General features: G+C 71.4%; 92 protein-coding genes, 3 rRNA genes, 2 pseudogenes and 1 riboswitch (1 of these 98 running past the window's edge). Of the genes and pseudogenes, 60 read left to right on the top strand and 37 right to left on the bottom strand.

The features are described 5' to 3' along the window. The first annotated feature begins 31 nt into the window (after window positions 1-31). Entirely contained in the window at window positions 32-832 is an 801-nt protein-coding gene (locus NUT86_RS06580) for a VOC family protein (protein WP_274734074.1), read from the top strand. A 39-nt stretch (window positions 833-871) separates the two neighbouring features. On the opposite strand, the gene paaK is transcribed toward NUT86_RS06580, so the two are convergent. Next, window positions 872-2,188 (bottom strand): phenylacetate--CoA ligase PaaK, encoded by a 1,317-nt coding sequence (gene paaK / locus NUT86_RS06575; RefSeq protein ID WP_274734072.1) that lies wholly within the window; start codon window positions 2,186-2,188, stop codon window positions 872-874. 122 nt (window positions 2,189-2,310) lie between these two features. Between paaK and NUT86_RS06570 the strand changes: the two genes are divergently transcribed. Next, complete coding sequence (locus tag NUT86_RS06570) at window positions 2,311-3,009, top strand: alpha/beta fold hydrolase (RefSeq protein ID WP_274734070.1); 699 nt, start codon at window positions 2,311-2,313, stop codon at window positions 3,007-3,009. A gap of 107 nt (window positions 3,010-3,116) precedes the next feature. Next, complete coding sequence (gene aroQ / locus NUT86_RS06565; protein WP_274734069.1) at window positions 3,117-3,743, top strand: gamma subclass chorismate mutase AroQ; 627 nt, start codon at window positions 3,117-3,119, stop codon at window positions 3,741-3,743. Between the two features lie 27 nt (window positions 3,744-3,770). On the opposite strand, the gene NUT86_RS06560 is transcribed toward aroQ, so the two are convergent. Further along, window positions 3,771-5,399, bottom strand: a complete 1,629-nt coding sequence (locus tag NUT86_RS06560) for an acyl-CoA synthetase (protein ID WP_274734067.1) — start codon at window positions 5,397-5,399, stop codon at window positions 3,771-3,773. A 328-nt stretch (window positions 5,400-5,727) separates the two neighbouring features. Between NUT86_RS06560 and NUT86_RS06555 the strand changes: the two genes are divergently transcribed. The 5 genes from NUT86_RS06555 (at window position 5,728) to NUT86_RS06535 (ending at window position 10,083) form a co-directional block, all read left to right on the top strand. After that, entirely contained in the window at window positions 5,728-6,528 is an 801-nt protein-coding gene (locus tag NUT86_RS06555; protein WP_274734065.1) for a crotonase/enoyl-CoA hydratase family protein, read from the top strand. Between the two features lie 14 nt (window positions 6,529-6,542). After that, window positions 6,543-7,490: a Zn-ribbon domain-containing OB-fold protein gene (locus NUT86_RS06550; protein WP_274734064.1), complete on the top strand. Its 948-nt coding sequence runs from the start codon at window positions 6,543-6,545 to the stop codon at window positions 7,488-7,490. Beyond that, window positions 7,490-8,539, top strand: a complete 1,050-nt coding sequence (locus tag NUT86_RS06545) for a thiolase domain-containing protein (RefSeq protein WP_109888132.1) — start codon at window positions 7,490-7,492, stop codon at window positions 8,537-8,539. Before NUT86_RS06550 ends, NUT86_RS06545 begins: the two co-directional genes overlap by 1 nt. Next, window positions 8,539-9,705: a thiolase domain-containing protein gene (locus tag NUT86_RS06540; RefSeq protein ID WP_148588631.1), complete on the top strand. Its 1,167-nt coding sequence runs from the start codon at window positions 8,539-8,541 to the stop codon at window positions 9,703-9,705. Before NUT86_RS06545 ends, NUT86_RS06540 begins: the two co-directional genes overlap by 1 nt. A gap of 138 nt (window positions 9,706-9,843) precedes the next feature. Continuing rightward, window positions 9,844-10,083 carry a DUF397 domain-containing protein gene (locus NUT86_RS06535; protein ID WP_018090679.1) on the top strand — a complete coding sequence of 80 codons (240 nt, stop codon included), beginning with the start codon at window positions 9,844-9,846 and terminating at the stop codon, window positions 10,081-10,083. A gap of 115 nt (window positions 10,084-10,198) precedes the next feature. On the opposite strand, the gene NUT86_RS06530 is transcribed toward NUT86_RS06535, so the two are convergent. Genes NUT86_RS06530 through NUT86_RS06520 form a run of 3 tightly spaced genes read right to left on the bottom strand, consistent with a single transcriptional unit; the run spans window position 10,199 to window position 11,883 of the window. After that, window positions 10,199-10,939 carry a leucine-rich repeat domain-containing protein gene (locus tag NUT86_RS06530; RefSeq protein ID WP_266441057.1) on the bottom strand — a complete coding sequence of 247 codons (741 nt, stop codon included), beginning with the start codon at window positions 10,937-10,939 and terminating at the stop codon, window positions 10,199-10,201. 39 nt (window positions 10,940-10,978) lie between these two features. Next, on the bottom strand, window positions 10,979-11,707 hold the full coding sequence (locus tag NUT86_RS06525; protein ID WP_274740391.1) for a maleylpyruvate isomerase family mycothiol-dependent enzyme: 729 nt from the start codon (window positions 11,705-11,707) through the stop codon (window positions 10,979-10,981). Next, on the bottom strand, window positions 11,704-11,883 hold the full coding sequence (locus tag NUT86_RS06520; protein ID WP_266441054.1) for a hypothetical protein: 180 nt from the start codon (window positions 11,881-11,883) through the stop codon (window positions 11,704-11,706). Before NUT86_RS06520 ends, NUT86_RS06525 begins: the two co-directional genes overlap by 4 nt. Before the next feature lie 50 nt (window positions 11,884-11,933). Here NUT86_RS06520 and NUT86_RS06515 point away from each other — a divergent pair, with 50 nt between their 5' ends. From NUT86_RS06515 to NUT86_RS06505, 3 genes are all read left to right on the top strand, one after another. Further along, the gene (locus tag NUT86_RS06515; RefSeq protein ID WP_159490665.1) at window positions 11,934-12,542 is read left to right on the top strand and encodes a CGNR zinc finger domain-containing protein; all 609 of its coding nucleotides are present in this window, start codon (window positions 11,934-11,936) and stop codon (window positions 12,540-12,542) included. 9 nt (window positions 12,543-12,551) lie between these two features. Further along, entirely contained in the window at window positions 12,552-12,947 is a 396-nt protein-coding gene (locus NUT86_RS06510; RefSeq protein ID WP_159490667.1) for an ACT domain-containing protein, read from the top strand. Window positions 12,948-13,046: 99 nt separating this feature from the next. Next, window positions 13,047-13,547: a hypothetical protein gene (locus NUT86_RS06505; RefSeq protein WP_018090673.1), complete on the top strand. Its 501-nt coding sequence runs from the start codon at window positions 13,047-13,049 to the stop codon at window positions 13,545-13,547. A gap of 87 nt (window positions 13,548-13,634) precedes the next feature. Here the strand turns inward: NUT86_RS06505 and NUT86_RS06500 are convergent, their stop codons facing one another. Both NUT86_RS06500 and NUT86_RS06495 read right to left on the bottom strand, forming a co-directional pair. After that, window positions 13,635-15,641 carry an N-acetylmuramoyl-L-alanine amidase gene (locus NUT86_RS06500; protein WP_274734054.1) on the bottom strand — a complete coding sequence of 669 codons (2,007 nt, stop codon included), beginning with the start codon at window positions 15,639-15,641 and terminating at the stop codon, window positions 13,635-13,637. A 335-nt stretch (window positions 15,642-15,976) separates the two neighbouring features. After that, window positions 15,977-17,110: an aminoglycoside phosphotransferase family protein gene (locus NUT86_RS06495; protein WP_078518674.1), complete on the bottom strand. Its 1,134-nt coding sequence runs from the start codon at window positions 17,108-17,110 to the stop codon at window positions 15,977-15,979. Between the two features lie 285 nt (window positions 17,111-17,395). Between NUT86_RS06495 and NUT86_RS06490 the strand changes: the two genes are divergently transcribed. Further along, complete coding sequence (locus NUT86_RS06490; RefSeq protein ID WP_093638597.1) at window positions 17,396-18,925, top strand: DNA-binding protein NsdB; 1,530 nt, start codon at window positions 17,396-17,398, stop codon at window positions 18,923-18,925. 179 nt (window positions 18,926-19,104) lie between these two features. On the opposite strand, the gene NUT86_RS06485 is transcribed toward NUT86_RS06490, so the two are convergent. Next, the gene (locus NUT86_RS06485; protein ID WP_018090669.1) at window positions 19,105-20,571 is read right to left on the bottom strand and encodes a PP2C family protein-serine/threonine phosphatase; all 1,467 of its coding nucleotides are present in this window, start codon (window positions 20,569-20,571) and stop codon (window positions 19,105-19,107) included. A gap of 312 nt (window positions 20,572-20,883) precedes the next feature. On the opposite strand from NUT86_RS06485, the gene NUT86_RS06480 reads away from it, so the two are divergent. From NUT86_RS06480 to NUT86_RS06460, 5 genes are all read left to right on the top strand, one after another. Next, window positions 20,884-22,302 (top strand): HEAT repeat domain-containing protein, encoded by a 1,419-nt coding sequence (locus NUT86_RS06480; protein WP_274734048.1) that lies wholly within the window; start codon window positions 20,884-20,886, stop codon window positions 22,300-22,302. Between the two features lie 597 nt (window positions 22,303-22,899). Beyond that, window positions 22,900-24,027, top strand: coding sequence for a glycosyltransferase family 4 protein (locus NUT86_RS06475; RefSeq protein WP_274734047.1), 1,128 nt, complete (start codon window positions 22,900-22,902; stop codon window positions 24,025-24,027). Beyond that, window positions 24,024-25,250 carry a glycosyltransferase gene (locus tag NUT86_RS06470; protein ID WP_274734045.1) on the top strand — a complete coding sequence of 409 codons (1,227 nt, stop codon included), beginning with the start codon at window positions 24,024-24,026 and terminating at the stop codon, window positions 25,248-25,250. Before NUT86_RS06475 ends, NUT86_RS06470 begins: the two co-directional genes overlap by 4 nt. 23 nt (window positions 25,251-25,273) lie before the next feature. After that, a complete protein-coding gene (locus tag NUT86_RS06465; protein WP_274740390.1) occupies window positions 25,274-26,206 on the top strand; it encodes an SGNH/GDSL hydrolase family protein in 933 nt (310 codons plus the stop codon). Beyond that, window positions 26,203-29,817, top strand: coding sequence for a hydantoinase B/oxoprolinase family protein (locus tag NUT86_RS06460; protein WP_274734043.1), 3,615 nt, complete (start codon window positions 26,203-26,205; stop codon window positions 29,815-29,817). The genes NUT86_RS06465 and NUT86_RS06460 overlap by 4 nt, the downstream gene beginning before the upstream one ends. Window positions 29,818-29,912: 95 nt before the next feature. On the opposite strand, the gene NUT86_RS06455 is transcribed toward NUT86_RS06460, so the two are convergent. From NUT86_RS06455 to NUT86_RS06445, 3 genes are read right to left on the bottom strand one after another with little or no spacing between them, the layout of a single operon-like run. After that, the gene (locus NUT86_RS06455; RefSeq protein WP_266450439.1) at window positions 29,913-30,776 is read right to left on the bottom strand and encodes a 5-oxoprolinase subunit C family protein; all 864 of its coding nucleotides are present in this window, start codon (window positions 30,774-30,776) and stop codon (window positions 29,913-29,915) included. Then, on the bottom strand, window positions 30,776-31,396 hold the full coding sequence (gene pxpB, locus NUT86_RS06450) for a 5-oxoprolinase subunit PxpB (RefSeq protein ID WP_093638578.1): 621 nt from the start codon (window positions 31,394-31,396) through the stop codon (window positions 30,776-30,778). The genes NUT86_RS06455 and pxpB overlap by 1 nt, the downstream gene beginning before the upstream one ends. Beyond that, entirely contained in the window at window positions 31,393-32,175 is a 783-nt protein-coding gene (locus NUT86_RS06445) for a LamB/YcsF family protein (RefSeq protein WP_018090661.1), read from the bottom strand. Before NUT86_RS06445 ends, pxpB begins: the two co-directional genes overlap by 4 nt. A 383-nt stretch (window positions 32,176-32,558) precedes the next feature. On the opposite strand from NUT86_RS06445, the gene NUT86_RS06440 reads away from it, so the two are divergent. The 7 genes from NUT86_RS06440 to NUT86_RS06410 all read left to right on the top strand — a co-directional run bounded on the left by NUT86_RS06440 (window position 32,559) and on the right by NUT86_RS06410 (window position 43,572). Continuing rightward, entirely contained in the window at window positions 32,559-33,302 is a 744-nt protein-coding gene (locus NUT86_RS06440) for a GntR family transcriptional regulator (RefSeq protein ID WP_274734040.1), read from the top strand. 158 nt (window positions 33,303-33,460) lie between these two features. Continuing rightward, on the top strand, window positions 33,461-34,171 hold the full coding sequence (locus NUT86_RS06435) for a DUF969 domain-containing protein (RefSeq protein WP_127149676.1): 711 nt from the start codon (window positions 33,461-33,463) through the stop codon (window positions 34,169-34,171). Then, window positions 34,168-35,136 (top strand): DUF979 domain-containing protein, encoded by a 969-nt coding sequence (locus tag NUT86_RS06430; protein ID WP_274734037.1) that lies wholly within the window; start codon window positions 34,168-34,170, stop codon window positions 35,134-35,136. The genes NUT86_RS06435 and NUT86_RS06430 overlap by 4 nt, the downstream gene beginning before the upstream one ends. 97 nt (window positions 35,137-35,233) lie before the next feature. After that, window positions 35,234-35,878 carry a pyroglutamyl-peptidase I gene (gene pcp / locus NUT86_RS06425; RefSeq protein WP_109888106.1) on the top strand — a complete coding sequence of 215 codons (645 nt, stop codon included), beginning with the start codon at window positions 35,234-35,236 and terminating at the stop codon, window positions 35,876-35,878. A 168-nt stretch (window positions 35,879-36,046) separates the two neighbouring features. Next, window positions 36,047-37,570, top strand: coding sequence for a hypothetical protein (locus NUT86_RS06420; RefSeq protein WP_026169805.1), 1,524 nt, complete (start codon window positions 36,047-36,049; stop codon window positions 37,568-37,570). Window positions 37,571-37,706: 136 nt separating this feature from the next. After that, window positions 37,707-38,639, top strand: coding sequence for a hypothetical protein (locus NUT86_RS06415; RefSeq protein WP_174876483.1), 933 nt, complete (start codon window positions 37,707-37,709; stop codon window positions 38,637-38,639). 247 nt (window positions 38,640-38,886) lie between these two features. After that, window positions 38,887-43,572: a hypothetical protein gene (locus tag NUT86_RS06410; RefSeq protein ID WP_159490687.1), complete on the top strand. Its 4,686-nt coding sequence runs from the start codon at window positions 38,887-38,889 to the stop codon at window positions 43,570-43,572. Window positions 43,573-43,599: 27 nt separating this feature from the next. Here the strand turns inward: NUT86_RS06410 and NUT86_RS06405 are convergent, their stop codons facing one another. Then, window positions 43,600-44,685 (bottom strand): S-(hydroxymethyl)mycothiol dehydrogenase, encoded by a 1,086-nt coding sequence (locus NUT86_RS06405; protein WP_159490689.1) that lies wholly within the window; start codon window positions 44,683-44,685, stop codon window positions 43,600-43,602. Between the two features lie 230 nt (window positions 44,686-44,915). Further along, complete coding sequence (locus NUT86_RS06400) at window positions 44,916-45,722, bottom strand: IclR family transcriptional regulator (protein ID WP_018090651.1); 807 nt, start codon at window positions 45,720-45,722, stop codon at window positions 44,916-44,918. Between the two features lie 160 nt (window positions 45,723-45,882). On the opposite strand from NUT86_RS06400, the gene NUT86_RS06395 reads away from it, so the two are divergent. Then, the gene (locus NUT86_RS06395) at window positions 45,883-46,212 is read left to right on the top strand and encodes a bifunctional 3-phenylpropionate/cinnamic acid dioxygenase ferredoxin subunit (protein ID WP_018090650.1); all 330 of its coding nucleotides are present in this window, start codon (window positions 45,883-45,885) and stop codon (window positions 46,210-46,212) included. Window positions 46,213-46,272: 60 nt separating this feature from the next. On the opposite strand, the gene NUT86_RS06390 is transcribed toward NUT86_RS06395, so the two are convergent. Next, window positions 46,273-46,716, bottom strand: coding sequence for a hypothetical protein (locus tag NUT86_RS06390; RefSeq protein ID WP_381682308.1), 444 nt, complete (start codon window positions 46,714-46,716; stop codon window positions 46,273-46,275). 312 nt (window positions 46,717-47,028) lie between these two features. Between NUT86_RS06390 and NUT86_RS06385 the strand changes: the two genes are divergently transcribed. The 3 genes from NUT86_RS06385 (at window position 47,029) to NUT86_RS06375 (ending at window position 50,801) form a co-directional block, all read left to right on the top strand. Continuing rightward, complete coding sequence (locus NUT86_RS06385) at window positions 47,029-49,854, top strand: nitrate- and nitrite sensing domain-containing protein (protein ID WP_274734031.1); 2,826 nt, start codon at window positions 47,029-47,031, stop codon at window positions 49,852-49,854. Then, complete coding sequence (locus tag NUT86_RS06380) at window positions 49,851-50,291, top strand: roadblock/LC7 domain-containing protein (protein WP_018090647.1); 441 nt, start codon at window positions 49,851-49,853, stop codon at window positions 50,289-50,291. Before NUT86_RS06385 ends, NUT86_RS06380 begins: the two co-directional genes overlap by 4 nt. A 96-nt stretch (window positions 50,292-50,387) precedes the next feature. Then, on the top strand, window positions 50,388-50,801 hold the full coding sequence (locus NUT86_RS06375; protein WP_018090646.1) for a DUF742 domain-containing protein: 414 nt from the start codon (window positions 50,388-50,390) through the stop codon (window positions 50,799-50,801). Window positions 50,802-50,853: 52 nt separating this feature from the next. Here NUT86_RS06375 and NUT86_RS06370 read toward each other — a convergent pair whose 3' ends face one another. Then, window positions 50,854-51,855, bottom strand: a complete 1,002-nt coding sequence (locus tag NUT86_RS06370; protein ID WP_093638545.1) for an MASE1 domain-containing protein — start codon at window positions 51,853-51,855, stop codon at window positions 50,854-50,856. 54 nt (window positions 51,856-51,909) lie between these two features. Continuing rightward, window positions 51,910-52,734 (bottom strand): PP2C family protein-serine/threonine phosphatase, encoded by an 825-nt coding sequence (locus tag NUT86_RS06365; RefSeq protein ID WP_266450419.1) that lies wholly within the window; start codon window positions 52,732-52,734, stop codon window positions 51,910-51,912. Window positions 52,735-52,946: 212 nt separating this feature from the next. Here NUT86_RS06365 and NUT86_RS06360 point away from each other — a divergent pair, with 212 nt between their 5' ends. The 3 genes from NUT86_RS06360 to NUT86_RS06350 all read left to right on the top strand — a co-directional run bounded on the left by NUT86_RS06360 (window position 52,947) and on the right by NUT86_RS06350 (window position 55,313). Beyond that, window positions 52,947-53,816 (top strand): alpha/beta fold hydrolase, encoded by an 870-nt coding sequence (locus NUT86_RS06360; protein ID WP_274734026.1) that lies wholly within the window; start codon window positions 52,947-52,949, stop codon window positions 53,814-53,816. 60 nt (window positions 53,817-53,876) lie between these two features. Further along, on the top strand, window positions 53,877-54,488 hold the full coding sequence (locus NUT86_RS06355; RefSeq protein WP_018090642.1) for a TetR/AcrR family transcriptional regulator: 612 nt from the start codon (window positions 53,877-53,879) through the stop codon (window positions 54,486-54,488). A 213-nt stretch (window positions 54,489-54,701) separates the two neighbouring features. Continuing rightward, window positions 54,702-55,313, top strand: a complete 612-nt coding sequence (locus NUT86_RS06350; RefSeq protein ID WP_018090641.1) for a GTP-binding protein — start codon at window positions 54,702-54,704, stop codon at window positions 55,311-55,313. 69 nt (window positions 55,314-55,382) lie between these two features. Here NUT86_RS06350 and glpK read toward each other — a convergent pair whose 3' ends face one another. From glpK to NUT86_RS06330, 4 genes and pseudogenes are all read right to left on the bottom strand, one after another. Beyond that, window positions 55,383-56,921, bottom strand: coding sequence for a glycerol kinase GlpK (gene glpK, locus NUT86_RS06345; RefSeq protein ID WP_274734024.1), 1,539 nt, complete (start codon window positions 56,919-56,921; stop codon window positions 55,383-55,385). 86 nt (window positions 56,922-57,007) lie between these two features. Beyond that, window positions 57,008-57,775, bottom strand: coding sequence for an MIP/aquaporin family protein (locus tag NUT86_RS06340; protein WP_274734023.1), 768 nt, complete (start codon window positions 57,773-57,775; stop codon window positions 57,008-57,010). A 300-nt stretch (window positions 57,776-58,075) separates the two neighbouring features. Continuing rightward, complete coding sequence (locus NUT86_RS06335; RefSeq protein ID WP_274740389.1) at window positions 58,076-59,284, bottom strand: lipid-transfer protein; 1,209 nt, start codon at window positions 59,282-59,284, stop codon at window positions 58,076-58,078. Between the two features lie 318 nt (window positions 59,285-59,602). Beyond that, window positions 59,603-60,052 (bottom strand): annotated as a pseudogene (locus NUT86_RS06330) (Zn-ribbon domain-containing OB-fold protein); the annotation flags it as partial. Between the two features lie 278 nt (window positions 60,053-60,330). Between NUT86_RS06330 and NUT86_RS06325 the strand changes: the two are divergent. The 4 genes from NUT86_RS06325 to NUT86_RS06310 all read left to right on the top strand — a co-directional run bounded on the left by NUT86_RS06325 (window position 60,331) and on the right by NUT86_RS06310 (window position 64,503). Further along, window positions 60,331-61,422 carry an ABC transporter ATP-binding protein gene (locus NUT86_RS06325; protein WP_266450413.1) on the top strand — a complete coding sequence of 364 codons (1,092 nt, stop codon included), beginning with the start codon at window positions 60,331-60,333 and terminating at the stop codon, window positions 61,420-61,422. 206 nt (window positions 61,423-61,628) lie between these two features. Beyond that, window positions 61,629-62,804, top strand: coding sequence for an ABC transporter substrate-binding protein (locus NUT86_RS06320; protein ID WP_093638524.1), 1,176 nt, complete (start codon window positions 61,629-61,631; stop codon window positions 62,802-62,804). Between the two features lie 14 nt (window positions 62,805-62,818). Continuing rightward, a complete protein-coding gene (locus tag NUT86_RS06315; RefSeq protein ID WP_266450409.1) occupies window positions 62,819-63,667 on the top strand; it encodes an ABC transporter permease in 849 nt (282 codons plus the stop codon). 23 nt (window positions 63,668-63,690) lie between these two features. Further along, on the top strand, window positions 63,691-64,503 hold the full coding sequence (locus NUT86_RS06310; protein ID WP_274734017.1) for an ABC transporter permease: 813 nt from the start codon (window positions 63,691-63,693) through the stop codon (window positions 64,501-64,503). Between the two features lie 175 nt (window positions 64,504-64,678). Here the strand turns inward: NUT86_RS06310 and NUT86_RS06305 are convergent, their stop codons facing one another. Next, window positions 64,679-65,524, bottom strand: coding sequence for a M15 family metallopeptidase (locus NUT86_RS06305; RefSeq protein WP_274734015.1), 846 nt, complete (start codon window positions 65,522-65,524; stop codon window positions 64,679-64,681). Window positions 65,525-65,663: 139 nt separating this feature from the next. Continuing rightward, a complete protein-coding gene (locus tag NUT86_RS06300; RefSeq protein WP_018090632.1) occupies window positions 65,664-68,069 on the bottom strand; it encodes a glycoside hydrolase family 31 protein in 2,406 nt (801 codons plus the stop codon). Between the two features lie 329 nt (window positions 68,070-68,398). On the opposite strand from NUT86_RS06300, the gene NUT86_RS06295 reads away from it, so the two are divergent. Together NUT86_RS06295 and NUT86_RS06290 are read left to right on the top strand one after the other, a co-directional pair. Beyond that, window positions 68,399-70,429 (top strand): acetoacetate--CoA ligase, encoded by a 2,031-nt coding sequence (locus NUT86_RS06295; RefSeq protein WP_274734013.1) that lies wholly within the window; start codon window positions 68,399-68,401, stop codon window positions 70,427-70,429. Between the two features lie 143 nt (window positions 70,430-70,572). Continuing rightward, the gene (locus tag NUT86_RS06290; RefSeq protein ID WP_274734011.1) at window positions 70,573-71,502 is read left to right on the top strand and encodes a hypothetical protein; all 930 of its coding nucleotides are present in this window, start codon (window positions 70,573-70,575) and stop codon (window positions 71,500-71,502) included. A gap of 88 nt (window positions 71,503-71,590) precedes the next feature. On the opposite strand, the gene ptsP is transcribed toward NUT86_RS06290, so the two are convergent. Both ptsP and NUT86_RS06280 read right to left on the bottom strand, forming a co-directional pair. Next, on the bottom strand, window positions 71,591-73,261 hold the full coding sequence (gene ptsP / locus NUT86_RS06285) for a phosphoenolpyruvate--protein phosphotransferase (RefSeq protein ID WP_018090629.1): 1,671 nt from the start codon (window positions 73,259-73,261) through the stop codon (window positions 71,591-71,593). Between the two features lie 79 nt (window positions 73,262-73,340). Further along, window positions 73,341-73,790, bottom strand: coding sequence for a PTS sugar transporter subunit IIA (locus tag NUT86_RS06280; protein WP_018090628.1), 450 nt, complete (start codon window positions 73,788-73,790; stop codon window positions 73,341-73,343). A gap of 599 nt (window positions 73,791-74,389) precedes the next feature. On the opposite strand from NUT86_RS06280, the gene NUT86_RS06275 reads away from it, so the two are divergent. The 13 genes from NUT86_RS06275 (at window position 74,390) to NUT86_RS06215 (ending at window position 89,857) form a co-directional block, all read left to right on the top strand. Continuing rightward, window positions 74,390-75,918 (top strand): 16S ribosomal RNA (locus tag NUT86_RS06275). Window positions 75,919-76,222: 304 nt separating this feature from the next. Beyond that, a 23S ribosomal RNA gene (locus NUT86_RS06270) occupies window positions 76,223-79,344 on the top strand. A 74-nt stretch (window positions 79,345-79,418) separates the two neighbouring features. Next, window positions 79,419-79,535: ribosomal RNA gene (rrf, locus tag NUT86_RS06265) — 5S ribosomal RNA — on the top strand. Together the 16S, 23S and 5S rRNA genes form the textbook arrangement of a ribosomal RNA operon. A gap of 146 nt (window positions 79,536-79,681) precedes the next feature. Then, window positions 79,682-80,290, top strand: coding sequence for a CDP-alcohol phosphatidyltransferase family protein (locus NUT86_RS06260; protein WP_018093283.1), 609 nt, complete (start codon window positions 79,682-79,684; stop codon window positions 80,288-80,290). Window positions 80,291-80,411: 121 nt separating this feature from the next. Beyond that, the gene (locus tag NUT86_RS06255) at window positions 80,412-82,907 is read left to right on the top strand and encodes a mannose-1-phosphate guanyltransferase (RefSeq protein WP_159490717.1); all 2,496 of its coding nucleotides are present in this window, start codon (window positions 80,412-80,414) and stop codon (window positions 82,905-82,907) included. 75 nt (window positions 82,908-82,982) lie between these two features. Then, a complete protein-coding gene (locus NUT86_RS06250; protein ID WP_174876484.1) occupies window positions 82,983-83,915 on the top strand; it encodes a DUF881 domain-containing protein in 933 nt (310 codons plus the stop codon). Beyond that, entirely contained in the window at window positions 83,912-84,244 is a 333-nt protein-coding gene (locus NUT86_RS06245) for a small basic family protein (RefSeq protein ID WP_003984969.1), read from the top strand. Before NUT86_RS06250 ends, NUT86_RS06245 begins: the two co-directional genes overlap by 4 nt. A gap of 5 nt (window positions 84,245-84,249) precedes the next feature. Beyond that, window positions 84,250-85,275 carry a DUF881 domain-containing protein gene (locus NUT86_RS06240; protein ID WP_274734009.1) on the top strand — a complete coding sequence of 342 codons (1,026 nt, stop codon included), beginning with the start codon at window positions 84,250-84,252 and terminating at the stop codon, window positions 85,273-85,275. Window positions 85,276-85,393: 118 nt separating this feature from the next. Next, the gene (locus NUT86_RS06235) at window positions 85,394-86,242 is read left to right on the top strand and encodes an FHA domain-containing protein (RefSeq protein WP_078518836.1); all 849 of its coding nucleotides are present in this window, start codon (window positions 85,394-85,396) and stop codon (window positions 86,240-86,242) included. Between the two features lie 17 nt (window positions 86,243-86,259). Then, window positions 86,260-87,006: a transcriptional regulator FtsR gene (gene ftsR / locus NUT86_RS06230; RefSeq protein ID WP_159490721.1), complete on the top strand. Its 747-nt coding sequence runs from the start codon at window positions 86,260-86,262 to the stop codon at window positions 87,004-87,006. A gap of 56 nt (window positions 87,007-87,062) precedes the next feature. Further along, a complete protein-coding gene (locus NUT86_RS06225) occupies window positions 87,063-87,536 on the top strand; it encodes a bifunctional nuclease family protein (RefSeq protein ID WP_006606439.1) in 474 nt (157 codons plus the stop codon). A gap of 186 nt (window positions 87,537-87,722) precedes the next feature. Next, window positions 87,723-88,328 carry a MerR family transcriptional regulator gene (locus NUT86_RS06220; protein ID WP_018093277.1) on the top strand — a complete coding sequence of 202 codons (606 nt, stop codon included), beginning with the start codon at window positions 87,723-87,725 and terminating at the stop codon, window positions 88,326-88,328. A 65-nt stretch (window positions 88,329-88,393) separates the two neighbouring features. Then, a complete protein-coding gene (locus tag NUT86_RS06215) occupies window positions 88,394-89,857 on the top strand; it encodes a DNA polymerase IV (RefSeq protein WP_274734005.1) in 1,464 nt (487 codons plus the stop codon). On the opposite strand, the gene NUT86_RS06210 is transcribed toward NUT86_RS06215, so the two are convergent. Then, window positions 89,767-90,150 (bottom strand): PRC-barrel domain-containing protein, encoded by a 384-nt coding sequence (locus NUT86_RS06210; RefSeq protein WP_274734004.1) that lies wholly within the window; start codon window positions 90,148-90,150, stop codon window positions 89,767-89,769. The two genes, NUT86_RS06215 and NUT86_RS06210, sit on opposite strands and share 91 nt — an antisense overlap. 114 nt (window positions 90,151-90,264) lie before the next feature. Next, a riboswitch (glycine riboswitch) is annotated at window positions 90,265-90,361 on the top strand. Between the two features lie 188 nt (window positions 90,362-90,549). Between NUT86_RS06210 and gcvP the strand changes: the two genes are divergently transcribed. Next, the gene (gcvP, locus tag NUT86_RS06205) at window positions 90,550-93,435 is read left to right on the top strand and encodes an aminomethyl-transferring glycine dehydrogenase (RefSeq protein ID WP_274734002.1); all 2,886 of its coding nucleotides are present in this window, start codon (window positions 90,550-90,552) and stop codon (window positions 93,433-93,435) included. Between the two features lie 69 nt (window positions 93,436-93,504). On the opposite strand, the gene NUT86_RS06200 is transcribed toward gcvP, so the two are convergent. Beyond that, on the bottom strand, window positions 93,505-93,699 hold the full coding sequence (locus NUT86_RS06200; protein WP_026170299.1) for a DUF5999 family protein: 195 nt from the start codon (window positions 93,697-93,699) through the stop codon (window positions 93,505-93,507). Between the two features lie 343 nt (window positions 93,700-94,042). After that, complete coding sequence (locus tag NUT86_RS06195; protein WP_159490727.1) at window positions 94,043-94,630, bottom strand: hypothetical protein; 588 nt, start codon at window positions 94,628-94,630, stop codon at window positions 94,043-94,045. Window positions 94,631-95,197: 567 nt separating this feature from the next. On the opposite strand from NUT86_RS06195, the gene NUT86_RS06190 reads away from it, so the two are divergent. Next, on the top strand, window positions 95,198-96,751 hold the full coding sequence (locus NUT86_RS06190; RefSeq protein WP_274733998.1) for a glutamate-cysteine ligase family protein: 1,554 nt from the start codon (window positions 95,198-95,200) through the stop codon (window positions 96,749-96,751). Between the two features lie 30 nt (window positions 96,752-96,781). On the opposite strand, the gene NUT86_RS06185 is transcribed toward NUT86_RS06190, so the two are convergent. After that, the gene (locus NUT86_RS06185) at window positions 96,782-98,569 is read right to left on the bottom strand and encodes a substrate-binding and VWA domain-containing protein (RefSeq protein ID WP_274733996.1); all 1,788 of its coding nucleotides are present in this window, start codon (window positions 98,567-98,569) and stop codon (window positions 96,782-96,784) included. 190 nt (window positions 98,570-98,759) lie between these two features. On the opposite strand from NUT86_RS06185, the gene NUT86_RS06180 reads away from it, so the two are divergent. Next, a complete protein-coding gene (locus tag NUT86_RS06180; RefSeq protein WP_239471730.1) occupies window positions 98,760-99,569 on the top strand; it encodes a CPBP family intramembrane glutamic endopeptidase in 810 nt (269 codons plus the stop codon). A 69-nt stretch (window positions 99,570-99,638) separates the two neighbouring features. On the opposite strand, the gene NUT86_RS06175 is transcribed toward NUT86_RS06180, so the two are convergent. Further along, window positions 99,639-100,460, bottom strand: coding sequence for a PhzF family phenazine biosynthesis protein (locus tag NUT86_RS06175; protein WP_274733994.1), 822 nt, complete (start codon window positions 100,458-100,460; stop codon window positions 99,639-99,641). A 284-nt stretch (window positions 100,461-100,744) separates the two neighbouring features. Beyond that, window positions 100,745-101,617 carry an NmrA family NAD(P)-binding protein gene (locus NUT86_RS06170; RefSeq protein ID WP_274733992.1) on the bottom strand — a complete coding sequence of 291 codons (873 nt, stop codon included), beginning with the start codon at window positions 101,615-101,617 and terminating at the stop codon, window positions 100,745-100,747. 276 nt (window positions 101,618-101,893) lie between these two features. Here NUT86_RS06170 and NUT86_RS06165 point away from each other — a divergent pair, with 276 nt between their 5' ends. After that, the gene (locus tag NUT86_RS06165) at window positions 101,894-102,544 is read left to right on the top strand and encodes a PadR family transcriptional regulator (protein WP_266441720.1); all 651 of its coding nucleotides are present in this window, start codon (window positions 101,894-101,896) and stop codon (window positions 102,542-102,544) included. A gap of 62 nt (window positions 102,545-102,606) precedes the next feature. Here the strand turns inward: NUT86_RS06165 and NUT86_RS06160 are convergent, their stop codons facing one another. Further along, complete coding sequence (locus tag NUT86_RS06160) at window positions 102,607-103,035, bottom strand: type II toxin-antitoxin system Rv0910 family toxin (RefSeq protein ID WP_274733988.1); 429 nt, start codon at window positions 103,033-103,035, stop codon at window positions 102,607-102,609. Between the two features lie 291 nt (window positions 103,036-103,326). Between NUT86_RS06160 and NUT86_RS06155 the strand changes: the two genes are divergently transcribed. The 3 genes from NUT86_RS06155 (at window position 103,327) to NUT86_RS06145 (ending at window position 106,235) form a co-directional block, all read left to right on the top strand. Then, window positions 103,327-103,857: a Clp protease N-terminal domain-containing protein gene (locus NUT86_RS06155; protein ID WP_018093263.1), complete on the top strand. Its 531-nt coding sequence runs from the start codon at window positions 103,327-103,329 to the stop codon at window positions 103,855-103,857. A gap of 49 nt (window positions 103,858-103,906) precedes the next feature. Continuing rightward, window positions 103,907-105,073 carry an EamA family transporter gene (locus tag NUT86_RS06150; RefSeq protein WP_274733985.1) on the top strand — a complete coding sequence of 389 codons (1,167 nt, stop codon included), beginning with the start codon at window positions 103,907-103,909 and terminating at the stop codon, window positions 105,071-105,073. A 178-nt stretch (window positions 105,074-105,251) separates the two neighbouring features. Next, window positions 105,252-106,235, top strand: a complete 984-nt coding sequence (locus NUT86_RS06145; protein WP_274733983.1) for a DMT family transporter — start codon at window positions 105,252-105,254, stop codon at window positions 106,233-106,235. 64 nt (window positions 106,236-106,299) lie between these two features. Here the strand turns inward: NUT86_RS06145 and NUT86_RS06140 are convergent, their stop codons facing one another. After that, the gene (locus tag NUT86_RS06140; RefSeq protein WP_274733981.1) at window positions 106,300-106,956 is read right to left on the bottom strand and encodes an FMN-binding negative transcriptional regulator; all 657 of its coding nucleotides are present in this window, start codon (window positions 106,954-106,956) and stop codon (window positions 106,300-106,302) included. Window positions 106,957-106,965: 9 nt separating this feature from the next. After that, entirely contained in the window at window positions 106,966-107,631 is a 666-nt protein-coding gene (locus tag NUT86_RS06135) for a pyridoxamine 5'-phosphate oxidase family protein (RefSeq protein WP_266441736.1), read from the bottom strand. Between the two features lie 35 nt (window positions 107,632-107,666). On the opposite strand from NUT86_RS06135, the gene NUT86_RS06130 reads away from it, so the two are divergent. Continuing rightward, window positions 107,667-108,998: an aminotransferase class I/II-fold pyridoxal phosphate-dependent enzyme gene (locus tag NUT86_RS06130; protein ID WP_026170296.1), complete on the top strand. Its 1,332-nt coding sequence runs from the start codon at window positions 107,667-107,669 to the stop codon at window positions 108,996-108,998. Window positions 108,999-109,237: 239 nt separating this feature from the next. Here NUT86_RS06130 and NUT86_RS06125 read toward each other — a convergent pair whose 3' ends face one another. After that, window positions 109,238-110,305, bottom strand: a complete 1,068-nt coding sequence (locus NUT86_RS06125; protein WP_274733977.1) for a DMT family transporter — start codon at window positions 110,303-110,305, stop codon at window positions 109,238-109,240. Window positions 110,306-110,379: 74 nt separating this feature from the next. Here NUT86_RS06125 and NUT86_RS06120 point away from each other — a divergent pair, with 74 nt between their 5' ends. Further along, on the top strand, window positions 110,380-111,288 hold the full coding sequence (locus NUT86_RS06120) for a LysR family transcriptional regulator (RefSeq protein WP_274733975.1): 909 nt from the start codon (window positions 110,380-110,382) through the stop codon (window positions 111,286-111,288). Between the two features lie 32 nt (window positions 111,289-111,320). On the opposite strand, the pseudogene NUT86_RS06115 reads toward NUT86_RS06120, so the two are convergent. The 3 genes and pseudogenes from NUT86_RS06115 to NUT86_RS06105 all read right to left on the bottom strand — a co-directional run bounded on the left by NUT86_RS06115 (window position 111,321) and on the right by NUT86_RS06105 (window position 115,001). Further along, window positions 111,321-112,678 (bottom strand): annotated as a pseudogene (locus tag NUT86_RS06115) (carboxyl transferase domain-containing protein). A gap of 127 nt (window positions 112,679-112,805) precedes the next feature. Beyond that, window positions 112,806-114,266, bottom strand: coding sequence for an acyl-CoA synthetase (locus tag NUT86_RS06110; RefSeq protein WP_274733973.1), 1,461 nt, complete (start codon window positions 114,264-114,266; stop codon window positions 112,806-112,808). Window positions 114,267-114,536: 270 nt separating this feature from the next. Continuing rightward, window positions 114,537-115,001, bottom strand: coding sequence for a pyridoxamine 5'-phosphate oxidase family protein (locus NUT86_RS06105; RefSeq protein WP_093641172.1), 465 nt, complete (start codon window positions 114,999-115,001; stop codon window positions 114,537-114,539). A 254-nt stretch (window positions 115,002-115,255) separates the two neighbouring features. Between NUT86_RS06105 and NUT86_RS06100 the strand changes: the two genes are divergently transcribed. Then, window positions 115,256-115,343, top strand: the beginning of a protein-coding gene (locus NUT86_RS06100; RefSeq protein ID WP_266441750.1) for an isochorismatase family protein. It continues 560 nt past the right edge of the window; the window shows 88 of its 648 coding nt (coding positions 1-88); its start codon is at window positions 115,256-115,258; its stop codon lies off the right edge, out of view.

The following is a 115,343-nucleotide window of genomic DNA, read 5'->3' as shown; positions in this document are numbered from 1 at the left end:
CACGTCACGATCCGTGCAACGGAGGTCCTCCATGCTGACCACCAACTATGTCCCGGGCACCCCGAACTGGCTCGACCTGGGAGCCCCCGACATCGACGCCGCCGTCTCCTTCTACTCCGCCGTGTTCGGCTGGAGCTTCCGGTCGGCCGGCCCGGATGCCGGCGGATACGGTTTCTTCCAGCTCGGCGGCGAGACGGTCGGCGCCATCGGCCCCCTGATGGACGAGGGCGCCCGCTCCGCCTGGACCGTGTACTTCCAGACCTCCGACGCGGACGCCACCGCCAAGACGGTGCAGCAGGCCGGCGGCTCGGTGCGGGTCCCGCCGATGGATGTCTTCACCGCCGGCCGGCTGGCCGCCTTCACCGACCCGGCGGGCGCCGACTTCGCCGTCTGGCAGCCGGGCGACGTCCAGGGCCTGGAGCGGGTGATGGAGCCGAACACGCTGTGCTGGACGGAGCTGTACACCACCGACGCGGCCGCGGCCAAGGACTTCTACCGCTCCGTCTTCTCCTGGGACCACCAGGACATGCCGATGGGCGGCGGTCTCATCTACTCGGTCGTCTCCGCACCGGGCGGCGGCGAGGGCGACGACTCGGGGCAGGGCGGCATCATGCAGCTGCCGGAGGAGAACCTGAAGGCCGGTTCGACCTCGGAGTGGCACCCGTATTTCGGTGTGACCGACTGTGACGCCACCTTCGCCGCGGCCACCGGCCAGGGCGCCACGGTACTGATCCCGCCCACCGATGCCCCTGGCGTCGGCCGGCTGGCCATGGTCAAGGACCCGGCAGGAGCCCCGTTCGCCCTGATCAAGGGGGACCCGATGATGACCTGAACGGCCCTGCCGCAGACGGCTGCGGACGGCCGGCGGCCGTCAGGCGGTGTCCCGCGGCCGGGCGTCCACAATGCGCTTGATCTTGCCGACCGAGCGCTCCAGCGTCTCCGGGTCGACGATCTCGACCGCGACCGAGACCCCGATGCCCTCCTTGACGCTGTGCGCGATCAGCCCGGCGGCTGCCGTGCGTGCCTCAGGGGTCGCATCCGGCCGGGCCTCGGCGCGCACGGTCAGCCGGTCCATCCGGCCCTCCCGGGTCAGCCTGAGCTGGAAGTGCGGGGCGACGCCGGGGGTACGCAGCACGATCTCCTCGATCTGTGCGGGGAAGAGATTGACCCCCCGCAGAATGATCATGTCGTCGCTGCGTCCGGTGATCTTCTCCATCCGGCGGAAGGCGGGGCGGGCGGTGCCGGGCAGCAGCCGGGTCAGATCCCGGGTGCGGTAGCGGACGACCGGCATCGCTTCCTTGGTGAGCGAGGTGAACACCAGCTCCCCGTGCGCACCGTCCGGCAGCACCTCGCCGGTGAGCGGATCGACCACCTCCGGGTAGAAGTGGTCCTCCCAGATGTGCAGCCCGTCCTTGGTATCCACACACTCCTGGGCGACGCCCGGGCCCATGACCTCCGACAGGCCGTAGATGTCCACGGCGTCGATCGCGAACCGCTCCTCGATCTCGCGGCGCATCGCCTGTGTCCAGGGCTCGGCGCCGAAGACACCCACCTTCAGCGAGGTCGTCCGGGGATCGATGCCCTGCCGCTCGAACTCGTCCAGCAGGGTGAGCATGTACGAGGGCGTGACCATGATGATCTCGGGGCGGAAGTCCTGGATGATCTGCACCTGCCGGCCGGTCATCCCGCCGGACGCCGGGACGACCGTGCAGCCGAGCCGCTCCGCGCCGTAGTGCGCGCCCAGCCCGCCGGTGAACAGCCCGTATCCGTACGCGATATGGACGGTGTGACCGGGCCGGCCGCCGGCCGCGTACAGAGAACGGGCGACCACATCCGCCCAGTGCGACAGATCGCGCTCGGTGTAGCCCACGACCGTCGGGCGGCCGGTGGTGCCGCTGGAGGCATGGATGCGGCGCACCTCCGCCTTGGGGACGGCGAACATCCCGAAGGGGTACTGGGCGCGCAGATCGTCCTTGACGGTGAACGGGAAACGGGCGAGATCGCCGAGCGAGCGGCAGTCCTGCGGATGCACCCCGGCCCGGTCGAAGGACTCCCGGTAGAACGGGATGTGGTCATAGGCATGCTGCAACGAGGCGCGCAGCCGGGTCAGTTGCAGCGCGCGCAACGCGTCCCCGGAGAGCCGTTCCACCTCGTCGAACGTCTCACTGCCCGTAGCCGCTTCCGGCATGGGGTTCACCGCCTCGGTTTCCCTACCGATCATTCGGTAGCTGCATGCTGATCCAAGTAATCAGCGCGCGGCGAACACGTCAAGGGGCGTGGCGCAGCCGGCTCGCGGGTAGCGTCCAGCGCATGAGTGACGTCCAGAAAGTGCAGGTCGGTGAGGTCCAGCTGGCATACCGGGTGTGGGGAGAGGAGGACGCGCCCCCGGCCGTGCTGCTGCACTGCCTCGGTGAGGACGGCGAGGACTGGCGCGGAGTGGTCGGCCGGCTCGCCGGCACCCACCGTGTCTTCGCCCTCGATCAGCGCGGCCACGGCCACAGCGACTGGCCGGGCGACTACGGCTCCGCGCGGTGGCGGGACGATGTGATCGGCTTCCTCCAGGCACTCGGTCTGGAGCGGGTGACCCTCATCGGGCACTCGCTGGGCGCGCTGGCCGCCCTGCTGGTGGCCGCGGAGCGCCCGGAGCTGGTGGACCGGCTGGTGCTGGAAGAGGTGCCCCCGCCGCTGCCCGCCGACCCGCCGCAGGAGGTGCCGGAGCAGCCGGCCGGCCCGCAGCCGTTCGACTGGCAGGCCGAGGTCGCGGTGGTGGCGGAGCGCAATGCGCCCGACCCCGTGTGGTGGGAGGCGCTGGAGAAGATCGCCGCGCCGACCCTGGTCATCGGCGGCGGCGAGACCAGCCATATTCCGCAGGGACACCTCGACGAGCTGGTCGAGCGGCTCCCCGATGCCCGTCTGGTGACGGTGGAGGGCGCCGGTCATCTCGTCCACGAGGAGCGCCCCGGCGAGTTCCTCGCGGCGGTCAACTCGTTCCTGGCGCCCCGCCCGTAGCCCGCCGCGCGGTCGGCGGGCCGCGGCGCTCTCGTTCCCCCTGGGCTCGCCGCCGTACGCCACCCCGCAGTCCCGCCGGGGTGCCTGAGGTTCGAGAGAGGCCGACCGTGCAGCTGACCACCTCGCTACGGAGTGCCCTGGTCGCCGGTGCCGCCGCGACCGCCCTGTTCACCGGCGCCGCCGGGGCCGTCGCGGCACCCGCCGCCCCGTCGGCCGCGGTCGGCGCACCGGCCACCGTGCACTCCCCGTACGGTCAACTCCGGCCGCTCGCCGCACTGTCCGCGGAGCGGCTGGCCACCGGCGATCTGGTGGCCGCGGCGAAATGGGGCACCGGCGACCCGGTCGACGACCCGGCCCGGGAGCGGGAGGTGCTGCGGGCCGTGGCGGACCAGGCCCGCGAGCTGGGGGCCGATCCGGCGGTCACGGTGCGGATCTTCCGGGACCAGATCGAGGCCAGCAAGGTCGTGCAGCGGGGGCTGCACCGTGCGTGGGAGGCGGACCCCGGCCGGGCGCCGACCGAGCGGCCCGACCTGGGTGAGGTGCGGAAGGAGATCAACCGCATCAACGGCGAGCTGGTGCGGGCCATCGCCGGCTCCCCGTATGCCCGCTCGGCGCCGTACTGCGCTCCGCTGCTGACCGCGGCCGCCGTGCGGGTACGCCATGAGCGGCAGCTGGACGGTCTGCACACGGGCGCACTGGCCCGCTCGCTGCGGTCGGTCTGCGGCGGAGGCTGAGGCCCCGGCAGGGCGCGGCCGCCCGGCTCAGGCCGTCCGCTCGCCCGCTGCCACCGCCTTCGCCCAGCGGTAGTCCGCCTTGCCGCTGGGCGAACGCCGGATGTGGTCGGTGAAGACCACGGCGCGCGGAATCTTGTAGCCCGCCAGCCGCGTCCGGCAGTGGAGCTGGATGTCCGCCAGGGCCGGCTCCGCCGCCCCGGTACGGAGCTGGACCACGGCGGCGACGCGCTGGCCCCACCGCTCGTCCGGCACCCCCGCGACCAGCGCGTCATAGACGTCCGGATGTGCCTTCAGCGCCTGCTCGACCTCCTCCGGATAGATCTTCTCGCCACCGGAGTTGATGCACTGCGAGCCCCGGCCGAGGACGGTGACGATGCCCCCCTCGTCGACGGTGGCCATATCGCCCAGCAGCACCCATCGGTCCCCGTGCGCCTCGAAGAAGGTCTCCGCGGTCTTCTTGGGGTCGTTGTAGTAGCCCAGCGGGACATGCCCGCGCAGGGCGATCCGTCCCACCTCACCGGCCGGGACCGGCTCGTAGGTGGCCGGATCCACCACTGCCGTACGGGAGTTGACCCGCAGCCGGAAGCCCTTGTCCGGGCCCGAGTCCTCGGTGGCGGTGCCGTTGAACCCGGATTCGGAGGAGCCGAAGTTGTTGAGCAGCATGACGTGCGGGACCAGCGCGCTGAACTGGGCGCGTACGGTCTCGGAGAGGATCGCGCCGGAGCTGCTGACGCTGAACAGCGAGGAGCAGTCGGTGTCCTTGAGCGGCCCGCCGAGCGCATCGACGAGCGGGCGCAGCATCGCGTCGCCGACCAGGGAAACGCTGGTGACCCGCTCCCGTTCGATGGTCCGCAGCACCTCCTCGGGCACGTACTTGCGGTGGATGACGACCTTCTGGCCGAAGTGGAAGGCGATGAACGCGGTGAGGGTGGAGGTGCCGTGCATCAGCGGGGGAGTGGGGAAGAAGACCAGGCCGTCGCCCCCGGCCGCGACCCGCTCGGCCAGCTCCTGGGGCCGTTTGACCGGTTCACCGGTCGGTGCCCCGCCGCCCATACCGGAGAAGAAGATGTCCTCGTGGCGCCACATCACGCCCTTGGGCAGACCGGTGGTGCCGCCGGTGTAGATGACGATCCGGTCGTCGGCGGAGCGCGGGACGAATCCGCGGGCGGGAGAACCGGCGGCCTCGGCGTCCGCGAGCGCGACGGGGGCGATCCGGGGCTCGGGGGCGCCGTCGGGCGGGGTGCCGACCCGTACGAGATGCCGTAGCCCGGGTGCCTGGGGGAGGGCGGCGGCCACCCGCGCGGTGAACTCCGCGTCGAAGACCAGCGCCGCCAGGTCGGCGTCCCGGTAGAGGTAGGCCAACTCCTCTTCCACGTAGCGGTAGTTGACGTTGACCGGGACGGCGCGGATCTTCAGGCAGGCGTAGGCGGCCTGGAGGTATTCGATGCCGTTGTAGAGGTGCAGTCCGACGTGCCGGCCGGGGCCGATGCCGTGGTCGCTCAGGTGATGGGCCAGGCGGTTGGCCGCGCGGTCCAGCTCCGCGTACGTCAGCCGCCGCTCGGCGCCGCTCCCGGGATGGTCGACGTACACCAGCGCCTCGCGGTCGGGGACCGTGTCGACGATCGACTCGAAGAGGTCGGCAAGGTTGTACTCCACGTCTCCTCCAGACCGGGCGGGCGTCGGCTAGGGGGTGTCTCTCCGATCTCCGTGGGCCTGCGGCGCCTGGCACCGCACCTCGCGGCGTTGTCGCATCACCCACGGACGCCCAGTCCGCGGGAGACGCTCCGCCTTGCGATGCACGGCACCAGGCACCGCAGGCTGATCCACGGAGACCGAAGAGACACCCCCTAGGCGGTCATTAGAGCGCCGCCGCGAGGAGCAGGGAAGGGCCACGGACAAGAAATCTGACTGTCTGTCAGAAAAGCCTTGAAGTCGCTGTGCGGCTACTGCAACCTGTTCTCGTCGTGAGACGGGAGGACGGAACATGGGTGGTACGGAACATCTGGCGGTGGAGCGCATCGGCGCGACACTGGTGCTCACTCTCAACCGGCCGGAGGCGAAGAACGCGCTCTCGCTGCCGATGCTGGTGGGCCTGTACGACGGCTGGCTCGCCGCCGACGAGGACGACGGGATCCGCTCCATCGTCCTCACCGGCGCCGGCGGCACCTTCTGCGCCGGAATGGACCTCAAGGCCCTCGCGGGCGACGGGATGGCCGGCGAGCAGTACCGCGACCGGCTGCGCGCCGACCCGGACCTGCACTGGAAAGCGATGCTGCGGCACCACCGCCCCCGCAAACCCGTGATCGCCGCCGTCGAGGGGCACTGCGTCGCGGGCGGGACGGAGATCCTCCAGGGCACCGACATCCGGGTCGCCGGTGAGAGCGCCACCTTCGGGCTCTTCGAGGTCCGCCGCGGACTCTTCCCCATCGGCGGCTCCACCGTCCGTCTCGCCCGCCAGATCCCCCGCACCCACGCCCTGGAGATGCTGCTCACAGGACGGCCCTACCCCGCACGCGAGGCCGAACGCATCGGCCTGATCGGCCATGTCGTGCCCGAGGGGACCGCACGCGACAAGGCCCTGGAGATCGCCGAACTGATCAACGGCTGCGGACCGCTCGCCGTCGAGGCCGTCAAGGCCTCCGTCTACGACACCGCCGAGATGACCGAGACCGACGGGCTGGCGGCCGAACTCGCCCGCGGCTGGCCGGTCTTCGACACCGCAGACGCCAAAGAGGGCTCCCGGGCCTTCGCGGAGAAGCGCCCGCCCGTCTACCGGCGGGCCTGACCCAAGGAGTCCCTATGTCCGAGGTCCTCACGGCACCCCTCGTCGTGGAGTTCCCCTTCACCCGCTCGCTCGGCCCGGTCCAGAGCGCCTTCCTCACCGGGCTGCGCGAGCGCACCGTCCTCGGCGTCACCGCGAGCGACGGCCGGGTGGTCGTCCCGCCCACCGAATACGACCCGGTCACCGCCGAGGAGATCCGCGAGCTGGTCGAGGTGGGCAGCCACGGCACCGTCACCACCTGGGCCTGGAACCCGTCCCCCCGCCGCGGGCAGCCGCTCACCACCCCCTTCGCCTGGGTCCTGGTCCGGCTCGACGGAGCCGACACCGCACTGCTGCACGCACTGGACGCACCCGGCCCCGACGCCGTACGCACCGGGATGCGGGTCCGCGTCCGCTGGGCCGCGCAGCGCACCGGCGCGATCACCGACATCGCCTGCTTCGAGCCGGACGACAGCCCCGCCGGCGCACATGAACCGGCCCCGCACAGCGGCGAGTTCGCGAACGCCGTCACCGGCATCACCACCCCCGCCCGGCTCGACTACACCTACTCGCCCGGCCGCGCCCAGTCCCGCTACATCCAGGCCCTCTCGGACCACAAGACCATCGGCGAACGCTGCCCCTCCTGCCGCAAGGTCTACGTCCCGCCCCGCGGCGCCTGCCCCACCTGCGGCCTCGCCACAGACACCCAGGTCGAGGTCGGCCCCCGCGGCACCGTCACCACCTTCTGCATCGTCAACATCAAGGCCAAGAACCTCGACATCGAGGTCCCCTACGTCTACGCCCATATCGCCCTGGACGGCGCCGACCTGGCCCTGCACGCCCGGATCGGCGGCATCCCGTACGACCGGGTCCGCATGGGGCTGCGGGTGGAACCCGTATGGACCGAGCACGGCCGCTTCCCCGACCACTACCGCCCCACCGGTGAACCCGATGCCGACTACGACAGCTACAAGGAGCTGATCTGATGCGCGAGGTCGCCATCGTCGCCTTCGGGCAGAGCGATCATGTCCGCGACAGCGCGGAGACCTCCGAGGTCGAAATGCTGATGCCGGTGCTCCACGACGTCCTGGCACAGACCGGCCTGGCGGCCCGGGACATCGGCTTCACCTGCTCCGGCTCCTCCGACTACCTCGCCGGCCGCGCCTTCTCCTTCACCATGGCCCTGGACGGCGTCGGCGCCTGGCCGCCGATCTCCGAGTCCCATGTCGAGATGGACGGCGCCTGGGCGCTGTACGAGGCCTGGGTGAAGCTGCTCACCGGCGAGGCGGAGACCGCGCTGGTCTACGCGTACGGCAAGTCCTCGCCGGGCGATGTCCGCGAGGTCCTCACCCGCCAGCTCGACCCCTACTACGTCGCCCCGCTGTGGCCCGACTCGGTCGCGCTCGCCGCCCTCCAGGCCCAGGCCCTGATCGACGCGGAGCTGACCGACGAGCGGGAACTGGCCGGGATCGCGGCCCGCAGCCGTGCGGACGCCGAGACCAACCCGCACGCCCAGCTGCGCGGTGCCGTGCCCGCCGGCGAGCACCTCGTCGCCCCGCTGCGTACCGGCGACTGCCCGCCCATCGGCGACGGCGCGGCCGCCGTCGTCCTCGCCGCCGGCGACACCGCCCGCCGGCTGACCGACCGCCCCGCCTGGATCCGCGGCCTCGATCACCGCATCGAGGCACACAGCCTGGGCGTCCGCGACCTCACCGACTCCCCGTCCACCCGCCTCGCCGCCGAGCGCGCCGGAGCCTTCGAACGGCCCGTGGACACCGCCGAGTTGCACGCCCCCTTCACCTCCCAGGAAGTCGTGCTGCGCCGCGCCCTGAAGCTCGACGCGCCGGACTGCACGGTCCGGATCAACCCGTCCGGCGGCGCGCTCGCCGCCCACCCCGTCATGGCCGCCGGGCTGATCCGCCTGGGCGAGGCCGCCGCCCGCATCCAGAGCGGCGCCTCCGACCGCGCCCTCGCGCACGCCACCTCGGGTCCGTGCCTGCAGCAGAACCTGGTCGCCGTCCTGGAGGGTGAGTGATGAGCAAGGAGCCCGTGGCCGTCATCGGCATCGGCCAGACCCGGCATGTCGCCGCCCGCCGGGACGTCTCCCTCGCCGGACTCGTCCGCGAGGCCGCCCGGCGCGCCCTGGACGACGCCCAGTTGACCTGGGCGGACATCGACGCCGTGGTGATCGGCAAGGCCCCCGACTTCTTCGAGGGCCTGATGATGCCCGAGCTGTACCTCGCCGACGCCCTGGGCGCCGTCGGCAAACCGATGCTGCGGGTGCACACCGCCGGCTCGGTCGGCGGCTCCACCGCCCTGGTCGCCGCCAACCTCGTCGCCGCCCGGGTCCACCGCACCGTCCTCACCCTCGCCTTCGAGAAGCAGTCCGAGTCCAACGCCATGTGGGGCCTGTCCCTGCCGGTCCCCTTCCAGCAGCCCCTGCTCGCCGGTGCCGGCGGCTTCTTCGCCCCGCACGTGCGCGCATACATGAGGCGCACCGGCGCCCCGGACACCATCGGCTCCCTCGTCGCCTACAAGGACCGCCGCAACGCCCTCAAGAACCCCTACGCCCATCTCCACGAGAAGGACCTCACCCTCGAAAAGGTCCAGGCCTCGCCGATGCTCTGGGACCCGATCCGCTACTCCGAGACCTGCCCGTCCTCCGACGGGGCCTGCGCCATGATCCTCACCGACCGCACCGGGGCCGCCCGCGCCCCGCACCCGGCGGCCTGGGTGCACGGCGGGGCGATGCGCAGCGAACCCACCCTCTTCGCCGGCAAGGACTTCGTCTCGCCGCAGGCCGGCAAGGACTGCGCCGCCGATGTCTACCGGCAGGCCGGGATCACCGATCCGCGCCGGCAGATCGACGCGGTGGAGATGTACGTCCCCTTCAGCTGGTACGAACCGATGTGGCTGGAGAACCTGGGCTTCGCCGAGGAGGGCGAGGGCTGGAAGCTCACCGAGTCCGGCGTCACCGAACTCGACGGCGCGCTCCCCGTCAATCCCTCCGGCGGGGTGCTGTCCACCAACCCGATCGGCGCCTCCGGCATGATCCGCTTCGCGGAGGCCGCCCTCCAGGTGCGCGGCCAGGCCGGCGACCACCAAGTCGACGGCGCCCGCAGGGCGTTGGGACATGCCTACGGCGGCGGCTCCCAGTTCTTCGCGATGTGGCTGGTGGGCGCCGACACACCGGCCGGCTGACCTCTGCCGGGGGCGGGCACGCCCGGCCGGTGCGCCCGCCCCCGGATCACCACTCCACCGCCTCGCCACGTCCCCTGTCCGTTCCCGGAGACAGTGGTTAGGCTGATCGCGGACGACGAACCGGGAGGTGCGGGACACGTGACCGACAGCATCACGGAGCAGCGGCTCGTGGGCGGGCCCAGGCCCGATCTCGATCTGACGCAGGCCGAGTGGCAGTCGAGCACCCAGGGCGTGGGCGGCGTCCAGATCGCCTTCGTCGAGGGCTATATCGCCATGCGCAACCGCCGCAGCCCCGAGGTCCCGGCGGTGATCTTCACCCCCGCCGAGTGGCGCGCCTTCGTCCTCGACGCGCGCGAGGGTGAATTCGACCTCACGTAGGCGGGCTCACGTAGGCGTGCTCACGTGGGGCGGGCTCATGTAGGCGTGCTCATGTGGGGCGTGTCTCCCGGCATGCAGGACACGCCCCGGCCGGGGACACCAGGAGCGGCCCTGGTCAGGTGAGCACCACGCACCCTCTCTCCCGGAGCGCCAGGACCGGTTCCGCCCCATCCGCCACGGAGTTCCAGCGCAGATCGAGCTTCTCCAGCGACGGCAGCTCCGCGATCCAGGGCGGCAGCACCGCGATCCGGTTGCCGCGCAGATCGATCCGGCGCAGCAGCGGCAGTGTGCGCAGCGCGTCGGGGACGTGGGGGAGGGCGTTGTCCCGTAGCTCCAGCACCCTCAGTTCGCGCAGCGCCGCCAGACTCCCCGGCAATGCCGTCAGCGCATTGCCGCCCAGCCACAGCTCCCGGAGCCGGTCGAGTCGCCCCAGCGACTCCGGGAGTTCGCTCAACTCCGCCTGCTGTGCGCGGAGTTCGACCAGCCCGGCCATCTCACCGAGCGTCGCCGGCAGCCGCCCGAGCGGGTTCTCGCCGACGTTGAGATAGCCGAGCCGGTCCAGTCCGCCGAGGGTGTCCGGCAGTGCGGTGAGCCGGTTGTCGTGCAGATAGAGGAAGCGGGTCAGCCCGGTGAGTTCGCCGATCTCGTCGGGGACAGCTGTCAGGGAGTTGTGGCCGAGGTCGAGGGTGTGCAGCGCACGCAGCCGGCAGAGTGCCGCCGGGATCTCGGTCAGGGCGTTGTCGGCGAGGATCAGCACCTCCCGGTCCGCGCGCCGCCAGGCCTCGGGCGGTACCGCACTCAGGCCCGCCTTCCAGAGGTTGAGGACGCGAGGACTGCCGGACTCGGGGCGGGACATGGGGCGAGGTTCCTTCCGGGGGAGGCGGTGCCGGATTCGCTACGGCCAGCCGAGCAGCTCGGGCAGCGGGGTGTCCGCTCCCGACCGGCGGCAGTCGAGCGGCTCGTGCGGCCTGCGGCCGGTCAGCCAGGCCGTGAGATCGGTGAGCGGGCCGCTCACCGTCACCGTCGGCGCGTCCCCGGAACCGTACTGCCGTGACAGCGTGCAGTCCGTGGCCGTCACGACGAGGTGCAGCTCCGCGGGGACCCGGGGCGCCATGTGGTCCAGGAGGTGGTGGCACAGCTCCTGCGGCCAGTCCAGCGGGCCGTGGCCGATGCCCGCGTCCGCCGTGTGGATCTCCAACTCCCGCCACCAGGCCAGCAATGCGGAGCGCAGATCGCCGTTGCGGTGCCGCACCGGCCGCGACCAGTCGCCCGGACCGACCGCCGCCCAGGCCGCGGACGCCTCGGCCAACGCGGCCCGTACGGCGTCCCCCAGCGCCGCGGCACCCCGCACCGCTCCGGCCTCGATCGCGGCATCGCGCGCCGGGCGCCCGCCGTCGTACGGCTCGATCAGCTCACCGCGCAGCCCGTACCGGGCCTGCCGGGCCAGGGCCAGACCGACGCCCTCGATGTGCGAGAGGACATGGGCGCGGGACCAGCCGGGCAGCTCGCTCGGCTCCCGCACCCCGTCGTCGGTCAGCGCGGGCAGCAGTGCGCGCAGCCGCTCCTGACCCGCCTCGATCGCGGTCCGTACCGCCTCGGCCGGCATCGTCCGCTCCGTCGTCATGGCCACCGCAGCTCCTTCGTCATGGCTCGCGGCTCGGGGGCCTGCGCCCGCGCGGCACCGACGAGCCGTGCGGTGAACGGTGCCACCGCGGCGTCGGGTGCCGTCGACGGCGGGAAGGCGGGCAGCTCGCCCGCGAAGACCGGTAAGTCACCCAGTAGTTGACGTATGCCGGCCACGCCGCCCCCTCAGCGAGTTAATGGTTGGCGGGGACATTACCATTAGCTCCATGACCGCAACACGGCTCGCTCTCGACCTCGCCGTCACCATCCGCCACGACGGGCACGGCGGCGTCGCCGATGACCTGGCCGGCCCGGAGGGGCTCGCGGACTGGGTGCGCGAGCGGGCCGCGCTGCTGGACTGCGCCGAGCGGCCGGTCACCGTGGACGAGGCACTGCACACCGCCGTACGGGAGCTACGGGCCGCGCTCCGGTCGCTGTTCGCCCGCGCCGTCCGGCCGGGACCGCCCAGCTCCGCCGACGCCCACCGGCTGCTCCCGGAAGCCGAGGCGATCCGCCGGCTGAACGCCGCCGCGGCCCTGGTCCCCACGGTGCCCCGGCTCAGCTGGGAGCCGGACGCGGGGCCCACGGTGCGGCTGCGGCCGGCCGGTTCCCCGCCGGCCGCCGACCGGATCGTCGCCGCGCTGGCCCGCGCCGCCCTCACCTTCCTCGACGGGCCGGACCGCGCCCTGCTGCGGGCCTGCCCCGCCCCGCGCTGTGTGCGCTACTTCGTCAAGGACCACGCCCGCCAGGAGTGGTGCACCCCCTCCTGCGGCAACCGCGCCCGGGTCGCCCGCCACCACGGACGCCGCCGGAAAGCGCAGGGCGACGCCCCGTAGGCTGGGGGCATGACAGGTGAACGCGACCTCCGGGCCCTTCTCAGCGGGATGCGTCCCGAGCGGAACGAGGGCCGTTACGTCTTTGCCAGCGTGCCCGGGGCCGTCCCCGAGGGGCTGACACCGGTGGTCACCGTCACCGAGCCCGAAGGCCGCACCCTCGTCGTCCACCAGGAAGAGGCCGACCGTGCGGGCCTGGCCTACGACTATGTCGCCGCCTGGATCACCCTGCGGGTGCACTCCGCGCTGGACGCCGTCGGACTGACCGCCGCCGTCGCCACCGCACTCGCCCAGGCCGGCCTCAGCTGCAATGTCGTCGCGGGCTTCCACCACGATCACCTCTTCGTGCCGTATGACGCGGCCGACGAGGCGCTGCGCCGGCTTCGCGCACTGGCCGACCAGGCCTGAGACCACCGGCCACCGGAGCGTCCGGCGGCGCCGCGCACGGGGTGTCGCTGACCCCGACGTCGGCGCGGCGCGCCCGGCCGGGCCACGTACGATGGCGGCATGTCCTTCCTCCGCCGCCGCAGCGCAGCCACGCCCGCCGGGCCTGACTTCGACGTCCTCGCCATGGACCCCGGGGACTGGCCGGGCAATCTCGGAGCCGGGCTGCTGCCCGCGCCCGACGGAAGCTGCCAGGGCGTCTTCCTCCGCTACGACCTGTTCGGCGGCCGCGGTCCCGCGATGATCATCGGCAATCTGCCGGAGGGCTCCCCGGCCCGCGAGCTCGAGGACGACCAGGTGCCCTTCGAGGTGGCCCAGCTGCTCGCGGCGCTCGGCAACGACGAACCGGTCACGGTCGTCGAGAGCGAGGACACCCCCGTGATGCACGAGGACAACCTGCTGATCGTCAAGCGCATCAAGTGCTCCGAGAGCCGGATCTCCTGCGCCCAGTTCGACCGCAGCGACGGTGTGCTGGTCACCATCGCCAGCTGGGACCGGCCGATCACCGACGACCTCTACGCCCTGCTCAAGCCGCTGCCGGCGGAGCTCTTCCAGCAGGGCTGAGCCCCGGCACAGCACCGGAGCGGACATGGTCGCGCCCGGGGGACGGTTCCCCCGCCCCCCGGGCGCGACGCGCTCACCCGACGGTGTTCAGGAAGCCGAGCGCCGCACCTCGACGTCGTCCGCCCGCACATAACCGACCCGGTGCCCGAGCTGGATCTCGTAGTAGACGTCCTTGCCGCGTACGACCGCGTGCTTGGTGACGTCGAAGGTCGGGGAGTAGAAGTACTCGCCCCGCATCCGGTCCCCGACCGCGTACTGCTGCCCGGCGGCGAGCTTGTACGGCAGCGGGGAGACCGCCTGGTAGGGAACCCCGGCCGGATAGGCCTCCTTCTCCGGGTACGCCCGGCCGTAGACCGGGATCTCTTCCCGCCCGGACTTCGGTACGGCGATCAGCCCCTTGGCGGGCACCGCCACCGGCTCGTCATGGGGATTGTGGAACCACGCCTTCTGCCCGAGGTACCAGATCGCCGTCCAGTCACCGGACCGGCCGGCCACCGCGAACCGCTGCCCCGTCGTGGCGCGGGCACCCGTGTCGTTCACACCGGTCGTCGAGGCCCTGCCGTCCGGGTGCAGTCCGACGTCCTTGACCAGCGGTGCGTCCTCGTCCGGCGCGCTGTACAGCCGGACCGCCGTGGAGCCGTGCGGCGCACAGGTGTCACCGGGCTTCGCGCAGCCGGTGTACACCGGCTGGTTCTCGTCGTAGTCGGGACGGATGGTGACCAGCCCGCCCCGCGGACCCGCGGTGGCCTTGAACGGCTTGCCCAGCAGGGCGAAGTAGTGTGCCCAGTCCCAATACGGGCCGGGGTCGGTGTGCATACCGGGGATGGTGGCCGTCGTCGTGCCGGGCACATTGTCGTGGCCCAGGATGTGCTGCCGGTCGAGCGGCACGTCGTACTTGCGGCTCAGATACTTCACCAGCCGGGCCGAGGCGCGGTACATCGCTTCGGTGTACCAGGCGTCCGGCGCGGCCAGGAAGCCTTCGTGCTCGATGCCGACGGAGTGCGAGTTGATGTACCAGTTGCCCGCGTGCCAGGCGACGTCCTTGGTCGGCACATGCTGGGCGATCAGACCGTCCGCGGAGCGGATCGTGTAGTTCCACGACACATACGCCGGGTCCTTGATCAGCTTCAGCGTGGTCTCCCAGGACCCCTCGGTGTCATGGATGATGATCGCGCTGACCCGCTGGTCCGCGGGGCGGTCCGCCTTGTCGTGGTTGCCGTAGTCACCGTCGCCGAACTCCTCGTACGGCGCGGGGACCGACTCGCAGGCGACGTTCCGCGGGCACTCCGGCTTGCGAGCGGCGGACGCCGCCGGGGCCTTGGCAGTCGGCGCGCTGAGACGTTTCTGCTGCGCGGCGTCGGGGGTCAGACCCGGCGCGGCGGCCAGCGTGACCCGCTGTCCCGCGTCGGTGGTACGGGCCTGGCCCTGGCGCATCACCGCGTACACCTCGTCCGCGAAGGCCTTACCGCTGTGCGCACTGTCCTGGCCTCCGTAGCGCGCCACCGCCGTGTACCACCGCGCCGGATCGCTGCCGGCGGGCATCCCCAGCTTCCGCTGCTCCGCGGCGAGCAGCGCCGCACCGCCGAGCACATTCGCCGCGGGGTCGGTGCGCAGCTTCCCGGCCGGAATCCCGGTCAGCTTCGCGGCCGTCGGCAACGTACGCAGCCGGGCCGGGAGTTCGGTGGGCAGCGCGGCCCGCTGCGCCGCGCCGGCCGGCACTCTCTTACGGCCCCGCGCCTCGTCGCCGCGTGCGTCCTCGTCGCCCTCGCTGAACTCCGGCGTCCGCGTCAGGGCCGTACGGGCGTCGGTCAGATGCATCGGACCGTAACCCCCGGAGACACTGGGCGCGCCGCCGTGACCGTCCCAGCGGGACTCCAGGTACGAGACGCCGAGCAGCACACTGCGCGGCACATGGAAGCGGGCGGCGGCATCGGTGAAGGCCTGTTGCAGCGCGTCCGTCCGGGGCTGTCCGGCCTGTGCGGACGGTGCTCCCGAGAGCGGCAGCAGCAGCACCGCGGCCGCGACCGCGGTGGCGGATCTCCGCAGGGCGGGGCGGGGGACTCTCTTCTCGTCTTCCGGGGCGGATCCTTGCAAAGCAACCTCCTCGAGCCGGCCCGAGCCGGGGCGGTGTGACGGTGGGTGCGCAAACGGCCGCACGGGCGGGACCCGAGACTAGAGCCCCCTGTCGGCTTAGAGCTATACGTTTGCCGACAGTCCGTCAATCACCGCGCCGGTTCGGGATTCCGCATGTCAGGGCGTCTCCAGAGGAGCCTTCCCGGACCGGTGCCGGGCCTGCGGAGCGTCAGTGGAATGGACCAATGACCTTGCCCTCGCGGACGGTGAGGAGAAGAGCTGGTGAGGGACCGGCGGACAAGGGTGAGCGGCGCACCCCGTGCCCGGGCGCGCCGCTCACAGTCCCCCCTCGGCGGTCAGCGGGTGCCGACCGCCGCCCTGACCGCACGCCGCGCCATCTGGCAGTCGTCGTGCAGCCGGCGCAGGAGCAGCCGCTGCTCCTCGCCCGCCGCCGGCACACCGGGTTGTCCCGGACCCGGTGTCCCCGTCGGCGTGGGCTCGCGCATGGTCCGCTGGACCGCGGTTTCATAGCGCCGGATCTCGCGGGTGAGCACCAGCATCAGATTGACCAGGAAGGCGTCCCGCGAGGCCGGTCCGGCGTTCTGGGCGAGCTGGCTGATGTGGCGGCGGGCCACCGGCGCGTCACCGAGTACCGACCACAGCGTCGCCAGGTCGTAGCCCGGCAGGTACCAGCCCGCGTTGTCCCAGTCCAGCAGCACCGGGCCCGCGGGGGACAGCAGCACGTTGTTCAGCAGCGCATTGCCGTGACAGAACTGGCCCTGGGTGTGCGACAGACCGTGCATCAGCTTCTGCAGATCGCCCAGGTCCCGGTCGGTGAGCAGCCCCAGGTCGTGATAGCGGCCGATCCGGCCCGCGTAGTCCAGCGGGGTGTCGAACAGCCCGGACGGCGGACGCCAGAGATTGATCCGGCAGATCGCCCCGAGCGCGGCCCGTACGTCCGCACGGGGCGGGGCCTCGGACGGGTGCCGGGTTAGGGACGCGACCCGGCCGGGCATCCGCTCCATGATGAGCGTGCAGTTGTCGGGGTCGGCCGCCACAAGCCGCGGCACCCGTACCGGCGGACGATGCCGGACGAATGCGCGGTATGCACTTATTTCCTGCCGGAACCTTTCCGCCCAGGCCGGAGACTGGTCCAGTAAACACTTGGCGACCGCGGTCATCCGGCCCGTCGTCCCCACGAGGAGGACGGATCTGCCGCTGCGACGCAGCACCTGCACCGGATTGAACTCCGGGCAGATGCGGTGCACCGAGGCGACGGCGGCGCGCAGCTGGGCGCCCTGGGGGCCGGACAAGTCGAGCCTCCCGCTGAGCGGTTGGGCACCCGTCCCCTGAACCCGCCGGGTACGGCCGCCGGGGAGACCGGTGACCGCCCCCACGGAGGGGGAGGGGTCGAGATACGGCCCGCCTCCGGTGGGGTGCGGGCGGTGCGGCCGGGTGGGGACGGTCACGGCGGACGATGCTGCATACATGGGTGAGACAGATCCCTTCGTGCGCCGGCGAGTTGCGTGCGCTCCCCGGCCCGGTGGTGGGAACCCGTGAACGGGCCCCGTGCAGGAGGCCGATCCAGGGTCCCTGTGAAGGGCGCGCACCCTGGGGAATGCGGTCCCGCCACCAGGCCGGGGGCGGCATGTCTACAGAACACGTGGCTGCGGGTGGCAGACCATCTGGCGCAGGGTGGCGAACCCTGGCGAATGGACACAGCGCATGTCACCGGCCGTTACTGTCAAATCAGTCGAGGAACCTGGGGGCTTGACGTGGACAGGCAGCCGAACACCCGTCTCGCGGACCTTTTCGGCCTGGCCGGCTGGTCCAAGGGAGAGCTGGCGAGACTGGTCAACCGGCAGGCGGCGGCCATGGGCCATCCGCAGCTGGCGACCGACACCTCACGAGTGCGGCGCTGGATCGACATGGGGGAGACCCCACGAGATCCGGTGCCCAAGGTTCTGGCTTCCCTGTTCACCGAGCGCCTCGGCCGTGTCGTAACCATCGAGGACCTCGGGTTCGCAAGAACCGGTCGCTCGGGGAAGCGGCAGGCCATGGACGGTCTGCCGTGGGCTCCCGAACGGACCGCTGCGGTCCTCACGGAATTCACGGGAATGGACCTCATGCTCAACCGACGCGGCTTGGTGGGTGCGGGCGCTGCGCTCGCCGCGGGTTCCGCACTCACCGGCGCCATGTACGACTGGCTGCACACCGACCCGACACCGGCCGGCGCCCCACGCCACGACGCCCCGTTCGCTTCCGACTCCTTCGACGAACTCGACCAGATCGGCCTCGACCGCTACGAGGCGGCCCCCGTGGGGTCGCAGGAGATCGATGCGCTGGAGCGCTCGGTCGAGGTGTTCCGCGCCTGGGACGCGGCCCGCGGTGGCGGGCTGCAGCGCAAGGCCGTGGTGGGCCAGCTCAACGAGGTGGGCGGCATGCTCGCCTACCGCCACCCCGAGCATCTGCAGCGCAGGCTGTGGGGGGTGGCCGCCAATCTGGCGGTGCTGGCCGGCTGGATGTCCCACGACGTGGGCCTGGAGCCCACCGCCCAGAAGTACTTCATCATCGCCGCCCATGCGGCCCGCGAGGGCGGCGACCGCCCCCGTGCCGGTGAGGCGCTCTCCCGTGCCGCCCGCCAGATGGTCCATCTGGGTCGCCCGGACGACGCACTGGATCTGATGAAGCTGGCCAAGTCCGGTTCCGGCGAGGAAACCCTGCCGCGCACCCGCGCCATGCTGCACACCATCGAGGCCTGGGCGCAGGCCTCCAAGGGGCAGGGGCAGGCGATGCGCCGCACCCTGGGCGAGGCGGAGGACCTGTTCGTCTCGGACAAGGGCGATGTGCCGCCGCCGAGCTGGATGCAGATGTTCGACGAGGCGGATCTGCACGGCATGCAGGCGCTGGCGTTCCGTACCCTCGCCGACCACGATCCCTCGGTCGCCCGGGTTGCCCAGCACCACGCCAAGCGGGCGCTGATACTGCGGGAGAACGGCCGTCAGCGGTCGCAGATCTTCGACTACATCTCGATGGCGTCGGCCTGCTTCATCGGCAACGACCCCGAACAGGCCGACCGTTACGCCAGGCTGGCGCTGGTGTCCATCGGGGAGAACTCCTCGCAGCGGACCTGGGACCGGCTCCGTGAAATGTTCCGGCTCACGGGGCAGTACGCGAGCTACGCCAAGATCCAGGACCTGCGCGAGGAGATCCAGGATGTCCTGCCGAAGGCGAAGCCCAAGTCCAAGGGGTCGGGCCTCGGTCCCGGTATCGGAGCGGGCCTCGGCAAGAACTTCTCGGCCTGAGGCGGGCGGTGACACGCGGGCGGTCGCACGGAGGGTGACGGTGCGTCACCTGTAGCCGCAGGTGGCGAAACGTCCTCCGTGAACCTGCCGCCTCACCTGCCCACCGCCGGTCCGCCGGGCCGACGTCACCAGGGCGGGCGCCGGAGGCACCGCTCCGCCGTCCGCTGCCGCGAGGTGTGTCAGCCGCCGACCCTGGCGATCAGCACACAGGCGTCGTCCTCGCGCTCGGCGGTGCCGAACTCCTCGACGACGATGCGGACGCTGTCCTGGGCACTGCGCGCGGCGGCGAACCGCGGCGCCAGGGCGAGGAGCCGCTCGGCACCCTCATGGGCGGCATCCGCGCCCTGCGCACGGCGCGGGACGAGGCCGTCGGTGTGCAGGACGAGGAGGTCGCCGGGCTCCAGTTGCTCGGTGTGCTGGGTGTAGGACGCACCCGAGGTCGCCCCGAGGAGTACCCCCTCGGGCGGGTCCAGCGCGCGCCCCGTGCCGCCGCGGAACAGCAGCGGTGCGGGGTGCCCCGCCTGGGCCCACTCCAGCGTCCGCGCGGCCGGGTCGAACCGGCCGCACACCGCGCTGCCCAGCGCCGGCTGCGCGGCGCTGTCCAGCAGTTGGTTGAGGAAGCCCATCAGGGGTCCCGGCCGGTGTCCGGCGACCGCCATACCGCGCAGCGCGCCGAGCACCATGGCCATTCCGGACGTGGCGGTGACGCCGTGCCCGGTGAGGTCGCCGACGCTCAGCAGGGTGCTGCCGTCCGGGAGTTGCAGTGCGTCGTACCAGTCGCCGCCGATCAGGTCGCGGGTGCCGGACGGCAGATAGCGCCCGGCGAGGTCGAGGGCCACCGGGCCGCCGTGCGGGAACCGCAGGGAGCCGCGCCACGGCGGCAGCACAGCTTCCTGCAGCTCGACCGCAAGCCGGTGCTCGGTCTGCGCGATCTGCCGCTCGCGGTGCAGCGAGTCACGGGTCTCGCGTACCGCCTGCTGGCTGCGGCGCAGCTCGCTGACGTCCCGCAGCACGGCCCACATGCATGCGGTACTGCCGTCGGCGTCGAGCACCGGCTCGCCCACCATGTGCACCGTGCGCAGACTCTCGTCGGGGCGCACGATGCGGAATTCGCCGTCGATCGGCCGGCCGTCCACCAGACAGTCCGTGACCATCGTGGCCAGCCCGTCCTGGTCCTCGGGGTGCACCAGGGACGGCAGCTCGTCGAGGGTGAGCGGCCCGTCGGACGGGGCCCGGCCGAACATCGCGAACAGCTCGTCGGACCAGCTGACCTCGTCGGTGAGCAGATTCCACTCGGCGCTGCCCACCCGGCGCAGCAGCGCGCCGCGCTCATGCGGCTCGGGCTCCGGCGGGGCCGGGGGCGGTCCGGTCTCCGGTGCCGGGGCGTCCGCGCTTCCGGCGGGCAGGCCCTCTCTCAGCTGGTCGAGATGGCCCCCGAGGTCGTCGAGGTGGTGCACCGCGAGATCGCACAGGGCCCGCTGCCAGCGCAGCTGCGGGTCGGCGAGGAGGTCGGTGTCCACCGTGGACTCCCGGCGGACCGCGTCGAGGCCACCGCGCAGGCGGCGGGCCTGCGTGATGAGTGCCTCGACCGTCTCACGCTCGGGGGGCCGGTCGGCTGAGTGATCCGCGAAGAGAGGGGACGGCATGACGTACTCCGTGATCAGGCGGCGCCGGGCTGAAGGGCCGGTAACGACTGTTGCACAGGCGGCGACGGTCCGTAAGGGATTTGGCACTACCCGATACGGTGGTGCATCTGGCATATGCCACCGGCCTTCCTGGGGCAACCCCGGGGCGAATCGGCGGAATGACGGCTTCCACGCTAGGCTTCGGCCGCCGTACAGCAGGCGGTCCCGCCGATCCATGGTGGGAACGAGGCATACGGCCCGTGGTCACCGGCAAGAATGCCGGTCAGCGGAAATCCCGTTGCCAGCCTGTCCCCCGCACCGGATGCTGACCTCATGTTCGATCCAGACATAGCGCCCAGTGGCACCCTGCTCGGCCTCCTGCAGCGAGGCCGCGGCGACGGGACCCTGCATGCCCTCGCGGCGCCGCGGGCCGAGGCGCTCGCGGCACTCAACGACAGCGTGCTGCGCGACCCCCGGCGCGACTGGCAGGTCGAGAACCGCTCGCTCTACTACGCACGCCTCTACATGCAGCTCGACGGCGGGCTCGAGCAGATCGAACGCCATCTCTTCCACCCCGACGACCTCGTCGACACCGGCGAGGAGCGCACCGGCCTGGCCCTCGCCGTCCTCGGCCACCTCGCCGCGTACGGCAGGGACGCCGCCCGGCTGCTGCTGCGCAGCTATGCCGCGGCCGGCAGCAACTGGCGCTGGGCCCTGGACGAGCTTGCGCTGCGTGACGACGATGCCGGGCTGATGACCCTCGCCCCCGCCGTCCTTGCCCGCTTCCCCGAGACCGAGGAGGGCGAGGCCGAGCTGGCCGCCGCCGTCCGCGACGCCTTCGAGCCCCGGCCCTGGCGGCTGTGGGCCGAGGACCCCCGTTACCGCGCGCGCCTGGCCGCCGCCGGGGAACAGGGCTCCTTCGACCGCTGGCAGCGGCAGCTGCGACCCAGCGGGCCGCGGCCCGGCTGGAGCGTGACCGAGGTGCTGGAGTGGGCCCAGCAGGGCCTGGAGCTGGAGCCCGCGGAGCAGCGGCACCACGCCGCCGCCCGCTGCCTGGGCGCCGTCGCCGGCCCCGAGGACCGCCCCGAGCTGCTGCGCGCCGCGCACAGCGCCCCGGACGCGGCGCGCGCCGCCGTGCTCCACCACCTCGCCGAGCGCGGCGACCCGGCCACCCTCGACCTGATCGAGGCCGCGGTGGCCGACCTCTTCTCCTCCGAGCAGCTGGTCTCCGCCGCGCTCGCCGCCTTTACCCGGATGCGCAGTGTGGCCGCCATCGAGCGGGCCCGTATCTGGGCGCCGCGTACGGACCGGCTGGGCGCGGCCGCCGCCGCGGTGCTCGCCCGCCGCGGCGGGCTGCGCGACGCCGAGCCGGTGCTGGCCGCGCTGCGCAGGACCGTGCGCGAGGAGGGGCCGGACGCGGACGGCCTGTGGGAGCTGGTCGACGGCACCGGCCGCCTCGGCGTCGGCTGCGCCGCCCCCGTCCTGCGGCACATCTACCGCGAGACCTCTTCCTCCCACCTCCGCGGCCGGGCCGCCGGGGCACTCGCCGCCACCGACCCCGGCTTCGCGGCCGGCTTCGCCGTCGAGTGCCTGTGGGACTGCGAGGAGACCACCAGAGAACTGGCCGCCCGGTACGCCGCCACCGGCGACGACCGGGTCGTCGAACAGCTGCGGCGCCTGGCCGCCGACCCGGCGGAGGAGGACGAGGTCCAAACGGCCGTCCGCAGCCGAATCGGACCCGAGGGGTCCTAGGCTCTTCCCACGTTCTCGGCTGTACCACCGTGGTGGCTTCTCGCCGTTGAGCCTCCGCTGCGCGGGGCGTGGGCTCGGGTGAAGCTTGCGAGTGCCTCGCCGTTGCGCCTGCGGCGGGCCGGTCCGCTGCGCGGGGCTGTTGGGGTGCGGTGACGGACCTCCGCGGGTGGGGGTGTCCGGACTGCTTCGCTTTACGTCCGGACACCCCCACCCGCTCCGGCCCGTCCCCTCCCGTGGGGGGAGGGAAGAAACCTTGGTGGGAGTGCATGCCGGTGGTCCCCTGCTCCTCGCGAAGCAGGAGTGAAATCACCGCCTACGGACGCTCGCCCCCACCTACCTGTACTCACTCCCCCAACGGGAGGGGACGGGCCGGAGGGGCCTGGTGTGTGGACGTAAAGCGAAGCAGTCCACACACCAGGCCCCGGAGGTCCGTCACCGCACCCACAAACCACCCAGCCCGCCGCAGGCGCAACGGCGAGCAACACCCACGGCGGGAAAGCCGAAAACGCGGGGCCAAAGGCAAAGCGCAGCGGAACGTTCTCCGGCAGGAAAGATCCCTTTGGCTCCCTCCACGCACGGCGCGCCGACAACAGCCGTATGCGTGTCGTCCTCGTCACCGAATCCTTCCCGCCCGATGTCAACGGCGTCTCCCACTGCGCCCTGCAAACCGCCCGGCACCTCGTCCGGCGCGGCCACGATCCGCTGGTCATCGCGCCGCTCGGGGGTGCTTCGGCGGATGCCGGTACGGACGAGAGTCCCTGCCCCGTCGTCCGGGTGCCCTCCATGCCGCTGCCCGGCTATCCGCAGGTGCGGATCGCGCTCCCCGGGCGCCGGCTGTCCGCGGCGCTCGACGGGCACCGCCCCGACCTGGTGCACCTGGCCAGCCCCTTCGTCCTCGGGGCCCGCGGGATGGCGGCCGCCGCCCGCCGTCAGGTGCCCGCGATCGCCGTCTACCAGACCGATCTGGGCCGCTATGCCCGCACCTATCTCGGCGGTGGCGCGGCCACGGCCTGGCGGCGCATCCGGGCGGTGCACGCGGCCGCCGACCGCACCCTGGCGCCCTCCAGCGCGGCGCTGCTGGATCTGACCGAGAACGGGGTGCCACGGGTCCACCTGTGGCCGCGCGGTGTCGACTCCGAGCGGTTCCACCCCGGGCGGCGCGACGCGGTGCTGCGCAGCTCACTGACCGCGGGACGGGAGCTGCTGGTGGGGTACGTGGGGCGGCTCGCGCCGGAGAAGGACGTCCGGATGCTGGCCGAGACCTCGCGGCTGCCGGGCGTACGCACCGTCGTCATCGGCGAGGGCCCCAGCGCCGCCGGGCTGCGCACCGCGCTGCCGGAGGTCCGTTTCCTCGGCCGCCGCACCGGAGACGAACTCGCACGTCTCTACGCGTCGTTGGATGTCTTTGTGCATACCGGGCCGTACGAGACGTTCTGCCAGACCGTGCAGGAGGCGATGGCCTCCGGTGTGCCGGTGGTGGCGCCGCGGGCGGGCGGTCCGATGGACCTGGTGGACCACGGCCGTACGGGGCTGCTGGTGACGCCCGGCGACGGCGGCGCGTTCCGGGACGCGGTGCGCTTCCTCGCGGACAGCGTCGAGGTGCGCGAACGGTTCGGCGCCGCGGCCCGCGGGGCCGTCGCGGACCGCACCTGGGAGGCGGTCGGTGACCAGCTCCTGGGGCACTACGAGGCCGTGCTCAGCGACCGGACGGCGGTGGCGGCATGACCGCGCGACGCGGCACCGGGGCGGGTCTGCGGATCGTCCGGATCGCCAACTTCGTCACCCCGGCCTCCGGCGGGCTGCGCACCGCGCTGCGCGAGCTCGGCGCGGGCTACCGGGCCGCCGGGCACGAGCCGGTGCTCATCGTCCCCGGCCCGCCAGGGGCGGACGGGACGGCCGGACTCCGCGACGAACTCACCGGGCAGGGACGGGTGATCACCGTGCCGGGGCCCGAGCTGCCGGGCAGCGGCGGCTACCGCGTGCTCACCGACCGCCGCCGGCTGGAGCGGCTGCTGCACTCGCTGGCCCCCGACCGGCTGGAGGTCTCCGACCGTACGACGCTGCGCTGGACGGGGGAGTGGGCGCGCCGGGCGCGGGTGCCCGCGGTGATGGTCTCCCACGAGAGTGTGGACGGGGTGCTGCGTACCTGGGGTGTGCCGCAGCCGCTCGCCCGCGCCGCCGCGGACCGGCTCAACCGCCGTACGGCGCACGCCTACAGCCGGGTCGTGTGCACCACCGAGTGGGCGGCGGCGGAGTTCGTCCGGGCCGGTGCGCGCAATGTGGTGCGCGCACCGCTCGGTGTCGATCTCGCGGCCTGGCACCCGGACTGCCGCAGCGCCGCGCTGCGGCGGCACTGCGCGGGCCGGGCGGAGTTCCTGCTGCTGCTCTGCTCCCGGCTGTCGCAGGAGAAGCGGCCGGGCCGGGCCCTGGACGCGCTGGCGGAGCTGCGGCGGCGCGGGGTCGACGCGGCGCTGGTGGTGGCCGGTGACGGGCCGCTGCGGGCACGGCTGGAGGCCCGGGTGCGGGCCGAGCGGCTGCCCGTGGCGTTCCTCGGCCATCTCGCCGACCGCTCCCGGCTCGCCGCGCTGCAGGCCGGCGCCGATCTCGCGCTGGCACCCGGCCCGGCCGAGACCTTCGGGCTGGCCGCCCTGGAGGCGCTGGCCTGTGGCACACCGGTGGTCGCCAGCGCGGCGTCGGCGCTGGCGGGCCTGGTCGGCAGCGGCGGGGACACGGCGCTCGACGACGGGCCGTCCTTCGCCGATGCGGTCCAGCGGGTCCTGGCCCGGCCGGAGCCCGCCCGGCGCGCCGCCGCCCGACGGCGTGCCGAGGGTTACGGCTGGCAGCCCGCCGTCGACGCCTTTCTGGCGGCGCACGACGCGCCCGCACCGGTCGGCAGGCCGGTCGCCGCGGCCGCGCCGCATCCGGCCGGCCCGTTGGGCGGGTGGTGACGGTGGGCTCCGAGGGGGCGGTGATACCGGCGCAGGCGCCGGACGGGGGGCGGTCCGCGGCCCCGGGCTGCTTTGTCGCGCTCGGTGATTCCCTGACCGAGGGGCTCGGCGACCCGGTACCGGGCGGTGGCTGGCGCGGCTGGGCCGCCCTGCTGGCCGAGGCGCTGGGCGAACGGCCCGGGAGCGTCCCGCTGGTGAATCTGGCGCGGAGCGGGGCGCAGGCCGCCGATGTCGCCGAACGGCAGCTGCCCGCGGCACGGGCGCTCGGCCCGCGCTTCGCCTCGCTGCTCGTGGGGGCGAACGACACCCTGCGCGCCGCCTTCGCCATCGAGCGGATCGCGGCCGCGCTGGACCGGGCGCACGGTGCGCTGAGTGCCGACGGGGCCGTGGTGCTGACGGCATGTCTGCCCGATCCGGGCCGGATGCTGGGGCTGCCCGCGCCGCTGGCCCGTCCGCTGGGACGCCGGATGCGTGCCGTGAACACCGTCGTCCATGCGGTGTCCGCCCGCTACGGGGGCGTGCATCTGCACCTCGCCGACCACGCCTGGGTCGCCGACCGGGCCTCCTGGAGCGTGGACCGGCTGCACCCCAGCGAGCACGGCCACCGGCTGCTGGCCCGCGGCTTCCACACGGCGCTCGCCGCCACCGGCCTGCCCGTCGGACCGCCGCCCGCGCTCACCCTCGACGGGCCGCCGCCGACCCGCGCCGGCTCCGTGCTGTGGATGGCGACCCGGGGGACCCGCTGGGTCGCCGACCGGTGTACGGATCTGCTGCCCGGGCTGGTCGGTCTCGCGTTCCAGGAGTGCCGGCACGGTCTGGCCGGATCCGGGCGCCTGCTGGACGCCGCCGCCGACCGTGCCACCCGCTCCGCGCTCGCCGCGCTGGGCCGGACGGACGGCGCGGGGGCCGGCAAAGACCCCTCGATGACGAAGGGCGCTGCGACAATGGCGGGATGACCGGACGCTGGGAGTTCTGGATCGACCGGGGTGGCACGTTCACGGACGTCGTCGGCCGGCGGCCGGACGGGCGGCTGGTCACCACCAAGCTGCTCTCGCACCATCCGGAGCGCTACCGGGATGCCGCGGTGGCCGGTGTCCGGATGATGCTGGGGCTCGGCCCGGACGAACCGGTGCCCGCCGAGAAGGTGTCCGTCGTCAAGATGGGCACCACCGTCGCCACCAACGCCCTGCTGGAGCGCAAGGGCGAACCGACGGTACTGCTGATCACCGAAGGCTTCCGGGACGCCCTGCGGATCGCCTACCAGAACCGGCCGCGGATCTTCGACCGGCGGATCGTGCTGCCCGAGGCGCTCTACGACCGGGTGATCGAGGTACCGGAGCGGATCGGCGCACAGGGCGAGCTGGTCCGGCCGCTGGACGTGGACGAGGTCCGCCGGGCGCTGGTCCGGGCCCGCGCGGACGGTCTGCGCAGCGCCGCCGTCGTCCTGCTGCACGGCTACCGCCACGCCGAGCACGAGCAGGCCGTCGCCGAGCTGGCCCGGCGCGCCGGCTTCGCCCAGGTCAGCTGCTCGCACGAGGTCAGCCCGCTGATGAAGCTGGTGCCGCGCGGCGACACCACCGTCGTCGACGCCTACCTCTCCCCGATCCTGGGCCGCTATGTCGACGAGATCGCCGCCCAACTCCCCGGCATCCGGCTGATGTTCATGCAGTCCAACGGCGGGCTGCGGCAGGCCGCGCACTTCCGCGGGAAGGACGCGGTGCTGTCCGGGCCCGCGGGCGGCGTCGTCGGGATGGTCCGTACGGCCGCCGAGGCCGGCGGCGGCCACGACCGGGTCATCGGCTTCGACATGGGCGGCACCTCCACCGATGTGTCGCACTACGCCGGCGAGTTCGAGCGGGTCTTCGGCAACGAGGTCGCGGGCGTACGGATGCGCGCCCCCATGATGAACATCCACACCGTCGCGGCCGGCGGCGGCTCGGTGCTCCACTTCGACGGCCGCCGCTACCGGGTCGGTCCCGACTCGGCCGGCGCGGACCCGGGACCGGCCTGCTACCGGCGCGGCGGCCCGCTCACCGTCACCGACGCCAATGTGATGCTCGGCCGCATCCAGCCCGCGCACTTCCCGGCGGTGTTCGGCCCGGACGGTGACCAGCCGCTGGACGCCGAGGCGGTCCGCACCCGCTTCGCGGAACTGGCCGAGCGGGCCGCCGCCGAGGCCGGGGACGACCGCGGACCCGAGGAGGTCGCGGCCGGGTTCCTCGACATCGCGGTGCTCAACATGGCCAACGCCGTCAAGAAGATCTCCGTCCAGCGCGGCCATGACATCACCCGCTACGCCCTCACCAGCTTCGGCGGAGCCGGCGGCCAGCACGCCTGCGCGGTCGCCGACGCGCTGGGCATCGACACGGTGCTCGTCCCGCCGCTGGCCGGGGTGCTCTCCGCGTACGGCATCGGGGTCGCCGACGCCACCGCGATGCGCGAGCAGGCCGTCGAGGCGGAGTTCACGGACCCCGCGGCCCTGCGCCGCGTCCAGGAGGTGTGCGACTCCCTCGCCGCGCAGACCCGGCGCGAACTCCACGACGACGGGGTGCCGGACGCCTCGGTCACCACCCGCGCCCGGGTGCTGATCCGCTACGCCGGGACCGACTCCACGATCGGCGTCCCGCTGGCCGACGCCGACACCATGGCCGCGGAGTTCGTCCGGGCGCACCGCGAGCGCTACGCCTTCACCATGGACAAACCGCTGGTGGCCGAGGCGGTGTCGGTCGAGGCGCTGGGAGCGCCCGGCGGTGCCGGGGAGCATGAGACGCAACCCGGCGACAGGGAAGGGGAGTTGACGCCCGCCGCGACGATCCGGATGTACACCGGCGGCAGCTGGCAGGACACCGGCCTCTACCGGCGCACCGACCTGCGCCCCGGCGACACCCTCACCGGCCCGGCCGTCATCGCCGAGGAGGACGCGACCACGGTCCTCGACCCGGACTGGCAGGCGGCCATGGGCGACCGCGGACACCTCACACTGACCCGGACCCGCGCGCGCACCGACCGGGTCGCGGTCGGCACGGCGGCCGACCCGGTGATGCTGGAGGTCTTCAACAGCCTCTTCATGGCCATCGCCGAGCAGATGGGCGTCCGCCTGGAGAACACCGCACACTCCGTCAACATCAAGGAACGCCTCGACTTCTCCTGCGCCCTCTTCGACGCCGACGGCAATCTGATCGCCAACGCCCCGCACATCCCCGTGCACCTGGGCTCGATGGGGGAGTCCATCAAGGAGGTGCTCAGGCGCCGCGGCGACGAGATGCGGCCCGGCGATGTGTACGCGATCAACGATCCGTACCACGGGGGCACCCACCTCCCCGACGTCACCGTCGTCACCCCCGTCTTCGACACCGACGGGGACACCCTGCTGTTCCTGGTGGCCTCCCGCGGACACCACGCCGAGATCGGCGGCATCACCCCGGGCTCGATGCCCGCCTTCAGCAGCACCATCCAGGAGGAGGGCATCCTCTTCGACAACTGGCTGCTGGTGCGCGACGGCGAACTGCGCGAGGACGCGACCCGCGAACTGCTCGCCGCCGGCCCCTACCCCTCCCGCGCGCCGGACGCCAACCTCGCCGATCTGCGGGCCCAGATCGCCGCCAACGAGAAGGGCATCCAGGAACTGAGGCGGATGACCGAGCAGTTCGGGCTGGACGTCGTCCAGGCCTATATGGGGCACGTCCAGGACAACGCCGAGGAATCGGTCCGGCGGATCATCGCCCAGTTGTCGGACGGCAGCTACCGCTACGACACCGACAGCGGGGCCGAGATCCATGTCGCGCTGACCGTCGACCGCGCCGCCCGCAGCGCCGTACTGGACTTCGCCGGCACCTCACCCCAGCAGCCCGGCAACGCGAACGCGCCCAGCTCGGTGGTGATGGCGGCGGTCCTGTACGTCTTCCGCACCCTGGTCGCCGACGACATCCCGCTCAACAGCGGCTGCCTCAAGCCCGTACAGGTCCGCATCCCGGAGGGCTCGATGCTCGCCCCCGTCTTTCCGGCGGCCACCGTCGCGGGCAATGTGGAGACCTCCCAGGCGGTCACCGGTGCGCTCTACGCCGCGCTCGGCGTCCAGGCCGAGGGCTCGGGCACCATGAACAACCTCACCTTCGGCAATGACCGGGTGCAGTACTACGAGACCGTCGCCAGCGGTTCGGGCGCCGGCGACGGCTTCGACGGCGCGGATGCCGTACAGACCCATATGACCAACTCCCGGCTGACCGACCCCGAAGTGCTGGAGTGGCGCTACCCCGTCCGCGTCGACAGCTTCGCCATCCGCTCCGGCAGCGGCGGTACGGGCCGCTGGCACGGCGGCTGCGGTGTCGAGCGCCGGCTGCGCTTCCTGGAGCCGATGACCATCGCCCTGTTGACCAACCACCGCCGGGTCGCGCCGTACGGCATGGCGGGCGGCGCCCCGGGTGCGCTGGGCGTCAACTCCATCGAGCGGGCGGACGGTACGCACGAAACCCTGGCGGGCTGTGACGCGGCGGACGTCGGCGTGGACGATGTGCTGGTGCTGCGCACACCGGGCGGCGGGGGGTACGGGGCGCCGGCGGGCGGCTGACGGCCCCGGGGCACAGGGGCGCGGGGAACTGCGCGACCGGCCACGACGCAGCCGCAGCCGCATCACGGCACTTCTCGGCACGCCCGGCGGAGCACTCAGCGCATGCGGAGAAAGCGGACCGGTGTCCCCGGTACCGCCTGGGCCGCCGGGGCCAGACAGCGCTCGGGGACGACACCGATGACCGGGTAGCCGCCGGTCGTGGGGTGGTCGTGGAGGAAGAGGACCGGCAGGCCGTTGGGCGGGACCTGGAGGGCTCCCAGGGGCATGCCCTCGCTGGGGAGTTCGCCGCTGCGGGCGCGCTCCAGGGACGGCCCTTCGGTGCGCAGACCGATGCGGTTGCTGGCGGGGGAGACCCGGAAGCGGCCGGTGGTGAGGGTGTGCAGACCGGTGTCGGTGAACCAGGCGTCGCGCGGGCCGGGCAGGAACGGAAGGACCAGCTCCGGCACCGGGCCGTGATGCGGGACGGCATCGGCGCCGGCCGGCGGGCCGTGCGGGTCGCCCAGCGGGAGGACCGCGCTGTCGGTGAGCGGGTCCGGGCCCAGGCCGGAGAGCAGATCGGCGGCGCGGCTGCCGAGGACCGGTTCGGTGTCGATACCGCCGGCGAAGGCGAGATACGAGCGCAGACCGTGGGTGGCGGGTCCCGCGTCCAGGACGGCGCCCGCCGGGACACGGACCGGGGCGCCCCACGGGGCGGGGCGGCCGTCGACGGTCACCGGGCAGGGGGCGCCGGTGACGGCGACGGTGGTGGCCGTACGCACCCGCAGGGCGCAGCCGGTGAGCGTCGTCTCCAGGGTGGCGGCGGACGCGGGATTGCCCACCAGACGGTTGGCGAGCCGGTGGGCGGGTGCGTCGAGGGCGCCGGCCCGCGGCACACCGAGGTGGGCATGGCCGGGCCTGCCGAGGTCCTGGACGGTGGTGAGCGCACCGGCCCGGACGACCGAGAAGGCGCGGTCGGTCATCAGGCGGTCTCCTGCGGGACGAAGCGGACGCGGGTGCCGGGTGCGAGCAGCGCCGCCGGTTCACGGCGCGGGTCCCACAGCACGGTGCCGGTGGTGCCGATCAGCTGCCAGCCGCCGGGGGAGGAGCGCGGGTAGACACCGGTGTACGGGCCGGCGAGGGCGACCGAGCCGACCGGGACCTTGGTGCGGGGCGTGTCACGGCGCGGTACGTGCAGCCGCTCGGGCAGACCGGTCAGATAGCCGAAGCCCGGTGCGAAACCGCAGAAGGCGACGTGGAATTCGGTGGCGGAGTGCAGCCGCACCACCTCGTCGGGGGTGACGCCCCACAGGGCGGCGACATCGGCGAGATCGGGGCCGTCGTAGCGGACCGGGATCTCCACGGTGGGCCGGTCGCCGGCGGTGAGCGGCGGAATGTCCCAGGCGGCGAGTTCGGCGATGAGCCCACGGGGGTCGGCGAGGCCGTCGAGGAGTACCGTACGGGCGGCCGGCACGATCTCGCGCAGCGGCGGCAGGGCTCCGTCGGCGGCCCGGCGCAGCAGTTCGGCGTGCAGCGCCTCGACCTCCTCGGCGCTGTCCAGCTCGATGAGCAGCCCGTGTTCACCGACCGGCAGCGGCCTCATACGAAGCTCCGTACGTGGACGCCGGCCGCGGTCAGCTCGGACCGGACCCGCCGGGCGAGGTCCGCGGCTCCGGGGGTGTCGCCGTGCAGACACAGCGAACGGGCCGTGATGCCCACACGCCGGCCGTCGCGGGCGGTGACGGTGTGGTCGCGGGCCATCCCGAGGGCGCGCTTGACGACCTCGTCGGGGTCGTGGATCACCGCGCCCGGTTCACGGCGCGGTACCAGGGTGCCCTCGGGGGTGTAGGCGCGGTCGGCGAACGCCTCGCCGACGACGGGGAGTCGGGCCTCCCGGGCGGCCTCGTGCAGCCGGGAGCCGGGCAGGCCGAGGACCGGCAGCCCGCCGCCCGCGGTGCGGATGCCGTCGATGACGGCGCGGGCCTGCTCCGCGTCGTGGACACAGCGGTTGTAGAGCGCGCCATGGGGTTTGACGTAGCCGACGCGGGCACCGGCGGCGCGCGCGAAGACCTCCAGGGCACCGATCTGGTAGGCGATCTCGGCGGCCAGCTCGTCCGGCGGGACGTCCATCGCGCGGCGGCCGAAGCCGGCCAGATCGCGGTAGGAGACCTGGGCGCCGATGACCACACCGCGCTCGGCGGCCAGTTCGCACACCCGGCGCATCGTGGCCGGGTCGCCGGCGTGGAAGCCACAGGCCACATTGGCGCTGGTGACGACGGAGAGCAGCGCCTCGTCGTCGGTGAGCTGCCAGCGGCCGAAGCCTTCCCCGAGGTCGGCGTTGAGGTCGATGACGGGAGGGACCCCCATGCTGCGCTCGCTCATGCCGAAACCTCGCTCCGCTCGGCCCCGCATTCGCGTGGCGCGCACCTCTCGATGATTTGCTCGCTGCGCTCGCTCATGTATGTCCGTTCCAGAGGTGCTCGGGGCCGGCCGTGCGCGGTGGGCGGCGTGCGGGGTCCCGTGTGCGGGCAGGGGCGGGCGGGACATTCCGGCCGGCCCGTATCCGTAGTGACTCTCCCCCGAGGGCACTCGAGCCGACCGGCGTCGAGGACAACGTAGAGGATCGTTCAACGATCCGACAAGAGGTGTGTGCCATCCGTTTGAGGGTGCGTTGTTTTGTCCTCCTGTCTGGGATTGACTTTCGCTCCATGACACCGGGATGGCCCGAACCCGCCGCCCGGTACGGCGCGAGAGCGGGGAGCGGAATGTCCGGCGGAGTGGCGAAGAACGATCAGGGGCGGCTCACCGAGGTCTCGGGCCTGGAGCGGGACCGTCCCCTGCTGGGCCGCTCCAGCACGGCCGAGCGGGTCGCCGACATCCTGCGCGACCGGATCACCGAGGGCTACTTCCCGCCCGGCGCCCGGCTCTCGGAGGAGAGCATTGGCGGTGCGCTGGGCGTCTCGCGCAACACGCTGCGGGAGGCGTTCCGGCTGCTGACCCATGAGCGGCTGTTGGTGCACGAGCTCAACCGCGGGGTGTTCGTCCGGGTGGTGACGGTCGAGGACCTGGAGGACATCTACCGGGTGCGCACCCTCGTGGAGTGCGCGGCGGTACGGGGGCTGGGGCAGGGGCCCTACGGAGCCGGTGTGACCGAGGCCATCGCGGCGATCGAGGCCGCCGTGCAGGCCGGCGAGGCCGCCTCGGCGGACCGGGAGTGGCAGGCGCTGTCCACGGCCAACATCCGCTTTCACCAGGGCGTCGTGGCCCTGGCGGGCAGCCCGCGCACGGATGAGCTGATGCGCGGCGTGCTCGCCGAACTCCGGCTGGTCTTCCATGTCATGGCCGACCCCCGGCGTTTCCACGCACCCTATTTGACCCGTAATCGCCAGATTGTCGAGGCGCTGCAGGCGGGGGATGCCGCCGAGGCCGAGCGGCTGTTGCTGTCCTATCTGGAGGACTCGCGCGGCCAGCTGTCGGGGGCGTACGCGCAGCGCATCGCCGAGGGGTGAGGGGTGGAGGGGGCCGCCGCGAGAGCCGCCCCGGGAAGTGCCGCAGATCTGTTGGTGCAGACCCCTTGTCGGATCGTTGAACAATCGCCTAGCCTCCGCTGCAATCTCTTCAACTCCTCACGGGCCCTGTGGGGTCCCCGTACGCGGAAGGCGGATCCATGATCGTGCTCCTCGGCGTGCTCGTGGTCGTGATCGGCTTCGCCACGAAACGCAATCCCTTGCTGGTCGTGGGGGTGGCCGGCATCGCGACCGGCCTCCTCGGAGGGCTGTCGCCGGGCAAGGTGCTCGCCGCGTTCGGCGAAGGCTTCGCCGGCAGCCGGGCGGTGACGATCTTCGCGATCACCCTCCCGGTCATCGGCCTCCTGGAGCGCTACGGCCTCCAGGAGCAGGCCCGTAACCTCATCGCGCGGTTCGCCAGGCTCACCACGGGCCGCTTCCTCGCGCTCTACCTGGGGCTGCGGCAGATCGGCGCGGCAGTCGGGCTGACCAATGTTTTCGGCCACGCCCAGACCGTCCGCCCGCTGGCCGTCCCGATGGCCGAAGGTGCCGCCGAGCGGAAATACGGCAAACTCCCGGACCGGACACGGGAGAAGGTCCGTTCGTTCTCCGCCAGCGCGGACAATGTCGGCCTCTTCTTCGGCGAGGACGTCTTCCTCGCCGTCGGCTCGATCCTGCTGATCACCGGCTTCGTCAACACCACCTACGGCACCCACCTCGAACCGCTGCAGCTCGCGCTGTGGGCGATCCCCACCGCCGTGTGCGCCTTCGTGGTCCACGGCTGGCGACTGCTGCGCCTGGACCGCCAGTTGGAACGCGAACTGCTCACCGCAAACGTCCGCGACACCGCCGCAGTGGAGGCCGCCCAGTGATCAAGGCAGAGTGGTTCTACTGGCTGGTGGGCCTCAGCTTCCTGGTGATGGCCGCCCAGATGGTCACCGACCGCAGCAACCCCAAGCGCTTCGGCACCGGCGCCTTCTGGGGCCTGATCGGCGCCGGCTTCATCTACAGCAGCTGGGTCGTCACCAAGCAGGCACCGGCCGAGCCCCTGGGCGTCGCGGTGCTGGTCATGGCCTGTCTGGCCGGCTTCGGCTTCACCGGACGCGGCACCCCGCGCACCACCACCCCTGAGCAGCGCGCCGCCAGCGCCGCCAAGCTCGGCAACCGGCTGTTCGTCCCGGCGCTCACCATCCCGGTCGTCGCGATGGCCTGCGCCATCGGCGTCAAGCACGTGACCATCGGGGGCGAGCCGCTCCTCCAGGAGGGCAGCGAAACCATCCTGGGCCTCGGTATCGGAGCCGTCGTCGCCCTCGTCGTCGGCATGATCATCCTCCGTGAGAAGCGGATCTCGGTGCCCGTGCAGTCCGGCCGTTCCATGCTGGAGGCGATGGGCTGGGCCATGCTGCTGCCGCAGATGCTGGCCACACTGGGCGCCATCTTCCAGGTCTCCGGCGTCGGCGACCAGGTCGGCAAGCTCGCCACCTCCGTCCTGCCCGAGGACTCGCTCTACATCGCGGTCGTCGTCTACTGCGTGGGCATGTTCGCCTTCACCATGATCATGGGCAATGCCTTCGCCGCCTTCCCCGTGATGACCGCGGCCGTCGGCTGGCCCGTCCTGGTCGGGCACTTCGACGGCAACCCCGCCGCCGTGCTGGCCATCGGCATGCTCGCCGGGTTCTGCGGGACCCTCGTGACCCCCATGGCCGCCAACTTCAACATCGTCCCGGCGGCGCTGCTGGAGCTGAAGGACCAGTACGGGCCCATCAAGGTACAGCTGCCCACTGCGGGTGTGCTGCTCGGCTGCAACATCGTGATCATGGCGCTGTTCGCCTTCTGAGCGGGCACCGCACCGCGCGCCGCGACCCTCCGGGGCGCGGCGCGCGGGTGCTCACCCGTTCCCTCCCCGCTCGACCAGTCGCACCAAGGATGACCGAATGACCCGGGTACTGCTGACCGGATTTGCACCCTTCGACGGCGAATCCACCAACCCCTCCTGGCAGGCGGTCCGCGCCGCCGCGGACGCACCGCCCGCGGGTATCGAGGTGTCCGCCGTCGAACTGCCCTGCATCTACGGAGCGTCGATCGCGGTGCTGCGCGCCGCGATCGAGGAGACCCGCCCCGAGATAGTGGTGTGCGTCGGCCAGGCGGGCGGCCGGCCCGACATCACCGTCGAACGCGTCGCCCTCAACGTCGACGACGCCCGGATCCCCGATGCCTCGGGCGCCGAACCCATCGACGAGGCGATCGTGCCCGGCGGCCCCGCCGCGTACTTCTCCACCCTGCCGATCAAGGCATGTGTGGCGGCCGTCCGCGCCGCCGGACTCCCCGCCTCCGTCTCCAACACCGCGGGCACCTTCGTCTGCAACCACGTCTTCTACGGCCTCGCCCACCTCATCGCGACCGAACTGCCCGATGTACGCGGCGGATTCGTCCACGTCCCCTACACACCGGAGCAGGTCGTCGACCGCGCCGAGCCGTCGCTCCCGGCCGACGCGGCCGCCCGGGCCCTGCGTGAGATCGCCCTCACCGCCGCGCGCACCCGCACCGACATCCGCGTCGCCGGCGGGGCCACCCACTGAGACCGGCACCCGTGCCCACGGGACCTGGCGGCCGGCCACCGCGCGCCACGCCGTAGACTGTCGCGTCGTCCCGTGAGCGGTCCGTCAACGGATCCACCAGCGGTTCCACCCATGAGCGGATCCGCGCCGTTTCGTCCGTTGTCAGTGCGAGCGCCTACTCTGTGCGACGTGACTTTTCCCGCCCCGGGGGCCGCTGCGCCCCAGCTCAACGGCCCTCACCGGCCTGCGCCGGGCCCGGCCGCCGATGAAGGCCTGGCCCGTCGGCTGCGTGCCCTCGCATGCACCGCGCCGCTGCACGACCTCGACGTGCGCAAGGCCAACCTCGCGGGCGAGTACGGCGTCTACGCCATGGCGGAGGTGGCGCTCGCCGTCATCGATCTCGTCACCCTCAACATGGACTTCGACACCGGCGCCGACCACGAAGAGATAGTGGCGAAGGTGCTCCCCCGGGTCGCCGCCCAGGCCCCCCACCGTCCTACTGGCCAGCATGAGCGGGTGGCCCGCTGGGTGCTGGAGAACCTGATCAACGTCGGCAGCGTGGACCGCGGTTTCCGTGCCGTCTACGGCACCTTCAACACCGAGGGCGAGTACGTCCGCCGCGACTACGACTTCAAGCTCATCGAAGAGGTGCCCGGCGCCGGCGGCAGCGTCTTCCTGCGGGCCACCGACGAAGCGGTCAACGTCCTGGTCGGCGCGCTCGACACGGACGTCACCAGCGCCCAGATCGCCGCCGAGGTCAAGCTGGAGGTGCTGATCAACCGCGGCCGGCTGGCCGACGCCCAGCTCGCCGCCGAGCAGGCCCGCTACCGCACCGTGCAGTATGCGGAGACGCTCCGCAGGACCCTGGACGCCACCCGCCGCAACGTCCGCGCCGTGGACTGGCTGGAGACAGTCCCGGACATGATCAACGAGGCGCTGGACCATGTCGCGGACCGCTACCGCCACGAGAACGCCATCCTGACGAACATCCGCAAGGCCCGGGACGAGACCGAGGAGGCGGAGCACAAGCGGCGGGCCGCCGAGCTCGTCGACATCGTCAAGGACTGCATCCGCCGCCACACCCAGCTCCAGTCCCGGCTGCTGGAGGCCGGACCGCTGTTCCGCGCCGAGCAGGACCGGCAGGCCTTCGCCACCCCCGCCGCCCGCTCCGGACTCGACCTGTACGGCCAGTTGGTCGCCCCCCTGCTGCCGCTCCCCGCCGAGCAGGCCATCCGCGTCACCGACGCCTTCTTCGCCAAGGGCACGGGGCTGCGCACCCCCTCGGCCGTGCGCGTCGGGGACCTCGTCGAGATGCTGCTCACCCCGCCCATGGAGCGTGAGCACCTCGGCGCCGAGATGCCCGAGCCCGACCTGGTGGCCACCCCCGACGACAGCCGCTTCAGCGAGGCCCAGCTCGACGCCGCGATGGCGCTGCTCGACCTGCCCGCCGACGCGCCCCGCAGGCTCTCCGGCCTGCTTGCCGAGGCGCGCCGCAGCGACCCCGAACTCCCCTACCTCGTCGCCCTGCTGGCGGTGCACGCCGCCAGCCCGCCGGTCGGCACGGCCTACCGCCAGGGCGAACAGCAGCTGCTGTTCGCCGTCGACGACGGCACGGAGCTGACGGACCCCGAGTTCGGCGGTGCCGACCTCATCGTCGGCACGGCGCTGCTGGACGCCGCCGGAATGGCCGCGGACCGCTCGGAGGTGGCCTGATGCCCCGCGCCCAGGACGAGCGGTCGGCGAACGGCGGGGCGTGGCCGGTCCGGCAGGGCCGCGGCGCGCCGGGCCGCCGTCCGCCGTCGCGCCGGCCCGAGATGTCCCAGACCGTCCCCCGCAAGGAGCTTGTTCCGTGACCCAGTACGACGAGGCGCCGCAGCCGGACCTGGCGTCCGGGGCCGGTGAGCCGGGCTGGGGCGTGCCCACCGCCGACGCCGAGCCGGCCGCGGCGAAGTGGGCGCCCCTGACCCCCGCCGATGCCGCCGACGCCGCACGGCTGGTCTCCTTCGGCCTCCAGCCCAAGCTGCTGCCCGCGCGTGACGCCGAATACAGCGAACTCCTGCGCCGCTATCGGGACGACCCGGCCTTCGCCCGGCTCGCCGACGCCGTCGCCACCGGCCTCGGCCTGGTCGTCCTGGAGGTGTCCACCCGCGCCGGGATGGCCGTCACCGCCGACGAGGACTCCGTCTTCGCCGTACGGATGGGCGACTACGCCCGCCGTGCCTCCGCCGACTCCGCCGACCGCTTCCTGCACGGCCTGGCCCATCTCGCCGTCGCCGCGCTGGCCTTCCCGCGCCCCGAGGACCTCGCCGACGACGGCTACATCGGCCGTATCACGGTCAATGGCGTCGATGCCTTCGTCCGGCAGGCCTGCCGCCGGCTGGAGGAGCGCGCCGAGCAGGAGGGCGAGAACACCGACCCGGCCACCGACGCCCCCGGCCTGGAATCCGCCTGGCGCATGTATGCCCGGCGCAGCGCGACCGGCGCCACCAAGGACGCCCGCCGGCTGGCCGGTTCGACCACCGGCATCATCGCCAAGGCCGTCACCTTCCTCGTCGACTCCGGCTTCCTCCAGCGCACCGGTGACGACGCCGGCGGCGCCTACCGCACCACCGCCCGCTATCAGCTCCAGGTCCGCGACATGGCCGGCAGCGCCGCCATGGCCGAACTCCTGGAGCTGGGCATCGTCCCCGTCGCCGACGGCAGTGCCGCCCTGCTGCCGGGCGAGGAAACCGACGACCTCGACCTGGTCGCGGACGCCGGACTGCCCTTCCACTCCGGCTGAGGGGCCGTTCGACCAGCACCGCTCCTACCTCCCACCGACCACCACGGCTCCCACCGACCCCAACCGCTCCCACCGACTGCCGCCGCTCCTACCTCCCACCGACCACCACGGCTCCCACCGACCGTCGCCCGACCGAGACTCCCCCCCACCCCCGAACCCACCCCCGCCCCCTCCCCCGAAGGGGGAGGAGGGGGAGGGGGCGGGGGAGCAGCGCCACCCCTTCCCGACACGACAACGAGAGTCCGCCATGTACGAGCTGTCCCGGGTCCGCCTCTACTCCATCGGGCCCGCCGGTGCGCGCTATGCCGACACCGTGCTGGACCTGCGCGGAGTCGGTGCGCCCGTGCCCCGACCGGCCCCGGCCCAGGCGGACTTCTTCGAGGACGAACCGGTCGGCCCGCCGCGCCGCCCGGCCCCCGCGGGCGTGCTCTTCCTGGAGAACGGCGGCGGCAAGTCCGTCCTGCTCAAGCTGATCTTCTCGGTGATGCTGCCCGGTCACCGCAACACCCTCGGCGGCGCCAGCTCCGGCGTGCTGCGCAAGTTCCTGCTGGCCGACGACTGCGGCCATGTCGCCCTGGAGTGGCAGCACGTCCTGACCGGCGAGAGCGTGGTCGTCGGCAAGGTCAGCGAATGGCGCGGCCGGCAGGTCTCCAACGACCCCCGGAAGTTCGCCGAGGCCTGGTACAGCTTCCGGCCCGGCCCCGGGATGAGCCTGGACTCCCTCCCCGTCGCCGAGGCCACCGTCGTCCGCCCCCGCCAGGAGAGCGGCGAGGGCAGCTCCGGAGCCCAGGGCCGCCGCCGGACGATGAAGGGCTTCCGCGACGTCCTCACCGAGGCGGGGAAGAACTACCCCAATCTGGATGTGGTCTGGGAGGAGGGCCACGAGCGCTGGAACGTACACCTCGGCGAGCTGGGCCTGGACCCGGAACTCTTCCGCTACCAGCGGGAGATGAACGCCGATGAGGGTGAGGCGGCCGGCCTGTTCGCGGTCAAGAACGACTCGGACTTCACCGACCTGCTGCTGCGCGCCGTCACCGACACCCGCGACACCGACGGCCTCGCCGATCTGGTGCACGGCTTCGCCCACAAGCTCGGCCGGCGCGCCGAACTCACCGCCGAACGGGACTTCACGGCCGGCTCCCTCGATCTGCTCTCCCGTATCGCCGACGCCGCCGAACAGCGCGAACGCGCCCGCGAGGTGCACGCCGGGGCCGAGCGCCGCACCCGCGGCCTCGCCCAGCGGCTGCACGCCCGCGGCACCGAGGAGCGCGGCCGCGCCGCCGAGCTCGCCGAGCAGGTCGCCGCCGCGGCGCACCGCGTCACCGACGCCGAGCGGGTGCGCGAGCGCCGCTCCCTGGTCTCCGCCGAACTCGCCTACCGGCACGCCTCACTGGCGCTGGCCGCCGCGGAGAAGGGCGCCGCCGCCCAGCGCCGGGAGCTCAACGACGCCCGTACGCTGCACAGCGCCTGGCAGGCCGCCGAGATCGCCCTGCGGCACCGCGCCGCCGCCGACCGCTCCGCCCGGGTCGCCGCCGCCATCCGCGAGGCCGAGCGGGACGCCGCACCCGCGCTCGCCGCCCGTGCCACTGCCGCCGCCGACCTCGTCCGCGCCCTGCACACGGCGGCCGAGGCCGGTGAGCGGATCGCCAACGAGGAGGAGGAACGGTCCGCCGCCCTCCAGGAGGCCGGTGAATCGGCGCACCGCGACGCCACCACCGCCGCCACCCACGCCCAGCGCGCCCGCAGTGAGGCCGAACACCTCAAGCAGCGGCTCTCGGAGGTCGCCGAGGAGACCGCCGAGGCGGTCCGGGCCGGCTGGCTGGACGACAGCGCCCCCGATGCCGATCCGGCCCGCGCCGCGCTCGCCGCCTCGGACGCCGAGAAGACCGCCGTCGAGGCCTGGGACTCGGCCCGCGAAGCCGCCCGGCAGGCCACCGACCGCGCCCGCGAGGCCACCGCCCGGCACTCCGCCGCCGAACTGGCGGCGGCCCGCGCCGAGGACGCCGCCGAGGCCGCCGAGCGGGCGTACGAGGCCGAGCGCGGGGCCGCCGAGTCCATCGGCGCCGAGCAGCGGCTCGCCGACCTCCTCGGACTCCCGCAGTCCGAGGCCAAGTCCCTCGGCCTGCCCGGCCCCCGTACGGCCACGTCCGGTACGGACACCGGCGCCCCGCGCCGCCCCACCGCCGGCCCGCTGACCGCCGAGGAGCTGGACCGCAACGCCGACGGGCTGCGTGAGCTGCTGGAGGAGGGCGTCGCCGGCGCCGAGCGGCAGCTGTTCGACCTGCGTACGGCCGCCGCCGACGATGCGCGGATCCTCGGCGCGCTGGGCGACGGCGGTCTGCTGCCCCCGGGGCCGGATGTGCTGGCCGCCGTGGAGTACCTGGGCGAGCACGGTGTCCCCGCGCTGCCGGGCTGGCGCTATCTCGCCCAGTCCGTCGACCCCGCCGACCACACCCGGGTGCTCGCCGCCCGCCCCGAGCTGGTCGACGGCGTGATCATCACCGACCCGGACACCCATGCGCGGGCCCGCGAGGTGCTCGCCCAGGCCGCGCTGCTGCCGCGCTCGGCCGTCGCGGTCGGCACCGCCGCCGCGCTGCTCGCGCCCACGCCCGCCCCCGACGAGCGGGAGACCGGTGTCTTCCTCGTCCCGCCGAACCCGGCGATGCACGACGAATCCGCCGCGGACGAGGAGCGCCAGGCGCTGCGGGCGCGCGCCATAGAGCGGGACGAGGAGATCCGGGCGCTGGCCGCCCGGCTCGCCGGGGACCGGGCGCTGGCCGCGCGGCTCGGCTCGTGGCGTACGGGCTGCCCGGCCGGCCGCCTCGGTGAGCTGGCCGCCGCCGCGGAGGAGACCCGGACGGCCGCGGAGGAGGCCGCGGCGGAGCTGGCCGAGGCCCGCGCGGCCCGCGACGGGACCGACGAGGTCGCGGCCGAGGCCACCCGGGTGCGCGACGAGCGCCAGGAGACCGCCCAGCGCGCCCGCCGCGCCGCGGATCTGCTGGCCGGGCTCGCCCACCGGCTGCGCGAGCGCGCCTCCTGGCAGTCCCGGATGCGTGAACTCGCCGATGAGGCAGCCGAGTTCGAGGCCCGCGCCGAGGAGTGCGTGGACCGTGCGCGGGCCGCCGACGAGGACCGCCGGGCGGCCCAGCGCGCCGCCGACGACGCCCGTCGCACCGCCCGTGCGCTGCGCGCCGAGCGGTCCGAGATCGCCGGTGTACCGGACGATCTCGGCGAGGCTCCGGAGGCCGCGAGCGCCTCCCTGCCCGCGCTGCGCGAGGCCTACCGCGCCGCCTCCCAGCTCTACGAGAAGGTCGGTGTCGGCGCCGATCTGCGCGCCGAACAGGCCCGCGCCGAGGGTGAAGAGAGCGCCGCCCTGGCCGAGTTGAACCGCCTCACCAACAAGGTCCGCACCCGCGCGGAGACGCTCCTGGAGAGCCCGGACGCCGCCGACGGCCCGTCCCGGCAGGCCGCCGCGGCCCGCGCCGAATCCTTGGTGCACATGCTGGAGACCCGCGCCTCGGCCGCCAGCGAACAGCTCGGCCGGCTGCGCGGTGAGGCCGAGCGCCTCGCCCCCACGGACGGTGAGGCGCACACCGAGCTGCCCGAGGACCTGGTGCCCGCGGACGCCGACCGCGCCAAGGAGCTGCTGCGCACCGCGGGCGGCGAACTGGCCACCGCCACCGAGGCGTTGACGGCCGCCCGGGACCGGCACGAGGAGCTGCTGCGCGGCCACCGCGCCGCCGAGGACGCGGCCGGCGGCTTCGACGAGACCGCCGCCCTGCTGCGCGATCTGCTCCGTGACCACGCGGACGCCGAGGACGCGGCGGACGGGCGGATCGAGCCGTACGCCGGCCGGGTGGAGGACGCGCGGCAGGCCGCCGCCGAGTCCCGCCGCTCGCTGCGCGGCTGCGCCGCCGATCTGTCCACCGCCGATTCCGCGGTCCGCGAGGCGAGCGACATCCTCGTACGGCACGCCAACTCCACCCGCTACGAACAGGTCCGTACCCCCGCCCGCCAGCAGATCCGCGAACTGCCCGCGGCGGCCCTGCCGGACCATGCCGCCAAGTGGGCGGAGGCCTTCGCCCCCCGGCTGCGGGTGCTCACCGACGAGCTGGAGCAGCTGGAGCGCAACCGCGACTCCATCGTCGACCGGCTCCGCGGCCTGGTCGAGTCGTCGCTGACGACACTGCGCTCCGCCCAGCGGCTGTCGCGGCTGCCCGAGGGGCTGGGGGAGTGGTCCGGACAGGAGTTCCTGCGGATCCGCTTCGAGGACCCCGACCAGGCCACGCTCACCGAGCGGCTCGGCGAGGTCATCGACGAGGCGACCCGCGCGGCCGTCAAGAAGAACAGCGATCTGCGGCGGGACGGGATGTCCCTGTTGCTGCGCGGGGTCAGCGCGGCGCTGCAGCCGCGCGGGGTGGCCGTGGAGATCCTCAAGCCGGATGCGGTGCTGCGCGCCGAGCGTGTGCCGGTCGGGCAGATGGGCGATGTGTTCTCCGGTGGCCAGCTGCTGACCGCCGCCATCGCGCTGTACTGCACGATGGCGGCGCTGCGCAGCAACGACCGGGGCCGCGACAAGCAGCGGCACGCCGGCACGCTGTTCCTGGACAACCCCATCGGCCGCGCCAACGCGACCTATCTGCTGGAGCTGCAGCGCGCCGTCGCCGATGCGCTGGGCGTCCAGCTGCTCTACACCACCGGCCTGTTCGACACCACCGCACTCGCCGAGTTCCCGCTGGTCATCCGGCTGCGCAATGACGCGGACCTGCGGGCCGGGCTGAAGTACATCAGCGTCGAGGAGCATCTGCGGCCGGGTCTGCCGCAGCAGGACCCGTCCGGCGAGGCGGTGCACGGCCAGATCACGGCGACGCGGATGTACCGCCGGCCGGAGGAACCGGCCCCCGAGGAGCCGGCGGACCCGGCCGGCGGATGACCGGCGGCGCGGGAGGCCTGCGGGCGGTCAGACCACCACCACCGACCGCAGGACCTCCCCGCGCTGCATCTTGGCGAAGGCCGCTTCGATGTCGTCGAGCGCGATGGTCTCGCTGATGAACCGTTCCAGATCGAGCTTGCCGCTCAGGAACAGATCGATCAGCACCGGGAAGTCGCGGCTGGGCAGACAGTCGCCGTACCAGGACGACTTCAGTGCGCCGCCGCGCGAGAAGAGATCGATGAGCGGCAGCTCGATCCGCATGTCCGGCTCGGGGACACCGACCTGGACCAGCGTGCCGGCCAGATCGCGCATGTAGAACGCCTGCCGGTAGGTCTCCGGGCGGCCCACCGCGTCGATCACCACATCGGCGCCGTGCCCGCCGGTGAGCGCCCGGACCGCCTCGATGGGGTCCGTACCACGGGAGTTGACGGTGTCGGTGGCGCCGAACCGCTCGGCGGCGTCCAGCTTGCCGTCGTCGAGGTCCACGGCGATGACGCGCCGGGCCCCGGCCCGGGAGGCGCCCGCGATGGCGGCGTTGCCGACGCCGCCGCAGCCGATGACGGCGACCGTGTCCCCGCTGCCCACCCCACCGGTGTGCACCGCCGCGCCGTACCCGGCCATCACCCCGCAGCCGATCAGCCCCGCCGCCTCCGGCCGCGCCGACGGATCGACCTTCACCGCCTGCCCGGCGGCGACCAGGGTCTTCTCGGCGAAGGCGCCGATGCCCAGGGCCGCCGTCAGCTCCGTGCCGTCCAGCAGGGTCATGGGCCGGTCCGCATTGCGGGAGGCGAAGCAGTACCAGGGGCGGGCACGACGGCAGGCCCGGCACTGTCCGCACGGCGCACGCCAGGCGAGCACCACATAGTCGCCGGGCGCCAGTTCCGTGACACCCGTGCCGACGGCCTCGATGACGCCGGCCGCCTCATGGCCGAGCAGGTAGGGGAAGGCGTCGCCGATCGCGCCGTCGCGATAGTGCAGATCGGTGTGGCACACCCCGCAGGCCTGGACGGTCACGAGCACTTCGCCCGGACCGGGATCGGGCACGAGGATCGGCAGCACCTCGACGGGGGCGCCCTTCTTGAGGGCGACGACGGCGCGGGCTTCGTGCGGCATGTCTCACTCCTAAAACAGCGCCTGCGGTGGCGGCAGGGCGGGTAGCACGCGTGGGGTGGCACGGATGCCTGTGAGGGGTGGGAGTGGTGCGCTGTGCTGGGAACGGGGACAGTGGCGGAGGACGGTCCACCGCTGGCGCCGTGTTGCCTATAGTGCGCTTGGTTGCGCTATAGGAGACATGCTGGAAGTCCGTCAGGGATACGTCAAGGGGGGATTTTTCGCTACCCCGCTCAACCCGCGTACCCCATCAGGCGGGAGAGGTCGGCGGCCGCCTTCGCCGCCCGCTCCGCGAGCTCCGGCAGCAGCTGACGCTCCATCCGGTACGCCGGTCCCGAGACGCCGATCGCGCCGATCACCGCGCCGTCGTGGGCCCGCACCGGCGCCGCCACCGCGTTCAGCCCGATCTCCAACTCCTCGCTGGTGCAGGCGAATCCGTCCTCCAGCGCGGCCGCCAGCTGCTCCCGCAGACCGGCCGCCGTGGTCAGGGTGTGCTCGGTGAACCGCGGCAGCTTGCGGGTCACCAGGGTCTCCCGCCGCGGGGCCGGCAGATGGGCCAGCAGGACCTTGCCGCTGGCGGTGGCGTGCAGCGGGGTCCGGCGGCCCAGCCAGTTGTACGCGGTGACCGCCGCTGAGCCCCTGGCCTGCATGATGTTGACCGCCGCATCGCCGTCCAGCACCGCGATGTTGGCGGTCTCCCCGGTGTCCTCGGCGAGCGCCCGGCACACCGGCTGGCCCTCCTGGGAGATGTCCAGCCGGATCGCCGCGGCACCGGCCAGCCGCAGCACTCCGGCGCCCAGGTAGTACTTCCCGCGGTCCTTCTCCTGCTCCACCAGCCCGCGGTTCTCCAGCACTCCGAGGATCCGGAACGCGGTCGACTTGTGGACGCCCAGCTCCTCGGAGATCTCGGTCACCCCGGCCTCGCCCAGCTTGGCGAGGATCTCCAGCACGCTCACCGCGCGGTCCACGGACTGGACGGATCCCGCCCCGCCGCGCCGTTCCTCGGACCGGTCGTCCGCCGTATCGCTCGTCTTCGGCATGGGTCTTCGTGTCACCACCCGGTGGCCCCGCGGGGCACGTCTGAAGGCATCTGCCGGGAAGCCCTTGACGGCCCGCGTCCCGGCTTGGATTCTGTTGCGCATCGCGCTCTGCGATGCGTTATTCAGAACACATGATACCGATCAGCGCGAGGGGGGCCAGATGATTCCCGTCTGCCGCATCGAGGACCTGCCCGAGGGTGAGTCCGTCCGGATCGAGATCGACGACGCCACACCGGCCATCGCGGTCTTCCACGCCGAGGGCGGTTTCTACGCCGTCGATGACACCTGCAGCCACCAGGACGCCTCGCTCTCCGAGGGCTATGTCGAGGGCTGCTTCGTCGAATGCCCGCTGCATGCGGCCCTGTTCGACCTGCGCACCGGAGCCCCGACCTGTCTGCCCGCCCGCCGGCCGGTGCGCACGCACCAGGTGGACGTCCTGGACGGCATCATTCATGTGCGGCCCGCCGTGCGGGAAGAGGCGGTGGCGTAAAAACACCCGGCCACGGGCAGCCGTGGCCGGCAGGTGTCGCGCGGCCCTCCCGCCCCGCCGTTACGCGGCCGCGCGATCCACCCTCGACGGGCCCTCCCGCGACTCCCGGCGCTGCTGCCGCCGCGCCCGGCGCCGCTCGCGGCGCAGCTCCCGGGCCGTACTGCTCGGCTGGGACCGCACCCCGTTGCGCTGTACCCACACCTGGCGGGTCACCCAGACGTCCAGCACTCCCCAGGTGGCGACCACGGTGCTGGCGACCGTGCCGAGCACCGCGGGAAACGCGAACCAGGAGCCCGCCAGCGTGCACAGGAACGCCACCATGGCCTGTATCAGGGTGATCGCCACGATGATGACGGCGCGCACCGCGGCGGTGCGCACCGGATCGGCCATCCGGGGCCGGGCCGCCGGTTCCTCCTGCCACAACGACTGTCTGCCGGTGTCCATGACCGCGTCACTCTCCCCGCACTCTCCCCGCGTGTCCGGCTCCTTGGTGGCTGCCCCGATTTCACCGGTACACGCCCCTGGTGCCGCACCCCGTCCCCTCCCATGGTCACGTACCGGACGCGCACAGGGTTACCCGGGGTAGAGCAAAACCGGCCAACCGACCGGCATTCCGCCGGACACCGATGACAGGGGCGGCTCCCGGAAACGCGGGTGGGTTGTCCGGGAATCAACGGACAACTCGGGACGATCCCTCCCCGAACCCCGCCCCGACCTCGGGAGAGGCCTTCGGCTCGGTCACCCGAAAGTAGTAGGCTCGCGCCGTTTGTTGACGGAACACCACCCCCGTGCGCCGGGGTTGACGTTGGGGAGGCCATGCGCTTTCGCGGGAAGTCGGTCCGCCGGAAGATCGTGGCGTTGCTGCTCGTACCGTTGGTGTCCCTGACGTCCATGTGGGCGTTCATGACGTACATCACCGGGCGGGAAGCCAACCAGTTGCTGGACGTCGGCAACGTCGTACAGAAGCTGGGGTATCCGGTCGAGGACGTCGTCCAGACCCTGCAGCGCGAGCGCCGGCAGAGCCTGCTCTACCTCGCCGACCGGCGCGGCGCCGACGCGCTCGGTGAGCTCCGCGCCCGGGCCCGGGCCACCGACGAGGCCGTCACCCGGCTCCGCACCGACGCCGGCACCCGCGACGTCCGCGAGGGCCTGACCGGCGACACCGGCAGCCGGATGCGCGGCATCCTCAAGGGCCTTTCAGGGCTCGGCTCGCTGCGCGCCCAGGTCGAGGACAACACCGTCTCCCGCGACGAGGCCATGGAGGGCTACAACTCCCTCGTCGACCCCAGCTATGACTTCCTCGCCGCGCTCCACGCCCTGGAGAACGTGGAGATGGACAAGCAGGGCCGGGCGCTGGTCATCGTCACCCGCGCCCGGGAGGCCGTCGCCCGCGAGGACGCACTGATGTCCGCGGTGCTGGCCTCCGGCAGCATGAGCAAGCGCGATCTGCGGGAGCTGTCCGACCGGGTCGCCGAGCGCCGGGTCCTCTACGACACCAGCCTCCCCATGCTGCCGATGCGGGACCGTGGCCTCTACGCGGACTACTGGCGCTCCGCGCAGGCACGTGAGCTGACCTCCTACGAGGACCGGGTGATCGCCGCCGGCGCACAGGACGGACCGCGGGCGGTCAACGCCGAGCGCTGGAACACCGCGGCCAAGAAGGTCCTCGGCGACCTCCAGCGGATGGGCAAGGGCGCCGGCGACCGCTACCAGGAGCGCGTCGCGCCGATCGCCACGAACATCCTGCTCAAGGCCGCCATCGCCGGTGTCCTCGGCTTTGTCGCACTGCTGGTCTCGATCATCGTCTCGTTCCGGATCGGCCGCCGCCATGTGCGTGACCTCATCCGGCTGCGCAAGGCCGCCCATGACGTCTCCGGCGTCCGGCTGCCGAGCGTCATGCGGCGGCTGGCCGCGGGCGAACAGATCGATGTGGAGACCGAGGCGCCCCGGCTCGTCTTCGGCCAGGACGAGACCGGCCAGGTCGGCCAGGCGCTCAACACCCTCCAGCGGGCCGCGATCGAGGCCGCCGTCAAGCAGGCCGAGATGCGCCGCGGCGTCTCCGACGTGTTCGTCAACCTCGCCCGCCGCAGCCAGGTCCTGCTGCACCGCCAGCTGACCCTCCTGGACGCCATGGAACGGCGCACCGAGGACACCGACGAACTCGCCGACCTCTTCCGGATCGACCATCTGACCACCCGTATGCGACGGCATGCGGAGGGGCTGGTCATCCTCTCCGGCGCGGCTCCCTCCCGGCAGTGGCGCAAACCGATCCAGCTGATGGACGTGGTGCGCGCGGCGGTCGCCGAGGTGGAGGACTACGAGCGGATCGAGGTGCGCCGGCTGCCGCGGCTCGCGGTGGACGGCCCCGCGGTGTCCGACCTCACGCACCTGATCGCCGAACTCCTGGAGAACGCCACGGTCTTCTCCCCGCCGCACACCGCCGTCCAGGTGCTGGGCGAACGGGTCGCCAACGGCTTCACCCTGGAGATCCACGACCGCGGTCTGGGCATGGCGCCCGACCTGCTGCTGGAGGCCAATCTCCGGCTCGCCGAAACCCCCGAGTTCGAGCTGTCCGACACCGACCGGCTCGGCCTGTTCGTGGTCAGCAGGCTCGCCCAGCGGCAGGACGTACGGGTCTCCCTGCAGCCCTCGCCGTACGGCGGCACCACAGCCGTGGTCTTCCTCCCCGGGACGCTCCTGACCGAGACCCACGACAGCGGCCGGGAGGACGACGATCCGGCCCCCTGCGGCTCCGTCGGCAACGAACTGGAGCATGCGGCGGGCAAGTTGGCCGCGCTGTCGCAGGTGCCGGCGCCGCGGCCCGAGCGGGAGCGGGAACCGGCCGTCATCGACGGACCGGTCGAACTCGAGGCGCCGCTCGGCCCGGACGAGCTGGGCCCCGACGACGAGGGCGGTCTCTTCGGGAAGCGGGAACGCGGCCGCGAGGCGAAGGGCCCCGCCGCCGCACCGGCCGGCCCGTCCTCCGCACCGCGCGGTATCGCCCCCGTGCCGTCCGCGCCGGAGGGCGAGCAGCACCAGCAGACCCAGGACCAGGCACCCGGCGGCCCGGCCCCGCTGCCACGCCGCCACCGCCCGCCGGTGCTGGTCTCCGACCACGGCAGAACGGTCGACGACCGCGCCCCGCAGCGGAAGCAGGACACGGCACGTCCCGGCCCCGAGGACTCCACCTCCGGGCGTGCCGCGGACCGGCCTTCGTCCGCCGCGCCGCAGGACCCGGCACCGCAGGCCCCGCGGCCCGCCGAGGGACCGGACACGCCCGCGCCGACCACGTCCACGGGCCTGCCCCGCCGGGTACGGCAGGCCAGCCTCGCGCCCCAGCTCAAGGCCGACGCCGTCGAGCAGGCCGAGGCGAGGCGGAGCACCGCACCGCCCGCGGACGACCGGGACGCCGAGGCGGTACGCGCCCGGATGGCCTCGCTCCAGCGCGGCTGGCAGCGCGGCCGGCGCGACAACGGCGACGACCCGCGCGAGACCGGCACGCCACCGCGGGGCGAGGACCCGGCCGCGGACACCACAGGCCCGGACACCACAGACCCGGACGCCCGTGACACCGTCACCCATGACGGAGATGCCACGGGCACCACAGCACCAGGAACCACATCGGGAGGGGACGGTCCATGACCGCACCGAAGGCAGCAGCTTCCACCGCATCGGTCTCGGCGAAGGGGTCCGGCGAGCTGAACTGGCTCCTGGACGAACTGGTCGAGCGGGTCGGCTCCATCCGCAAGGCACTCGTCCTCTCCAGCGACGGACTGGCCACCGGCGCCTCGAAGGACCTGACCCGCGAGGACGGCGAGCATCTGGCCGCGGTCGCCTCCGGCTTCCACAGCCTGGCCAAGGGCGTCGGCCGGCACTTCGACGCGGGCCAGGTCCGGCAGACCATGGTCGAGCTGGACGACGCGTTCCTGTTCGTCAGCGCGGCCGGCGACGGCAGCTGCCTGGCCGTACTGGCCGATGCGGACTCCGATGTCGGGCTGATCGCATACGAGATGACGCTGCTGGTCAAGCGTGTGGGCACGCACCTGGGCACCGCGCCCCGGTCCGGCCTGACCCCCTGAGGACGACGATGGTGACGCCATGAGCGGGCGCGGCGGGCTCATCGTGCAGAGAGGCGCGCCTCGCGGGTGCGGGACCGGGCGCAGCGAGGTATCGGCATGAGCGAACAGGACGGCCGGGCGGCGCGGGACCGGGAAGCGGCCCGCTGGTTCGACGACGACGCGGGCCCGGTCGTCCGTCCGTACGCGATGACGCGCGGGCGCACCCGTACGGCGGCTGAGGGGCGCCTCGATCTGATCGCGCTGGTGATCGCCGAGAGCCGCGCGGAGGAGACGGTCGACGACCAGTCGCTGTCGCCCGAGCATGTCGAGATCGTCGGGCTGTGCCGGCAGGAGCCGCTGTCGGTCGCCGAGCTGGCGGCCGAACTCGATCTGCCGGTCGGCGTCGTACGGGTCCTGATCGGGGATCTGCTGGATGCGGAGCTGGTCCATGTCAGCAGGCCGGTGCCCCCGGCCGAGCTACCGGACGAGAAGGTGCTGCGCGAGGTGATCGACGGCCTGCGTGCGCTGTGATCCGCCGTCCGGCTCAGCGCTACGCCGCCCGGCTCAGCGGCCGCCGTCCCGCTCAGCCGCCGCCGTCCGGTTTCTGCTTCCGCGGCGGCGGCCACTGCTCGGCGGCGGCACCCGGATCCAGCCGGGAGAGCGCTTCCGCCAGCTGTGCGCAGACCCGGCGGATCTCCTCATGGGTGTTGCGCCGCTCGGTGACGACCGCCGAGAGCAGCAGTGCGGTCAGCGCGGTGATCCCGTTGAAGGCCTGCAGGGTGGCCATGTTCGTGAGCAGATCGTGCCCGGCGAACGGCCCCCATTCCCCGGCGGCCGCGACGATCGCGATCGTCGAGACGAGCAGCGCACACGGGGCGGCGCCCGCCCGCTGGAAGCGGAAGGCGGCCCAGATCAGACACGGTGAGACCAGGTAGAGCAGGTTCATCGGGCTGCTGACGGCCAGCAGGGTGACCGTGCAGGTGCAGGCCGCCAGCAGCGCCGCCTCCAGCCACCGGAGCGGACGGACCCCGGCCCACCGCGGCCGTCGGGCCGCGGCGAGGAGCAACAGCACCGGCGTGATCACCAGCACGCCCATCGCGTCGCCGGTCCACCACACCGCCCACGTCGGCCAGAAATCTCCCGTCGGCAGCGCCCCGGAGAGCACCAGGACACCGCTGCCGATGACCGCGCTCACCAGCATCCCGGTCAGCGCCCCGAGAAACACCAGCGCGACGGCATCGCGCAGCCGGTCCAGCTCGACGCGGAACCCGGCGCGGCGGAGCAGCCGGTACGAGAGCAGCGGACCGAGCGTGTTGCCGACGACGATCGCGAGCACCACGGACAGCGACGGCCCGAGCGACACATTGACCAGGAAGGCGCCGAGCGCGATCCCCGGCCAGATCCGCGGCCCGAACAGCAGCAGCGCGGTCAGTGCGATACCGGTCGGCGGCCACAGAGGGGTGACCTGTCCGCGGACCAGCTCCTGGAGCAGCCCGAGCTTGGCACCGCCGTAGTAGACGGCGGCGACACCGAGGATCCGCGCGGCGGTGGCGCCATGGCGTCCGAGCCACTCCGTGCGTCTCACAGAGCCTCCACTCGTACCGTGCCGCCGGACGGCTGCGTCCGATGCCGTGCTCGCCTAGGCGTAGGGACCGCCGTCGTGGCGGAGGACGAGCACCGCGGCGTCATCGCGGTGCCCGGTCAGATCGGCCACCGCGATCACCTCGGCGGCCAGCTCGTCCGCGTCCGCGTCGTACGCCGCGCCGACCAGTGCGGCCACCCGCGCCAGCCCCTTCTCGATCGGGTAGGTCGGCCCTTCCACCACCCCGTCGGTGATCAGGACGAACGCTCCCTCCTGGGACAGCCGCCGGCGGGTGACCGGGTACTCCCCGTCAGGAAAGAGGCCCAGCGGCAGTCCTCCCGCGTCCTGGAGCACCTGCGCGCCCTCCGCGGTGCCCCAGATCGCCGGTACATGTCCGGCGCGGGAGTCGGCCAGCTCCCCGGTGACCGGGTCGAAGCGCAGGAAGGTGCAGGTCGTCAGCAGATCGGAGCTCATCGAGACCAGCAGGTTGTTGGCCCTGCTCAGGACGTCGCCGGGGTCGGTGGTGGCGCCCGCGACGGCGCGCAGGCCGGTGCGGACCATGCCCATGAAGGCGGCGGCCTCGACGTCATGGCCCTGGACGTCGCCGATGGCGAAGCCGAGCGAGCCGTCCGGCAGCACGAAGGCGTCGTACCAGTCGCCCCCGATGTCCAGACCCGTCTGGGCCGGTACGTAGCGGGCCGCGGTCCGCAGGCCCGGCAGCCCCGGCAGCTCGGGCGGCAGCATGTGCCGCTGGAGCTCCACGGCCAGCGCCACTCGTGCCTGCTGGAGTTCGATCCGCGCCATCACCTGGCCGGTGAGCTGGCCGAGGCGGCGCAGCAGCTCGTCGGGTGGCGGGGTCGGGGTGGTGCGGCGTTGATCCATCCAGCACTTCCGCTCCGGATCGGTCCCCCGGTACGGCGACTCGCTGCTGGGTTCAGATTACCGCCGACGGGTGGGGTCTTGGCGGACGGGCCGCGGGCCGGGGGAGGGGCGTCCGGCGCTCCGGGCACGACACAAGGGGCTTTGTTGAGCAACGCTCAATCGCGCGGTACGGTGCCTATTGAGCAATTGTCAACAGAAGGAGATCCGCCGCCATGGCCCCGGACGCGACCCCGGCACCCTTCGACCACCTGGAGATCCAGGTCGGCCCGCACACCTACGACGCACTGGCCTGCGGGCCCGCCGACGGGGAATTCGTCCTGCTGCTGCACGGCTGGCCCGAGTTCGCCGACTCCTGGAGCGCCGTGCTCACCGCTCTGGGCGCGGCCGGCTACCGCGCCGTCGCGGTCGACCAGCGAGGCTACTCCCCCCGCGCCCGCCCGCCCCGGATCGCCGACTACGCCGTGCCCGAACTCGTCGCCGACGCCCTCGCCTTCGCCGAGTCCCAGGGCGCGGACCGCTTCCACCTCGTCTCGCACGACTGGGGCGGCATGGTCGCCTGGGCCGTGGCCGGTGCCCACCCCGAGCGGCTGAAGTCCCTGACCGTGCTGGCCACTCCGCACCCGGACGCGCTCAACCGCGCCGCCGCCGAGGACCCCACCCAGCACCACATGCTCGACTACGTCCGCTTCTTCCGCAGCGGTGAGGGCGCCGCGGAAGCCGCCCTGCTCGCCGACGACGCCGCCCGGCTGCGCGCCGCGTACGGCGGCAAGGTCCCCGCCGCCCTCGTGGACGGCAATGTCCGCCGCCTCTCCGCACCGGGCGCGCTGACCGCCACGCTGAACTGGTACCGCGCCCCCGAGTCGGTCATCTCGGTACCGGCCGGCCGGATCACCGTTCCCACCCTCTTCCTGTGGGGCAGCGAGGATGTCGCCCTGGGCCGCGGTGCGGCCGAGTCGACGGGCGAGCGGGTGGACGGCCCGTACCGCTTCGAAGCTCTGGAGGGGGCCAGCCACTGGCTGCCCGAAGAGGTCCCGGCCCTCGTCACGCCGCCGATCCTGGAGCACCTCGGCCAGTACGTCTGACACCGTGGCGGGCCGGGACACCGAGGCCGTCCCGGCCCCCCGCCGCCGTAAACTGCGGGCATGTCCGGCAAGCGAACCACCCGCCTCACGCCCGACCAGCGCAGGGAGCAGCTGGTCGGCATCGGTCTGGAGATGCTCGCCGACCGCTCCCTGGACGAGCTGTCCACCGACGAGGTCGCCCGCCGGGCCGGGATCTCCCGCGGACTGCTCTTCCACTACTTCGACTCCAAGCGCGACTTCTACCGCGCGGTGGTCCGTGCCGCGTGCGACCGGTTCACCGCCGCGACGGAACCGGACGGCACCCTGGAGCCGGTCGCCTGGATGCGGGCCTTCATCTCGGGCTTCGTGGTCTACGTCCTGGAACACCGTCAGGTGTACCTCGCCCTGGTACGGGGCGCCGCCGGCAGCCATCCCGCGGTCACCGACATCGTCGGCGCCACCCGGGAGACCCTCGCCCGCCGGGTGCGCGACGGCCAGCGGCGGCTCGGGATGCCGGACGCCCCTCGGCTCGAACTGGCCTCCCGCGCCTGGATGGCGTTCGCCGAGGAGGCGGTCGTCAACTGGCCCGCCGAGGAGCCCGGCGCCCAGGACGAGCTCTGCGCCTTCATCGAATCCAGCTTTGTGAGCCTGCTGGGCCTGCTCGACCGGCCCGGCGTCCTCACCCCGCGCTGAAGGCACCCGGCTGCCCCAACCACTGCTTCCACCGCCCTTTTGGGCAGGTTGGCGCCCTCTGCCCCGCGGCGTCTCCCAAGCGTGACACATCTCAAGTGGGCGCCGTGCTGAGCACGTTGTACCGTTCCCTTGCACCTGCTGCCCCGTGCGCCGGGGCTCGGGTATCCAGCGTGAGCTCCACCCGCATTCACGGCAATTCAGGAGAAGAATCCCATGGCCTTCGGGCGCTCCGATCGCCGCCGACGGTCCGCCGCCGTCGAACCGGTGACGCTCAAGATCCTGGTCGCGGGCGGCTTCGGGGTCGGCAAGACCACCCTGGTCGGCGCCGTCAGCGAGATCAAACCACTGCGGACCGAGGAACGGCTGACCGAGGCGGGCCGGCCGGTCGACGACCTCGACGGGGTGGAGGCCAAGACCACCACCACCGTCGCGATGGACTTCGGACGGATCACCGTCAACGACGAGCTGGTCCTCTATCTCTTCGGCACCCCGGGCCAGGACCGCTTCTGGTTCCTGTGGGACGAGCTGGCGCGCGGTGCGCTCGGCGCGGTGGTGCTCGCCGACACCCGCCGGCTGGCGGACAGTTTCGCCGCGATCGACTACTTCGAGCGGCGCGGACTGCCCTTCACCGTGGCCGTCAACTGCTTCGACGGCGCCGACCGCTATCCGCCGCAGGCCGTACGGGACGCCCTGGACCTGGACCCCCAGGTGCCGGTGATGCTGTGCGACGCCCGCCTCAAGGACTCCGCGCGGGATGTGCTGATCTCGGTCGTCGAGCATGCGATGCGGACCGGCGCCCGCCGGCGGGAGCCCGCACTGCCCTGACGGGGACGGAAGTACGGCCCGTACCCCGCCGTCCGGGGTACCGGCCGTACGTCTGCGTACCGCGCGGCGCTACGAGGCCGCCGAGCCGTCCTCGGCCAGCCAGCCGAAGCTCCGCTCCACGGCCTTGCGCCAGTTGGCGAACTCGCGGTCGCGCGTCGCCCCGTCCATGCGCGGTGTCCACTCCGTGTCACGCTGCCAGTGGCTGCGCAGTTCGTCCAGGTCCTGCCAGACCCCGGTCGCCAGACCGGCCGCGTACGCCGCCCCCAGACAAGTCGTCTCCGAGATCACCGGGCGGATCACCGGCACCCCCAGCACATTCGCCTGATGCTGCATCAGCAGCTGGTTGGCCGTCATCCCGCCGTCGACCTTCAGCTGGGTGATCCGCACCCCCGAGTCCTGGTACATGGCGTCCACGACCTCCCGGGTCTGCCAGCTGGTCGCCTCCAGTACGGCGCGCGCCAGATGCGCCTTGGTGACGAAGCCGGTCAGACCGGTGATGACACCGCGGGCGTCGGAGCGCCAATACGGCGCGAACAGACCGGAGAACGCCGGCACGACATACGCCCCGCCGTTGTCCGGGACGCTCGCCGCCAGCGGCTCGATCTCTTCGGCCGAGGCGATGATGCCCAGCTGATCGCGGAACCACTGCACCAGGGCGCCGGTGATGGCGATGGACCCCTCCAGGCAGTAGACCGGCGCCTCCCCGCCGAGCTGGTAGCCCATGGTCGTCAGCAGCCCGCTCTTGGACGGGACCGGGCGGTTGCCGGTGTTCAGCAGCAGGAACGAACCGGTGCCGTAGGTGTTCTTGGCCTCGCCGACGCCGTAGCAGGTCTGGCCGAAGACGGCCGCCTGCTGGTCGCCGAGCGCGGACGCCACCGGCACCCCCTGCAACTGCCCCACGGCCGTGCCGTACACCTCGGCCGACGACCTGATCTCCGGCAGGATCGCGGCCGGCACATTCATCGCCGACAGGATCGCCGGATCCCACTGGAGGGTGGACAGATTCATCAGCATCGTGCGGCCCGCGTTGGTCACATCGGTGACATGCACCCCGCCGTCGGTGCCGCCGGTCAGATTCCAGATCAGCCAGGAGTCGATGGTGCCGAAGGCGATCTCCCCGCGCTCGGCACGGGCCCGCAGCCCCGGCACCTCGTCCAGCAGCCAGGCCGCCTTCGGCCCGGAGAAGTAGCTGGCCAGCGGCAGTCCGGTGGCCTCCCGGAAACGGTCCTGGCCGTCCGCGCCGCCCAGTTCCGCGCACAGCTGGGAGGTACGGGTGTCCTGCCAGACGATCGCATGGTGCACCGGCCGGCCGGTGGCCCGGTCCCACAGGACCGTGGTCTCCCGCTGGTTGGTGATGCCCAGCGCACTGAGCTGGTCCGCGCGCAGCCCCGCCTTCGCGAGCGCCCCCGCCACCACGGCCTGCACCTTCGACCAGATCTCGGTGGCGTCGTGCTCCACCCAGCCCGGCTTGGGGAAGATCTGCCGGTGCTCGCGCTGGTCGACGGCGACGATCGCCCCGCCGTGGTCGAAGATGATGCAGCGGCTCGACGTGGTGCCCTGGTCGATCGCGGCTACATATTTCTCGGTCTTCCCGGTTCGCTCCGTCATGCCGTCACGCCTCCTGAAGTCCTGGTGAGTGGGTGCGGCGGGGCGCGGGGCGGCCCGGTGGCCACGCCCCGACGGCCCCGGCCGGGTCAGAACGCCGCGTTGTACACCAGGCCGGACAGCACCGCGCCGATCAGCGGACCGGCCACCGGGATCCAGGAGTAACTCCAGTCGGAGGAACCCTTGTTGGGGATCGGCAGCAGGGCGTGCACCAGGCGCGGGCCGAGGTCACGCGCCGGGTTGATGGCATAGCCGGTGGGCCCGCCCAGCGACAGCCCGATGCCGACGACCAGCAGCGCGACGAGCAGCACATTGATCCCGGAGCCATAGATCCCCGCGTGCGCGCCGGGGACCTGGCCGATGCCGATGCCCTTGTTCTGGCCGAAGAACAGCAGCGGCAGCACCAGACCGATGGTGGCGATGATCTCGGTCACCAGGTTGGCGGCCGGCTTGCGGATCTCCGGGGCGGTGGAGAAGATCCCCAGCGTCGGCTGGGCCTTGCTCTGCTCGGCGTTGGCGGCGAACTGCGCGTAATACAGTGCCCAGGCCAGTACGGCCCCGATCACCGCGCCGACCATCTGCGCCAGGACGTACAGCGGTACCTTCGACCACTCGGTGCCGCCCGCGACCGCCGAGCCCAGCGTCACCGCGGGGTTGAGATGCCCGCCGGACAGCGGCGCCGCGGTGTAGGCGCCGGCCAGTACGGCCATGCCCCAGCCGAAGGCGATCACGACCCAGCCGGCGCCCTTCGCCTTGGAATAGTGCAGGGTGACGGCGGCGCACACACCGGCGCCGAAGAGAATGAGTATCGCGGTGCCTATCACTTCACCGACGACGATGTCCGCATTGGAATACATGGCGGCTCCTTGGCCCTCGCCCGGGGACGTCCCCCGGTCCTCCGTGCAGGGTGCGTGCCACCGGCGGGCAGCGGACAGCCGCTGCCACCCGGCCGGGGTGCCTGAGTGCGGCGATGCCGACTGGCACCCGGAAGTGTTCACCGGTGGTGAGGGGGCGTCAAGGTCGCGTGCAGTGGGGGTTGTTGCGGGCGAGCAGCCAGGGGTGCGAGCCCTCTAGGAGGGCCAGCCCGCTGTGTGGGCGTGCGCACGCGCCGGTGCCACCGCACGCACCGCAATGCACCGCACGCACACCCGCCACACTCACCGCACCACGACCACCGCCGACCCATGCCCGAACAGCCCCTGATTCGCCGTCATTCCCACCCGGGCCCCCGGCACCTGTCGTGCGCCCGCCTGCCCCCGCAGCTGCCAGGTCAGCTCACAGACCTGGGCGATGGCCTGGGCCGGTACCGCCTCGCCGAAGGAGGCCAGACCCCCGCTGGCATTGACCGGCAGCCGCCCGCCCAGGGCCGTCGCACCGTCCCGCAGCAGCTTGGCGCCCTCACCGGCGCCGCACAGCCCCAGATCCTCGTACCACTCCAACTCCAGCGCGGTGGACAGGTCGTACACCTCGGCGAGCGAGAGGTCCTCCGGTCCGATCCCGGCCTCCTCGTAGGCGCTGTGCGCGATCGACGCCCGGAAGCCGGTCTCCGGCTCCGGTACGGCGGCCGCGGAGTCGGTGGCGATGTCCGGCAGATCCAGTACGGTCCGCGGATACTGCGGGGTGGCCGTGGAGACCGCGCGGATCCGGACCGGGTCCGTGACACCCTGCCGGCGCGCGAAGTCCATGCTGGTCAGGACCAGCGCCGCGGCACCGTCGGAGGTGGCGCAGATGTCCAGCAGCCGCAGTGGATCGGCGACCACGGCGGACGCCACGACCTCCTGTACGGTGACCTGCTTGCGGTAGCGGGCGTACGGATTGGCCGCGCCCGCCGCCGAGTTCTTCACCTTCACCCGCGCGAAGTCGTCGGTCGTCTCGCCGTACAGTGCCATCCGGCGGCGCGCGTACAGCCCGAAGTACGCCGGGTTGGTGGCCCCCAGCACCCGGAACCGCAGCCAGTCCGGGTCATCGGGCCGTTCGCCGCCCGCCGGGGCGAAGAACCCCTTGGGCGCGGCGTCGGCGCCCACCACCAGGGCCACCTCCGCCATCCCCGAGAGGATCTGTGCCCGCGCGGTGTTGATGGCCTGGGCGCCCGACGCGCAGGCCGCGTAGACGCTGGTCACCCGGGCGCCCTGCCAGCCCAGCGCCCTGGCGAAGGTCGCACCCGCCACATAGCCGGGGTAGCCGCCGCGCACCGTGTCCGCACCGACCACGCTCTGTACGGCTTGCCAATCGAGCCCGGCGTCCGCGAGCGCCTCCCGGGCCGCCTTGGTCCCGTACTCGACGAAGCTGCGCCCCCACTTGCCCCAGGGGTGCATACCGGCGCCCAATACGGCTATGTCGCCGGGCGTGGCCAGTTCTCCGGCCATGGCCAGGTCTCCGGAAACGGCCAGGTCTTGGGCCATGCCCCTGTGGCCGGGGGAGGTGGTTTCGGGGCTCCCCGGGCGGCCCCCTACCCGCCGCCCACCCGCGCCCTTGGTTTTTTCCCCGCCGCCCACCCCCCTTCGGGGGGTGGGCGGGTATGGAGATGCGGTTTCCGCCCGCGGGCCGGCGCTCGCAGCCTCCTCGGCATCGGCCACAGCCCCCGCGGCCACGACCCCCTCGGCGTCGGCCACGATCCTCTCGGCGTCCGCCACGCCCCCCGCCGGACCCGTCACAGCCTCCGCGCCCTCCGTCACGGCCCCTTGACCCGGCCCGCACGGCCGCCAATGCCACGTCGTCAGGACGTGCCCGTCGTCCCCCTCGTCCCCGGCGACGGTCCCGGGAACCAGCTCGACCTCGGTGCCCACGCTGAGATCCGCGGCGCTGACGCCGGGCGCAGCCTGCCCGAGGACCACCATCCGTTCCTCCGCCAGCTCCACGGCGACCAAGGCGTACGGCCGCCACTCGGCCTCCGGATCGGAGACGTAGGGGGAGGGCGGGCGGTAGCGCGCGTCGGTGTAGGACCAGACCGTGCCGCGCCGGGACAGCGGCACCTTCACCAGCTCGTCACTCCCGCACGCGGGGTTGCGGCAGAAGGCGTCCTCGCGGGGGAAGAACACCGCACCACAGGCCCGGCAGCGCGTCCCCAGCAGCCGGAAGCCCGCCGCGTCCTGATCGAACCACCCCGGCACCACCGGCTTCCGTGTCTGTGCCACAGACCCTCCTCGACCGCAGACCGACCACAACGGAGCACAACGAAACTGACCGAACGCAACGCCACTGACCGAACGCAACGGAACTGACCGAGCACAACGCCACTGACCGAACGCAACGGAACTGACCGAACGCAATGGAATTGACGGAACGGTTGGCACTATTGGAACTGCTGGAGCTCAAAAACTGACGGAACGTCAGGAGTGTGACACGCTGCCGCCCCGCGCGGAACCCCGGTACAGTCGCCGGGCGATCAAGCCGTTCACGAGGGGGAGCGCCCGTGACCGAAGCCGCCCGTACCGACGCCCGTCCCGCACCCACGGCAGCTGCGACGCCCGCCGTACGGCTCACCGCCGTCACCAAGGAATTCGGTGCGCTGCGTGCCGTCGACGGCGCCGAGCTCACCATCGGGGCAGGCGAGTTCTTCTCCCTCCTCGGCCCCTCCGGCTCGGGCAAGACCACCCTGCTGCGCCTGATCGCCGGCTTCGAACGGCCCACCTCGGGCCGCATCGAACTCGCCGGGAGCGACGTCACCGCACTTCCGCCCAGCCGCCGCGACGTCCACACCGTCTTCCAGGACTACGCGCTCTTCCCCCATATGACCGTCGAGCAGAACGTCGCCTACGCGCTCACCGTCGCCGGGGTGCGCAAATCCGAACGCCTCGCCCGCGCCCGCGCGGCCCTGCGCACCGTACGCCTCGACGACCACGGCGCGCGCCGGCCCGACCGGCTCTCCGGCGGCCAGCGTCAGCGCGTCGCCCTGGCCCGCGCCCTGATCGACGACCCCGGGCTGCTGTTGCTCGACGAACCCCTCGGTGCGCTCGACCTCCAGCTGCGGCAGGAGATGCAGCGTGAACTCCAGAGCATCCAGCGCGCCACCGGTGTCACCTTCCTCCTCGTCACCCACGACCAGGAGGAGGCGCTGACGCTCAGCGACCGCCTTGCCGTGCTCGACCGCGGCCGTATCGTGCAGACCGGCTCGCCGCTGGAGATCTATGACCGTCCGGCCACCGCGTTCGTCGCGGGCTTCATCGGTACCACCAATCTGCTGCGCGACCAGGCCGCGGTCCGTGTGATCGGCGCCCCGGGCACGTACAGCCTCCGCCCCGAGCGGATCCGGATCGTCGCTCTGGACGGCCCGAACGGCGGCCCGAACGGCGTCCCGGCACCGGGGGAGCGGTGTGTGCCCGGCAGGGTCACCGAGATCGCGCACGTCGGTGCCCACACGCGCGTGGTGGTCCGCCTCGACGCAGGCGACGACCAGCTCACCGCCGTGCGGCTGAACTCCACGGACCTGCCAGACGCCGCCCGTCCGGGCGCCGCAGTCCATCTGCTGTGGAACACCGCCGACGCCTTTCCGGTGCCCGGCTGAAGCCGGTGCCCAGGTGAAGCCGGTCCCGCGGCTGAGGCCGGTTCCCCAGCTCAGGTTGCTTGCCCCGCCGAGGCCGCCGCCTGCCTGAAGGATCGTCGTACAACGCACCGGGGCGCATCCCGGTTCCCGACGCGCTCTGGTGGCAGACGGTCAGCTTCCGGATACTGGCGGGGCTCGACAGCCGTGTGCGACAGCGGGAGTTCACCATGCGTAACGCGAATCCGTGGAAGGCCGCAGTGGCGGCCGGGGTCCTGCTGCTGGCCGTCGCCTGCGGCTCCGGCGGCGGAACGGACGGCGGGGGAGCCGCCGAACGGAAGAGCGTCGGCAAGGGCGAGGGCCGCGTCGACATCATCGCCTGGGCCGGATATGCCGAGGACGGCTCCAACGACCCCAAGGCCGACTGGGTGCACCCCTTCGAGAAACAGACCGGCTGCAAGGTCAACACCAAGACCGCCGGGACCTCCGACGAGATGGTCTCGCTGATGAAGACCGGCCAGTACGACACCGTGTCCGCCTCCGGCGACGCCACTCTGCGGCTGATCGCCGCCGGGGACGTGGCGCCCGTCAACACCCGTCTGGTGCCGAACTACCGCGACATCTTCAGCGGCCTGAAGATGCGCCCGTTCAACTCCAAGGACGGGAAGATGTACGGCATCCCGCACGGCCGCGGCGCCAATCTGCTGATGTACCGCACCGACAAGGTCTCCCCGGCTCCCGACTCCTGGAAGGCCGTCTTCGACGGCGCGGCGAAGTACGCGGGCAAGGTCACCGCCTACGACTCGCCCATCTACATCGCCGACGCCGCCCTCTACCTGATGAAGACCCGTCCCGCACTCGGCATCAAGGACCCGTACGCCCTGGACCGCACCCAACTCGACGCCGCAGTGGCCCTGTTGAAAAAGCAGCGGCAGCAGATCGGCGAATACTGGAGCGACTACCAGAAGGAAGTCACCGCCTTCAAGGGCGGCGACAGCGTCGTCGGCACCACCTGGCAGGTCATCGCCAACACCGCCGCCGCGGAAAAGGCCCCCGTCAAGGCGGTCCTCCCCAAGGAGGGGGCCACCGGCTGGTCCGACACCTGGATGGTCTCCGCCAAGGCCGCTCACCCCAACTGCGCCTACAAGTGGCTCAACTGGATCGTCTCCCCGAAGGTGAACGCCCAGGTCGCCGAGTACTTCGGCGAGGCGCCCGCCAACGCCAAGGCGTGCAAGGAGACCGCCGACCCCCGTCACTGCGCCGTCTACCACGCCGATGACGAGGCCTACTACCGCCGCGTCCACTTCTGGACCACCCCCGTCCCGCAGTGCCTCGACGGCCGCAGGAACGTCAAGTGCACCGACTACGCGGAGTGGACCCGTGCCTGGACGGAGATCAAGGGCTGAGCGCGGGCGCCCGGGTGTCCGCCACGCGCCATGAGCCCCGCGCCCGCGGCCGGCTCGCCGCGCTCCTCGCCCCGCCCCTCCTGTGGCTGGTCCTCGCCTACCTCGGCTCTCTCGCCGTCCTCCTGCTCTCCGCCTTCTGGACCACCGACCCCTTCACCTCGGATGTCGTCCACACCTGGACCACCGACAACTTCCGCGACATCCTCACCACCCCCGTCTACCGCACCGTCGCCCTGCGCACCCTTGGTATCGCCGTCGCCGTCACGCTCCTCGACGCCCTGCTCGCGCTGCCGATGGCCTTCTTCATGGCGCGGGTGGCGGCCGGCCGGCTGCGCCGCGCCCTGCTGGTGGCCGTGCTGACCCCGCTGTGGGCCGGCTATCTGGTCAAGGCGTACGCCTGGCGGGTGATGCTCGGCGAGCACGGCATCATCAACGCGGCACTCGCCCCGCTCGGCCTGCACGGCCCCGGATACGGCACGGCCGCCGTCGTGCTCGTGCTCGCCTACCTCTGGCTGCCGTACATGATCCTGCCGGTCCACGCCGCCCTGGAACGGCTGCCCGCCCACCAACTGGAGGCCTCCGCCGACCTCGGTGCGGGCACCGTACGGACCCTGCGCTCCGTCGTCGCCCCCGCCGTCCGTCCCGCGCTCCTGGCGGGTTCCGTCTTCACCTTCTCGCTCTCCCTCGGGGACTACCTCACCGTGCAGATCGTCGGCGGCCGCACCCAGCTCCTGGGCAATGTCATCGCCTCCCAGGTCACCCTCGACCTGCCGCTCGCGGCGGCGCTCTCCGCGGTCCCGGTCGCCCTCGTCGTCTGCTACCTCGCCGCCGTCCGCCGGGCCGGCGCGCTCGACTCGCTCTGACCTGAACCGAAGGAGGCAGCCGGATGCATCTCACCCGCACCGCCCGGATCGTCCTCGGCTGCCTCACGGCCGCCGGTCTCGCCCTGATCTACCTCCCCCTCCTCCTGGTTCTGCTCAACTCCGTCAACGCCGACCCCTCGTTCGCCTGGCCGCCCCGCGCGCTGACCGGCGAGTGGTGGAGCCGCGCCCTGCACAGCGCGGGCGCCCGCGACGCCCTGTGGACCTCGCTGCGGGCGGGCCTCGGCGCCACCGTCGTCGCCCTGGTCCTCGGCTCGCTCGCGGCCTTTGCCGTGCACCGCCACCGCTTCTTCGGACGGCAGACCGTCTCGTTCCTGATGGTGCTGCCGATCGCCCTGCCCGGCATCGTCACCGGCATCGCCCTCAACGCCGCCTTCCGCACCGTCCTCGCGCCGCTGGGCATCGGCTTCGGGCTCTTCACGGTCGTGGTCGGCCATGCCACCTTCTGCGTCGTCATCGTCTTCAACAACGTCGCCGCCCGGCTCCGCCGCATCGCCCCGTCCCTGGCCGAGGCCTCCGCCGACCTGGGCGCCCGCCCCTGGCAGACCCTGCGGTACGTCACCTTCCCGGCGCTGCGCCCGGCGCTGTTCGCCGGCGCGCTGCTGGCCTTCGCGCTCTCCTTCGACGAGGTCGTGGTGACCACCTTCACGGCGGGCGCGGGCACCAAGACGCTGCCGATCTGGATCTACGAGAACCTGGCCCGCCCCCACCAGGCGCCGGTCGTCGATGTGCTCGCCGCGCTGCTGATCGCCCTGTCGGTCATCCCGGTGTACGCCGCCCAGCGACTCTCGTCGGACACCGCCGGCGGCCGGCTGTGAGCACACGGCCCGGCGGCCGGCTCCGAGCGCACGGCACAGGTTCCCCGAAAGGGTGACTCCGCGGACTTTCATCGAACCGGACGCGGTCCGGCCGCGTCCCTCACAGCAGGGTCCGGGGCACGGGATCGACGGGGGTGATTCGGTGCCCCGGCCCGTCGGCGGCGCGCGCGACCGGTCAGTGCCGTACGAGCGACCGCCGCGCGACCGGGAAGTCGAAGTAGGTGTCCGGAAACGTCTCCGGGGTGAAGGTGTAGTGCCACCACTCCTTGTCGTAGTTGACGAATCCGGCGCGCTCCAGGCCGTCCTTCAACAGCAGCCGGTTGGCCCGCTGTTCGCCCTTGATCCGCGGGTCGAGAGTGTGCGCCAGCGTGTCGAAGCAGTCGAAGCCGGTGCCCATGTCCAGCGAATTGTCCGGGAAGCGGGCCGCCTTCGGGCCGTAACACGAGGACAGAGACTCCCCGGGGACATACGGCCTGGTCGGCAGCGCGGGCAGCCGCACCAGCGTCAGATCGAGGGTGCTGCCCCGGCTGTGCCCGGACTTCTCCGCGATATAGCCGTCCCGGAACAGCGTCGACTTGTCGACCCGCGGATAGAACTCGGCCTTCATCCGCTGGTCGCCGAGGTCCTTGGCCCAGGACACGAAGTGGTCCACGGCGCGCTGCGGGCGGTAGCAGTCATAGACCTTGAGGGAGTACCCGCGGCGCAGGAACGAGCGCTGTGCCAGGTGCAACGCCCGTGCCGCGTCCCGGGTCAGCAGGCACATCGGCGCCCGGTAGCCGGTCACCGGCACGCCCATGAAGTCGTGCGGGGTGAAGTAGCGCATCTCCTGGATGACGGTGGGATCTACGTCCCGCAGCGCGACGAACTCCGCAGGTGCCTTGGGCCCGTTGCCCGGCAGCGACGACGGCGCCGGACGGTGCGGGACGGTATCCGCCGCCGCACCCGAAGGGACAGCGGCCACAGTGATCAGCGCGGCGGCAGCGGCAGCAAGGCCGCGCAGCGCGGCAGCAAGTCTCGGCATGGCCCCCGTTTACCAGGCGCGGCAGGGAGGAGGGAAGCCCCGCCGCACAACTGCTCAACTGCGTAACCGCACGACCGCGCAACCACTCCGCCGCGCGGCCCGCCCCGCCCCGTAGCTCGCTCCGCCTCCCCCCAGCCCGCTACGCCCCCACCCCGTCCTCCAACCCCCGCACCCGCACCGGATACCCCACCGCGCCCCCGTCCCGCCGCTCCACCACGACCCGGCCGCCCGACCGCCGCGAGGTGAAGCGCTCCACCGTCGGCCGCTGCCAGCCGTCCCCGGCGTCCGGCACCACCAGCCCGCTGCCCCCGCGCCCGGCGACCGGCGCCCACACCTCCAGCTCCGTCCCGCCGTCCGCACCCGCCACCGGCAGCACCGCACCGGCCCGCGCCAGCACCGGAATCCGCGACAGCGGCGCCTCCACCCACACCTGCCCGGGACCGTCGTACGCGCGCCCGGTCGCGGTGTCGTACCACCGGCCGCGCGGCAGCCGCACCGGCCGCCGGGTCACCCCCGCCGCCAGCACCGGCGCCACCAGCAGTGCGTCCCCCAGCAGAAAGGCGTCCTCGCAGTCCCGTAGGGCCCGGTCCCGCGCCGCGCTCCACCACAGCGGCCGGACATACGGCGCCCCGGTCAGCCGCGCCAGCTGCCCCAGCGTCCCGAAGTACGGCAGCAGCCGCTGCCGCTCACGCAACGCCGTACGGGCATGTGCGAGCACCTCGCTCCCGTACTCCCAGGGCTCCCGCCGCCCCGCCCCTATCGCCGAATGCGTACGGAACAGCGGCATATAGGCGCCCAGTTGGAACCACCGCAGATACAGCTCCGGACACGGCACCCCGGAGAACCCGCCGATATCGGGACCGCTGTACGGCACCCCGCACAGCCCCAGCCCCAGCACCAGTGACAGCGACGCCCGCAGCCCCGGCCAGCCCGTCGCCACATCGCCCGACCAGCTGCCGCCGTAGCGCTGCAGCCCGGCCCAGCCCGAACGCGAGAAGAGGAACGGGCGCTCGGCCGGCCGCAGTTCGCACAGCCCCTCGAAACCGGCCCGCGCCATGGCCAGGCCGTAGACGTTGTGCGCCTCCCGGTGGTCGCCCCCCCGCCCCTCCAGCGCATGCCGTGCCGAGCGCGGAAGGGTCCGTTCCCCGAACGCGGCGAAGGAGGCCGGCTCGTTCATGTCGTGCCAGACCCCCGCGAAGCCCTGCGCCAGCCGCTCCGCGTACAGCGCACCCCACCACTTGCGCACCCGTGCGTCGGTGAAATCCGGATACACCGACTCGCCCGGCCACACCACCCCGCGCACCTCGCGCCCCCGCGCGTCCCGCACAAAGGCGTCCGCCACCACCCCGCCCTCGTACACGATGTCCCCCGGCTCGGCCTTCACCGCCGGATCCACGATCGACACCAGCCGCACCCCGTCCGCGCGCAACTCCCGGGCCAGTCCCGGAAGATCCGGATAGCGCTGCCGGTCGACCGTGAAGACCCGGTGCCGGTCGTAGTGGTCGATGTCCAAATGGACGGCGGACAGCGGAAGTTCCCGCTCCTTGTAGCCGGCCACCACCCGGCGCACCTCGGCCTCCCCGCCGAAGCCCCAACGGGCGTGCTGATATCCCAGCGCCCACTGCGGCGGCAGCGCGGGCGCCCCGGTCAGCGCCGTCCAGACCTGCAGCACCCGGGCCGGGGACCCGGCCAGCACCCAGTAGCGCAGCGGCCCGCCGTCCATCCGCAGCTCACAGGTGCCCGGCCGGTCATGGCCCGAGCCCGCCCCCTCCGCGCCCTCGCGCAGCGTGACCCGGCCGTCCCAGGAATTGTCGTGAAAGACCAGATGTGTACCGGCGTCCGCCACCACCAGCTGCACCGGCATCGTCAGCGACAGCGGATCGTCGCCCGGCTCGAAGGCCCCGCCCGGATCGGTGTTCCACAGCCGGTACGCACCGTCCCGCAGCCGTGGCCCGTGTGCCCGGCCGCCCAGCCCGAAGAACCGGCCGTCGGCGGCCACCTCAGAGCGCTGCACCCAGCGCGAGACACCGCACCCCTCCGGCCGCCCGGTGCGCTCATCCGCCCCCTCGTCGCCCGCCCGGTCCCACCAGCGCGGCGGCAACTCCCGCCGCAGCACCGCCCCGCCGGGCGTCCGCACCTCCACCGCGCCGTGCCGGGAGACCACCACCAGCACCCGCTCGGAGACCACCCGCCAGCCGCCCTCCGTATCGGGCTCCAGCACCGCCCGCGCATCCACCTCCGGGCACGCCCCGGCCAGCGCGTACGACGGCTCCGGCTCGGCACCGTCCCAGCCGCAGAACACCGCACCGCCCGCGGCCACCCGCACTCGCAGCGACGACCGCGCGAAATGGATCATGCCGCCGCCCGGCTGGGGCTCCGCCCTCAGCGCCGGCCCCGGTACCCGCGCCCGTTCCGCACCGCGCCGCGGCAGCGCCCGGGCATCCGTTCTCCAGGCCCGCCACGCCGAGCGCACGGACCGCAGTCCCTGCGCCGGTCCGACCGCCCTGATCATCCGTACCGACCGCACCAGATCCCGCCCGTCCATACCGGTCAGCCTGCCATTGACGGGCGGGTGTGCGGGCATCGTTCAACTGCCGTTCACCTGCACCGGGTCACGCTCGGCCACCTTCAGGCCCGGGGCTCGCCCCCGATGGCCGAATCCCGCCACGGCCCCGGCCACCCGCCCCCGCGCCACATGGCGGCACCACATCCGCCACCCCCCGAATGTGGGGAGTCCACCCTGGTGCACAAGTCGATCACATGGCATCGTCCAGGCAAGCCGTGTCACGCGCACACGCCCACCCACTGGGCCGGGGGACCCCCACCGCTGTGCGCGCCCGACGCCCACGACGCGTATCGCCCGGGAGCCGCATCATGACCACCGCACCGCAGTCCGCCCACCAGCCGGAACCGCTCTGGCAACCAGGCCCGGACCGCATCGCCGGCGCACAGGTCACCCGCTTCCACACCTGGGCGGCCGCGCACCACGGCGCACCCGCCCCCACCCCCGGCGACCCCGCCACGAGCTACGCCGACCTGCACCACTGGTCCGTCAGCGACCTCCCCGCCTTCTGGCAGGCCACCGCGGAGTGGTTCGACGTCCGCTTCGCCACCCCGTACGAGACCGTCCTCGCCGACCGTGCGATGCCCGGCGCCCGCTGGTTCCCCGGCGCCACCCTCAACTACGCCGAGCACGCACTGCGCGCCGCGGAGGACCCGGCCCGCGCCGACGCACCCGCGCTGCTGTACGTCGACGAGACCCATGAGCCGACCCCCGTCACCTGGACTGACCTGCGCGCCCAGGTCGGCTCGCTGGCCGCCGAGCTCCGCCGCCTCGGCGTCCGCCCCGGCGACCGCGTCAGCGCCTACGTCCCGAACATCCCGCAGGCCGTCGTCGCGCTCCTCGCCACCGCCGCGGTCGGCGCCGTATGGACCTCCTGCGCCCCCGACTTCGGCGCCCGCAGCGTGCTGGACCGCTTCCAGCAGATCGAACCGGTCGTCCTGTTCACCGTCGACGGCTACCACTACGGCGGCAAGGAACACGACCGCCGCGACACCGTCGCCGAACTCCGCAACGAACTGCCCACCCTGCGCGCCGTCGTCCACATCCCGCTGCTCGGCACCCCCGCCCCCGAAGGCGCCGTGAACTGGTCGGACCTGACCTCGAACGACACCGAACCGGTCTTCGAACAGGTCCCGTTCGACCACCCGCTGTGGGTCCTGTACTCCTCCGGCACCACCGGCCTGCCCAAGGCCATCGTCCAGTCCCAGGGCGGCATCCTGCTCGAACACCTCAAGCAGACCGGCCTGCACTGCGACCTCGGCCCCGAGGACCGGTTCTTCTGGTACACCTCCACCGGCTGGATGATGTGGAACTTCCTCGTCGCCGGCCTCCTGGTGGGCTCCACGATCGTGCTCTACGACGGCAGCCCCGGCCACCCCGACATCTCCGCCCAGTGGCGGGTCGCCGAAACCACCCGCGCCACCGTCTTCGGCACCTCCGCCGCCTACGTCATGGCCTGCCGCAAGGCCGGTATCCACCCGGCCCGCGACCTCGACCTCTCCGCCATCACCTGCGTCGCCACCACCGGCTCCCCGCTCCCGCCGGACGGCTTCCGCTGGCTGCACGACTGCTTCACGGAGGGCGGCACCGACCTGTGGACCGCCTCCGTCAGCGGCGGCACCGACGTCTGCAGCTGCTTCGCCGGCGCCGTCCCCACCCTCCCCGTCCACATCGGCGAACTCCAGGCAGCCTGCCTCGGCACCGACCTGCAGGCCTGGGACCCCCAGGGCAAACCGGTCATCGACGAGGTCGGCGAACTCGTCGTCACCAACCCCATGCCGTCCATGCCCACCCGCTTCTGGAACGACCCCGACGGCACCCGCTACCACGACAGCTACTTCGACATGTACCCCGGAGTCTGGCGGCACGGCGACTGGATCACCGTCACCCCCCGCGGCAGCGTCGTCATCCACGGCCGCTCCGACTCCACCCTCAACCGCCAGGGCGTCCGGATGGGCTCCGCCGACATCTACGAAGCCGTCGAACGGCTCCCCGAGATCCGCGAATCCCTCGTCATCGGCCTGGAACTCCCCGACGGCGGCTACTGGATGCCGCTCTTCGTCCACCTCGCCCCCGGCGCCACCCTCGACGACGCCCTCCGCGACCGCGTCAAGCGCACCATCCGCGAAGAGCTCTCCCCACGGCACGTCCCCGACGACATCATCGAAGCCCCCGGCGTACCGCACACCCTCACCGGCAAGCGCATCGAGGTCCCGGTCAAACGCCTCCTCCAGGGCACCCCCCTCGACAAGGCCGTCAACCCCGGCTCCGTCGACAACCTCGAACTGCTCCGCTTCTACGAGCAGGTGGCCCGCGACCGCGCCACCGACCGCACGAAGTAGGCCCGCCCGGCGCCGGACCGGAGGCCCGCACGGCCTCCGGCCCGGCGCCCGGCCGCATTGTCAGACCCCCCGATTACTCTCAGTGACAAGTGGCGTCCGGCCCGCACACGCTCAGCGCCGGACGCATCTCACCAGGGGGAGTCATGACAGCCACGTCCAAGTACACCGACCAGTCCGCCGCCCGCCGCAAACTACGCCGCGAAGTCCCCAGCGCCGCCGCAGTCCTGGCCGACGAGCAGGACTTCCGCGCCATGCGCCGCTACCGCACCTTCCCGTTCGACGACCACCGCAGCTACCTCCAGCAGATGGAGCGCCTGCTGCGTACCCTCGCCTCCCAGGGCGTGCTCACGACCATCAGCCTCTTCGACCCGCTCGCCTACGAGAAATACTGCGCCGACCTCGCCCTGGACCCCGACCGCCCCGACAGCCGCAGCCGCTACACCGCCGAAGTCGCCCGCACCGGCGCGACATTGACCTACCAGGGCGAACCGCTGAGCCGGCTGCTCCCGCTGCTCGTCGAAGAAGCCGGCCGCCAGGCGACCTGGGACCACGCCTCCGCCGTCCTGGCCCGCGCCGGCGACTGCCCGGAGTGCGGCGAAGACCTCGCCCACGCCGCCTTCGCCCGCGCCACCCAAGCCCTCCAGCAGCTCCTCGAAACCCTCGGCAGCGGCACCCACCACCTCGTCTGCTCCGTCGCCACCGGAGACCCGTCCCTCCTGGCGGTCCTGCAAGCCACCGCCCAGGAGGGCACCCGGCGCCGGCTCGCCGAATCCGACACCCTCATCTTCTGCACGGTCCTCGCCGCCGGCTTCGCCCTGCGCACCCCCGGCGGCATCGTCTCCCGCACCACCCACGGCCCCGCCGACCACGACACCACCGGCGACCCCGCCCAGGACACGGTCCGCGGCTGGTCCCTCCGCGACTCCTGGCCCCGCGCCCTCAGCGCCGCCGAGGTCTTCACCGCCTACTGCACCGACGCCGACACCGGCGAACCGATCCCACCCGAGCACGGCGTCGACTACGCCCCCGGCCTCCCCCTCACACCCCCACCCGACCCCCACCACCACGACTGACCGCACCGCCCACCGCAACAGCACGGCCGCCCCGCCACAAAGGGCGGGACGGCCATCAACGCTCCTGCGACGCACGCGCCGCGCGCGGTCACTCCCCGGAGAGCACCGCCTGCGCGGCGGCCCGCGCATCGTCGGCGGTGTCCGCGGCACGCGCCGCGGCCGCCGCCCGCTCACACTGCGCCAGCGTGTGCTTCGACAGCGTGGACCGTACGTAGGGAATCGACGCCGCACCCATCGAAAGGCTGGTCACACCGAGCCCCGTCAGCACACACGCCAACAGCGGATCGGAGGCCGCCTCACCACAGACGCCACAGCTCTTGCCCTCGGCCTTCGCGGCCTCGGCCGACACCGCCACGAGGTCCAGCAGCGCCGGCTGCCAGGGATCCTGCAGCCGCGAGACGGCACCCACCTGACGGTCGGCGGCAAAGGTGTACTGCGCCAGGTCATTGGTCCCCAGCGAAAGGAACTCGACCTCCTGCAGAATCGACCGCGCCCGCAGCGCCGCGGACGGGATCTCCACCATCGCCCCGAACTTCGCCTGCAGCCCGGCCTCCCGGCATGCGTCCGCGAACGCCTTGGCGTCGATCCGGTCCGCCACCATCGGCGCCATGACCTCGAGGTAGACCGGCAGCCCCTCGGCCGCCTTCGCCAGCGCCGTCAGCTGCGTACGCAGCACATCGGGGTGGTCCAGCAGCGTCCGCAGACCCCGCACACCCAGCGCGGGGTTGGGCTCATCGGCCGGCGTCAGGAAGTCCAGCGGCTTGTCGGCCCCGGCGTCGAGCACCCGCACCACGACCCGCCCCTCGGGGAAGGCCTCCAGCACCTTGCGGTACGCATCGACCTGCTTCTCCTCGGACGGCGCCTTCTTGCTGTCGTCCAGGAAAAGGAACTCGGTACGGAAGAGCCCGACACCCTCGGCCCCGGCCTCGACCGCCGCGGCCACATCACCGGGCCCGCCGACATTCGCCAGCAGCGGCACCTTGTGCCCGTCGGAGGTGGCCCCCGGACCGGACGACGCCGCCAGCGCCGCCTTCCGCTCCGCCGCGGCCTGCTCCAGCGCCGCCCGCTTCTCGGAGCTCGGCTCCACGAAGACCTCACCGGTGCTGCCGTCGACGGCGATGACCGTGCCCTCGACGAGCTCACCCGCACCGGGCAGCGCGACGATCGCCGGCACCCCCAGCGCCCGCGCAAGAATCGCGCTGTGGCTGGTCGGCCCGCCCTCCTCGGTCACGAACCCGAGCACCAGCGTCGGGTCGAGCAACGCCGTGTCGGCCGGCGCCAGATCGCGCGCGATCAGCACATACGGCTCGTCACTGTCCGGCACACCCGGCATCGGCACACCCAGCAGCCGCGCGACGATACGGTTCCGCACGTCATCGAGGTCGGCCACCCGGCCCGCGAGGTACTCACCGGCACCCGCCAGCAGCGCCCGGTAGGCTGCGAACGCGTCATAGACACCGCGCTCGGCGGTGCTGCCGACGGCGATCCGCCGCTCGACATCCGCCATCAGCTCGGGGTCCTGCGCCATCATGGCCTGTGCCTCCAGCACGGCCTGCGCCTCACCGCCCGCCAGATTTCCCCGAGCTATCAGGTCAGCAGCCACAGCTTCCACGGCCTGACGGGCACGCCCCTGTTCGCGCTCCGCCTCGTCCGCCGGAATCTGCTTGGCCGGCGGCTCAAGAACCGCCGTGCCCATGTGCCGCACCTCGCCGATCGCCACACCATGGCTGACGCCGACGCCTCGCAGCGTTGTCTCCATTGCACCCGTCTCCGGTTGATGCGACGGCCCGCGCCGCCGCGATGGATGTCGTACCTGCCGTTGGGGGGAGCCCCCGGCGCTACTGCCAGGAGAAGAGCTGGTCGCCCGCCTTGACGTCGCCGTCCTCACGCACCTCGCCGAGCGAGTCCGCAGTGGCCTCCAGCGCGACGACCGGGCACACCGGCGACTTCCCGGCCTGCTCCACAGCGGCCGGGTTCCAGCGCACGACCTCCTGGCCGCGGGTAACGGTGTCGCCCTTGTTCACGAGCAGCTCGAAGCCCTCGCCATTGAGCTGAACGGTGTCAATACCGAGGTGGGTGAGCACACCGTGCCCCTCGGAGTCGACGACGACGAACGCATGCGGGTGCAGCGATACGAGGACACCGTCCACGGGCGAAACAGCGGCGGACGGCTCACGCACCGGATCGATGGCGGTACCGGGACCCACCATCGCTCCGGAGAACACCGGGTCGGGCACAGCCGCGAGTCCGATGGCGCGTCCGGCAAGAGGGGACGTCACGGTGGTCATGGGAAGCCTCCCAGGGGTGGAGATTCATCAGGCCGCCGTCACTACCTGTCCTGGACGGCGCACCGTTCAGAAGCGTAAGTCATAAGAACTGACGGTTCCGCATGAGAGACGCCGGTTGCAGTCCGCGAGTCCCGCCGAATCGATTTGCCTCGCCCACACCAGAGCTGTACTGTCTGACACCTGCCCCGGACAGCCAGGACGCAATCGACTGCGTCCGGTTGAGGTGGGCGGCACTCCTAGCGTCTTGATCGCGACTCAAGAATTGCGCTTTCTGCATGCCTGCGGAAAAGCAGCGGTTCGGAAGCCGGAAAAGGCCTGATAGAGTGTGAAACACCGAAGGGAAGCGCCCGGAGATCCTGGTGAAACAGGCACAAAGGAAGCGTCCGTTCCTTGAGAACTCAACAGCGTGCCAAAAGTCAACGCCAGATATGTTGATACCCCGTCCACCGGAAACACTCCGGAGGATGAGGTTCCTTTGAAAAGCCCACCACGGCCCATGCGGTCGGGGTGGCACACACAGCGAGGACGCTGTGAACGAGAGGGCTTATTCCGCCCACTCGTTCCGCTCTCGTGTGTGTTGACCCGATTACGGGTAAACATTCACGGAGAGTTTGATCCTGGCTCAGGACGAACGCTGGCGGCGTGCTTAACACATGCAAGTCGAACGATGAACCTCCTTCGGGAGGGGATTAGTGGCGAACGGGTGAGTAACACGTGGGCAATCTGCCCTTCACTCTGGGACAAGCCCTGGAAACGGGGTCTAATACCGGATACGACTACCGACCGCATGGTCTGGTGGTGGAAAGCTCCGGCGGTGAAGGATGAGCCCGCGGCCTATCAGCTTGTTGGTGGGGTGATGGCCTACCAAGGCGACGACGGGTAGCCGGCCTGAGAGGGCGACCGGCCACACTGGGACTGAGACACGGCCCAGACTCCTACGGGAGGCAGCAGTGGGGAATATTGCACAATGGGCGAAAGCCTGATGCAGCGACGCCGCGTGAGGGATGACGGCCTTCGGGTTGTAAACCTCTTTCAGCAGGGAAGAAGCGAAAGTGACGGTACCTGCAGAAGAAGCGCCGGCTAACTACGTGCCAGCAGCCGCGGTAATACGTAGGGCGCAAGCGTTGTCCGGAATTATTGGGCGTAAAGAGCTCGTAGGCGGCTTGTCACGTCGGATGTGAAAGCCCGGGGCTTAACCCCGGGTCTGCATTCGATACGGGCAGGCTAGAGTTCGGTAGGGGAGATCGGAATTCCTGGTGTAGCGGTGAAATGCGCAGATATCAGGAGGAACACCGGTGGCGAAGGCGGATCTCTGGGCCGATACTGACGCTGAGGAGCGAAAGCGTGGGGAGCGAACAGGATTAGATACCCTGGTAGTCCACGCCGTAAACGTTGGGAACTAGGTGTGGGCGACATTCCACGTCGTCCGTGCCGCAGCTAACGCATTAAGTTCCCCGCCTGGGGAGTACGGCCGCAAGGCTAAAACTCAAAGGAATTGACGGGGGCCCGCACAAGCAGCGGAGCATGTGGCTTAATTCGACGCAACGCGAAGAACCTTACCAAGGCTTGACATACACCGGAAAACCCTGGAGACAGGGTCCCCCTTGTGGTCGGTGTACAGGTGGTGCATGGCTGTCGTCAGCTCGTGTCGTGAGATGTTGGGTTAAGTCCCGCAACGAGCGCAACCCTTGTTCTGTGTTGCCAGCATGCCCTTCGGGGTGATGGGGACTCACAGGAGACTGCCGGGGTCAACTCGGAGGAAGGTGGGGACGACGTCAAGTCATCATGCCCCTTATGTCTTGGGCTGCACACGTGCTACAATGGCCGGTACAATGAGCTGCGATACCGCGAGGTGGAGCGAATCTCAAAAAGCCGGTCTCAGTTCGGATTGGGGTCTGCAACTCGACCCCATGAAGTCGGAGTTGCTAGTAATCGCAGATCAGCATTGCTGCGGTGAATACGTTCCCGGGCCTTGTACACACCGCCCGTCACGTCACGAAAGTCGGTAACACCCGAAGCCGGTGGCCCAACCCCTTGTGGGAGGGAATCGTCGAAGGTGGGACTGGCGATTGGGACGAAGTCGTAACAAGGTAGCCGTACCGGAAGGTGCGGCTGGATCACCTCCTTTCTAAGGAGCACTTCTTACTCGAACCTGGTTCGGGTCAGAGGCCAGTACGTCAGCGAATGTCTGATGCTGGTTGCTCATGGGTGGAACGTTGACTATTCGGCGCACTTGATTGGTTGTCACTAGTACTGCTTCGGCGTGGAACGTGGGGATTGATGGAGTGGGTCGGGCGCGCTGTTGGGTATCTGAGGGTACGGACTTGAGTCTGGACCTTCGCGATGCCGGCCCCAGTGAACTCAGCCTTCGGGTTGGGGTGGTGGGTGGCTGGTCGTTGCTTGAGAACTGCACAGTGGACGCGAGCATCTGTGGCCAAGTTTTTAAGGGCGCACGGTGGATGCCTTGGCACCAGGAACCGATGAAGGACGTGGGAGGCCACGATAGGCCCCGGGGAGCTGTCAACCGAGCTTTGATCCGGGGGTGTCCGAATGGGGAAACCCGGCAGTCGTCATGGGCTGTCACCCGCTGCTGAACACATAGGCAGTGTGGAGGGAACGCGGGGAAGTGAAACATCTCAGTACCCGCAGGAAGAGAAAACAACCGTGATTCCGGGAGTAGTGGCGAGCGAAACCGGATGAGGCCAAACCAGTCACGTGTGATACCCGGCAGGGGTTGCGTGGTTGGGGTTGTGGGAGTTCTCTTTTGCAGTCTGCCGGCTGTGAGGCAAGTCAGAAACCGTTGGTGTAGGCGAAGGACATGCGAAAGGTCCGGCGTAGAGGGTAAGACCCCCGTAGCTGAAACATCAACGGCTTGCTTGAGAACCACCCAAGTAGCACGGGGCCCGAGAAATCCCGTGTGAATCTGGCGGGACCACCCGTTAAGCCTAAATATTCCCTGGTGACCGATAGCGGATAGTACCGTGAGGGAATGGTGAAAAGTACCGCGGGAGCGGAGTGAAATAGTACCTGAAACCGTGTGCCTACAAGCCGTGGGAGCGTCGCTGTATGTGCTTGCACATGCAGTCGTGACTGCGTGCCTTTTGAAGAATGAGCCTGCGAGTTTGCGGTATGTTGCGAGGTTAACCCGTGTGGGGAAGCCGTAGCGAAAGCGAGTCCGAATAGGGCGTTGAGTAGCGTGCCCAAGACCCGAAGCGGAGTGATCTAGCCATGGGCAGGTTGAAGCGGAGGTAAGACTTCGTGGAGGACCGAACCCACCAGGGTTGAAAACCTGGGGGATGACCTGTGGTTAGGGGTGAAAGGCCAATCAAACTCCGTGATAGCTGGTTCTCCCCGAAATGCATTTAGGTGCAGCGTCGTGTGTTTCTTGCCGGAGGTAGAGCACTGGATAGGCGATGGGCCCTACCGGGTTACTGACCTTAGCCAAACTCCGAATGCCGGTAAGTGAGAGCGCGGCAGTGAGACTGTGGGGGATAAGCTCCATGGTCGAGAGGGAAACAGCCCAGAGCATCGACTAAGGCCCCTAAGCGTGTGCTAAGTGGGAAAGGATGTGGAGTCGCAGAGACAACCAGGAGGTTGGCTTAGAAGCAGCCATCCTTGAAAGAGTGCGTAATAGCTCACTGGTCAAGTGATTCCGCGCCGACAATGTAGCGGGGCTCAAGCACACCGCCGAAGTCGTGTCATTGCAGTAATACTCCCAACGGAGGCTGTGATGGGTAGGGGAGCGTCGTGTGCCGGGTGAAGCAGCCGTGGAAACGAGTTGTGGACGGTTCACGAGTGAGAATGCAGGCATGAGTAGCGATACACACGTGGGAAACGTGTGCGCCGATTGACTAAGGGTTCCTGGGTCAAGCTGATCTGCCCAGGGTAAGTCGGGACCTAAGGCGAGGCCGACAGGCGTAGTCGATGGACAACCGGTTGATATTCCGGTACCCGCTTTGAAACGCCCAATATCGAATCCATTAATGCTAAGGCCGTGAAGCCGGCCTGGAGTCTTCGGACAAAGGGACGTGGTGGAGCCGCCGATCCAAGGTGGTAGTAGGTAAGCGATGGGGTGACGCAGGAAGGTAGTCCAGCCCGGGCGGTGGTTGTCCCGGGGTAAGGGTGTAGCCCGTCATCTAGGCAAATCCGGATGACTTGAGGGTGAGACCTGATGCCGAGCCGATTGTGGTGAAGTGGATGATCCTATGCTGTCGAGAAAAGCCTCTAGCGAGTTTCATGGCGGCCCGTACCCTAAACCGACTCAGGTGGTCAGGTAGAGAATACCGAGGCGTTCGGGTGAACTATGGTTAAGGAACTCGGCAAAATGCCCCCGTAACTTCGGGAGAAGGGGGGCCATTGCTGGTGATGAGTCTTGCACTCTGAGCTGGTGGTGGCCGCAGAGACCAGCGAGAAGCGACTGTTTACTAAAAACACAGGTCCGTGCGAAGCCGTAAGGCGATGTATACGGACTGACGCCTGCCCGGTGCTGGAACGTTAAGGGGACCGGTTAGTCAACTTTCGGGTTGGCGAAGCTGAGAACTTAAGCGCCAGTAAACGGCGGTGGTAACTATAACCATCCTAAGGTAGCGAAATTCCTTGTCGGGTAAGTTCCGACCTGCACGAATGGCGTAACGACTTCTCGACTGTCTCAACCATAGGCCCGGTGAAATTGCATTACGAGTAAAGATGCTCGTTTCGCGCAGCAGGACGGAAAGACCCCGGGACCTTTACTATAGCTTGATATTGGTGTTCGGTTCGGCTTGTGTAGGATAGGTGGGAGACTTTGAAGCGGCCACGCCAGTGGTTGTGGAGTCATTGTTGAAATACCACTCTGGTCGTGCTGGATGTCTAACCTGGGTCCGTGATCCGGATCAGGGACAGTGTCTGGTGGGTAGTTTAACTGGGGCGGTTGCCTCCTAAAGAGTAACGGAGGCGCCCAAAGGTTCCCTCAGCCTGGTTGGCAATCAGGTGTTGAGTGTAAGTGCACAAGGGAGCTTGACTGTGAGACTGACGGGTCGAGCAGGTACGAAAGTAGGGACTAGTGATCCGGCGGTGGCTTGTGGAAGCGCCGTCGCTCAACGGATAAAAGGTACCCCGGGGATAACAGGCTGATCTTCCCCAAGAGTCCATATCGACGGGATGGTTTGGCACCTCGATGTCGGCTCGTCGCATCCTGGGGCTGGAGTCGGTCCCAAGGGTTGGGCTGTTCGCCCATTAAAGCGGTACGCGAGCTGGGTTTAGAACGTCGTGAGACAGTTCGGTCCCTATCCGCTGTGCGCGTAGGAGTCTTGAGAAGGGCTGTCCCTAGTACGAGAGGACCGGGACGGACGAACCTCTGGTGTGCCAGTTGTCCTGCCAAGGGCATGGCTGGTTGGCTACGTTCGGAAAGGATAACCGCTGAAAGCATCTAAGCGGGAAGCCTGCTTCGAGATGAGGACTCCCACCCCCTTTGAGGGGTTAAGGCTCCCAGTAGACGACTGGGTTGATAGGCCAGATATGGAAGCCCGGTAACGGGTGGAGTTGACTGGTACTAATAGGCCGAGGGCTTGTCCTCAGTTGCTCGCGTCCACTGTGTAGGTTCTGAAGTAACGACCTGTGTCTTTGCCGGGTTGGTTAACTTCATAGTGTTTCGGTGGTCATTGCGTTAGGGAAACGCCCGGTTACATTCCGAACCCGGAAGCTAAGCCTTTCAGCGCCGATGGTACTGCAGGGGGGACCCTGTGGGAGAGTAGGACGCCGCCGAACAAATTTTGAGAAAGCCCCTTCGGAACGAAAGTTCCGGAGGGGCTTTTTCGCGTTTCTGTGATCTTGGGACCCGCGGCACGGCGTCGCCGGCGGTACAGGTAAGGTCAAGGGGCATCGTTGGTACATTTCCCACAGGAGGCTTCCGCGTGGAGGTCCAGGAGACGCGGGTCCAGACGGATCGCGTCCTCACCATCCCGAATATCCTGAGCATGGCTCGCCTCCTCGGCGTGCCGTTGTTCCTGTGGTTGATCCTGTGGCCGGTATTCGGTGGCCCGAAGGCCGATGGCTGGGCGCTGCTGGTCCTCGCGCTGAGCGGCGTCAGTGACTATCTGGACGGCAAGCTCGCCCGGCGCTGGAACCAGATCAGCAGTCTGGGCCGGATCCTCGACCCGGCCGCCGACCGCCTCTACATCCTCTCCACCCTCGTCGGTCTGACCTGGCGCGAGATCCTGCCGGTCTGGCTGACCGCGGCGCTGCTGGCACGGGAACTGATGCTGCTCATCGCGATCGGATTCCTCGGACGCCACGGATACGGGCCTCCCCAGGTGAACTTCCTGGGCAAAGCGGCTACGTTCAACTTGATGTACGCCTTCCCGTTGCTCCTCCTGAGCAGCGGAAGCGGCTGGCTTCACACGCTTGCTGCGGTTTTCGGATGGGCGTTCGCAGGATGGGGTACGGCGCTGTACTGGTGGGCAGGAATCCTCTACGTGGTCCAGGTCCGCCGACTCATCAGAGCGGACTCCACGGCCGACTGAGCTTTCCGGACCGGCAGCTGGTGCCAAGGCCCGGCGCCCGTACGCGATAGCAGGAACAGTGGGCGTTCTGGACAAGTGAAGTCGGCAAGACCGTCGTCTCTTAGAGGAGGACGCTTCCGACATGAAGGCCGTTGTGATGGCCGGCGGCGAAGGAACACGCCTTCGCCCCATGACGTCCAGCATGCCCAAGCCCCTGCTTCCGGTCGTCAATAGGCCGATCATGGAGCATGTGCTCAGGCTGCTGAAGCGGCATGGTCTCAACGAGACCGTCGTGACCGTGCAATTCCTTGCCTCCCTCGTCAAGAACTATTTCGGCGACGGAGAAGAGCTCGGAATGGAGCTCACCTACGCCAATGAGGAAAAGCCGCTCGGCACCGCAGGCAGCGTGAAGAACGCCGAGGAAGCCCTCAAGGACGACGCCTTCCTCGTCATCTCCGGTGATGCCCTCACCGACTTCGATCTCACGGATCTGATCCGGTTCCACAAGGAAAAGGGCGCTCTTGTCACTGTCTGCCTCACGCGGGTCCCCAATCCGCTCGAGTTCGGCATCACCATCGTCGACGAGGCCGGCAAGGTCGAACGCTTCCTGGAAAAGCCCACCTGGGGTCAGGTCTTCTCGGACACCGTCAACACCGGCATCTACGTCATGGAGCCGGAGGTCTTCGACTATTTCGAGCCCGACGTGTCGGTCGACTGGTCCGGGGATGTCTTTCCGCAGCTCATGAAGGAAGGCAAGCCGATCTACGGCTATATCGCCGAGGGCTACTGGGAGGACGTCGGCACACATGAGAGCTATGTGAAGGCCCAGGCCGATGTGCTCGAAGGCAAGGTCGATGTCGAAATCGACGGCTTCGAGATCTCGCCGGGTGTTTGGGTCGCGGAGGGCGCCGAGGTCCATTCGGACGCGGTGCTGCGCGGTCCGCTGTACATCGGTGACTACGCCAAGATCGAAGCTGGAGTGGAGCTTCGTGAGCACACCGTCGTCGGCTCCAATGTCGTCGTCAAGAGCGGTGCGTTCCTCCACCGGGCCGTAGTGCACGACAACGTCTACATCGGTCAGCAGAGCAATCTGCGCGGCTGTGTGATCGGCAAGAACACCGACATCATGCGGGCCGCCCGGATCGAGGACGGCGCCGTCATCGGTGATGAGTGTCTGATCGGTGAAGAGTCGATCGTCCAGGGGAATGTGCGGGTCTATCCGTTCAAGACGATCGAGGCCGGTGCGTTCGTCAATACGTCGGTGATCTGGGAGTCCCGCGGCCAGGCGCATCTGTTCGGTGCCCGCGGGGTGTCCGGGATCCTCAATGTCGAGATCACACCGGAACTCGCGGTGCGGCTCGCGGGCGCGTATGCCACCACGCTGAAGAAGGGTTCCACGGTCACCACCGCGCGCGACCACTCCCGTGGTGCCCGGGCGCTCAAGCGTGCCGTGATCTCCGCGCTGCAGGCCAGCGCCATCGACGTACGCGACCTGGAGAACGTCCCGTTGCCCGTCGCCCGCCAGCAGACCGCGCGGGGCAGCGCCGGCGGGATCATGGTCCGTACGACGCCCGGTGTGCCGGACTCCGTGGACATCATGTTCTTCGACGAGCGGGGCGCCGACCTCTCGCAGGCCGGGCAGCGCAAGCTCGACCGGGTCTTCGCCCGCCAGGAGTACCGTCGCGCCTTCCCCGGCGAGATCGGTGATCTGATCTTCCCGGCCAGTGTTTTCGACTCCTACACCGGGTCGCTGCTGCGGGCCGTGGACACCACGGGCATCGCCGATTCCGGGCTGAAGGTCGTCGTGGACGCCTCCAACGGCAGCGCGGGCCTGGTGCTGCCCAGCCTTCTGGGACGGCTCGGTGTCGACTCCCTGACCATCAACCCCGGGCTCGATGAATCCCGGCCGACCGAGACCCCTGACGCCCGGCGTGCCGGGCTCGTCCGGCTCGGCGAGATCGTGGCCTCGGCGCGGGCCGCCTTCGGTGTGCGCTTCGACCCCGTCGGCGAGCGGCTCTCCCTCGTGGACGAGCGAGGCCGGATCATCGAGGACGACCGCGCACTGCTGGTCATGCTGGATCTGGTCGCGGCCGAGCGGCGCACCGGCCGGGTGGCGCTGCCGGTGACCACGACCCGGATCGCCGAGCAGGTGGCGGCGTATCACGGGACGCAGGTGGAGTGGACGACGACCTCGCCCGACGATCTGACCCGGGTGGGCCGCGCCGACGGCACGGTCTTCGGCGGGGACGGAATGGGCGGCTTCATCATTCCGGAGTTCAGCAGCGTCTTCGACGGCGCGGCCGCCTTCGTCCGGCTGATCGGTCTGGTCGCCCGTACCCAGCTCACGCTCAGCCAGATCGACGCACGGATCCCGCGGGCGCATGTCCAGCGCCGGGACCTGGCCACCCCCTGGGCCGTCAAGGGCCTGGTCATGCGGCATGTCGTCGAGGCCGCCGGCGACCGGGACGTGGACACCACCGACGGCGTGCGGGTCGTGGAGTCCGACGGCCGTTGGGTTCTGGTGCTGCCGGACCCCGCTGAGGCGGTGACGCACCTGTGGGCGGAAGGGCCGGATGACGCCTCCGCTCAGCAGCTGCTGGACGAGTGGTCCGCCGTGGTGGACAGCGCAGGACGCTGACCGGGGCTCCACCGGCGGGCCGTGAATCGGCACGCCGGTGGGGCCATTGGGAGACCGCGCGGCCGACGTGCGACGATGTGCGGCATGTCGCAGCAGCGCCCCGATCGGAGCAACCCGAACACGCCGGCCGCGCGCCCCGATGCGTCCATGTCGCTGCTGACCAACGTGATGGATCACAGTCTCGACGACGGATACGCCGAGGCCGCCGCGCGGAAGTCCGAAGCCGGGGTGCGAGGTCTGCCGCGTACTTTGCGGGCGAAGTTGGGTCTTGCGGCCGGTTTGGTGCTGGCCGCGATCGTCGTGACGGTGGGGGCGGCGCAGGCGCGGATATCAGCACCGACGCTCGCCAAGGAGCGCGAGGAACTGATCAACCGCATCCAGAAGGGCACCGGCGAGGCGGACGAACAGCAGAAGCGGGTCGATGCGCTCCGGGACGACGTCAGCAGGATGCAGCGCGACGCCCTGAAGAAGCACGGTGGCGACAAGGCCGAACTACTGGCCCTGCTGTCCGGCTCGACCCAGGTCACCGGTCCCGGTGTGAAACTCGTCGTGGACGATGCGAAGGGTGCGGCGTCCAGCGGCGGCGGTCCGCGCGAGAGCAGTGGTTTTTCGGACACCGGGCGGGTACGCGACAGGGATATGCAACGCGTTGTCAACGGCCTGTGGGCGTCCGGTGCGGAGGCCATCTCCGTCAATGGACAGCGGCTTACGTCACTCTCGGCGATCAGAGCCGCGGGAGACGCCATACTGGTCGACAACAAGCCACTGGTGCCGCCTTATACGGTGCTGGCGGTGGGGGACGGGCAGCGGCTGAGCACCGCGTTCCAGGACAGCGCCGACGGTCAGTACCTGCATGTGCTGCAGGAGAACTACGGCGTGCGCACCAGGATTTCCGCTGAGAACGAGGTCACGCTGCCGCCCGCGCCCAGCTTGATCGTACGTACCGCAAAGCCGCAGGCCGGTGCCGCCAAGGCGGACGGCGCCGACACAGGGAAGGGCACATCGTGATCGCCGTATTGGGCCTCATCGTGGGAGTCGTGGTCGGGCTTGTCGTCCGACCCGTGGTGCCGACGGTGGTCGAGCCCTACTTGCCGATCGCTGTCGTCGCGGCGCTGGATGCCGTGTTCGGCGGTCTGCGCGCCATGCTGGACGGCATCTTCGACGACAAGGTCTTTGTGGTCTCCTTCCTGTCGAATGTCGTCGTCGCCGCGCTGATCGTCTTCCTCGGCGACAAGTTGGGCGTCGGTGCTCAACTGTCCACCGGCGTCGTCGTGGTGCTGGGTATCCGGATCTTCTCCAACGCCGCCGCTATCCGCCGGCACGTCTTCAGGGCGTGAGGCGGATGACCGAGGACGAGACCCCGCAGCCGGGCAAGAAGCCGGAGCCGGAGAAGACGCCGGAGCCGGAGAACAAGCCGCAGCGGCCGGAGCTGGAGAAGAAGGCGGACCGGCCGGAGCCGGACGAGGAGCGCGGTCCGGCCGGCCGGCGGCCGATGCCGCCGGAGAGCCGGAACACCTCCGAGCCTGCGGAGTCCGGCGACGGAGCCGAGAGCCAGGAACCGGACAGTGCTGGACAGAAGCAGGGCAAAGGGGCAGACTCCTCGACTCCGGACGTCGTTGCCGATGGCGACGGGAGTGCGGAACGCCCGAAGACGGGTCGGGAGCGGCTCGTTGCGAGTCTGTGGCCGCCGCGGCTGACCCGGGCTCAACTGATCGTTGCGCTGCTCCTGTTCATTCTCGGTCTCGGCCTGGCAATTCAGGTACGTTCCACAAGTGACAGCAGTGCGCTGCGAGGTGCGCGCCAGGAGGATTTGGTGCGCATTCTGGACGAGCTGGACAATCGCTCCCAGCGGTTGACCGACGAACAGCGGCGCCTGGAAGGGCAGAAGACCGAGCTGGCGAACAGCTCGGACCAGGCCGAGGAGGCCCGTAAGCAGACCGTGGAGAAGGAACAGCAGCTGGGCGTGCTGGCCGGGACCGTCGCGGCGCAAGGGCCCGGCATCAACCTGACCATCGACGACCCGACGCACTCCGTCGAGGCGGACAAGCTGCTGGACACCATCCAGGAGCTGCGGGCGGCCGGCGCGGAGGCCATCCAGGTCAATGATGTCCGGGTCGTCGCGGACAGCTCCCTCTCGGATGTCCGGGGTGGCGTGGAGATCGACGGCAAGTCCGTCATGCAGCCGTTCCGCTTCAAGGTCATCGGCAAGCCGGAGGACTTGGAACCGGCGCTGAACATCCCCGGCGGAGTGGTCCAGACGCTGGAAAAGGAGCAGGCCAAGGTGTCTGTGACCCGTGAGGAGAAGATCATTGTGAACGCCTTGCGAGAGGCGAAGCGGCCTGACTACGCTCGGTTGTCATCTCAGTGAGGCGTGCACGTATGTCGAGTGCCCAGGAAGGGCATGAGGTAGCGGGGGGTCGACGCACTGTGCGTGTGGTGTGTGGTGGAAACTGTCTGAAGGCCACGGACGTTCACAGGATGTCCGGATGGGCCGGTGTGTGCATCGAGGGTTCGTCCTGCCCCACGGGCGGGTCTGTTTCGTTCAAGGGGAATCGCCCGTGAAGTTGTTTGGAAAGCTGTTCGGCAAGAGCGCACGCCAGGAGGGCGGCAGCGGCTCCGCGCGGCATGCCGCCCCGCGCCAGCCCGACGAGAGCGGTGCGGCCGAGGGCCGTCCGCTCTTCCGTGATGAGGTCAGCGGTCCGTCCGGGGGGTACGGCGCGGGTTCTGTTGACCCCTCCGGTGCCGGCCGCATAGGTTCCCAGGAACCATCAGCCGCACACACGGGTGGAGGGTCCGCCTTGCCGGTTTGTACGAGGTGTGGGAACCAGAACGCCGAGGCGAGCCGGTTCTGCTCCAACTGTGGCGCGCCTCTGCGTGCGGGCGCTCAGCCCGAGCGGGCGTCCGAGACGACGTCGACCATCTCCATTTCGGGGCTGGAGGCCTACGACTCGGAGACGACGGGCCAGAATCTGGCACCGTCGCTGTCGCCCGAGGCCCAGGCGGCCGTGGACGCTCTCCCGTTGGGATCGGCGCTGCTGGTCGTCCGCCGGGGACCGAACGCGGGCAGCCGCTTCCTGCTGGACAGCGAGCTGACGACGGCGGGCCGGCACCCGCAGGGCGACATCTTCCTCGACGATGTGACGGTCTCGCGCCGTCATGTGGAATTCCGTCGCGGCCCGGACGGCCTCTTCACGGTCGCCGACGTCGGCAGCCTGAACGGCACCTACGTCAACCGTGAGCGGATCGACTCCGTTGCCCTCGCCACCGGCGACGAGGTCCAGATCGGCAAGTTCCGCCTGGTCTTCTACGCGAGCCAGCGAGGCGCCGGTATCTGACCGGCCGGGGAAGGCATATGCGCGATACACCGAAAGGCGGCGCCGGTTTTGCTGGCGCCGCCTCCTCGGACGGCAAGCCGGTGAGCATCGGCACGGTGCTCACCGCGCTGCGCGAGGAGTTTCCCGAGGTCACCATCTCCAAGATTCGCTTCCTGGAGGCCGAGGGGCTGGTCGAACCGAAGCGCACGCCTTCCGGCTACCGCAAATTCACACCGGCGGACGTCGAGCGGCTGGCTGCCGTCCTGCGGATGCAGCGGGACCACTATCTGCCGCTGAAGGTCATCCGGGAGCATCTGGACGCCCTGGAGCGCGGTGAGCAGGTGCCGCTGCCGGCCCCGGCCGCACCCTCCCGCGATCTTGTCGAGGGCGTGCACGACCCCGGTGCGGAGCGCCCTACGGCTGCCCGGATCGGCCGGGCCGAGCTGCTGGCCGCCGCGGAGGTGGACGAGGCGGCGCTCGCCGACTGGGAGTCCTACGGACTCATCGTCCCCCATGCGGACGGCGGATACGACCTCGAGGCCGTCACGGTGGCCAAACTTGTCGCGGACCTGGGCCGATTCGGTCTGGAGCCGCGGCATCTGCGTGCGGTGAAGGCGGCGGCCGAACGCGAGGCGGGCCTGGTCGAACAGGTCGTTGCACCCCTTCGGCGGCACCGTAACCCGCAGACCAGGGCCCATGCCGAAGCCACCGCCAGGGAGCTGGCAACGCTGTCCGTACGGCTGCATGCGGCCTTGGTGCAGAGCGCTCTGCGGGTCCGGCTGTAGCGAGCAAACGAGTGCCCGACTACCCAAACCGGCCGGGCACGTCCTAGGGTTGCTGTGTGAACGAGCTCGACGTCGTGGGTGTCCGGGTGGAAATGCCTTCCAGCCAACCGATCGTGCTCCTGCGGGAGGTGGGAGGCGACCGATACTTGCCCATTTGGATCGGGCCAGGGGAGGCCACCGCCATCGCCTTCGCCCAGCAGGGCATGGTCCCTGCCAGGCCGCTGACGCACGACCTTTTCAAGGACGTGCTCGAAGCGGTGGGCCAGGAGCTGACGCAGGTCCGCATCACGGATCTGCGCGAGGGGGTTTTCTATGCCGAACTTGTCTTCGCGAGCGGGGTCGAGGTCAGTGCGCGTCCGTCGGACGCGATAGCGCTGGCTTTGCGCACCGGCACGCCGATCTTCGGTACCGACGGTGTGCTGGACGACGCGGGGATCGCCATCCCGGACGAGCAGGAGGACGAGGTGGAGAAGTTCCGCGAGTTCCTCGATCAGATCTCGCCCGAGGACTTCGGGACCAACAGCCAGTGAATCGGCCAGGCGAACCGCCTGTTTCCGGCCAAACAATGAGCCTTTCCCTGTGCGAGGTCACGAGAAACCACTCGTAGGGTGATTATCACTCGGCGTGGCGAGCGCGGCGATCGTTGACGCACCCCGAGTGACTGCATACCGTCGATATGGCAGGTCCCGTCCGGGACGTGGAGGACGGAGGGCGGCGTGGCAATCACCGGCGACGGTATGGCGGCGGAAGGGGCGTTGCCGCTCCACTCGGGCGCAGCAGCGAACCCTGCCCCGGCACCGGCCGCGGCGGTGTCGGGGGACTGCGAGGCGCAGAACATTGGCTATCGCGGCCCGACCGCTTGTGCGGCAGCGGGCATCACTTACCGGCAGCTCGACTACTGGGCGCGTACGGGCCTGGTGGAGCCGAGCATCCGGCCTGCGTACGGCTCCGGCACCCAGCGGCTCTACAGCTTCCGGGACGTCGTGGTCCTGAAGATCGTCAAGCGGCTGCTGGACACCGGGGTGTCGCTGCAGAACATCCGCACCGCCGTGCAGCATCTGCGCTCGCGCGGGCTGGCGGATCTGACGCGGATGACGCTGATGAGCGATGGCGCGACGGTCTACGAGTGCACCTCGCCCGACCAGGTCGTGGATCTGCTCCAGGGCGGCCAGGGCGTCTTCGGGATCGCCGTGGGCGTGGTGTGGCGCGACGTGGAGGGCGCGCTGTCACAGCTCCACGGGGAGCGTGTGGACACCGGCGAGACGCTGGTGGGGAAGAACCCGCACGACGAGCTGGCGCGGCGGCGCAACCGGGCGGGCTGAGTCCCGGCGGAGTGCCCGGCCCGGCATCGGGCCGATTGTCAGTGGCATGGGGCAGCATCGGAGATGTGAGACCTGCCCCGACGATCCTGCATCTGGACATGGATGCGTTCTTCGCGGCCGCCGAGCAGGCGGCCAAGCCGAGCCTGCGCGGCAAGCCCGTGGTGGTCGGCGGGATCGGCGCGCGCGGCGTGGTCTCCACGGCCTCGTACGAGGCCCGGGTCTTCGGTGTCCGCTCCGCGATGCCGACGGCCCAGGCGCGCCGGCTGTGCCCCAATGCCGCCTATCTCAGTCCTCGCTTCACGCTGTACCGCCAGGTGAGTGAGGTGGTGATGGAGCTGCTGCATGCGCTGTCGCCGCTGGTGGAGCCGCTGAGCCTGGACGAGGCGTTCGTCGACCTGGAGGCCGGTGGGGTGCCGGCCGAGACGGCGGCCGTACGCGCCGTGGGGGAGCAGCTGCGGCGCGACATCCGGTCCGCGACGGGCCTGACCGGCTCGGTGGGGCTGGCCGGGGCCAAGATGCTGGCAAAGATCGCGTCCGAAGCGGCCAAGCCGAACGGGCTGGTGGTGATCGAGCCGGGCACCGAACGGGAGCTGCTGGGCCCGATGACGGTGCGGACGCTGCCCGGGGTGGGCCCCGCGACGGCCGAGACACTGCGCCGGGCCGGGATCCACACCGTCGCGGAGACCGCGGAGGCCGGTGAGGCCGAGCTGGTGCGGCTGCTGGGCAGGGCGCACGGCGCCGGGCTGTATGCGATGGCGCTGGGGCAGGACGACCGGCCGGTGGTGGCCGAGCGGGACGCGAAGTCCATCTCGGTCGAGGACACCTTCGAGGTCGATCTGACCGACCGGACGCGGGTGCGGAGCGAGGTGCTGCGGCTGGCGGACCGGTGCGTACAGCGGCTGCGGGCGGCGGGGCGCTCCGGGCGCACGGTGGTCATCAAGGTGCGCAACTACGACTTCTCGACGCTGACCCGTTCCGAGACACTCCGTGGGCCCACCGACGACCCGGCGGTGATACGCGAGGCCGCTGTGCGTCTGCTGGAGACGGTGGACACCACGGGCGGGGTGCGGCTGCTGGGCGTGGGCGTTAGTGGCCTGGCGGACTTCACACAGGAGGATCTGTTCGCCCAGCTGGCGACGGAGCGGGAGGCGGAGGAGGCCGCGGCGGCAGCAGCGGCAGCGGCGGCGGAGGAGGCCGCCGGGAGGACGGAGCCGCACGAGGCCGAGGAGGAGCGGCCGCGGCGCTGGCATCCGGGGCTGGACGTGGTGCACGACGAGTACGGCGCCGGCTGGGTGCAGGGGAGCGGGGTGGGGAGGGTGACCGTGCGCTTCGAAACGCCATGGTCCGCACCGGGGAGGGTGCGGACCTTCGCTGTCGAGGACCCGGCGCTGCGGCCGGGAGAGCCCCTGCCGCTGGTGGGCGGGGCGCCGGCGGGTGGTCAGTCGTCCGAGCCGGCGATCTTGCCGAAGTTCTTGCCGCCGGAGCCGGGGGACACCGGATCGGTCGGGGAAGCAATATCCAGACGGTAGTGGTGATAGAGCTGAAGTTCCTGCTCAGGGGAGAGATGGCGGCCCACGCCGAAGTCCGGCGCGTCTTTGATCAGCTTGCGGTCGTAAGGAATGTGCAGGCCCTCACCGACCATCTTGCTGGGCTCCAGGGGGACGAACGCATCCCGGCTGAAGAGTCCGGTGCGCACGGCCGCCCACTCCGGTTCCCCCGTCGCATCGTCGAGGTAGACCTCGTCGATGGTCCCTATTTTCGCGCCGTTACGGTCGAACGCTTTGCGGCCGATCAGGCTTCGGGGATCGATATCGGTTTGCACGGCCCCTCCAATTGGTCGCAACTGCCCTGTGACAACTACCAAACGGCACATTTCATGCCCTGGCCACTCGAAGGATCCTTCGAGTGGCGCGCTGGTAGGCTGGCGATTGGCCGCAGACCCCGTGCGGGAGAGTCCTTGCCGTTCGCGACCAGGGCGCCGAAGGAGCAAATCCTCCCCGGAATCTCTCAGGCACATGTACCGCATGGACGAGGTCACTCTGGAAAGCAGGGCGGGCCACGGAAGGCACAGCGCCGGGACCCCTCCTCACCGACGGTGAAAGCCGGACCGCCACGCGCGGGCCGGTGAAGCTCTCAGGTTGAGATGACAGAGGGGGAGGCCGTCCGGGCACCCGTGCCGTGGTGCCCCTCGTAGGTCGTACTGACCAGGAGGCCCCCGCAGATGACCACCAATCGCATCTCCTTGACCGAGCTGGAACGCGGCACCCCCTTCGAGCGCCGGCACATCGGTCCCGACCACGCGGCGCAGGCCAAGATGCTTGCGCACATCGGCTTCGGGTCGCTGGACGAGCTCACCGCCGCCGCCGTACCCGATGTGATCAAGAGCGCCGAGGCGCTCGGCCTGCCGCATGCCCGTACCGAGGCCGAGGTGCTCAAGGAGCTGCAGGGCCTGGCGGACCGCAACCAGGTCCTGTCGTCCATGATCGGTCTCGGCTACTACGGCACGTTCACCCCGCCGGTGATCCTGCGCAATGTCATGGAGAACCCGGCCTGGTACACGGCGTACACGCCCTACCAGCCGGAGATCTCGCAGGGCCGCCTGGAGGCGCTGCTGAACTTCCAGACCATGGTCGCCGACCTGACCGGACTGCCCACCTCCGGTGCTTCGCTGCTGGACGAGGGCACCGCCGCCGCCGAGGCGATGGCGCTGTCCCGCCGGGTCGGCAAGGTCAAGCAGGGCGTCTTCCTGGTCGACGCCGACTGTCTGCCGCAGACGATCGCCGTGATCGAGACCCGCGCGGAGCCCACGGGCGTCGAGGTCGTGGTCGCGGACCTGTCCGACGGCATTCCGGCCGAGATCGCCGAGCGCGGTGTCTTCGGTGTGCTGCTGCAGTACCCGGGCGCCTCCGGTGCGGTGCGGGACCCCCGCGCCGTCATCGAGCAGGCCCACGAGCTGGGTGCGATCGTCACCGTCGCCGCCGATCTGCTCGCCCTGACGCTGCTGACCCCGCCCGGTGAGCTCGGTGCGGACATCGCCGTCGGCACCACCCAGCGCTTCGGTGTCCCGATGGGCTTCGGCGGACCGCACGCCGGCTTCATGGCCGTCCGTGACCAGTTCGCCCGCAGCCTCCCCGGCCGTCTGGTGGGCGTCTCCGTCGACGCCGACGGCAACAAGGCCTACCGCCTGGCGCTGCAGACCCGTGAGCAGCACATCCGCCGGGAGAAGGCCACCAGCAACATCTGCACCGCGCAGGTGCTGCTCGCCGTCATGGCCGGGATGTATGCGGTCTACCACGGGCCCGAGGGCCTGCGGACCATCGCCCGGCGCACCCACCGCTACGCCGCGGTCCTCGCCGAGGGCCTGCGGGCCGGCGGGGTGGAGATCGTGCACGGTGCGTACTTCGACACGCTGACCGCGCGGGTGCCCGGCCGGGCCGCCGAGGTCGTCGCCGCCGCCCGTGAGGCCGGGGTCAACCTCTGGCAGGTCGACGCCGACCTGGTCGGCATCGCCTGTGACGAGACCACCGGGCGTGCGGAGCTGGCGGGTGTCTGGGGCGCCTTCGGCGTGAACGGTGACGTCGAGCAGCTGGACGCGGCCGCCGCCGAGGCGCTGCCGCAGGCGCTGCTGCGCCACGACGACTACATGGCCCACCCGGTCTTCCACGAGTACCGTTCCGAGACCGCGATGCTGCGCTACCTGCGCACCCTCGCCGACAAGGACTACGCGCTGGACCGCGGCATGATCCCGCTCGGCTCCTGCACGATGAAGCTGAACGCCACCACCGAGATGGAGCCGGTCACCTGGCCCGCGTTCGGCCAGCTGCACCCGTTCGCGCCGGCCGGCCAGGCCCAGGGCTACCTCACGCTGATCCAGGAGCTGGAGGAGCGGCTGGCCACGGTCACCGGCTACGACAAGGTCTCCATCCAGCCGAACGCCGGATCGCAGGGCGAGCTGGCCGGTCTGCTGGCCGTCCGCGCCTACCACCGCGCCAACGGCGACGAGCAGCGCACGGTCTGCCTGATCCCGTCCTCGGCGCACGGCACCAACGCCGCCAGCGCCGTGATGGCCGGAATGAAGGTCGTCGTCGTCAAGACCGGTGAGGACGGCGAGGTCGACACCGACGATCTGCACGCCAAGATCGAGAAGCACCGTGACGAGCTCGCGGTCCTGATGGTGACCTACCCCTCCACCCACGGCGTGTTCGAGGAGCACATCACCCAGATCTGCGCGGCGGTGCACGAGGCCGGCGGCCAGGTCTATGTCGACGGCGCCAACCTCAACGCGCTGGTCGGGCTCGCCGAGCCCGGAAAGTTCGGCGGCGATGTCTCGCATCTGAACCTGCACAAGACCTTCTGCATCCCGCACGGCGGCGGTGGCCCCGGTGTCGGCCCGGTCGGCGTCCGCGCCCACCTGGCGCCGTACCTGCCCAACCACCCGCTGCAGCCGGGCGCCGGCCCCGAGACGGGCGTCGGGCCGATCTCCGCGGCTCCCTGGGGCTCGGCCGGCATCCTGCCGATCTCCTGGGCGTACGTCCGTCTGATGGGCGCCGAGGGCCTCAAGCGCGCCACTCAGGTCGCGGTCCTCAGCGCCAACTACATCGCCAAGCGTCTGGAGCCGCACTACCCGGTGCTCTACACCGGCCCCGGCGGTCTGGTGGCGCACGAGTGCATCATCGACGTCCGGCCGCTGACCAAGGCGACCGGTGTGAGCATCGACGATGTGGCCAAGCGGCTGATCGACTACGGCTTCCACGCGCCGACGATGTCGTTCCCCGTGGCCGGCACGCTGATGATCGAGCCGACCGAGAGCGAGGACCTCGGTGAGCTGGACCGGTTCTGCGACGCGATGATCGCCATCCGCGCGGAGATCGAGAAGGTCGGCTCGGGGGAGTGGGCCAAGGACGACAACCCGCTGCGCAACGCCCCGCACACCGCGGGCGCGCTCGGCGGCGACTGGGCGCACCAGTACACCCGCGAGGAGGCCGTCTTCCCGGCCGGTGTCGACGCCGCGGAGAAGTACTGGCCGCCGGTGCGCCGTATCGACGGTGCCTTCGGCGACCGTAACCTCGTCTGCTCCTGCCCGCCGCTGGACGAGTACGACAACTGAGTCACCGCAGCATCAAGGGCCCTCGGCAGATCTGCCGGGGGCCCTGTGGTACGTGGTGGGCGCGGCGGGTCAGGCAGCGGCGATGGCCCGGGCGCGGTGCGGGGCGATGACCTGCCCGTCCGGGAGCAGCTCACCGGTGTCCTCGAAGAGCAGGACGCCGTTGCAGAGCAGGCTCCAGCCTTGCTCCGGATGGTGCGCCACAAGGTGTGCGGCCTCCCGGTCGGTGGAGTCTGCTGACGGGCATGGCGGTTGGTGCTGACACATGGAAGTTGTCTTTCGCTGCGGTGAAGTGAACGTCGTAGTGCGGCTCGATGAGCTGTTCATGGCCGCTCCCCCGTTTCTTTCGGTCGGTCCCAGTGTTGCCCCACGGACGGGATTCCGCAGGGATTTCGCAGCAGCGGTACTCACTCGATACGGACGCGTCACCCATGCGGGCGGTTGCTCCCAATTGCACTCCTCCCCAAGAGGGTTGGGAGTGGTATCCGCGGACTAGGCCGCGTGGGTGAGCACGACAGAGCGCCCCGCGGCCGGACGGGGCTGCGGGGCATGCTCGGGCGGGACGGCGGGCGCCGGGTTCCGCGCGCGAAGGCGCGCCGGCGCTGCCGGGTCAGGCGGGTTCGGCGAGCAGCGGGGCGGGCGTGAGCCGCAGGGTGAGCCGGGGGAGCAGATCGGCGATGCGGTGCGGGCGGTGTGCGGCGATGCCCGGCGGGGCAGGCGCCAGAGGTATCAGCAGGTCACCGGGCGCGGGCAGCCCCTGCGCGCCGTCGGAGGTGAGGTCGTGATGCAGCCACAGCGTGAGCATGTACAGCTCGGGGACGGACAGCAGACGCGGCTGGTAGGGCGTGGCGAGTGACTCGGCCTGCGCCAGCGCCTGCTCGGTCGCGGCGACGTAGGGGCCGCCGCAGAAGCGCCCGAAGGTCCAGCCGTCCGCGGTGAGCACCGCCTCGGCGGTCGCCACGGCACGCTCCCCGCCGCGGACCAGGAAGCGCCAGCCCGCCAGTCGGGTGTGCGGGGTGCCGCCGGCCCGGCTGACGTCGTCCCAGACATGGACGGGCAGCGGGTGGTCGGGGCTGAGCGGACCCTGATGGGCGCGCAGCGCGGAGACCGGGGCGTCACACACCGCGGTGGGCGAGCCGAGAGCGGCGAGAACACTGCGCAGAGCGGGCGCGGGGGCAGGGGGGAGGTGCAGCGGCATGGTGGGTCGCCTCTCACTTCGGAGACACGGTGGAGCGTGGCGGGTGCAAACGGCGTTGTCTGCGTGCGGGGTCAGAGCAGGGCCGGCCGGGGCTGCGGCCCGGCGGGCTCAGCCGCTGGGCCCCGGAGACGGTGAGATCGCCGAGACGCTGGGCGCCAAGTCTCTGCCTCGTAAGCGGAGTTTATACGACGTATGTTCCGAAAGTGTTTCTGCTACCGGCCTTGCGGATTTCCGGCAAGGGGAAATCCGGACCGCTGTGCGAGGTGCTTTACACCCCTTTGTGCGGCGTTTTGAAGACGCCACCTCGTATTGCCTTACCAATGCGGTAGGCCGGAACTCGTTGGTGTTTCTCACGAGCGAAATGCCGTTGGCGAGTGCCTCCGAGATATGCCTATGGGAAGTGCCGGACGCTGCACCACTTCGAGCCTATCGGCACCGGCATGCTCCCGCGGCGTTATTGATCAGATTGCCGGGGCATCATCGACCGTAGCGCGAGCCCCGGCGGTGTCGGGGACGGCCCCAAGCGGCCCGTGGCAACGGGCTGTTCACTCGAGGAGGGACCCTTCGATGGGGGAGAAGGTCGCCGCGGACGGGATCGATCTGGCGGACCGGGAGCGTTATCGAAGAAAGCTTCACGACTGTCTCGATGGATTGCACAGGCTCCTGGCGGAGGAGCGGTTCGACCGGCCCAGGAATCTCATGGGTCTGGAGATCGAACTCAATCTTGCCGGCGCCGACGGACTGCCCCGCATGATGAACTCTCAAGTACTGGAGCGCATCGCCAGCGGGGATTTCCAGACCGAACTCGCCCAGTGCAACCTCGAGGTCAACATCCTGCCGCACCGCTTGAGCGGCCGTGTGCTGGACCAGCTCGCCGAGGAACTCCGTACGGGGCTCGGCTACGCCGAGAGGAAGGCCCGGGAGGTCGCCGCCAGGATCGTGATGATCGGCATTCTGCCGACCCTGCACGCCACCGACCTCACGGCCGCCAGCCTCTCCGAGAACGACCGCTACGTCCTGCTCAACGACCAGATGCGGGCGGCCCGCGGCGAGGACTTCGCCCTGGACATCCGGGGCGTCGAGCATCTGGTCTCCCGTTCGCCCTCGATCGCGCCGGAAGCCGCCTGTACGTCGGTCCAGCTGCATCTCCAGGTGACACCGGGCCGCTTCGCCGCTGTCTGGAACGCGGCCCAGGCCATCGCCGCGGTGCAGGTGGCGGTCGGCGCCAACTCGCCGTTCCTCTTCGGCCGTGAGCTGTGGCGCGAGTCCCGGCCGCCGGTCTTCCAGCAGGCCACCGACACCCGCTCGCCCGAGCTGCAGGCCCAGGGAGTGCGCCCCCGCACCTGGTTCGGTGAGCGCTGGATCGACTCCGCGTACGACCTGTTCGAGGAGAACGTGCGGTACTTCCCGCCGCTGCTGCCGGTGTGCGGGTCACAGGAGCCGCTGCGGCTCCTGGATGAGGGCGGGGTGCCCGACCTGTCCGAACTGGTCCTGCACAACGGCACGGTCTACCGCTGGAACCGCCCCGTCTACGCGGTCGCCGACGGCGTCGCGCACCTCAGGGTCGAGAACCGGGTGCTGCCGGCCGGCCCCACCATCGCCGACGTCATCGCCAACACCGCCTTCTACTACGGCCTGGTGCGGGCCCTGGCCGAGGAGCCGCGACCCATATGGACGCGGCTCCCGTTCGCCGCCGCGGCCCGCAACTTCGACTCCGCTTGCCGGTACGGGATCGACGCCACCCTGGACTGGCCGCGTCCCGGGCGGGCGGGCGGTGTCGCCGATATCCCGGCCGTACGGCTGGTACGCAAGGAGCTGCTGCCGCTGGCGGCCCGCGGACTGGACGCCTGGGGGGTGGAACCGGCCGACCGTGACCACTACCTCGGCATCATCGACGAGCGCTGCCGGCGCCGGGTGAACGGGGCGTCCTGGCAGGCCGCGGCCTTCCACCACGCCCTGCGCCACGGTCTGGACCGGGACGCCGCGCTCGCCGCGATGACCCGGCGCTACAGCGAGCTGATGCACACGGGGAAGCCGGTGCACACCTGGCCGGTCGCCTGGCCGGTCGCCGAGCGCTCCGCCGTACCGGGACAACGGCAGGCGGCGACGGAGGGAGCATGAGGGCTGTCCGTCGCCGGGGCCCGGAGCCGTTCAGCGGGGTCCGTTGCTGCCCGCCGCCATGATGGCCTTGAGCATCACCTGGTGGATCTGCGACGGGTCGCTGACCAGGTGTGTCGAGCCGCCGGTGGGTTTCACGATGCGGTCGAGGGCCGAGGTGTCGGCCTGCGGGCCGATCGCGAGGGCGATCAGCGGCACCGGCCGCTTCGGGTCGGAGAGCTTCTCCAGCTTGCCCACCAGGGCGTCGAGGCCGATGCCGTGGGCGTCGTCGTTGGTGCCGTCGGTGACGATGACCAGCGCGTTGAACTTCCCGCTCGCATAGGCCGAGCGGGCTTCCTCGTACGCGGCGAGCGTGGTGTCGTACAGGCCGGTGGCGCCCTGGGGCTGCGGGGCCAGCGCGCGGAAGGCGTCGGCGAGCGCTTCGCGGTGGCTGCTGCCGTCCTCGTCCCGGCCGCCGAGCCGCTCGGTGGGGGAGAGCTCCACGTAGTCCTTGTCGCCGTCCAGTGTGGTGGCGAATTTCCACAGCCCGATCTCGTCGTCGGAGGTGAAGGTGGTCAGTGCCTGGAGGAGGGAATTCTTGGCGAGGTCCATCCGGGACCGGCCGCTGTGCCCCGGGACCGGTGCGCCCATCGACGTCGAGGCGTCCACGACGGTGGAGAGCCGGGCGCTTTGCACCGTGATCGTCCACATGCCCATCAGGGCCTGGAGTTCCTTCACCGCCGGCGGCTCGGCGGGGGCGGCGGAGTACGGCTGCGGGTCGCGTCCGCCGGCCGTCGTGACCACCTTGGGGTCCGCCTCGCCGTTGGCGGCCCGGAAGCCGTGCCGGCGCAGCGCGCGCTGTCCGGCGGGCTCGCTCAGCAGCGTCATGAAGCGGTTGGCGGCGCGCGACTGTTCAGGGCCCGTCTCGCTGTTGTCGACCAGGGTGTAGGGGTAGTCGAGCCGGGCCGTGCCGCCCTCGGGGTAGATCAGGTCCAGATCCGGCCCGCCGTCCGCGCGCGTGTTGTGGGCGAAAGCGGCCTGCTCGGACAGCAGCAGCGCCTGGTTGCGGCGCGGATTGTCCTGCTCCTTACCGGAGCCGTCGCGGGGCAGGGTGGCCATGGCCTGCCCGTCGCCGTCCGCGACCCGCTGGTTGAGCAGCCTGGCCGTGGCGGCGGTGCGGGTGTCCGCCGTCACGCGGTCCGGTGCCTCCTTGGCGTGGGCGGCGCTGATGCGGGCCAGTGAGAGCAGTCCGGTGGCGCTGTGGGACGGGTCGGCGACGCCCAGGCGCAGGGCGTCGCCGGACGCCGTGGCGCGGGTCAGTTCCGTCCAGGTGTAGGTCTTTGCCGGCCAGCCCAGCGACTTGGCGGCCCGGGGTACGGCGCCCAGTGCGATCGGGGACGAGGCGAGGGTGCCGGCGGCGGTCAGCGGGGTCCCGCGCTCCGCCTCGACCCGGTCCACCCACAGGCTCGAATCCGGTATCCAGACCTGGAATTCGGGGTCGACCGGCCGCTGTCCGAAGGCGTCGGCTATCTCGTGGGCGGCTCGCGCGGTGACCTTGACGTCCAGACATCTGCCGTCGGTGCGTGTCGCCCCCTCCCGCGCCGACTTGGCCACCGCTTCGATCGCCGGGGCGATATCGGGCGAGGCGGCCACATCGAGCCGTGTCGCCTCGCCGTCGCACGGCCCCCCGAACGGGAGCAGACCGCTGTCCAGCGCCACGACCGTGCCGGCGGCGACGGTCAGCACGAGGCCGGTGGCGAGGACCAGCGCGCGCGGACGTGCCCCGCGGCGGGCCCCTGTGCGCGCCGGTGCGGGGGCGTCGGGCAAGCTGTGTCGTCCCATTGCGGTAGCGCCTCTCCTTCTCGGAGTTCGACCGGGATGCGCTGGGGGGAAAACGCGCCATCTGGATGGCGCCCGTCCCCGGCCTGTCGCGCGCGATCTTCGTACCTGCTGCCGAGACCCTAGCGGGGCGGTGGTGGCGACGAGGCGGTAATGCTGAAGCGGAGGAAGTGTGCAGTCGGATACAAGTCCCGTGGCCGATGCGGACGTTCCAGGTCAAGGGCCTGGTGACGGGCTCGTCGGGGAGCCGTCCCGGAGCATCCTGCGGAGCGAGACATGGATCGTGCTGGCCCTCTCGCTGGGGGCCAGCGGGCTGTCGGCGCTGATCAGCTTCATCGGGTCGGTGACCAAGCCCGGTGGTCTCAAGGACCAGGCGGCCACGCTCAACGGCTCCCAGGCGCCCGGCCGGCCTTGGCTGGATCTCGCCTGGCAGCTGTTCGGTATCGCGACCGCCCTGGTGCCCGTGGTGCTGGTGGCGCATCTGCTGATGCGTGAACGGGCCGGCGGCCTGCGCGTGCTCGGTTTCGACCGGCGGCGGCCCGGCTTCGACCTGAGCCGCGGCGTCGTGCTGGCGGCCGTCATCGGCGGCAGCGGTGTGCTGCTGTATCTGGGTGCGCGGGCGACCGGATTCAATCTGACGGTGGTCCCCGAGGCGCTGCCCCATGTGTGGTGGAAGATCCCGGTGCTGATCGCCTCCGCGGTGCAGAACGCCGTCCTGGAGGAGGTCATCGTCGTCGGGTATCTGCTGCGCAGGCTGGGGCAATTGGGCTGGTCGCCGTTCGCGGCACTCGCGGCCAGCTCGGTGCTGCGCGGTTCCTACCACCTCTACCAGGGCATCGGCGGTTTCGTCGGCAACATGGTGATGGGCGCGCTCTTCGTCCTGCTCTACCGGCGGTGGGGCCGGGTCGGGCCGCTGGTCGCCGCCCATGCCCTGATCGACATCGTGGCGTTCGTCGGCTACGCACTGCTCGCCGGACGGGCGGGGTGGCTGCCGACGCCATGAGGCGGTGGAGGCGCGGGGCACCGGCGGTGCCTGCCGCGCCTCCCGGGGGCCGTGGCCGTGCGGGCCGGCTCAGCCGGTGACCAGCAGTTCCCCGTCGATGACCGTGACCGCCGACCCGGTCAGCAGCGTACGGTCGCCGCGCAGCTCGGTCCGTACGAAGCCGGTGCGGGCGGCGCCCTGCAGGCCGACCAGGGAGGCACGGCCCAGCCGCGCCGACCAGAAGGGGGCGAGCGCGGTGTGCGCGCTGCCCGTTACCGGGTCCTCGTCGATGCCCACCCCGGGGAAGAAGCAGCGTGAGATGAAGTCGTAGCCGCCGTCGGGGTTTTCGGCGCGCGCGGTGGTGATCAACCCGCGGCCGCCGTGCCCGGCGAGCGCCTTGAGGTCCGGGGCCAGCGCCCGTACGGACTTCTCGTCGGGCAGCTCGACCAGGAGATCGCCGACATCGGGGCCGGTGTCGTGCGCGGAGCGGATCTCGGTGCCCAGCGCGCCCGCGACCACCGGCGGTACCTCGACGGGGGTGAGCGGGGCGGTCGGGAAGTCCATGGTGATCGCCCCACGGTCGTCGGCCGTCGTGGTGAGCACCCCACTGCGGGTGCGGAAGCGGACCGTACCGCTCGCCGTCCCCGTGGTGTGCAGGACGTGCGCGGTGGCCAAAGTGGCGTGCCCGCACATATTCACCTCGGCGGCCGGGGTGAGCCAGCGCAGTGCCCAGTCGGCGTCGCCGCCCGCGGGCAGCGGGTGCGCGAAGGCGGTCTCGGAGAGATTGACCTCGGTGGCGACCCGCTGCAGCCAGGACGTATCGGGAAAGTCGCCGGAGTCGAGGAGTACGACTCCCGCGGGGTTGCCGGCGAACGGACGCTCACTGAAGGCGTCGACGATGCGAATCCTCATGGCCGCGAGCGTAGAGGTGCCACAGAGCCACAGGCCAAGGCCAATCCGGGGGAATTGGCCTTGGGAGGGAGCCGCAAGGGGCGGTGGGGGTGGCCGCCCGACCCTGTCCCGTCTCTGCCGGCCTGGCCCCTCCTCGGACGAACCGGTCCGCTTGCTCGTCGTCTCAGACGATCGGGTCCGTCGGTTTGCCTGAGATGAGGTGCGGCGAGCTCCCCGGCGCGTCGGCCTCAGCCCCGGGATCCGTCAGGGGCCACAGTCGACCACCGCTGCGGCACGGAGCGGGGTCAGGTACCGGACACGGCGGGCATGAGCAGATCGGTCGCGAAGTCCTCGACCGAGCGCGGCGGGCGGCCGAGCACGCGCTGAACACCGTCACCGAGACCTGCCACGCCCTCTTGGCGATAATTCGAATACAGCCCCTGCAAACCGTCGATGACCTGCGGCGTGATTCCACGGTCCGCGAGCGCTGCCCGCCAGGCGCCGTCCAGTGGAATATCGACGTACCGCACCGGTCTGCCGAGAACGGCGCCGAAGCGTTCGCAGAGCACTGGCAGCGTCAGTGTCTGCGGGCCACTGATCTCGATCTCACCACCGATCGGATGCGCCGCCAGGAGTTCGGCGATCGCGACCTCCGCGATATCCCGCACGTCTACGTAACCCCTGGCGCCAGGTCCGGCGGGATCGGCCAGCGTGCCCTTGGCGATCGAGGCCGCTGCCGGGAGGAAGTTCTGCAGGAAACGGTCGGGCTGAAGAACAGTCAGTTCCGGGACACCGGCGCTTCGCAGCCGTTCGGTGATCGTGTCGTGGGCGCTGATGACGGCGTCCGGAACGATCCCGTCGCCACTGAAAGCTCGGGCGCCAAGTTTGATGATCCGGCGCGCACCGGCCTCGATGGCGGCAAGGCCGAGGTTCGTTTCGGCGGCGACCTGGTCTTCGGTGAAGGGATGCGCAAGATATAGCCGGTCCACGCCGGCGACCGCACCCCGGATGTCCGCTGCATCGGTGACATCCCCACGGAAGACCTCACCACGGACCTTGCCGAGCGCCTTGGCGCCGGCTTCGGAGCGAACGAGGAAGCGCACATCACTCCGGTCGCGCAGCGCCTCGGTCAGGTATCGCCCCACGGTTCCGTTCGGCGTAGTGACCAAAATGGGCATGGATCCCCCTCCATGAACGTGATCAAGGCCGCTCCCGTCCCAACAGGGCCTGGATCCGGCGAATTCCCAGCCCGGGAACCGGGCGGCGACTTTGGACGCGAACCGGCCCGTCACGCGGTCCCGCAACGGACGTCGACGGTGCCCGTGCACCGTGTCCACGTACGACAACTCGACGTACGGCGCCGTCTGGTCCACCGCTCTTGCTTCGGCGAACAGTCCCGATATATCGTTGACGCATCGCGACTGATCAACGATAGAGAGATGGAGGACGTCATCATGCGTTCCCACGGACATGAACACGGACACGAACACGGGCATGAGCGTCGGCATGAGCACTGCGGGCCCGGGCGTCACGGCGGCCGCGGCGACTTCCCGGGCGGCTGGGAGCGGCGGCGCGCGGCCTTCGGCCCGTTCGGCCCGCCCTTTGGCCCGCCGATCGGTGGCCCGCCCTTCGGGGGCGGCCGGGGGCGCGGCGGACCGCGCGGCCGGGCGCGCCGCGGCGATGTGCGCGCCTCGATCCTGGCGCTGCTCAAGGACCGACCGATGCACGGCTACGAAATGATCCAGGAGATCGCCGAGCGCAGCGGCGGGGCGTGGAAGCCCAGCCCCGGCTCGGTCTATCCGACGCTGCAGCTCCTTGAGGACGAGGGGCTGATCACCAGCGCCAGTGAGGGCGGCAAGAAGCTGTTCTCGCTGACCGACGCCGGGCGCACCGAGGCCGACAGCGGCTCGGACGCCCCCTGGGAGGAGGCCGGCCGCGGCGTCGACTGGGAGGCGATGAACGAGATCCGCAAGGCGGGCGGCGGCCTGGTCGAGGCCTTCCGGCAGGTGTGGGCCACCGGCACTCCCGAACAGCGGGAGAAGGCCATGGCGGTGGTCAACAAGGCGCGCAAGGAGCTGTATCTGATCCTCGCCGAGGAGGACTGAGCGCGGAGTGAGCGGGGTGGTGCGGCCTTCGGGGGCCGGGGTGAGGGTCGGCCCCCGAAGGGTCAGGTGACCAGGGTGGCGAGCTTGCGCAGCGACTCGTTCAGTGCGGCGCCCGCCGAGTCCTTGAGCTTGCCGGCCATCAGCGAGACCGCGGCGCCGGTGAACGCCCCGTCGATCCGTACGGCCGTCGCCCCGTCGTCCGGGGTGAGCTCGTAGCGCATCCCCAGGCTGACGCCCATCGGGCCCTTGCCCTCGATGCCGAGCAGCCGGCCGGGCTCCAGCTCCCGCACGGTCCAGGCGACCTCCGCGGGGAAGCCCATCAGCTTCATGTTCTCGTCGAAGCCGGCGCCCACTTCGAGCGATTCCGGGCCGCCCCTGGGGAAGGCGGTGTGGGTGGCGTTCCACTCCCCGTAGGAGTCGAAGTCGGTGAGCCGCTCCCAGACCTTCGCGGCCGGTGCCTCGATGCGGGCCTGTGCGGTGACTTCGGCCATGCGATCACCCCTTCGGTGACGATCCCCGGCTGGTGCCGCGGAACGTATCCCCGCCGGGGTGAAGGTTCAATAGCGAGGACCTGCCATTGCTGATGAGGCGTCAGATTTCGGGGGCGGGGTGGCCGTGGCGGAGGGGCGGTCGTCCCGTCCCCGTATGTCCGGCCTCCACGATTCCCCTGCATCTCCTCCGCAAGGATGAGATCGGGTGTGGCCGTGCGCAACCAGCGTGGGAGACACAAATGCTTCCCGCCGGTGATGTTCCGGCATCCAGGGGCTGGTGGGGTGGGTGCTGTGCAAAACCGTACTGCGTACAGTGGGGGCGAGAGCCCCGCCCCGGAGGACCTCGCCACACAGCTCACCGTCGAGCTCGCGTCGGTCGTATCCGCTGCCCGCAGGCGGGCCACCCGCGACGGCGACCGGCAGGTCGACACCGCGCATCTGCTGCACGGCCTCCTGGAATGGGATCCCGCCGTACGCGATGTCTTCGACGGCGCACCACAGGTTGCCCGGCTGCTCGGCTACCTCGTCCAGCGCAGCATCGGCTACGGACTCCAATGGCACGGAACCGTCGAGGATTCCGGTGCGGTCCCCGTGGTTGCCGAGGGCGCCGTGCCCGGATGGTCGCCGGCCGCGGCCGCCGCCATGGACGGTGCCCTGGACCGCGCCCATGCCCGCTACGCCACCCGCGCGGGCTGCCTCGACCTGCTCGCCGCGCTGGTGGACGACCCCGAATCGCGGGCCGTCGAGGTGCTGCGACGGGCCTCCGTCGACACCGCCCGGCTCGCCGGCCGTCTGGACGGAGAGCGCCCCGGCCAAGACTGACAGGGGTCTCGGGGGTGGCACTGCTGACCACGGCTGCCATGATGGCCGGATGCACGCGTCTTCGGGGAGCCCGGCAGGAACATCGACCGGCTCGGGCCAGGGAATTTCCGGGTCCTTGGGGGGCCGGCAGTCATCACCCGCCCTCGGGGTGCGCCGTCTTCGGGTGCCCGGAGGACGCGGTGCCGGCCTCGGTATCGCCCTGCTGTCCGCGCTGGCCTTCGGCGGTTCGGGCGTCGCGGCCAAGCCCCTGATATCCGCCGGCCTCGAACCGCTGCAGGTCACCTGGCTGCGGGTGGCCGGGGCGGCGCTGGTCATGCTGCCGATCGCCTGGCGCCACCGGGATCTGGTGCGCCGCCGGCCGGCGCTGCTCGCGGGTTACGGGCTGCTCGCCGTCGCCGGCGTCCAGGCGTGCTACTTCGCCGCGCTCTCCCGTATCCCCGTCGGCGTCGCGCTCCTCATCGAATATCTGGCGCCCGCCCTCGTGCTGGGCTGGGTCCGCTTCGTCCAGAAGCGGCCGGTGACCCGGGCCGCGGCGGTCGGTGTGGTGCTGGCCGTCGGCGGGCTCGCCTGTGTCGTCGAGGTCTGGTCCGGGCTGAGCTTCGACGCCGTCGGCCTTGCGCTCGCGCTCGGTGCGGCCTGCTGCCAGGTCGGCTACTTCGTGCTCTCCGATCACGGCTCCGACGGCGACGACGCGGTGGACCCGCTCGGTGTGATCGCCTACGGCCTGCTGACCGGCGCCGTCCTCCTCACCGTGATCGCCCGCCCCTGGGGCATGGACTGGGCGGTGCTCGGCGGCGGTGCGGACATGAACGGGACGCAGGTGCCGGCCGTTCTCCTGCTCGCCTGGATCGTGCTGATCGCGACGGTGGCGGCCTACCTCACCGGTGTGGTGTCGATCCGCCGGCTCTCGCCGCAGGTGGCCGGAGTGGTCGCCTGTCTGGAGGCGGTCATCGCGACGGTCCTGGCCTGGGTCCTGCTCGGCGAGCACCTCTCCGCACCGCAGATCGTCGGCGGGGCGGTGGTGCTGGCCGGCGCCTTCATCGCGCAGTCGGCCAAGCCGAAGGCGACGGAGACGGTACGGGTGGCCGGAGCCGGGACGGGGACGGGCGACGGCGCGGGCGCCCCCGGGGGCAGCGGGTCTCCGGAGACGCCGGCCACTCCGGCTTCCGCGCCCCGGACCGGGGACGACTTGTCGGCCGGTTCCTGTGCGACATAGGGTGCCGATCATGCATTCGACTGTGCTGCCCCCTCCCGCCGCGTAACGCGGGCGGCGGCCTCCGAGGAAACCCCGGCCCGGGCTGGTTCCCGAGCCGCTTGTCGCTGCCTGCACACGGGACCACGCGACCATTCCACGGCGTATGACGCCGTCCTGGATTTCCCGGAGCACCTCTCCCATGCATGCCACTCCTTCCTCCGCCCTGCCCGTGGGCCGGGGGCTGTTGTACGTCACCCTCGCCGCGACCGCCTGGGGCACCGCGGGCGCGGCCGCCGCCCTCCTCTACCGCGGCAGCGGACTGGGCCCGCTCGCCCTCACCTTCTGGCGCACCTTCGGCGGGCTGGTCCTCCTGCTCGCCGTACGGGCGTTGCTGCGCCGCCGGTCCGGCACCGTCGCGGTCCCCGCGCCCGCTCCGTATGAGCCGCTGCGCCGGCGCCTGCCCCGGATCGTGATGACGGGCATCGCCCTCGCCGTCTTCCAGGCCGCCTACTTCGCCGCCGTCGAAGCCACCGGGCTGGCCGTGGGAACCGTCGTCACCATGGGGGCGGGCCCCGTCCTCATCGCCATCGGGGCGCGGGTGACGATGGGCGAACGGCTCGGCGCGGGCGGGGTCCTGGCCGTCGCCGGGGCGCTGGCCGGGCTGGCGGTCCTGGTCCTCGGCGGCGATGGCGGCACCACCGTCCGTCCGGCCGGGGTCGGCTATGCCCTGCTGTCGGCGGCCGGCTGTGCCGCGATGACGCTGATCACCAGGCGGCTGGGCAAGGGCGGCGGCAGCGATCCGTACGCCTCGACGGTCAGCGCCTTCGCGGTCGGTGCGCTGTGCCTGCTGCCGCTCGCGGCGGTGGAGGGGCTGTGGCCCCAGGCGCATGACCTGGGCCGCAGCCTCTGGCTGCTGGTCTATATCGCGGCGGTGCCGACGGCGCTGGCCTACGGGCTGTATTTCGCGGGCCTGGCCGCCGTCCGTGCGGCGACCGCGTCGGTGATCTCACTGATCGAGCCGGTGTCGGCCGCGGCGATCGCGGTGCTGTTCCTCGGGGAGCGGCTCACCATGGCGACGGCGATCGGAACGGGTGTGCTGCTGACGGCCGTTGCCGCGCTGGCGGTGACCGAGGCGCGCGGGGCGGTGACGGCCGCGCGGACGGCGGCGCCGGTGGCGGGCTGAGGACGCGGGTGCCCGGCCGGCGGTGTCGGCCGGGCGCCCGGACCTCCGGGGCGGCGGGCGCCCGTCAGACAGCGGGTTTCCCCGCGTCGGCCGCGGCCAGTCTGCGCTGCTGGTGGGTGCGGGCCGCCGCGTCCCCGGGGCCGTCCCGCTCGGCGAGGCGTTCCGAGACACGGTGCTGGACGGCTTCGCTCCGCTTGCCCCCGTACTTGAACTTGGCGCGGACCTCCCGCACTTCGAGCCGCAGGCCACGGATGCCGGACAGCAGCCGTCCGTACGGAGCCGCACCCGCGGCGACCGGGGCCGAGCCGCCGTCCGGCTGGAAGTGGCCCATCTGGCGTTGCAGCAGCGCCGCCTTCGCCTCCGGGTCGTCCACGACATGGGCGGTGCAGGTCAGCTGGACCGCGGCATAGAAGCTGGTGGGGACGCCGTGCTCGGGCGGCTGGTCCTCGGCCGCCTGCCAGGGGCCGGGGATGAAGGTGTAGTCGTCCACCACGCTCAGCAGCACCGTCGGCCGGTCTTCCAGCGCGCCCCAGAGGGGGTTGGGACGGGCCAGATGCGTGACGGCCTCGCGGCGGGCCGGGTCGTAGGCGAAGTGCAGCGGCTGTAGCACGGGGGGGTCGCCGGGCTGTCCGTTGGCGGCCAGCTGGCCGAAGTCGTGTGCCGCGAGCCACTGTTGCCACTCGGCGTCTTCGGTGGGGGCGTCCCAGGGGTGGATCAGCACGGTGGCTCCTCAGCGGGCGGAGAGGTACGCCGGCTCGGGGGTGCCGGGCGCGAGGTCGTCGGACGGTATGGGGGCGCCGTACATGGGTGCCACCGGAAGGACGCCGCTCCAGTACGGCAGCCCGAGGTCCTCCGGCTCGTCGTTGGGGCCACCGGTGCGGATCTTGGCGGAGGCCTCGCGCAGGCCGAGACGGATCACGGAGGTGGCGGCCAGTTCCTTGGCATTGCCCGGCCGGGAGTCCGCGGCGCGTCCGGGCAGCACATGATCGACGAGGGCGTCGAGCGCGGCCGTTTTCTCCTCCTCGTCGGTCACCTGGTGTGCGGTGCCGTGCACCACGACACTGCGGTAGTTGATGGAGTGGTGGAACGCGGACCTGGCCAGGACCAGACCGTCGACATGGGTGACCGTCACGCACACCTCCAGACCGGGGTCCGGCGCCGCGCCGGCCATCCGCAGGGGGCGGGATCCCGTCGAACCGTGGAGATAGAGGCGGTCGCCGACCCGGCCGTAGAGCGTCGGCAGGACGACCGGGGAACCGTCACGGACGAAGCCCAGATGGCAGACGTAGCCCGCGTCGAGGATGGCGTGCACCGTCTCGTGGTCGTAGGCGGCGCGGTCGCGGGCGCGGGTGGGGGTCGTGCGCGCGGTCGGTTCGTACGACTCGGCTCGGGTCATTGCGTTCTCCATTGCACTAGTGCATAATCAAGTTTGTGCTAGGAGAGTATCGGATCGAAGGGCGGCGCGCATCGGACATTGCCGCCAGCGTCGAGCGAGCCGTCGGTGCGGGCGAGCTCCAACCAGGCGAAGTGCTGCCCCCGTTGCGGGAGTTGGCCGTCTATCTCGAGGTCAATCCGAATACGGTCGCGGCTGCGTACCGTACCCTCCGCGATCGAGGGGTGATCGAAACCGCGGGCCGGCGTGGCAGCCGGGTGCGCCCCCGCCCCGCGAGCACCTCACGTGAGGCGCTGCGGGTGGAGGTGCCGCCGGGCGTCCGGGACGCCTCCGACGGAAATCCCGATCCGTCCCTGCTGCCGCCGCTGGAGCGGGCGCTGGCCGAGGCCGCCGCGCGCAGTGCACGGCGCCCCGCGCTGTACGGCACACCGGCCGTGGACGACGACCTTGCCGCCCTCGCCCGCGCGGCGTTCGCCGCCGACGGCGTGACGGAGGCCCCCGTCGCCGTCACCAGCGGTTCACTGGACGCGATAGAGCGGGTGCTGGCCGCCCATCTGCGGCCCGGCGACGCCGTGGCGGTGGAGGACCCGGGGTGGGGCAGCCTGCTGGACCTCATCCCGGCACTCGGACTGCGCACCGTCCCGGTCGGCGTGGACGACGAGGGCCCACTGCCGGAGCAGCTGGCACGCGCGGTGCAAGAGGGCGTCCGTGCCGTCGTCATCACCGACCGGGCGCAGAACCCCACCGGCGCCGCCATCAGCCGCACCCGCGCCGCCGAACTCCGCACCCTCCTGGCCGCAGACCCCGGCATCCTCCTCATCGAGGACGACCACGGCCATGGCATCGTCGACCTCCCGCTCCATCCGCTCTCCGGGATCACCGACCACTGGGTCCTGGTCCGTTCGACGGCCAAGGCGTACGGCCCGGACCTCCGTCTCGCGGTGCTCACCGGTGATCCGCTGACCATTGACCGGGTGTGCGGCCGTCAGCGCCTCGGCCCGGGCTGGATCAGTCATCTGCTCCAGGACACGGTCGTCCACCTGTGGCGGACCTCCGCGATCGACCCGAAGGCGGTGGCCGGGGCGTACGGCCGGCGGCGGGAGGCGCTGATACGGGCGCTGGCGGAGCGCGGAGTCCGTGCGCGCGGCCGCAGCGGGATGAACGTCTGGATACCGGTACCGGACGAGACCGGCGCGGTGGCCCGGCTGCTGCACTCCGGCTGGGCGGTGGCCCCCGGCGCGCGCTTCCGCCTCCACTCGCCCCCCGGCATCCGCATCACGGTCTCCGGCCTCTCCGACGACGACATCGTCCCGGTGGCGGACGCCGTTGCCGCGGCGACGGGGGTGGGGGAGGCGCGGCGGTACGAGTGAGGGCGGCGGCTGCGACGTCGTGATGTGCACGGGCGTCGGCTCTGCGGCGCGGAGGGAACTGCCGCAGAGGACAAGGGTGTTGATGCCGAAGTGCGGGGGAGGGCATGGCGGCGTGAGAAGCGGGCGCGGCGAGGCGCGGTGAGCGCATGGCGGAGCCCCCGAGGTGCGGCTCGGGGGCTCGGAGGCCTGGGGCTGGGGCTGTGACTGGGGTTGGGGCCCAGGCTTCCGGGTGGGTGTCGTCAGTGGGTGGTCGAACCGGTCGGTGGGACCGCCGGACGGCTCGGGCGGGGCCTGCTCTGGGTGAGGGCGGCGCCGGCCAGGACGATGAGGGCGCCGACCGGGGTGTTCCAGCTCAGCTGTTCGTGGAGGAGGGCCACGCCGGCCGCGGTGGCGATCACGGGGATGAAGTAGGTGACCATCTGCGCGGTGGTGGGGCCGATCTCGGCGACCAGACCGTACTGGATGAGGAAGGCGAGGCCGGTGCCCAGGGCACCCAGGGCGAAGACAGCGAGCAGCGGGATGATCGGGTAGCTGGTCGGTGCGGTGGTGAACAGTGGTGTCACCACGGCCAGTTGGGCGGTGGCCAGCAGCAGCTGCGCGCCGGACATGGACAGATGGGAGTGCGGGACGCCCGCCAGGGTGCGGCGGACATAGATCCAGCCGATGGGGTAGCAGAGCGAGGCGCCCAGGGCCATCACGGTGCCCGTCAGATCCGTGCCGGCGAAGCCCTGCCAGGTGCCGAGCACGGTGAGCACACCCAGAAACCCGAGGCCGAGGCCGGCCACCCGGCGCCGGGTGGGGCGGTCCTCGGAGAGCGCGACGACCGACAGCGCCATGCCCCACAGCGGTGAGGTGGCGTTGCAGATGCCGGCCAGTGTGGAGGGGATGGTCAGCTCGGCGTACGCGAAGAGGGAGAACGGCAATGCGTTGAGGAGGAACGCGGCCACGGTCAGATGGGCCCAGGTCCGGGCGGACCGGGGGAGCCGCTCGCGCTTGACCACGAGGACGGCCAGCAGCACCAGCGCACCGAAGGCGACCCGGCCCAGCGTCACCTGGAGCGGAGCGAAGCCCTGGGTGCCCACCTTGATGAAGAGAAAGCTGAAGCCCCAGACGAGGGAGAGGACGGCGAAGCGGAGCTGCCAGCCGCGGGCCCGGCCGCGGGCCGTCGGAGCCGCGGTCGTGGTGGCGCCGCGGAGCGCGTCGGCCGCGGTGGTCGCGGCGTCCCTGTCGGCGATGGGGCTCGCAGTGGTGGCCGGAGAGGCCGTGGTGTCGGCGGAGGCGGTGGGTGTGCCGGTGGCGGTGCTCATGAGGTCAACGATGCGGGGTGCAACTTCGTAGCACAATCGAGAATTCGTGGCCGGTATCGCTTAGCATTGCTTATGTGTTGAACCTTGATCGCCTACGGACGCTGAGCGCGGTCGCCCGCCACGGTTCGGTGAGCGCGGCCGCCGACGGGCTGCATGTGACGACCTCGGCCGTCTCGCAGCAGATCGCCAAGCTGGAGCGGGAGACCGGGCAGCAGCTGCTTGCCAAGAACGGGCGCGGAGTGCGGCTGACCGACGCCGGCCGACTGCTCGCCGACCATGCGACACGCATCCTTTCGCAGGTCGAGCTGGCCCAGGCCGAGCTGGAAGCGCATCGCGGCCAGGCGGTGGGCGAGCTGCGGCTGGGTGCTTTTCCCACCGCGGCCCGGGGACTCTTCCCGGCCGCGCTGGTCACGCTCCGCGCCGAGCACCCCCAGCTACGGGCACGGCTGACGGAGATGGAGCCGGACGAGTCGGTCCGCGGCGTGGTGCGCGGCGATATCGATCTGGCGGTCGTCCTCGACTGGTACAACCGGCCGCTGTCCCTGCCCGACGGTCTGGCGAAGGCCCCGCTGCTGGACGATCCGGCCGATGTGGCGATGCCGTCCACCCATCCGCTGGCCCGGCGGCGTTCCGTGGAGTTGGAGGAGTTCGCCGACGATGAGTGGATCTCCTGGCCCCAGGGGGAGTTCTGCAGCGAATGGCTGATGTTCACGCTGCGCAGCAAGGGCATTGAGCCGCGTGTCGCGCACATGGCGGAGGAGCACGGCACCCAGCTCGCCCTCATCGCGGCCGGGCTGGGCGTCGCGGTGGCTCCGCGCCTCGGCCGTGGGCCGGTGCCGGACGGGGTGAGCGTGGTACCCGTACGCCATACGATGCGCCGCCATGTCTATGCCATCTGGCGCGCGGATGCCGACCGCAGGCCCTCGATCCGGGCCGCCGTGGGAGCGCTCCGCACGGCCGGGAAGAGCCTGCAGGGTTCCTGAGAGGGCCACCGTCGGTGGCTCACCGGTTCCTCTCAGGCCGGTGGGACGATGCCGCGGATGACGCCCAGATCCAGCAAGTCCGTTGGCCGGATACGGAGTTGGTCCGCAGTCTCGTGGATCTGTGTCGTGTCGCGTTTGAGGATGGCCGCGGCCAGTTCCGGGGCGATCACGGAGAAGTAGCTGTCCGGCGTGGCCCAGAGCCGGTCCGGTGCGGCCAGGGCCAGCGCGCCGCCCGAACCGCCTTCGCCGATGAGCAGGGAGGTGACGGGCACCCGGGCGGTGGCGAGCGCCGCGAAGGTGTCGGCGATGGCCGCCCCGGCACCGGCCCGCTCGGCCGCCGCGTCGTTGGCGGCGCCCGGGGTGTCCACGAGGGTGAGGACCGGGATGCCGAGCCGGTCGGCGAGCCGGACGAGCCGTGCGGCGGTACGGAAACCGGCCGGGCGGGTGGCCGTACCGCACTGCGCCGCGAAGGCGAGGGTGCGCCCCGCACGGTGACCGAATCCGCACCGCATCCCGGGGTCGACGCCGCCGCAGCGGTCGCCGCTGATCTCCTCCCAGTCGTCGAAGTACGCGCGCAGATACGCCTCGGCCCGCGGCCGGCCGGGTGCGCGGGCCCGGGCCACCGCACCCCAGCCGGTCTCCGGCAGTTCGGGTGCGCCGAGCGCATCCGGCGGGGGCGCCGGCTCCACCGCCTCGACGTGGAACTCCCGTGGTGTGCCCAGCAGTTGCAGCCACCGCTGGAGCGTGGCGCGCAGCCGGTCGGGCGGGACGACGGCATCGATCTGGCCGGCGGCCAGCTGTCCCTCGGCGGTGTAGGCGGCGGGGTCGGCGTCCGGGGGACGCACCCGTGAGCCCGCGAAGCCGACCTGGGCCCCGGGGAGCGCGAGGATCACATCGGCGGCCGCGCCCAGGGTGGCCCAGCCGCCGCCGGTCGTCGGGTCGCGCAGCACGGCGAGCTGGGGGAGTCCCGCGGCGCGGTTCAGCGCGGACTGCGTGCCACCCGCTGGAGTTGGGTCAGCGCCCGCATCCCTTCCTGCATCCGGCTGCCGCCCGTGGCGATCAGCGAGACGACCGGCAGGCCGTGCTCGCGCGCATGGGTGTAGGCGGCCTCCAGCCGGTCGCCGGTGCGCTCGCCGAGGGAGCCGCCCAGATAGCGGAACTCGAAGGAGAGCACGACCGTTTCCCGTCCGCCTATCGTGGCCAGGGCGGTGACCACGGACTCGTCCTCGCCGGTCCGTTCCCGGGCGCGGGCCCGGGCGTCGTCGTAGCCGCGCCAGCCGAGGGGGCCGTCCGGTGCGGACGACGCCCCGGACGGGGTTCCGCGACCGTCGGGCACGGCCGCCTCGCTGTAGGTGTCAGCCACCGCCGCGATGGCTTGACGGGCTGTCAGCCGGGCGCACGGCAACGTCGTGGCGGCGGAGTTGCCCGCGGGAGTCCGGTCGCCGGCCGCGGCCCCGTCGCCACCGCGGTGCCCTGCGGCCTCGCCGTCCCCCGCGCCCCCGTCCCCGGCGCCACCGCTACGCACGGAGCTCACGCTTCAGGATCTTGCCCATGTCGTTGCGCGGCAGGGCGTCCAGGAAGTGCACGGTGCGGGGGCGCTTGTGCGGCGCGAGCTGGCGGGCGACATGGTCGGCGAGTTCCTCGGCGGACGGCGCCGGCCCGGCGTCCGGACCGGTCTCCGTCACGATCCAGGCGACGATCCGCTCGCCGAGGTCCTCGTCCGGCGCGCCGGTGACGGCGGCCTCGGCGACGCCCGGGTGGGCCAGCAGCGCATTCTCGATCTCGCCCGCGCCGATCTTGTAGCCACCGCTCTTGATCAGATCGGTGGCCTTACGGCCCACGATGCGGTAGTTGCCGGCGGCGTCCCGGACGGCCATGTCACCGGTGCGGAACCATCCGCCGTCGAAGGCCGCGGCGGTGGCATCGGGGCGGTTGAGGTACTCGACGAAGAGGTTCGGGCCGCGGACCTGGATCTCGCCGACCGTCTCGGCGTCGTTCGCCTCGATGGCCTGGCCCGCCTCGTCGACGAGCCGGACATACACCCCCGGGAGCGGTACGCCGACCGTGCCCGCGGCATCGGGGCCGTCCGCCCGGACGCTGGTGTTCATGAGCGTTTCCGTCATGCCGTAGCGCTCGATCACCCGTCGGCCGGTGGCGGCCGCGATCCGCTCATGATCGGTCAGCGGCAGCGCGGCCGACCCGGAGACCAGCAGCCGGGCCCGGGAGAGCGCCTTGGCGAGCGAGGGGTTCCGGCCCGCCTCTTCGGCCAGGCGGTGGTACATCGTCGGTACCCCGAACAGCATCGTGCCGTCCGCGGACAGCTCCCGGGCCACCGCTTCGGTGCTGAAGCGCCCCAGGTGGTGCACGCTGCCGCCGCGGCGCAGCGGCCCGAGGACACCGAGGATCAGGCCGTGGACATGGAAGAGCGGGAGGGCGTGCACCAGGACGTCATCGGCGGTCCACTGCCAGGCGTCCTCCAGCGCGTCGACGGTGTGCGCGAGGGCGCGCCGGGGGAGGACGACGCCCTTGGGCGGCCCGGTCGTGCCGGAGGTGTAGACGATCAGGGCCGGTGCCTCGTCGCCCGGTTCGCTCGGCAGCGGGGTCGGCGCGGCCTCCTCGGGCGGCGCCGCGGCCTCGATGTCGATACGGGACAGCGCGGCGAGCGGCCCCGGCAGATCGGCATCCGGCTCGGCCAGGACGAGCGAGGGCATGCTGTCCGCCACGATGTGCGCCAGCTCGCTCTCACCGATCTTCGGATTGACCGGCACCACGGCCACCCCGGCGAGCAGCGCGGCCACCGCGCCGACCGCGGTCTCCAGCGTCGGCGTCGCCCAGAGGGCGATACGGGTCTCACCGGCGATCCGCTCGGCGAGCGCACCCGCCACCGACGCCAACTGGCAATGGCTGAGACTGCGATCGCCGAAGCGCAGCGCGGGGGCGGGCGAAGCGTCGCGCAGCGCGGGGAAGAGCACGTTCACCGGATCTCCTTCGTCCTCGTCGGGGCCCGGCCACCTCGCGGCCGGGCCGTCCCGCTCCCGCACCTGCCGGTACCGGACGGGCTGACCTCCACCACTCTCCCAGAGACCACCGACAACGCGATCACCTCGGGACGACCGGCCTCGCCGTCCGCGGCGATCAGCTTGCTCATGCGAGGCGTCCACCCGCCCGGTGCCGCGGCCGCCACCCGCCCGGTGCCGCGGCCACCACCCGCGTGGCGCCCTCGCCCTCGTCCCGGGATCTTCGCGCCCTCACCCCGGGATCTTGCGGAAGTCCCACGACACGACGGACTCCGGCGTCAGCCGCAGCCAGGCATGCCGGCCGTCGTGCGGCATCTCGGACATCCCGAAGTACTTCTCCGCGAAGAGCCGCTCCGGGGCGCCCAGTTCGGGGCACGGCTCACCGGTGCGCGGCGCCTCGCCGACGCACTCCGCCCGGCCCGCCAGCTCGGCCCCGCGCAGCTCGCCGTACTCGTGCCCGTCATCGACGACCACCGCGATCCTCGGGTCCGTGCGCAACTGCGCCCAGCGCCTGCTGCGGGTGATCGAATAGAGCCACAGCGCCGTACCGTCCCAGACGAACCACAGCGCTCCGACGTGCGGCGCACCGTCCCCGCCGACCGTGGCGACGCGGCAGGTGCGCTGCGCCGCGAGGAAGGCGTCGAGCTCGCCCTGCGTCATCATGATCCGGCGCCCGCGCCGCTGTGTGTCGGCCATCCGTCCCCGCCCTCCGCCGTGTGCCGCCCGTGTGGCACTGACCGCTCACCTGACACCCTAGGCTGCTGACTATGTGTCAGAAACCGGTGTCGGAAAGCATGAGGGCTCTTCCTGACGTGCGCAATGCCCGATAGCCTCGCCCGCCTCGAACCGGCCCGTCGGGGAAGCACCGACCGGGACCCGGTCCCGCCGCTCCTGCAGACCCGCTACTCCTGCAGACCCGCGGGAAATCAGAACCGCCAGAGGGGAATGCGATGCCTTCGGACGCTGCACGGCTCATCGGCCAACTGGACCCGGCCACGACGGTGCTGCTCACCGTCGAGTGCCAGCGCGGGGTGGTCG

It is taken from the genome of Streptomyces sp. G7(2002) (assembly GCF_028870195.1).
Taxonomy (GTDB): Bacteria; Actinomycetota; Actinomycetes; order Streptomycetales; family Streptomycetaceae; genus Streptomyces; species Streptomyces nigrescens.
This window is presented reverse-complemented; position numbering and strand designations above follow the sequence as displayed.

What these genes read in the sequence shown, in the direction of transcription:
- NUT86_RS06580 (WP_274734074.1), top strand. Translation starts at nt 32, where the DNA reads ATGCTGACCACCAACTATGTCCCGGGCACCCCGAACTGGCTCGACCTG.
- paaK (WP_274734072.1), bottom strand. Translation starts at nt 2,188, where the DNA reads ATGCCGGAAGCGGCTACGGGCAGTGAGACGTTCGACGAGGTGGAACGG.
- NUT86_RS06570 (WP_274734070.1), top strand. Translation starts at nt 2,311, where the DNA reads ATGAGTGACGTCCAGAAAGTGCAGGTCGGTGAGGTCCAGCTGGCATAC.
- NUT86_RS06555 (WP_274734065.1), top strand. Translation starts at nt 5,728, where the DNA reads ATGGGTGGTACGGAACATCTGGCGGTGGAGCGCATCGGCGCGACACTG.
- NUT86_RS06550 (WP_274734064.1), top strand. Translation starts at nt 6,543, where the DNA reads ATGTCCGAGGTCCTCACGGCACCCCTCGTCGTGGAGTTCCCCTTCACC.
- NUT86_RS06545 (WP_109888132.1), top strand. Translation starts at nt 7,490, where the DNA reads ATGCGCGAGGTCGCCATCGTCGCCTTCGGGCAGAGCGATCATGTCCGC.
- NUT86_RS06540 (WP_148588631.1), top strand. Translation starts at nt 8,539, where the DNA reads ATGAGCAAGGAGCCCGTGGCCGTCATCGGCATCGGCCAGACCCGGCAT.
- NUT86_RS06530 (WP_266441057.1), bottom strand. Translation starts at nt 10,939, where the DNA reads ATGTCCCGCCCCGAGTCCGGCAGTCCTCGCGTCCTCAACCTCTGGAAG.
- NUT86_RS06525 (WP_274740391.1), bottom strand. Translation starts at nt 11,707, where the DNA reads ATGACGACGGAGCGGACGATGCCGGCCGAGGCGGTACGGACCGCGATC.
- NUT86_RS06515 (WP_159490665.1), top strand. Translation starts at nt 11,934, where the DNA reads ATGACCGCAACACGGCTCGCTCTCGACCTCGCCGTCACCATCCGCCAC.
- NUT86_RS06510 (WP_159490667.1), top strand. Translation starts at nt 12,552, where the DNA reads ATGACAGGTGAACGCGACCTCCGGGCCCTTCTCAGCGGGATGCGTCCC.
- NUT86_RS06505 (WP_018090673.1), top strand. Translation starts at nt 13,047, where the DNA reads ATGTCCTTCCTCCGCCGCCGCAGCGCAGCCACGCCCGCCGGGCCTGAC.
- NUT86_RS06495 (WP_078518674.1), bottom strand. Translation starts at nt 17,110, where the DNA reads ATGTATGCAGCATCGTCCGCCGTGACCGTCCCCACCCGGCCGCACCGC.
- NUT86_RS06485 (WP_018090669.1), bottom strand. Translation starts at nt 20,571, where the DNA reads ATGCCGTCCCCTCTCTTCGCGGATCACTCAGCCGACCGGCCCCCCGAG.
- NUT86_RS06480 (WP_274734048.1), top strand. Translation starts at nt 20,884, where the DNA reads ATGTTCGATCCAGACATAGCGCCCAGTGGCACCCTGCTCGGCCTCCTG.
- NUT86_RS06475 (WP_274734047.1), top strand. Translation starts at nt 22,900, where the DNA reads ATGCGTGTCGTCCTCGTCACCGAATCCTTCCCGCCCGATGTCAACGGC.
- NUT86_RS06470 (WP_274734045.1), top strand. Translation starts at nt 24,024, where the DNA reads ATGACCGCGCGACGCGGCACCGGGGCGGGTCTGCGGATCGTCCGGATC.
- NUT86_RS06460 (WP_274734043.1), top strand. Translation starts at nt 26,203, where the DNA reads ATGACCGGACGCTGGGAGTTCTGGATCGACCGGGGTGGCACGTTCACG.
- NUT86_RS06455 (WP_266450439.1), bottom strand. Translation starts at nt 30,776, where the DNA reads ATGACCGACCGCGCCTTCTCGGTCGTCCGGGCCGGTGCGCTCACCACC.
- pxpB (WP_093638578.1), bottom strand. Translation starts at nt 31,396, where the DNA reads ATGAGGCCGCTGCCGGTCGGTGAACACGGGCTGCTCATCGAGCTGGAC.
- NUT86_RS06445 (WP_018090661.1), bottom strand. Translation starts at nt 32,175, where the DNA reads ATGAGCGAGCGCAGCATGGGGGTCCCTCCCGTCATCGACCTCAACGCC.
- NUT86_RS06440 (WP_274734040.1), top strand. Translation starts at nt 32,559, where the DNA reads ATGTCCGGCGGAGTGGCGAAGAACGATCAGGGGCGGCTCACCGAGGTC.
- NUT86_RS06435 (WP_127149676.1), top strand. Translation starts at nt 33,461, where the DNA reads ATGATCGTGCTCCTCGGCGTGCTCGTGGTCGTGATCGGCTTCGCCACG.
- pcp (WP_109888106.1), top strand. Translation starts at nt 35,234, where the DNA reads ATGACCCGGGTACTGCTGACCGGATTTGCACCCTTCGACGGCGAATCC.
- NUT86_RS06410 (WP_159490687.1), top strand. Translation starts at nt 38,887, where the DNA reads ATGTACGAGCTGTCCCGGGTCCGCCTCTACTCCATCGGGCCCGCCGGT.
- NUT86_RS06405 (WP_159490689.1), bottom strand. Translation starts at nt 44,685, where the DNA reads ATGCCGCACGAAGCCCGCGCCGTCGTCGCCCTCAAGAAGGGCGCCCCC.
- NUT86_RS06400 (WP_018090651.1), bottom strand. Translation starts at nt 45,722, where the DNA reads ATGCCGAAGACGAGCGATACGGCGGACGACCGGTCCGAGGAACGGCGC.
- NUT86_RS06395 (WP_018090650.1), top strand. Translation starts at nt 45,883, where the DNA reads ATGATTCCCGTCTGCCGCATCGAGGACCTGCCCGAGGGTGAGTCCGTC.
- NUT86_RS06385 (WP_274734031.1), top strand. Translation starts at nt 47,029, where the DNA reads ATGCGCTTTCGCGGGAAGTCGGTCCGCCGGAAGATCGTGGCGTTGCTG.
- NUT86_RS06380 (WP_018090647.1), top strand. Translation starts at nt 49,851, where the DNA reads ATGACCGCACCGAAGGCAGCAGCTTCCACCGCATCGGTCTCGGCGAAG.
- NUT86_RS06375 (WP_018090646.1), top strand. Translation starts at nt 50,388, where the DNA reads ATGAGCGAACAGGACGGCCGGGCGGCGCGGGACCGGGAAGCGGCCCGC.
- NUT86_RS06365 (WP_266450419.1), bottom strand. Translation starts at nt 52,734, where the DNA reads ATGGATCAACGCCGCACCACCCCGACCCCGCCACCCGACGAGCTGCTG.
- NUT86_RS06360 (WP_274734026.1), top strand. Translation starts at nt 52,947, where the DNA reads ATGGCCCCGGACGCGACCCCGGCACCCTTCGACCACCTGGAGATCCAG.
- NUT86_RS06355 (WP_018090642.1), top strand. Translation starts at nt 53,877, where the DNA reads ATGTCCGGCAAGCGAACCACCCGCCTCACGCCCGACCAGCGCAGGGAG.
- NUT86_RS06350 (WP_018090641.1), top strand. Translation starts at nt 54,702, where the DNA reads ATGGCCTTCGGGCGCTCCGATCGCCGCCGACGGTCCGCCGCCGTCGAA.
- glpK (WP_274734024.1), bottom strand. Translation starts at nt 56,921, where the DNA reads ATGACGGAGCGAACCGGGAAGACCGAGAAATATGTAGCCGCGATCGAC.
- NUT86_RS06340 (WP_274734023.1), bottom strand. Translation starts at nt 57,775, where the DNA reads ATGTATTCCAATGCGGACATCGTCGTCGGTGAAGTGATAGGCACCGCG.
- NUT86_RS06335 (WP_274740389.1), bottom strand. Translation starts at nt 59,284, where the DNA reads ATGGCCGGAGAACTGGCCACGCCCGGCGACATAGCCGTATTGGGCGCC.
- NUT86_RS06320 (WP_093638524.1), top strand. Translation starts at nt 61,629, where the DNA reads ATGCGTAACGCGAATCCGTGGAAGGCCGCAGTGGCGGCCGGGGTCCTG.
- NUT86_RS06310 (WP_274734017.1), top strand. Translation starts at nt 63,691, where the DNA reads ATGCATCTCACCCGCACCGCCCGGATCGTCCTCGGCTGCCTCACGGCC.
- NUT86_RS06305 (WP_274734015.1), bottom strand. Translation starts at nt 65,524, where the DNA reads ATGCCGAGACTTGCTGCCGCGCTGCGCGGCCTTGCTGCCGCTGCCGCC.
- NUT86_RS06300 (WP_018090632.1), bottom strand. Translation starts at nt 68,069, where the DNA reads ATGGACGGGCGGGATCTGGTGCGGTCGGTACGGATGATCAGGGCGGTC.
- NUT86_RS06295 (WP_274734013.1), top strand. Translation starts at nt 68,399, where the DNA reads ATGACCACCGCACCGCAGTCCGCCCACCAGCCGGAACCGCTCTGGCAA.
- NUT86_RS06290 (WP_274734011.1), top strand. Translation starts at nt 70,573, where the DNA reads ATGACAGCCACGTCCAAGTACACCGACCAGTCCGCCGCCCGCCGCAAA.
- ptsP (WP_018090629.1), bottom strand. Translation starts at nt 73,261, where the DNA reads ATGGAGACAACGCTGCGAGGCGTCGGCGTCAGCCATGGTGTGGCGATC.
- NUT86_RS06280 (WP_018090628.1), bottom strand. Translation starts at nt 73,790, where the DNA reads ATGACCACCGTGACGTCCCCTCTTGCCGGACGCGCCATCGGACTCGCG.
- NUT86_RS06255 (WP_159490717.1), top strand. Translation starts at nt 80,412, where the DNA reads ATGAAGGCCGTTGTGATGGCCGGCGGCGAAGGAACACGCCTTCGCCCC.
- NUT86_RS06250 (WP_174876484.1), top strand. Translation starts at nt 82,983, where the DNA reads ATGTGCGGCATGTCGCAGCAGCGCCCCGATCGGAGCAACCCGAACACG.
- NUT86_RS06240 (WP_274734009.1), top strand. Translation starts at nt 84,250, where the DNA reads ATGACCGAGGACGAGACCCCGCAGCCGGGCAAGAAGCCGGAGCCGGAG.
- NUT86_RS06235 (WP_078518836.1), top strand. Translation starts at nt 85,394, where the DNA reads ATGGGCCGGTGTGTGCATCGAGGGTTCGTCCTGCCCCACGGGCGGGTC.
- ftsR (WP_159490721.1), top strand. Translation starts at nt 86,260, where the DNA reads ATGCGCGATACACCGAAAGGCGGCGCCGGTTTTGCTGGCGCCGCCTCC.
- gcvP (WP_274734002.1), top strand. Translation starts at nt 90,550, where the DNA reads ATGACCACCAATCGCATCTCCTTGACCGAGCTGGAACGCGGCACCCCC.
- NUT86_RS06200 (WP_026170299.1), bottom strand. Translation starts at nt 93,699, where the DNA reads ATGTGTCAGCACCAACCGCCATGCCCGTCAGCAGACTCCACCGACCGG.
- NUT86_RS06195 (WP_159490727.1), bottom strand. Translation starts at nt 94,630, where the DNA reads ATGCCGCTGCACCTCCCCCCTGCCCCCGCGCCCGCTCTGCGCAGTGTT.
- NUT86_RS06190 (WP_274733998.1), top strand. Translation starts at nt 95,198, where the DNA reads ATGGGGGAGAAGGTCGCCGCGGACGGGATCGATCTGGCGGACCGGGAG.
- NUT86_RS06185 (WP_274733996.1), bottom strand. Translation starts at nt 98,569, where the DNA reads ATGGGACGACACAGCTTGCCCGACGCCCCCGCACCGGCGCGCACAGGG.
- NUT86_RS06175 (WP_274733994.1), bottom strand. Translation starts at nt 100,460, where the DNA reads ATGAGGATTCGCATCGTCGACGCCTTCAGTGAGCGTCCGTTCGCCGGC.
- NUT86_RS06170 (WP_274733992.1), bottom strand. Translation starts at nt 101,617, where the DNA reads ATGCCCATTTTGGTCACTACGCCGAACGGAACCGTGGGGCGATACCTG.
- NUT86_RS06165 (WP_266441720.1), top strand. Translation starts at nt 101,894, where the DNA reads ATGCGTTCCCACGGACATGAACACGGACACGAACACGGGCATGAGCGT.
- NUT86_RS06160 (WP_274733988.1), bottom strand. Translation starts at nt 103,035, where the DNA reads ATGGCCGAAGTCACCGCACAGGCCCGCATCGAGGCACCGGCCGCGAAG.
- NUT86_RS06150 (WP_274733985.1), top strand. Translation starts at nt 103,907, where the DNA reads ATGCACGCGTCTTCGGGGAGCCCGGCAGGAACATCGACCGGCTCGGGC.
- NUT86_RS06145 (WP_274733983.1), top strand. Translation starts at nt 105,252, where the DNA reads ATGCATGCCACTCCTTCCTCCGCCCTGCCCGTGGGCCGGGGGCTGTTG.
- NUT86_RS06135 (WP_266441736.1), bottom strand. Translation starts at nt 107,631, where the DNA reads ATGACCCGAGCCGAGTCGTACGAACCGACCGCGCGCACGACCCCCACC.
- NUT86_RS06125 (WP_274733977.1), bottom strand. Translation starts at nt 110,305, where the DNA reads ATGAGCACCGCCACCGGCACACCCACCGCCTCCGCCGACACCACGGCC.
- NUT86_RS06105 (WP_093641172.1), bottom strand. Translation starts at nt 115,001, where the DNA reads ATGGCCGACACACAGCGGCGCGGGCGCCGGATCATGATGACGCAGGGC.